A 112433-nucleotide genomic window follows, 5' to 3' on the forward strand; every position below is an offset into this window, starting at 1 on the left:
CGTCGGCGCTTGCGCGCCCTCGGTGCCGAGCAGCGCGGTGATCGTGAGCTGGGTGTCCTGCGGCAGTTGCACGAGTTCGGCGGCCTCGACGCCGAGCGCCTTGGCAATACGGTTCATCCAGCCGAGCGACAGGGTGCGCGTTCCGGTTTCGAGGCGGCCGATCGTCTGCGCGGTCGTCGGCGGGTCGCAGCGCGCGCCCACTTCCTCCAATGTGAGGCCCTTGGCCCGGCGGACGGCGCGGATGCTGTTGATCATGGCGAAATCCCATATAACCAAATCGGTTTCTTCTTTCCTACAAAATATCCCAATGTCAAGCCCGGCGTGCAAGCCAAGGGAGAATCGCATGACGACGCGCCGCCTCGAAACCCGCCTCCATCCCGACGACCGGATCGACCCGGGAAAGGCGGGACCGCAGGTAATGCGTCACGTGGCGGTGAACGTCGCCGAAAGCCCGATCGCCTGGCTGGCGTCGCGCGGGCATCTGACCGATGCGCAACTGCGCGCGGGCGACCGGCTACGCACCGATTATGAGCGCGCGGGACTGGCGGCGCGGGTCACGATGCGCTGGGACGCCGCGCCGCCGGGCAAGAGCCGCGGCGGCGCGCGCGCGGCGGATGCCTCGCTGGCGCGGATCGATGCCCACCGGCGCTTTCATGCGGCGCTCGATACGGCGGGGCCGGGGCTGGCCGATATTTGTTGGCGGGTAATCTGCGCCGGCGAGGGGATCGGGTGCGCCGAAAAGGGGCTGGGCTGGCCGGCGCGGTCGGGCAAGCTGGTGCTGGGATTGGCGCTCGACCGGCTGGCGCGGTTTTACGGGACGGGGTGAGCCCTAACCGAATATCTGCTGCGCTTCGGTTTCGTCGTCGACGTAGGTGTTCGCCACGCGCCGCGATTTGGTGAGGTAGAGCGACCAGACGGTAGCAAATATCAGCGACTGAAAAATGCCCTTGATATATTCGGGGTCGAGCTGGGTGATGTTTTCGGGCCACAAGGCGCTGGCGACGATAAAGTCGAGCGCGAGCGCGCCCATGGAAACCGCCCACAAACCCCTGATGACGAGGCGCACGGTGGATCGATTCTGAACCCAGACGAGACGATAGGCGAGGTAAAGCGTCGCCATGGCCGTCGCGGCGGTGAGGCTCCAGGCGAAGACTTCATAAATCGTCCACTTTGTTCCGAGCTGCGCCTCGATATCTGGCGCAATCTGGAGCGCTACGCCGGTCTGGATGATGCTGCGCAATGGCGAAATGACCGACAGGATGATCACGAGCAGCCGCAGCCACCCGGCGACGCCTTTGAGCTCTGGTGTTGCCGAATAATCCGCCATGTCCTTCCCCCTCTGCTTCTTGTGGAGGGAGAGGCGAAGTTTCACAACTCCCGCCTATCCCAGCGCTTCGACCTCTTCGGCGAGCGCCAGCCAGCGATCTTCGGCCGCCGCCTTTTCGTCGCGCAGTGCGTCGAGCTTCGCGGTGAGCGCGGTGAAGCGCGCATTGTCGCGTGTGAAGAGAGTGCCGTCGGAAAGTTCGGCTTCGATCGCCGCCATTTCCTTCTCGATCGCCTCGATCCGGTCAGGGAGCAGGTCGTAGTCGCGCTGGTCCTTGTAGCTGAGTTTCTTGCGGGCGGTTGGCGGGGGCGGCGGTGCGGCGGTCGCGGCCTTGGTTTTGGCGCTATTGGGTTTCACCCGCTTCGCCTCCCAGTCGGCATAGCCGCCGGCAACGATATCGACCTTGCCCGACCCGTCGAGGCCGAGCGTCACCGTTACCGTCCGGTCGAGGAAATCGCGGTCGTGGCTGACGAGCAGCACCGTGCCGGCATAGTCGGCGATGACTTCCTGCAACAGGTCCAGCGTTTCGAGGTCGAGGTCGTTGGTCGGCTCGTCGAGCACGAGCAGGTTCGATTCGCGGGCGAATTCGCGCGCGAGGAGGAGGCGTGAGCGCTCGCCGCCCGACAATGCGCCGACGCTCGCTTCGACGACGCCGGGGTCGAAGAGGAATTCCTTGAGATAGCCCTGGATATGCTTCTTGACGCCGCGCACCTCGACCCAGTCGCCGCCGTCGGCAAGGATGTCGCGTACGCGCTTTTCGGGCGAGAGCAGGCTGCGCTGCTGGTCGATGACGATGCCGTCGAGGGTCGGGGCGAGGGTGATGCTGCCGCTGTCGGGCGCGATCTCGCCGGTCAGCAGCTTGAGCAGGGTCGATTTGCCCGCGCCGTTGGCGCCGACGATGCCGATGCGGTCGCCGCGCTGGACGCGAAAGTCGAAATTCCGGATGATCGGCCGGTCGCCGAAGCTCTTCGAGATATTTTCGGCGACGATCACCGATTTCGAACGCACATCGTCGTTGGCAAGGCCAAGCTTGGCGACGCCGGGGCCGCCGATCATCGCCGCCCGCGTCGCGCGCATTTCCTTCAGCTTCTCGAGCCGCCCCTGATTTCGCTTGCGGCGCGCGGTGACCCCGCGTTCGAGCCAGTGCGCCTCGAGCCGCAGTTTCGAATCGAGCTTCTGCGCCGCGCGCGCTTCCTCGGCGGCCACCGCATCGCTCCATTCCTCGAAGCCGCCGAAGCCGATTTCCTTGCGGCGGATGCTGCCGCGGTCGAGCCACAGGGTCTGGCGCGTGAGCCGGGTCAGGAAGGTGCGGTCGTGGCTGATCGCGACGAAGGCGCCGGTGTAGCGCGCGAGCCAGCTTTCGAGCCAGTCGATCGCCGCGAGGTCGAGGTGGTTGGTCGGCTCGTCGAGCAGCAGCACGTCTGGGTTCTGTGCCAGTGCCCGGGCCAGCGCCGCGCGGCGCCGCTCGCCGCCCGAGGCGCTGGCGGCGGTGCGGCCCATGTCGATGCCGAGCTGGTCGGCGATCGCCGCGACCTCATGTTCGGGCGGAGCGTTCATGCCCGCAACGGCGAAATCCATCAGCGTTGCAAACGGCCGGAAATCGGGCTCCTGTTCGAGCATCACGACATGCGTGCCGGGCACGATCGTGCGCTTGCCCTTGTCGGCGTCGATCTGTCCGGCGAGCAATTTGAGCAAAGTCGTCTTGCCCGCGCCGTTGCGGCCGATGAGCGCCAGCCGATCGCGTTCGCCGACATAGATGTCGAGATCCTGGAACAGCCAGCCGCTGCCTTGCACCAGGCCGAGGCCTTCATAAGAGAGAATGGGAGCTGCCATGATGAACGGCGCGCTACCGATACGTTCAGCATCATGCAAGCGCGCCGCGTACAAAGGCCGGAACGGGTCCACTCCGTCTGCGTTACGGGGTGACGATCGGACATGGCCGGAACCCCGGTTCACAGGAGAATGAAATGACGAAGCAAATGTTCGCCGTTATGGCATCCGGACTGGCGCTGATGGCGGCAACGCCCGCGCTCGCACAGCAAGGAGGTTCGACGGTGACCGCAGCGACGACGCAGGGACCGATCCTGAGCTTTTCGGTCAGCGAGGAGGTGCGCTCGCGCCCTGATCAGGCGACTGTCGGCGCCGGGGTGACGACGACCGCGCCGACCGCGGTCGAGGCGATGCGCCAGAATGCCGCCGCGATGGACAAGCTGATCGCCGCCGCCAAGGCGCGCGGGATCAAGGCGGAGGATATCCAGACGAGCGGCATCAACCTGTCGCCGCAATATGACTATAACAACCGCACCGACGGCCAGCCGCCGCGCTTCCTCGGCTATCAGGTGTCGAACAGCGTGCGCGCGACGACGCCGAAGATCGAGGATCTCGGCCCGCTGCTCGACGCGCTGGTCGCGGCGGGCGGCACCAATGTCGACGGGCCGTGGTTCGGCATGAAGGATCCCGATGCGCAGCTCGTCGGCGCGCGCGGCACCGCGATCAAGGCGGCCGAGGCGAAGGCGCAGGATTATGCGCGTCTTGCCGGTTTCCGCAGCGTCGAGCTGGTTTCGATCAGCGAAGGCAGCTTTGGCGGCCCGCAGCCGCCGATGCCGATGGTGCGCATGGCGATGGATGCCGGTTCGGCGAAGGCGACGCCGGTCGAGCCGGGGCAGGTTGGCAACACGCTGACGCTGAACTTCCAGTACCGGCTGGTGCGGTAATCAGCCTATCGTTCCGTTCGTGTCGAGCGAAGTCGAGACACCTATCGGTGTAGCCTTGTCCTTCGGGGCATCTCGACTTCGCTCGATGCGAGCGGGTTTTATACAAGCTGGTCTTACCCCAATTCCCCCGCCGCCCACGGCCACGGCCGTTCGCGGAACCATTTGGTGATGATATATTTGCGCCCCTTGCGCACCTTCATCCCGTGGTGGAGCGTATCGGGGTTCGCTGTGCCGTCGGTGCGGACATTGTTCCACGCGAGCAGCTTGCCCGTTTCGGGCTGATGCATCTTGCCGGTGGCGAGGAAACGCGTCGCGCCGCCCGCTGCGGGCTCATTCAGATAGATCATCAGCGTCCAGCTCCGTTGGCCGGGAATCGCACAATAGGTTTCCCAATCGCTGCCGTGCGGGTCGAAATAATCGGTATGCGCCTTGAACTCCTGCCCAACATCATAGCGCTGCCCCTGCATCGGTTCGCCATATGGAAGCGGGATGCCGGTCAGCTCGTGGAGGCGGTTGTTGACCTCGATAACCAGCGGGTCGCGATGGTCGAGGTCGCACGTCGTACTCGTCCGAAAGGCGTCGTCGCCGTTCGGATCGGCGATGGTCGAGGGGCGGACGTCGCGGTCGATCTGCGCAATCAGCGCGGCGCAGGGCTCGGCATCGAGAAAGCGCGCGAGCATGAATTGCTCCAGCTTTGGCGTGGGCGCGCGGCGGATGCCGGGCACGACGGAAAGCCGCTCCGCAGTCCCGTCGGCGCCCGAGGTCCTCATGTCGACATGTTCGTTGCCAGCCATGGCGCGCGTTTTAGCAGGGAAGCGCGTGCGAACAATGCTTGACGAGCGGGGGGATGCGCGCCTATTCGCCGCGCGCTGTCGAGGCTGCTTCGTGCGGCTCTCTTCGCTTATGTGGCGACCATAGCTCAGTTGGTTAGAGCGCCGGTTTGTGGTACCGGAGGTCGCGGGTTCGAGCCCCGTTGGTCGCCCCATTTTTCCTATCTTCAGGCATAGCGGCTTTTGGGGTGACTTGTCGCTCCTGTTTCATTATTACGTCTCCACGTAATTTTTTAACGTGAGGATGAAATATGTCCGCTGTCTGGGATTTCGCCGATTTCGACGATCATGAGCATGTTCACATGTTCCGCGACCGTGACAGCGGGCTTACGGCGGTCATCGCGGTTCATTCGACGCACCTCGGCCCCGGCGCCGGCGGCGTGCGCTACTGGCATTATCCGCAGCGCGCCGCGGCAATCACCGACGCGCTGCGCCTGTCGCGCGGCATGAGCTACAAAAATGCGATGGCGGGCCTGCCGATGGGCGGCGGCAAGGGCGTCATCCTCGCCGATCAGAATGGCGCGAAAACCCCCGAATTACTCGCGGCGTTCGGCCGCGCCGTCGAATCGCTCGGCGGCGCCTATGTCACTGCCGAAGATGTCGGGATCACCGATGCCGACATGGTCCAGATTGCGAAGCATACCAAACATGTCAGCGGGCTTCCCGTGGCGAGCGGCGCCGATGCGGGCGGCGATCCGGGGCCCTTCACCGCGCTCGGTGTGTACCTCGGCATCAAGGCGGCGATTCGCGAAGGGCTGAACACCGACAGCGCCAAGGATGTGCATGTCGCGATCCAGGGTGTCGGCAGCGTCGGCGGCGGCGTCGCGCGGCGATTGGCAGCCGAAGGCGCGAAGCTGACCCTTGCCGACGTCAATCTGACGCGCGCCAAGGCGCTGGCCGATGAACTGGGGGCCGATCTGGCCGATTCGGCGGCGATCATGGAGATCGAGGCCGATGTGTTGAGCCCCAACGCGCTCGGCGCGATCCTGACCGAAGCGAGCATCGAGAAGCTGCGCGTGCCGGTCGTGGCGGGCGGCGCGAACAACCAGCTCGCGACCGCCGCCGACGGACAGCGCATCCACGACCGCGGCATCGTCTACGCCCCCGATTATGTGATCAACGCGGGCGGCATCATCAACGTCGCGCTCGAATATCTGGGGCAGGGGAGCCGCGAAGAGGTCGAAAGCCGGATCGCGCAAATCCCCGGCCGGCTGGCCGAGATATGGGCCGAGAGCAAGGCGAGCGGGACGCCGGCTTCGGTGGTCGCCGACCGCATGGCACAGGGGCTGATCGGACGGGGATAAGCGACGCGGGGGCTTGGCGTGCCGGGACGGCGCGCCTAAGTCCCTTCGCGATGAAGCGGCATTTCTATTTCGTCGCGGGCTGGCTGTCGCTCGCTCTGGGAGCGATCGGCGCCGTCCTGCCGCTGCTCCCGACGGTGCCTTTCGTGATCCTCGCGGCCTTCTGCTTCGCGCGCTCGTCGCCGCGGCTCGAGGCGTGGCTGGTCGACCATCCGACCTTCGGCCCGCATATCGTTGCGTGGCGCGAAAAGGGCGCGATCAGCCGCAAGGGCAAGATCGCGGCGACGCTCGCCTTCGCCTTCAGCATCGTCCTTGCCGTGATCTTCGCGCCCTGGCCGTGGATGATGGCGCCGGTCGTCGCGGCGGCGGTGACCGGAAGCTGGATCTGGACGCGCCCGGAGGGGTAGATTTTGGCGACTTCGGGGTGGGGAGCGGGCGTTCGCCTCTTTGTGTACCCCGGCGAAGGCCGGGGTCCAGGGCGCAAGTATGCGGCGCTGGCTCTCCAACGCTCTGGACCCCGGCCTTCGCCGGGGTACAGGTCACTTAGGTCCGCTAACGGCCGAAGGCGGACTCAATCCGCCATTCGTCGTTCGCGACCGGACTTGGGCCGCAGGGCAACGCCAACCCTTGACGCTCCGCCAGACGCAAGCGACAAGAGCGGCGCCGGGTCGCGCCGGGCAAATTGCTGGACCGTCAAGCCCGGCTCCCCTAAGGACGCGAACCGATGCACGCTTATGCGAATCCGACCCGTTTTCTGGCGATTGCCCGGCCGCTCACACCGTGGCTGCTGGGCGTCGGCCTGTTGCTGCTGCTCGGCGGCGCGTGGGCCGGGCTGACGCTGGTCCCCGGCGATTACAAGCAGGGTGAAACCGCTCGAATCCTGTACGTCCATGTTCCGTCGGCGTGGCTCGGCATGGGCGGCTGGACGTCGCTGGCAATCGCCGGGCTGGTCCAGCTTGTCTGGCGGCATCCGCTCGCCGGGATTGCGGCGCGGGCGATTGCGGTGCCGGGAATGCTGTTCACCGCGCTCTGCCTTGTGACCGGGTCGATCTGGGGCAAGCCGACATGGGGCACCTGGTGGGAATGGGACGGGCGGATGACTTCGATGCTCGTCCTGCTGTTCCTCTATGCGGGCTTCATCGCGCTCACCAGCGGCGACGACGGGCAGAAACAGGGCGGCACGCTGTCGCGCGGCGCCGCCATCTATGCGCTCGTCGGCGCGATCAACATCCCGATCATCAACCGCAGCGTCGTGTGGTGGAACAGCCTGCATCAGGGGCCGAGCATCACGCTTCGCGGATCGAGCATCGACGGGGCGCTGCTCTGGCCTTTGGGCTTGACCGTGCTGGGTTTTTCGCTGTTATTCGGGGCCATCGTGCTGATGCGGATGCGGCGGATCATCGCCGACAACCGCGTCGCCGCACGGCTGCGGCGGCTGGCCGACGACGAGGGGATTTAGGGCGTGACCGGGGTGATCAGCGGGGGTGGCCAATGGGCCTATGTGGCGGCCGCCTATGCGCTGACCGCGCTGCTCACCGGCGCGGTGACATGGTATAGCTGGCGCGCAATGGCGAAGGCCGAGAAGCGCAGCGACGCGCTGCGAAAGGACCGCAAGTGAAGGCGAAGCATCAGCGACTGATTCTGGCGCTGGTCGCGCTCGTCGGCGTCGGCGGTGCCGGCGTGCTCGCGGCGAGCGCGCTGCGCGACGAGGCTGCCTATTTCCGTACGCCGGTCGAGGTCGCGGCCGGCAAGACCGAGGTCGGCGAAGCGATGCGGCTCGGCGGCATGGTCGCCAAGGGCAGCATCGCGCGGAAGGCCGATGGCCTGACGATCCGTTTCGTCGCGACCGACGGCAAGGCGTCGGTGCCGGTCGAATATAAGGGGATCGTCCCCGATCTGTTCGGCGAGGAATCGGGCATGGTCGCCGATGGCCGGATGCGCGCCGACGGAACTTTCGTGGCCGACCGCATCCTCGCCAAGCATGACGAACGCTATATGCCGCCGCAGATGGGCGACATGCCCAAGGATATGAAGGCGGCGCCGAAGGCATGATCGCCGAACTCGGTCTTGCCCTGCTCTGGATCGCGGCGGCGCTTGCCTGTTTGTCGCTGGTTGCGGGCGCGTTGTTCCTGCGCGGCGGGCCGAAGGATCTTGCGACGCTCGTCCGCCCGGCGAGCGTGGCGCAGGGCGTGCTCACCGCCGTCGCCTTCGCGCTGCTGATCGCGCTGTTCGTTCGCTCCGACATGTCGGTCGAACTGGTGGCGCGCAACAGCAACAGCCTGAAACCGATGCTGTTCAAGGTCGCCGGCACCTGGGGCAACCACGAAGGGTCGATGCTGCTGTGGCTGACGATCCTCGGCCTGTCGGGTGCGCTGATCGCGATTTTCGAGAAGAGGCTGCGCGAGGATACGCTGGTCGCAACGCTGGCAGCGCAGGCCGCGCTCAGCCTCGGCTTCTTCGCCTTCCTCATTTTTTCGTCCAACCCGTTCAAGCGGCTTCCGGTCGCGCCGCCCGACGGGCAGGGGCTCAACCCGTTGCTGCAGGACCCGGGTCTCGCCTTCCATCCGCCGACGCTCTACGTCGGTTATGTCGGGCTGTCGGTGGCCTTCAGCTTTGCCGTCGGCGCGCTGATCACGCGCGAGATCGGCCCGGCCTTTGCCCGCGCGATGCGCCCGTGGGTGCTCGGGAGCTGGATTTTCCTGACGCTGGGCATCACCGCGGGCAGCTACTGGGCCTACTACGAGCTCGGTTGGGGCGGCTGGTGGTTCTGGGACCCGGTCGAGAATGTCTCGCTGGTGCCGTGGCTCGCGGGCGCCGCGCTGCTCCATTCGGTGGCGGTGACGGCGACACGTAACGCGCTGCGCGCGTGGACGGTGATGCTCGCGGTGATCGGCTTCTCGATGTCGATGGTCGGCACCTTCATCGTCCGCTCGGGGCTGCTGACCAGCGTCCACAGCTTTGCCGTCGACCCCGAGCGCGGCACCTTCCTGCTCGTGCTGATGGCGGTCTATATCGGCGGCGCGCTCACCCTGTTCGCGCTGCGCGCCGGGAGCGTCGCCGAGGGCAAGAAATTCGCGCTGCTGAGCCGCGAAGGATCGCTGGTGATCAACAATCTGTTGCTCACAACGATCCTCGCGCTTGTCCTGCTCGGGACCCTCTACCCGATCGTCGCCGAGGCGATGGGCGAGAAGATTTCGGTCGGGCCGCCCTATTACAACCGCGTCGCCGGGCCGCTGGCGCTGATCCTCTGCCTCGTCATGGTCGCGGGGCCGCTGCTCGCATGGCGCAAGGACGACGGCAAGAAACTCTGGTCGCGGCTGCCGCTGGCGATTTTCGCTGGCGCGGCAGTGCTGTTCGCGCTGATCCTGTTCGGCGGCAAGGTCGGCATATTGCCGCTGCTCGGCATGACGGTGGCGGGCGTCGTTGCGGTCGCGAGCCTCGCCCCGCTGTGGGGCCGCAACCTCCGCCGGACGCCGCTGCCGACATGGGGCATGGTCATCGCGCATTTCGGCGTCGCCGTGTGCCTCGCCGGGATGGGCGCCGAAAGCGCTTTCATCAAGGAACGGCTGGTCGCCGCGGCGCCGGGCGATATGGTGAAGGTCGACGATTTCGCGGTGAAGTTCGTCGGGGTGAAGCCGATTGCCGGACCCAACTATACTGCGATCGAGGGCACGCTGATCGCGACGACGCCGTCGGGGCAATCCTTCATGCTGCGGCCCGAGGCGCGGACTTTCCCCGGCCTGATGGGGACCGCACCGACCGAAACCAACGAGGCGGCGCTGCTGACGCGGCCGGGCGGCCAGCTCTACGCCGTGCTCGGCCAGCCGGTGCCGAGCGATGACGGGACGGCCGACCGCTACCAGCTCCGCCTGTGGTGGAAGCCGCTGGTCTGGTGGATCTGGCTCGGCGGGGCGCTGATTGCGGTCGGGGCGGCGCTGTCGATGCTCGGGCGCGCGCAACTGCTGGCGATCTGGCGCACGCGCCGCACCCGCAAGGCACAGGAGCGATTTGCGCCATGAAGAACCGCTGGGTCCTGTTCGTGCCGCTGGCGATCATGGGGCTGTTGTTTGGCGCCTTCATCTATCGTCTGGTGACGCCCGCCGAAACGCTGATCCAGTCGCAATGGATCGACAAGCCGATGCCGCTGTTCGACCTGCCACCGGCGACGGCGGGGGTCGAGGGCCTCAAGAGCAGCCAGCTCGCCGACGGCCGGCCGCGGCTGGTCAATGTGTTCGCGAGCTGGTGCATCCCGTGCCGCGCCGAAGCGCCGCAGCTCGAGGCGCTGAAGGCAGCCGGGGTGCCGATCGACGGCATCGCGATCCGCGACCGGCCCGAGGATGTCGCGGCGTTCCTCAATGAATTCGGCAATCCGTTCGACCGCATCGGATCGGACATGCAGTCGAGCGTCCAGATCGCGCTCGGTTCGTCGGGGGTCCCCGAAACCTTCCTGATCGACGGCAAGGGCATCATCCGCGAACAGATTCAGGGCGTGATCCTCGCCGATCAGGTGCCCGAGATCGTCGCAAAGCTCGAGGCGATGAAGTGAGGTTGCGGCTCGCCCTGCTTTTCTTTGCCAGCGCGCTGACAATGCCGTTGGCAGCGCAGGACCGGCTGCCGCCTGCGCCCTATGCCTATCAGCAGCTCAACGATCCCGCGAAGGAAGCGCGGGCGAAAGCGCTGATGGAGGAACTCCGCTGCCTCGTCTGTCAGGGCCAGTCGATCGCCGACAGCGACGCCCCGCTTGCGGGCGACATGCGGCACGAGGTGCGGAGCAAGATCGCGGCCGGCGAAAGCCCCGCCGAGATCAAGAAATGGCTCGTCGCGCGCTATGGCAACTGGGTAAGCTACGACCCGCCGTTCGACAGCGCGACCGCGCTGCTCTGGCTCGGGCCGCTCGCGTTCCTAGCGCTTGGCGGCTGGCTCGCCTTCGGACGCTTCCGCCGCGGCGAAAGCGAAGAGGAGGGCGGGGCATGATCTGGCTGTGGATCATGCTCGCCGCGGCGCTGACGATCGGTGGCATGCTGTGGCTCGGCAAGCTGCCCGCGGCGGCGCGGCCGCTTGCGGGCGCAGCGGTGATGCTTGGGCTTGCCGGCTATGCGCTCGAGGGAAGCCCGTCGCTTCCCGGCAAGCCGGTCGCGGCAGCGGAGGAGCCCGAAGGGTTCGGCGAGGCGATTACCGACCAGCGGCAGGGAATGGCCGACCGCTTCGGCCCGGCGGCGCAGTGGCTCGGCATGTCCGACGGCTTCGCGCGCACCGGCAAGACCGAGCTTGCGGCCAAGACGCTCGAAAAGGGGCTGGAGAAATATCCCGACAATGTCGACTTGTGGGTCGCGCTCGGCAACGCGCTCGCCGCGCATAGCGGCGGGATGATGTCGCCCGCCGCGGCGCTGGCGTTCGACGAAGCGGCGCGGCGCGATCCGTCGCACCCCGCGCCGCCCTTTTTCGCGGGACTCGCGCTCGCGCAGGGCGGTGACCTCAAAGGTGCCGAGGCGGTGTGGAGCCAGCTTCTCGCGCGCAGCCCCGCCGACGCGCCGTGGCGGCCGGATCTGGAAATGCGGCTGGCGCAGCTCCGGCAGGCGCTGGGACCGCAGCCTCCGCCGCCGGCGCCGGCCGAGCCGTGATTTGGGTGCTATTCCATTGCCCCCGGCTCGTCTAAAGGCGCGCGATGACTGCTGAGTCGCAACAGGCAGCAGGCGGGGCCGAAAGCACCGCTCCGGCTGCCACCGATACGGGCCATCACGGCCACGGACACCAGGGCGATGGCAAGCTGAAGCTCGCCATCGGCGCGGTCGGCGTCGTCTTCGGCGACATCGGTACCAGCCCGCTTTACGCGTTTCGCGAGACCTTTGCGGGGCATCATTCGATCGATGCCGACCGGCTGCACATCTATGGCGTGCTGAGCCTCGTCTTCTGGTCGATGATGCTCGTCGTCACCTTCAAATATGTGCTGACGATCATGAAGGCCGACAACAAGGGCGAGGGGGGCAGCCTCGCGCTCCTCGCGCTGATCAGCCGCTCGTCGGGCGAAAAGCGCTGGACGTGGCCGATCATACTGCTCGGGGTGTTCGCGACCGCGCTCTTCTATGGCGACAGCATGATCACCCCGGCGATGTCGGTGCTCTCGGCGACCGAGGGGCTCAGCTACATCAACAAGGGGTTCGATCCTTATATCGTGCCGATCGCGCTGGCGATCCTGATCGGGCTGTTCGCGATCCAGTCGCGCGGAACGGCGAAGGTCGGGGCGCTCTTCGGCCCGATCATGCTCTGCTATTTCCTGATGCTCGCGGTGCTCGGCATCATGCACATCGTCGACCATCCGTCGATCATCCTTGCGACGCTCAACCCGCTCAATGCGCTGAAATTCTTCTATGTCGACGGTTTCACCGCCTTCATCGCGCTCGGCGCGGTCGTGCTAGCGGTGACCGGCGCCGAGGCGCTCTACGCTGATATGGGGCATTTCGGGCGCAAGCCGATCGGTCTCAGCTGGCTGTGCTTCGTGCTGCCCGCGCTGATGCTCAATTATATGGGACAGGGCGCGATGGTGCTCGAGGCCGAAATGGGCAACCGGCTCGGGCTGATCCAGGATCCCTTCTTCCTGATGATGCCCGACGCCTGGCGCGTGCCGATCGTCATCCTTGCGCTGCTCGCGACAATCATCGCCAGCCAGGCGGTGATCTCGGGCGCCTTCTCGCTGACCCAGCAGGCGATCCAGCTCGGCTTCATCCCGCGCCTGCGCGTCGAACACACCAGCGCGTCGGCGGCGGGCCAGATCTACATCCCGATGGTCAATTGGGGCCTGATGGTGATGGTCATCCTGCTCGTCCTGTTCTTCGGCTCGTCGAGCAACCTTGCCGCCGCCTATGGTATCGCGGTGACCGGTGCGATGTTCATCGACACCTGCCTGATGAGCGTCGTGCTGTTCAGCCTGTGGCGCTGGCCGGCGTGGAAAGCGGTGCCGATCCTCGCCATCTTCTTCATCGTCGATATCGCCTATTTCGGCGCGAACCTGATCAAGGTGCCCGACGGCGGCTGGGTGCCGCTGGCGATCGGCCTTACCATCTTCACCCTGCTGACGACCTGGTCGCGCGGGCGCAAGCTGATGCAGAAGGAAATGGCCGAAGGCGCGATGCCGATCCCGGTCTTCGTCAAATCGGCGGCGAACAGCGCGACGCGCGTGCCGGGAACAGCGGTGTTCATGACCTCGTCGGCCGACGGGGTGCCGCACGCGCTGCTCCATAATCTGAAGCACAACAAGGTGCTGCACGAACGCATCATCCTGTTGACGATCAAGATCGCCGACGTCCCGTTCGTGCGCGAGGAGAATCACTGTGCGCTCGAGGATCTGGGGCAGGGCTTCCACCGCCTGATCCTTAATTACGGCTTCATGCAGCCCGTTGACGTGCCCGAGGCGCTGAAGCGCGTCACCGGCTGCGGCGCCGAATTCAAGATGATCGAGACGAGTTTCTTCCTGTCGCGGCAGACCCTTATCGCGGCAAGCACGCCCGGCATGCCGATCTGGCGCGAAAAATTGTTCGCGTGGATGCTGCGCAATTCGGAAAGCGCGATGGAATATTTCCGCCTGCCGACGAACCGCGTGGTCGAACTGGGGAGTCAGGTGGCGATCTGACGCCGCGCGCCCGCAACCGTTCCGGAACGGACGCAATAAGCCGCAGGGCAGTATAATAAGCGTTTGAACATTGCTGCAAGTCTTGCAATGCAAGCGGGGGTCTCGGGGTCCTGACCCTAAGAAGGTCGATGCGCACCATGGATGCCGACAACAGCAATGCGCCCATCTTGCCGGTTCCGCCGGAACCCTTTGCGTTGATCATCGGACCATCGATGCGCGGCGCTTCGGATGTATCGCTGGAAACCTCGCTCCGCCATATGGGACTGCGGCCCGAGCGTGCGGACAGCGAGCGCGCCGACATGATGGAGCAGATCGCGCCGCCGCTGTTCCGCCTGCGTTTCGGGCGCGAATCGATGCTTGCCGGGCGGGCGGCGGATGCGGCGCTCGCGCTGGTCGACCCGGCGAATCCGGCGACAAGCCTGCTTGCGGCGAGCCTGCCGCAGGGCTGGCGCGAAAGCGGGCAGTGCTGGATGTTCGTGCCCGAGGAAGACGGGCACGGCGCGCACGAGCAGACGATGCAGATGCGCGAGTTCTTCAAGATGATGGTGCTGTTGATCGACCTGTTCGACGCCAGTCATTTTTTCTGGTCGCCCGCGCGGCTGTGGTCCGACGCGCCGCAGTTTCGGGCGTCGGTCGCCGAAATGCTGATCAGCGGCATGCCGCCCATATTGCATCTCGTCGCCTTTCGGCGGCACGAGGCCGAAGGCGTCGATTTTGTAGGCACGCGCGGGCTGGCCCTGTTCGCTCAGCAGGAGCTTGAAGGGCGGATTCCCAAGGGATGGACGGTGGCGGAGATGGTCAGGCGACTTGCCCGGCTGTCGCTCGACATGATGCTCAACGGCCCTGTTCGGGAGAGCCGCCGGATGCGCGGTCTCGATCCCGGCGAGTGGGTGCACCTGTCGCCGCCGCCCGATGCGGGTGGGTCAAGCCCCGTGCGGGTCGAATTTGGCGGCGATCTTTGAGGCAGCGGTTGGGATGGCAAGGGGCGCCGTTGCCGCGCGCGGGTTTCCAGCGCCATCACCTCATTCCCATCGCGCTGCTGCGGCGTCCGCAGATGGCGGCGATGTTCGACCAGTTGCAGTCCGAAGGTTTCGCGCTCCAGCATTTCGCCCTTAACGGCCTCATCCTGCCGGCATGCGAGCCCGCGGCGCTCCAACTCGGGCACGCGCTGCATCGCGGGCCGCATCATGGTTACAGCGATGTCGTTGCCGCCCGGGTCGAGCGGATCCGGGCGCATTTCGCATCGCAGATCACGATCGATCCCGGCACTGCGCGGCGCACCGCATTGATGCGTCTGCGGCTGTTGCAGGATGTGATGCGGCGGGCGCTCACCGATCGGCACCGGGCCGGCTTCTGGCTGAACCGGCGCGACCCGATGCGCCTGTTTGCCGACCGCTCCTATCTCGACGAAGCGATCGACCGGCTGTTCGGGGTATAAGACAAGGGCGGCCTCTACGGCCGCCCTTGCGCCGGACTCGGGATATCAGGCCACGGCGCGGCGGCGTGTTGCCCTGACGGCGATGGCGCCGAACAGCGCCGCAGCGAGGAAGAGAGCGCCTTGCGCGGCGAGGAACGGCGGTTCGGTTCCGGTCGGCGCGAGCGCGTTCAGTGCGGGAACTTTCAGGAACGACTGCACCACCAGCACGAACAGATTGAGGTAGAGGGCGAGGGTGGCGGTCACCGCATAGACCGTGGCGGCGCGGCCGGCGAGCTTGCGGCCGTAATAGGCGTGGAAGGCGAGAGCGAGGATCAGGGTCGAGAGGATGCCTACGCCGAGCGCCGGGGTGAAGGCGACGATCGGGAACAGGAACCCCGACAGGCTGGTCAGCAAGGTCGCCCACAGGAAGATGCCGGTCGTGCGCGGCAGCGGGCGCCCGCGGGCAAAGGCGGGAAGAGCGAGAAGGCCCGCGCCGATGCCGACGAGGCTGATCGCGACGTGGAGCGCGGTGAACTGCGGAATGGTAAGGCCGAGAATCATTGTCTTTACTCCCTGTTCGGGGGCGGCGGCCGCGCCGCCGCGCCCCTGTCCGGATCAATTGTTGATGAAGTCGAGGAGGTCGGCGTTGAACCGGTCCTGTTCGGTTACGGTGAGGCCGTGGCTGCCGCCTTGATAGACCTTCAGCACCGCCTGCTTGACGATCTTGACCGTCGAGAGCGCCGAGGCGCCGATCGGGACGATCTGGTCGTCGTCGCCGTGGAGCACCAGCGTCGGGACATCGAATTTCTTCAGATCTTCGTTGAAGTCGCTTTCCGAAAAGGCGCGGATGCTGTCGATCAGGCCCTTGAGGCCGCCGTTCATGCCCTGCCGCACGAATTCGTCGCGGACCGCTTCCGACACCTCGGCGCCCTCGCGGTTATAGCCGTAGAAGGGGAGCGTCAGGTCCTTGAAGAACTGCGGCCGGTTGTCGAAGGTGCCCTTGCGGATACCGTCGAAGACATCGATCGGCAGGCCGACGGGATTGGCTTCGGTCTTCAGCATCAGCGGCGGGACGGCGCCGATCAGGGCAACCTTCGCGACCCGGCGCGTGCCGTGGCGGCCGATATAGCGGGTGACTTCGCCGCCGCCCGTCGAGTGGCCGACGAGGATGACATCTTTCAGGTCGCGCTGTTCGATCAGTTCGCCGAGATCGTCGGCATATTGGTCCATAGTGTTGCCCGCCCAGACCTGGTCCGAACGGCCATGGCTGCGGCGGTCGTGAGCGACGGTTCGGAAGCCCTGATTGGCAAAGAAGACCATCTGCGCGTCCCAGGCGTCGGCGCTGAGCGGCCAGCCGTGCGAGAAGACGATCGGCTGGCCGTCCTTCGGACCCCAGTCCTTGTAGAAGATGCGCGTGCCGTCCTTGGTGGTGATCGTGGCCATGTCGTCGTTCCTTTCGTTTCGAGGGGGCGGGATGTCCGTCCGGTGAAACAGGAGATAGGCCGGCGGGGCCTTGCGCGGGATTGGCGGATACGACATTATGCGGGCCGATTCCGACAAAGGTGCTTCACCCTATGCGGCAACTTCGCCAACATCCGGCTCCGCTCGTCGAAGTCGGCCTGATGCTCTACCCCGACTGCCAGACCGGCATGGTCCACGGCATCACCGACCTGTTCGACATCGCCGGCCGCTTTGCGGTCGACCACGGCCGGGCGCCGGTTCGCGTCAGCCATTGGCGATTGCGGGAGGGCGGGGGCTTTGCGCGCTGTTACGACAGCCATCCGGACGAACCGGCGGGCAATTCGCCTGCGGTGCTGATCGCGCCGGGAAGCCTCCACAAGCTGCTCGAGGCCGAGGAGGTCGCACCCTATGCGCGCTGGCTGCTCGACCGGCATGCACAGGGGGCGGTGCTGGCGTCGAATTGCGGCGGCGCCTTTGCGCTCGCCGCGACCGGGCTGCTCGCGGGGCGGCCCGCGACAACGCATTGGTATTTTGCCGAGGAGTTCAGGGCGCGCTTTCCCGATGTGCGGCTGGAAGCCGACCGGATGGTGATCGACGACGGTGACATCGTCACTGCGGGCGGCCTGATGGCGTGGACCGACCTAGGCCTGCGTATCGTCGAGCGATTGCTCGGGCCTTCGGTCATGATGGAGACCGCGCGCTTCCTCCTGATCGACCCCGCAGGACGCGAGCAGAGGAATTACGCAAGCTTTGCGCCCAAGCTGACGCATGGCGATGAGGCGATCCTGAAGGTGCAGCACTGGCTGCAATCAAAGGAAGGCCGGGTGAACGGCGTCGGTGAGATGGCGCGCGAGGCTGGATTGGAAGAGCGGACCTTCCAGCGCCGGTTCAAGGCGGCTACCGCGATGACCCCGGTCGAATATGTCCAGCACATCCGCGTCGGCAAGGCGCGCGAACTGCTGGAATTCACCAGGCGTACCGTCGACCAGATCGCGTGGAGCGTCGGCTATGAGGACGCGGCGGCGTTCCGCAAGCTGTTCCACCGCATTACCGGGTTGTCGCCGAACGAATATCGCCAGCGTTTCGCGGTGCCGCAGCCGCTGGCCGAAGTTGCCTGAAAAAATATTTTCACCTGCGTGTCGATTTTGCGGCGGCTCGTTCGTCGTCCTGATACGAGGCCGATCATGGCCCGACAAAGAGGAGTTGAACGATGCGTGTGATGGTTTTCGTCAAGGCGACCGAGGACAGCGAAAAGGGTCTGCTGCCCACCGAGGACATGACCGAGATGTTCGAGGCGATGGGCAAGTTCAACGAGGAACTGGTGAACGCCGGGGTGATGGTCGACGGGGACGGGCTCAAGCCTTCGTCGGCGGGCAAGCGTATCGCCTTCGATGGCGCGAGCCGGACGGTGATCGACGGACCGTTCGCGGAAACGCGCGAACTGGTCGCCGGCTATTGGGTCTGGGAGGTCAAGGATATGGACGAGGCGGTCGCCTGGGCGAAGCGCTGCCCGAACCCGATGCCCGGGCCGAGCGAGCTCGAGATCCGTCCCTTCTACGAAATGGAGGATTTTGGCGACGCGATGACGCCCGAACTCGCCGAACGCGAACAGAAGCTGCGCGACAAGCTCGGCAGTCAATAATCGAAGCCTGCCGCCGTGCTTGCCTCCCCGGCGCTCTTCGCCGAGAAGGCGGGCATGGCAGCTGGCGAAACCCATCGCGCGATCGAGGCCGTGTTCCGGATCGAGCGGGCGCGGCTGATCGCCGCGCTTGCCCGGATGACGCGCGACGTCGACCGTGCCGAGGAACTGGCGCAGGAGGCGCTGCTTGCCGCGCTGACCGAGTGGCCGAAATCGGGGGTTCCCGACAAGCCGGGCGCCTGGCTTGTCGCAACGGCCAAGCGGCGCGCGATCGACGGCATCCGGCGTGGCGCGATGCAGGATCGGAAGCATGCCGAAATCGCCCGTGAACTGGACGGGGAGCGCGATATGAGCGCAGAAGCGGTCGAGGCGGCGCTCGACGATCCGCTCGGCGACGAACTGCTCGGCCTGATCTTTGCCGCCTGCCATCCGGTGATTTCCCCCGACGCACGCGCCGCGCTGACCCTGCGGCTTGTCGGCGGACTAACGGCCCTGGAGATTGCCCGCGCCTTCCTGTCGAACGAAGCGGCGATCGCGGCGCGGATCACCCGGGCCAAGAAAGCAATCGCCAAGGCGGGAGTCGCGTTCGAAGTGCCGCGCGGTGCCGAACTGGCGGCGCGGCTGGGATCGGTGCTCGAGGTCATCTACCTGATCTTCAACGAGGGCTATGCGGCGACCGCGGGACCTTCGCTGGTTCGCCCGCCGCTCTGCGCCGAGGCGCAGCGGCTGGGGCGCATAGTTGCTGGATTGATGCCCGATGAGCCCGAAGTTTGGGGATTGCTCGCGCTGATGGAGATTCAGGCGTCGCGGCTGACGGCGCGTGCCGGGCCCGATGGCGCTTTCGTACCGCTGACCGAGCAGAACCGGGTGCGCTGGGACCAGTTGTTGATCCGCCGCGGGCTGAATGCGCTCGCGCGGGCCGAAGCATTAGGAGGCGCCGAAGGGCCTTATGCCTTGCAGGCCGCGCTGGCGGCGTGTCATGCGCGGGCCCGGCGGGCGGAGGATACCGACTGGACGCGCATTGCTGCGCTCTATGACCGATTGGGAAGGGTGATGCCCTCGCCGGTGGTCGAGCTCAATCGTGCGGTGGCGCATAGCATGGCGTTCGGACCCGAAGCCGGCTTACGGCTAGTCGATACGATGGCCGATGCAGCGGTGCTCCGAAACTATGCGCCGCTGCCCGCGGCGCGGGGCGACTTCCTGCTCCGCGCCGGGCGATTCGAGGAAGCGAAGGCGCAGTTCGAGACCGCAGCCGAGCTTTCGGCGAACGAGCGCGAGCGGGCTTTCCTGCTCGCGCGGGCCGCTGCTTGCGTGGCGGCGGACCGCTGATGCCGGTGGCGTTCGAGACGATCGGTGCAGAAGCGCAGCCGCTTGTGATTATCGACGATTTCGCCGCCGATCCCGATGGACTGCGCGAGCACGCGCTGGTGACGGCGTTCGCGCCCGCGCTGAATCATTATCCGGGAATCCGCGCCGCGCTGCCGGACGATTATCTATCAAGGCAGTTGCCTGCGATCGAGACGGCGGTGCAACGGGCTTTTGGCCGCACTGGACCGGTCAGTGTTATCGATGCGAGCTTTTCAATCGTTTCGACGCCAGTCGAGGCGCTGACCATCGCGCAGCGGCTGCCGCATATCGATGCTTTCACCGCCGACCGGATCGCGCTGATCCATTATCTTTCCCCGGTGGCGAGCGACGGTACCGCTTTCTTCCGCCACCGGGCGACGCGGTTTGAAACCATCGACGAACAGCGTCGCGATCTCTTCTTTCGTCATCTCGAGACCGAGTTGCGGCATGCAGGGCCGCCGCCGGCCGCCTACATCGCCGGCGACACGCCGCTATTCGAATGCGTTCGCAGTGTCGAAGCCCGCTACAACCGTGCGCTCCTCTATCGCAGCACGAACCTCCACAGCGGCGCTATCGCAGCCGACGCGACCTTGTCGGGGGATCCACGCAATGGACGCCTCACCATCACGGCTTTCTTCTCGATCGGCGGATAGGGCACATTGCGGCGCCCGATTGCCACGCTCCATCGACATCAAACGCGGGCTGTTCCACAACGGGACAACGGTCTGTCGCACTCCGGTGTATAGTGAACGACAAAGAGCTTATGGGCGCCGGCGATTCCTCCTTCATCCATTTATGGACATGATTTACATGGCTTTATCCTCCCGTTCTCTGCTTCCCGTCGCGCTCGTCGCGGCGGCGCTTGCCGTTCCCGCCTTGGCGCAGAGCAGCCAGATCAGCGGCATCGATGCGCTCCGCGAATGGAACCTCGTCGTCCTTGGCGATCTCAACAGTTCGTCCGAGGTCGAGGGGCGCACTTTCGTCGGCGGCAACCTGTCGGGCAATTCGTCCAACTATGGCATTCGCGCGACGACGTCGGCGAACGGTCAGCCGGGTCTTACCGTCGTCGGCAACGTCACCGGCAGTCACAAGAACCTCAACAACGGATCGGGCGCCATCGTCGGCGGCAATGTGTCGAGCGGTTTCAACCTCAACGGCCCGAACCAGACGGTGAAGGTCGGCGGGACAATCAGCAACACCAACGTCAACCAGAATACGGTATTGTCGAATATCAACGCCAGCAATCCGGCGTTCGGCGTCAATCTGCAACAGGACAAGACGCGGCTGTCCGGGAGCCTGAACAGCCTGTCCTACGAGATGGGGACGCTGAAAACGAACAGCCAACTGACGATTCAGGGCAACCGCGGTACCTTCACCGCGCAGCCCGATGCGAAGGGGATGGCGGTGTTCAACATCAGCGCTGCCGACCTCGACAAGATCGGCGAAATCCAGTTCAACCTGAACGGCGCCGACACCGCGATCGTCAACGTCAGCGGCCGGACGATCAACCTCAACGACAATTTCCTTGGCGGGACCAACAACCTCGGCGAGCATGTCGTCTGGAATTTCCCCGAGGCTGAGAGCCTCAAACAGTCGACGGCATGGGGCGGGTCGGTGCTGGCGCCGCTCGCCGATGCCGAAATTCGCAATTACATTCAGGGATCGGCAGTGTTTGGTAACCTGACCCAGAATGGCGAAATGCATATCGGGACGTTCAAGGGCGGTTATGTCAGCCCGCCGAGCGGCGGCACTTCTTCGGGCGGCGGAACGACGTCCAGCGGTGGAACTTCGTCGGGCGGCAGCTCGGGCGGGGCGGTGCCGGTTCCCGAACCCGGCATGTTCGGCCTGTTCGCGCTCGGCGTCGGCGGGCTCCTCTACATGCGTCGGCGCCGTGGGAAGGTCGACGCGGCAGGCGAAGACTAGTCACTGCTCGGACCGGTGAAAAGCGGGACTTTCCACCGGTCCGACGCGGCATGATAGTCTCAGCCGACGGCATCGGCCTCGCGCACCGATGAGTTGGCGCGCATCGCCTGCGCTGCAGCGACCATTGCGATCAGCGCCGGGCGAACCTCTTCCCATTTCCGCGTCTTGAGCCCGCAGTCGGGATTCACCCAGATTTGCTGCGGCGGCACATGTTGGCCAGCAAGCGTAAGGAGATCGGCCATCTCGCTAACCGCCGGGATGCGCGGCGAGTGGATGTCGTAAACGCCGGGCCCCACCTCGTTCGGATAGGCATAGGTGGCGAAGGCACCGAGTAATTCCATCTGCGATCTTGCGGTCTCGATCGAGATGACGTCGGCGTCCATCGCCCCGATGGCGCGGATAATGTCGTTGAATTCCGAATAACACATGTGGGTGTGGATCTGCGTGTCGTCGCGGACGCCCGATGCGGCGATGCGGAAGCTTTCGACCGCCCAGTCGAGGTAATGCTGCCACTCGCCGCGGCGAAGCGGCAGGCCTTCACGGAGCGCCGCCTCGTCGATCTGGATGATCGCGGCGCCGGCCGCCTCGAGATCCTGCACCTCGTCGCGGATCGCCAGTGCGATCTGCCGACAGCTTGTTTCCCGTGGCTGGTCGTCGCGGACGAACGACCAGTTGAGGATGGTCACCGGGCCGGTGAGCATGCCTTTCATCGGCCGTTCGGTCTGCTCCTGCGCATAGCGCCACCAGTCGACGGTCATCGGCGCTGGGCGTGAGACGTCGCCATAGAGGATTGGTGGGCGGACGCAGCGCGAGCCATAGCTTTGTACCCAGGCGGCGCGGGTGAAGGCGAAGCCGGCGAGCTGCTCGCCGAAATATTGCACCATGTCGTTACGCTCGAACTCACCGTGGACGAGGACGTCGAGGCCGATTTCCTCCTGCCACCGGATCGCGGCGCGCGTTTCGGTGCGGAGATACCGGGCATAGGCCGCGTCGTCGATCTCGCCCTTGAGATGCGCGGCGCGGGCTTTCCGCACTTCCGGGGTCTGCGGGAAGGAGCCGATCGTCGTCGTCGGATAGGCTGGCAGGGAAAGGCGCGCTTGCTGGACTTCACGGCGGGCGGCGAAAGGCGAGGCGCGCCGCGCGGCGTCTTCGTCGAGTCCGGCGAGGCGCGCCGCGACCGCAGGATCGTGGATCTTCGGCGAGGTCTGGCGGGCGACCGCGGCGATCCGTGACGCCGAGAAGGCGGCGAAGCTGGCGTCCTCGCCCTCGTTCAGCGCCTTGGCAAGCGCGGCCAATTCCTCGATCTTCTGCGCCGCGAAGCTCAGCCATTGGGCGATTTCGGGATCGAGCGCGGTTTCGAACGCAAGATCGACCGGGACGTGGAGCAGCGAGCAACTGGGTGCCAGGATGAGGTCGCGCTGGCCTGCCAGATCCTTGAGGCGCCAGTAGAGATCGGGAAGATTGGCGCGCCAGACGTTGCGGCCGTCGATGACGCCGAGCGAGAGCAGGACGTGCTGCGGCAGCTTCTTCAACACGGGTTCGAGCTGCCCGGGAGCCCGGACGAGGTCGAGATGGAGGCCGTGGACAGGAAGCCCTGCGACAAGGTCGAGGTTGTCGCCGAGGCCGCCGAAATAAATGGTCAGCATCAGCTTCGGCCCGCTGGTGGCGAGGCGGGCATAGGCACGCTCGAACGCCGTGCGCTGCTCGTCGGTCAGGTCGAGGACGAGGCAGGGCTCGTCGATCTGCACCCATTCGGCGCCGGCACCGGCAAGGCGACCAAGGATTTCGGCGTAGGTGTCGAGGAGGCCGGGCAGCAGCGCCAGCGGTTCGACCGCCTTGCCCTTGGCGAGCATCAGATAGCTGACGGGGCCGAGGAGAACGGGCCGCGTCGGATAGCCGAGCGCTTTTGCTTCCGCAAATTCGTCGAAAATCTTGGTCGAGGCGATGCGGAACGTCTGGCCGGCGGTGAGTTCGGGGACGAGGAAATGATAGTTGGTGTCGAACCATTTGGTCATTTCCATCGCCGTGGTGTCGGCGGCGGCGTGGGTGCAGCCGCTGTGGCCGGCATCGGCCTGCGAACCGCGGGCCATGGCGAAATAGAGGTCGGGGTCGACGGTGTCGCCGTCCCAATCGTAGCGGCGCGGTACGGCGCCGATCAGGGCGCTGGTGTCGAGGACATGGTCGTAGAGCGAGAAGTCGTTCGACGGCAGGATATCGGCGCCAAGCGCCTTTTGCCGGGCCCAAGCCGAAGCGCGGAGGCCTGCGGCGGCAGCACGGAGGTCGGCGAGCGACGATTTGCCGGCCCAATAGCTTTCGAGGGCATGCTTGAGCTCGCGGCGGGGGCCGATGCGGGGAAAGCCGAGGGTGGCGACGCGGACAGTCATTCTTCAAACACCTTGCAAGGGGCAAGGCGCCGGTCAGACGGGCAGGCACGGACAAGTGCACCCCAAAGCAAGGCGGGGCCGGCACAGGCGTGCATGCGGCCTGACCGGACACCCCGCCGGAGGACGTATCTGACGAGGCAGGTCTCCTGGCTCACGGATCGACGCGGCGGTCTGGCCTTCCCGGTCCCTTGCCGGACCAGTGACACGTAGCGACCGCCGCTCACCGCTTACAGTTGCGGGGGCAGCGCCGGTTTTGCACCGGCTTCCCGTCTTAGCTCCTTGCCCGCAAAGCGGACGCGGAGAACCTCGACAGGCTGAAGCATAGCCTGTCGCCCTTCGCTGTCAAGTCACATATAAAGATTTCTTTATATCGTGTTTCCGCTCCTACAATGCCACCGCCAGCGTCGCCCCGGTCGCCGCGACGATGGCGAGCAGGATCGCCGCTTTCGCGCCATATTCGGCGAGGAATCCCGCCGGCCGGGCGGCAAAGGGCGGTTCGTCGTCGAGCGCCGGCCAGAGGGCGTCGGCACCGGCGTCGGGGTGCGCGGGCACCGCAGCGGCGGGGGCATGCGGGCGCGGCGGGCGTCCGGCGGGCGAGGCGATGCCGGGGCCGCTGATCCCACTGGCGAGGACGAGCTTTTCGAACGCCACCGCCATCTTCTCGCGCCCCAGATATTCCTCGATCGCAGCGCGCGCCGGGTCGGGCCCGACGGGGGCGGGCAGCGCGGCGACGGTGCGCTCGATCTCGCCGTCGAGCGCGTGGAGGCGGTCGATAGCCTCGATGATCCGTTGCCGGTCGCCGCTTTCCATCGCCAGTTCGAGGCGGGTGAGCGACAACATGCCGGCGCGGCAATATTGCAGGCCCCAGAACATCCCGGCCGCGTCCGGATTCGCGGGATCGACCGGCACGGCGGGGCGGGCGCCCGCGGCGGGGGGCGTATATGCGTTCACGATGCTTACTCCATCAGCCAACCCCTGCCACCGCGCCTAACGCCAAAGCGGCAGCGGGCGATACGGCGATCCGGTCAGGCGTGGGCGCGCTGCGGCGGGCCGGGTTTAGCTGCCCGCGATATCCTTCCCCATGCGGATCATCGGCACCGCGACGCCGTCGGCGCCCGGGGTGTCGACATGCTCGATCGGGGTGTAGCCGCAAGCGCGGTAGAGCGGTTCGCCTGACAGCGTCGCCATCATCTCGGCGCGGCGAAAGCCCGCGGCGCGCGCGGCGTCCTCGCACAGTGTCATGATCATCCGCCCGACCCCGCGGCGGGTGAAGTCGGGGTGGGTGTACATCGCCCGGATGCGCGCCGCGTCGACCGCGGGGTCGAGCGGCGCCGGGTCGCGCAAATCCTTGCTGTGGTCGCCGCCATAGAGCGTCGCGCGATGCGACCAGCCGCCGCAGCCCGCGATCTTCACCCCGTCGGGCCCCGCTTCCTCGATGACGAAATAGGTGCCGTCGGCGATGAGCTGGGTATCGAGCCCCATCACCGCGCGGCTGGCGGCAATCTGCGCTGGGTCCAGAAAGCCCTGCTGCAACTCGGCGATGGCGCGCGCCATCACCGCACGTAGCGCGTCGAGGTCGGCGGGGGTGGCGAGGCGGTGAGTCAGCATGGCGCCGGTATAAGCCCGACGTCAGCGCCGTCCAGCGCCCGCAAGCCCCAGAAATGCTGGGGGTTGGGGAAGCGGCATGTTCGTGCGCAGCCCTGCGCGATCCTCCCTGTCGTGTAGCGATGGGGAGGGGGACTACGAAGTGGTGGAGGGGCTGACTTCTACGCGCCGTTGGCGGCTGACAATATCGCCCTAACACTCGCCGTCGCGACGTCGGTGTCCAGCCCGCAGCCGAACAGGCTTTTCCCGTCCGCCGTGCGGCACTCGACATAGGCCGCGGCCTGCACATTGCTGCCCTGGCCGATCGCGTGCTCGCTATAATCGACGATGTCCATCACCGGGCCGCCGCTTTCGCTGAGCGCCGCGATGACGCTCGACATCAGGCCGTTGCCGCGGCCGCTGACGCTGCGCGGGGTGCCGTCGATGGTGAGCTTGCCGGCGAAGATGCGGTCGGCGCCCGAGTGGGTTTCGGACCAGTCGACGAGCTGGAAGCGTTTGGCTTCGGTCGCCAGATACGCGCCCTCGAAGGCGTGCCAGATATCCTCGGCGCCGAGTTCGCGGCTCGTCTGGTCGGCCAATGCTTGTACGACATGGCTGAAGCTCGCCTGCATCTTCTTGGGCAGTTTCAGGCCCTTGTCCTGTTCGAGCACCCATGCGACGCCGCCCTTGCCCGACTGGCTGTTGACGCGGATCACCGCTTCATAGCTGCGGCCGAGGTCGGCGGGGTCGATGGGCAGATAGGGGACTTCCCAGCGCTCGTCATTCTGGCGTTCGCGCGCGGCGAAGCCCTTCTTGATCGCGTCCTGATGGCTGCCCGAAAAGGCAGTGTAGACGAGCTCGCCGCCATAGGGGTGGCGCGGGTGGACGGGGAGCTGGTTGCAATATTCGACCGTCTGGATGACCTCATCGATGTTCGAGAAGTCGAGTTCGGGGTCGACTCCCTGCGTGTACATGTTGAGCGCGATGGTGACGAGGCAGGTGTTGCCGGTCCGCTCGCCATTGCCGAACAGGCAGCCCTCGACGCGGTCGGCGCCCGCGAGCAGGCCGAGCTCGGCCGCCGCGACGCCGGTGCCGCGGTCGTTGTGGGTGTGCAGACTGATGATCGCGCGGTCGCGGTTCGGCAAATTCTTGCAGAAATATTCGATCTGGTCGGCGTAGATGTTCGCCGTCGAGGCCTCGACCGTCGCGGGGAGGTTGAGGATGATCGGCTTGTCGGTCGTCGGCTGGAGGATGTCCATCACCGCTTCGCAGCAGGCGATGCTGAAATCGAGCTCGGCAGTCGAGAAGGTTTCGGGGCTGTATTCGAAACGCCAGTCGGTGCCGGGCAGGCGCGCGGCATTGTCGCGGAGCTGCTTTGCGCCCTCGATCGCGATCTGCTTGATCGCCGGCATGTCCATGCCGAAGACGATCTTGCGCCACGCCGGGCTGACCGCGTTATAGACGTGGACGATCGCGGTTTTCGCGCCTTCGAGGCTGTCGAAGCTGGTGCGGATCAGGTCGGCGCGCGACTGGGTCAGCACCTGCGGGGTGACGTCGTCGGGGATGCGGCCGTTCTTCACGAGCCCCGAGATGAAGTCGAATTCGGTCGCGCCGGCGCTGGGGAAGCCGACCTCGATCTCCTTGAACCCGCAGCGGACGAGCAGGTCGAAGAAGCGCGCCTTTTTCTCGGCATCCATCGGGTCGATCAGCGACTGGTTGCCGTCGCGCATGTCGGTGGAGAGCCAGATCGGCGCACTCGTGGTGACGCGGCCGGGCCATTCGCGGTTCGCCAGGGGAACCTGCGGGAAGGCGTTATACTTGACCGAGGGGTCGCGGAGCATGGGCATGGGTGTGGTCTTCTTCTGCTGTCGGTTGCGGTGCTTGTCGATCGGAACCCTTGAGCGGGTGGCCGCGACTAGCGCGCAGCCAGTGTCACGCCCAAGGGCGTGTAAGTCGCAGAAGAAGAAGGGCGTTGGAGCGCATGGCGACGCTATTGGTTCAAAATGTCGCGCTTGGCAAGGGGGAAGACCAAAAATGTCGCCGGACCGCGAAACGGGGTCGCGGCCCGGCGAAGTCAGGGGTTATGCGGTTGGGTCAGGCGGCCTCGTCCTCGGCGACGTCGTCCTCTTCGTCCCAGGGCTCGTAGACTTCTTCCTCGAACATATTGTCGACGGCGTGGACGCGGACGCCGATGCACCAGTCGGCGAGCGGGCCTTCCCATGCGGCCTCGACCTCGGTCAGCGCGTCGGCCGCCGCATCCGACGGGCGGTCGCCGACGAGATCGAAGTCCTGAAAACCGTCCTCGGGCGGGGTGATATAGACATGCGCGTCGAGCCGGACGGCGGTCCAGCCCGCGGTCGGGGCGAGCCCCTCGACCTCGACGGTCAGCACGGGATTTTCCTCGTCGCCGCTGATCGCGGCGTTCACTTCGACAATTTCGCGTACCAGTTCGCTCATCGCCTTCACTCCTGTCGGCTGGGGTCGCCCGACAGGTAGCGGAGTCGTGTGACAGATTGGGGTGCGGCTAGCCCGCTACCTTCACCCAGCCGACCGCCGGATCGTCGAAATCGATGACGTCGCCGAGCTCCCAGACATTGGGATAGCCATAGCCGACGAGGTTGATGAAGGTCTGGATATTGAGCGCGAGGGCGCGCGACTTCATCGGCACCGGGGCGCGGTTGTTGGCGAAATTATTGTTGCAATAGATGAGGATCGGCCGGTCGGGGTTGGCGCCGATCACTGCGGCGAGGCTGTCGGCGGTGAAATCGGTGAGCGGCAGGTTGACCGCGCCCGCGATGTGCCCGGCGGCGAAGGCATCCTTCGAGCGCGCGTCGAGGAGGAGAACATCGGGCTTTGCGGCCTCGGCCTTGAAGCGGTCGAAGGGGAGCAGGCGCGCCGCGCGCTCGGGGGCGACGCTGGCGGTGAGCTGCTGGAAGGCGGGGTAGTCTATCTGGGGATTGGCTTGCGCCAGCGCGGGGGTGGCGGCGAGCGCGAGAGCGAGAAGCAGGGTGCGGCGCATGATGGTTCCTCCCGATGATGGCGGGGAGGTTAGGCGGGGGTTGCTGGATAGGGGATGAATGCCCCTCCCCATCGCTGCGCGACAGGGAGGATTGGAGTCTTACTGCTTCTCGAACGCCGCGTGGATTTCGAGTTCGACTTCGTCGCTGACCATCGGGATGCCGTAGGCGATGCCGAAATCGCTGCGTTTGATCTTCGTTTCGGCCTGGAAACCGACGGTTTCCTTCTTGTTCATGCCGGTGCCGGCGCCGTGGAAATCGACGTCGAGCGTCACGGGCCTGGTCACGCCGTTGAGGGTGAGGTTGCCGGTGACCTTTGCCTCGTCGCCGTCGTCGTCGAGGGCGACGCTGGTCGAGACGAATTTGGCGTCGGCGGGCGCGGCGCCGAAGAAATCGGGCTTGCCGCCGTCCTTGCCGGCGCGCAGCAGATGGGCCGTGAGGCCGGCGTTGGCGGTCGTGACCTTGGCGACCGGGATCGTCACATCGACCTTCGCGGCAGCGGGATTGGCGGGATCGAGGACGAGCGTACCGGTCACGTCGCCGAAGATGCCGGTATATTTGCTGAAGCCCAGATGATCGACTTCCCAGACGACCATCGTGTGCGCGGAATCGGCCGCGTACGTGCCCGCCGCGACGCGTGTCTTGTCGGGCTGGCCGGGAACCTGCGGCGCATTCTGCGCGATGACGGGAACCGCGACGGCGGCAGCGAGAGCGACGAGGGGGAGGACAAGGCGCATGACGAACTCCTGACTGGGGGAGGTGTCAGGCTAGGCTGGCGGACGGCGCGGCGTCAATCCTTGCCCTGCTGCTGCGCATAGAGGCGCCGTTCCTCGAACCACTGGCGGATCGCCGCGGCGGTGCAGCCGGTGAAGCCATAGCTGCCCACCGCCGAGCAACTGTTCGGGCGCGTCGTGCGCGCGATGCTGTCATAGCCCTCGACCGCCGAGGCCCAACTGCCGCCCATCGGCGCGTCGTCTTCCTTGAGTTCCTCGCGCAGCGGCTTGGGGACGCGGTAGCGTTCGGTCTCGGGTTCCTGCGCGCAGACGACGATCTCGTCGCCCGACGATTCGGGGCACTGGTCGGCGCCATAGGTGATGAGGAAGGAGAATTTGTCGGGCGGCTCTGCTGATTGCGCAAGGCTGGGGTCGGCGTGCGCCGGGGCGGCGAATGCCGTAGCCGCGAGTAGCGGGAAGAGGAGGCGGGCAGGCATTTTCATCGTCGTTCGTCATTCCCTCGCACCGTCCCCTGAGGGCCACGCTAGCCCGGCCAGATGAACCTAAGCCGAACTTAGGATGCAAATCGGGTAGAACAAGACGGGCGACCTCAACGGCTTACCCCCACGAGTGATTGGCGAGCGTCGAAAACCAAAGTCCCCGGCCGCAGGATGCGCCGACCGAGGAAGCTGCGCCCCTCTCTTGTCCGAGAGGGGCGAGCAGGGTGTCAGCCGAAGATGTCGCTATGGCCGCCCTTCGGATCGGGACCGAACCGGTTCGGTCCAGGCGTGCCGTCGATGCACATGAAGATGAAGACGATGATCCCGCCAACATAGGGAATGAAGCCGAGCAGGTAGAACCAGCCCGATTTATCCTGATCGTGGAACCGGCGCACGGTCACCGCGATCGATGGAATGATCGTTGCGAGCACGAGAAGTATGAGCGGGATGATGACGATCATGCTCAACCCGGTTTCCCCGCTGTCGCTGAATCCGCCCAATATGCCCGCGACGATCACGAGCGCGAAAGCGATGATCGTGACGAAGAGCGTGAACATCCAATATTCCATGCGCTGCGACCGGCCGTTGAAATCGGCGTAGCGCTTGAACGGCATAAGCATCCATTCCATGAATTTTCCCCCATTTCTGCGCCATCGGAGAAATGCCAAGTCATCGCCCCATGACGTATGACAAGGCTACCATGTTTGTTCGCCATCACAAGTCATTGATCGTCGGATATTATTGCAGATTGTCACGCGATGCTGTCGATGACCTTGTCGAGTGAGGCCCCGATCGTATCCCACACCTGCGCCAGCTCGTCGGGTGCGATGCAATAGGGCGGCATCACATAGACGCTGTTGCCGAGCGGACGGAGGAGGACGCCATAACCGCGAGTAGCGGGCAGACATTTGCATCGTCGTCGTCATTCCCGCGCACCGTCCTCTGAGCGAAACCAAGAGAGTGGCGCGCCGGATTGTCGGCAAAGGCTGGGGCGGCAATCCCCTATGAACCGGCACGCATCGGGATGTCGCGGACGTTCCGGCATATTCGGCAAAGCTGTGAGGCGGCGTATCGAGCCGTCGCCCTTGAAAAGCAGGGAGGCCGGTCCCATATCTCATTTATCGCGGGCTTCTTTTTGCATGCCTGTGGCTGAGAGACATTCGTGCTCCCGCAAACGGGAGCAGACATGGATCTCAATCAACTTCTCTATCATCACCAGATGGCGCTGATGGCGGTAAGCCAGGCCAGGCGCGACGGTCATCTGCTGCCGAGTTTCGACCTGCCGCGCTATTATGCAAAGCGGATCAACGAATATCGCGAACGCCGCGGGCTCGAGGACGGTTTTGCTGCGGTAGCCGAGCAGCCCGACGGTGGTCCAAAGGCCGATCCGCCGGTTTCCGAACCCGCGACAGATTACCCGGTTTTCGTTGGCGATACGCTGATCGCCGAACTGCTCGTCAACGAGGCGCTTGCGATGTCCGAGGAGGAAAGGACATCCTTCGGCCTCAACGACGTTGTCGGCCGCCTTGCCGAGGTGCAGGAGGACATCTGGATTATCGGACGCGATATTTACCGCGCGCTTGGCCTCGATGAAGACAAGCTGGCCATGCTCGCCGCCAAATTGCCCGTCGTCTCGCCCGATCTGCCCCGCGACGACGTGGTGCATCTCCAGCCATTCCGGTCGCAACCGGAAGCGGGCATCGTCCACACCTATGCCGAACAGTTCCGGGTTGGACCATTTCGATATTCGACCATCGATGAGGCGCGCGCTGCGCTCCGGCGCCAGCATTCCGGTGGCGGAACGGAAGGGAATCAGGCCAATGACATCTGATCAGGACAAGCCCGGCGCCACCCCGGCGAGCGCTCGCAAAAGCCCGTTTCGGCGAAATCGCTGGGTCACGCCGCTTGCGCCGGAAGGGGCGCGGCGGCAGGGCGCGATCAGCGCGCTGGCTTTCCGGCTGCTCGGCGGGCGCGATCCGGCGCTCGACTTTCTCAACACGGAAGACGCCGCTCTGGGTGGGCGTCCCCTCGCCGTCGCGACGCAAAGCGAGGCGGGCTATGCGAACATCGAACGGGAAATCCATGCGCGATCCGTTTTTCCCGGCGCGACCCATGGAGGATGATGGCGAAGGTGCGGGCCATATTGTGCGATGCTGGTTCGAGTGGGAGATCGACGGCCTTGCGCGAAAGGTCATCCTTGTCGTCGAAACCGATCTCCCGATGCAGCCCGACGAAAACGGTTACGAACCGATCGCGCTCGACGAACTTCGCGCCGCGGCGATCGCCCGATCGCGCGCTTCCCCCGGTGCCATCGACCGGATCCGCATCGTGCCGGTTCGCTATTAGCCGTCCCGGACAAGAGCATCGGACTTCTGCATATGGCCGATTATGAGATTATCGCCGTTCGCGAAGCCGCCGGTAACGGCCGGACGCACCACATTGCTGCGGTCAAGGTTGGCGAGAGCCTGTTCCTCGCGGATCAGATCGTCGACTGGATCACCGCCGGGACACACCGTTTCTGGGTGTGGTTTCATAATGAAGAGGTCGATGTCATCGCGAGGGAGCAAGGCTCGTCGCGACGCTATTATTTGACGATAGCGGGCGGAAGTTTTCCGCCCGTCGCGATGCTGTCGCTCCCCCGGTTTTGAACGGAGTGGCTCGGCGAATTACAGCGCGTCGAGTGAGGCCCTGATCGTGTCCCACACCTGCGCCAGCTCGTCGGGGGCGATGCAATAGGGCGGCATCACATAGACGCTGTTGCCGAGCGGACGGAGGAGGACGCCGTGGTCGCGGGCGAAGGCGATCAGGCGCGGCGCGAACGTCGAGAGATAGCCGTTGTCGGGGACCACGATGTCGACCGCAGCGATGGTGCCGAGGCGGCGGGGGTTCTGTGCGCGCGGATCGGCGGCGAGCAGCGCGAGATGCGCGGCCTGCGCGTCGGCGAGCGCGTCGATGCGTTGCTGCACCGGCTCGTCGCGCCAGATTTCGAGATTGGCGTTGGCGGCGGCACAGGCGATCGGGTTCGCGGTATAGCTGGACGAATGATAGAAGGTCCGGGCGCGGTCGGTCGAATAATGGGCGTCGAAAATCGGATCGGTGCAGAGGGTGACCGCGAGCGGGATGGCGCCTCCGGTCAGTCCCTTCGACAGGCAGGCGATATCGGGGATGACCCCCGCCTGATCGCAGGCGAAGCGGGTGCCGGTGCGCCCCCAGCCGGTCATCACCTCGTCGGCGATGAACAGGACATTGTGGCGCGCGCAGATGGCGCGCATCTCGGCCAGCACCCATGCGGGGTAGATCAGCATGCCGCCGGCGCCGAGGATGAGCGGTTCGACGATGAAGGCGGCCGGTTTCTGTGAGCAAGCCGCTTCGAGGGCGTCGAGGGTCGCCTGTACCTGCCGCTCGTGCGGAAAGGGGATGGTGCCGACGTCGAACAGCAGCGGCTGCCAGGCGCGGTTGTAGACGCCGCGTTCGCCGACCGACATCGTGCCGATGGTGTCCCCGTGATAGCTGTGTTCGAGGACGAGGATGCGGTGGCGCGGCTCGCCGATATTATACCAGTAGCCGAGCGCCATCTTGAGCGCGACCTCGACGCTGGTCGAGCCTGAGTCCGAGAAGAAGGCGCGGGTGAGCGGGGCGGGGGTGATGCGGATCAGTTCGGCGGCGAGCGTTTCGGCGGGCTCGTGCGTCCAGCCGGCGAAGATGAGCTGGTCGAGCTTTTCGGTCTGGGCGCGGATCGCGGCCATGATGCGCGGGTTGGCGTGGCCGTGGGTGGTGACCCACCAGCTCGATATCGCGTCGATCCAGCGATCGCCGGCGGCGTCGTAGAGACAGGCGCCCGCGGCGCGGTCGATCAGCGGGATCGGGTCGCCGAGGCCGTGCTGGGTGAAGGGGTGCCAGACGGGGGATTGATGAGTCTTCGTCATGTTTTTCGGTCCGTGCTCCCCGGCGAAAGCCGGGGTCCAATGCAACACTTCCATGGGCCCCGGCTTGCGCCGGGGATCACGCGGGATCAGGCGAAATCTGCCGGGTCGAAGTTGGCAGTAAAAGCGGCGGCGAGACTTTCGGGCGTGAGCGGATCGACCACCGGCAAACGCCCGAGCCGCCGCACGCCGCCGATGTCGGCAATAATCGCTTCGCTGTCCTCGACCGCATCGCGGAGGAAAGCGACGCCGTGGATCGGTACGCCGCGCGCTTTCAGCGCCTCGATTGTCATCAGGCTGTGGTTGATCGTGCCGAGGCTGGTGCGCGCGCAGACGATCACGGGGATTTGCCAGCGCGCGAACAGGTCGGCGTAAAGGATCGACCGGGTGACCGGGACGAGCGCGCCGCCGGCGCCTTCGACGAGCAGGTCGCCGTCGGGCGGGATCAGCCGGTCGGAGTCGATGGTGACGCCGTCGATTTCGGCGGCAAGGTGCGGCGAGGCGGGGGTGACGAGGCGATACGCCTCGGGATGGACGCGCACGCCCGCGAGGCGGGCGACAGCTTCGCTGTCGGTCTCTTCCTCGAGGCCCGACTGGATCGGTTTCCAGTATGGCAGCGCCAGCGCCCCGGCGAGCGCGGCGGAAAAGACGGTCTTGCCGATGCCGGTGTCGGTGCCGGTGACGACGAAACGGCGGGTCATGCTGTCGCCATTGCCGCCGCTAGCGTGTCCAGCATCGCGTCGATCTCTGCCTCGCCGACATTGAGGGTGATCGCGATGCGCAACCGCGCGGTGCCCTGCGGCACGGTGGGCGGGCGGATGCCGCGGACGTCGAAGCCCGCCTGCTGGAGCGCGCCGGCGATGCGCATCGTGCGCGCATTGTCGCCGATGACGACGGGCAGCACCTGGCTGCCGCTGGGCGGCAGGCCGAGCGCGGCGAGGCGCGTTTCGGCATGGCGGACGAGCGATAGCAGGCGCGCCTGCCGTTCGGGCTCGGTCGCGACGATTTCGAGCGCCTGGCGGACGAGCCACGCCATCAGCGGCGACGGCGCGGTCGAGAAGATGAAGGGGCGGCCGCGGTTGACGATGAAGTCGCGGACGATGTTAGGGGCGCAGAGCAGCGCGCCTTCGACGCCGAGCGCTTTGCCGCAGGTGTGGAGGGTGACGAGATTGTCGCGGCGTATAAGGGCGTGCGCGAGGCCCTGTCCGGCGGGGCCGTAGACCCCTGTCGCATGCGCTTCGTCGACGACGAGGACGGCATCGTGGCGGTCGGCAACGGCGGCGAGCTCGGTCAGCGGGGCGCGATCACCGTCCATCGAATAGAGGCTTTCGACCGCGATCCACGGCGTCCCGGTGCCGCCCGCGGCGCGCCATGCGGCGATCGCATCGTCGAAGGCCTGCGGATCGTTGTGCGCGGCGGCGACGTGCGCCGCACGGCCGAGCTTCATCCCGTCGTGGGCGCTGGCGTGGATCAGCTCGTCATGGACGATCAGGTCGCTGCGCTGCGGCAGCGTCGCGAAAAAGGCGGCGTTGGCGGCGAAGCCGGTCGGGAAGAACAGCGCCGCTTCGTGGCCGTAATGGCGCGCGGCGTGCACTTCGAGCGCTTCATGTTCGGCATGATTGCCGCGGAGCAGGCGCGAACCGCCCGATCCGGCGGGGAGGCCCTGCGCGATCCCGGCGGCGAGCGCGTCGCGGAGGACGGCGGAGTTCGCGAGGCCGAGATAATCGTTCGAGGCGAAATCGACCCCGGCGCGCGGCGCGAGGATGCGGCGGCGATTGTCGGCGGCGAGCCCGGCGAGGTCGGCGTGATGCGCGGTGAAGGGCGTGGTGGTCATCCGGTGTTCTCTTTCGTCATCCGCGGCGCCCGGCCTGTCGCTCTGCAGCGGTCAGGCGGCGCGGCGGCGCAATCGGCGCGAGCGTGGCGGCGTCGAACAGGGCGCAGCGCCGGCGGGCGCCGGAAATCATGTCGCGGACCATGCGCGGGAAGAAGCGGCGCATCAACCGGCCTATGCTCATCTTCGGCAGCGCGCTCGTGTCGCCGATGCCGTCCTGTGTGAAGAGGTGGCCGAGCGGCGGGCCGAGCAGCGCGGCGCGCTCGCTCGGGTCGCAGGCTGCGACCTGCGTCGTGATATAGGGAATGCGGCCGTTGGCGTAGCTGTTGAACAGCGGCATGCCGCAGCAGGATGCATACCAGCGCAGCGTCGGTTTGTCGGTCATATGGACGCAGGCGAGCCGGTCGCGGCCGGTGTCGATCCGCATCCGCGCGCACCGCGACTGGTACAGCGAGGTGCCGCCATGCTCGTCGAGCACGCGCCCGGCGTGGCCGAGATAGTGCGTCAGATCCTGGCAGTCGGTGCAATGGCATATGACATGGTCGCCCTGATCGGGCCCGGCGCCGAGCAGCGTTCCGGAAACCGTCCCGCAAGCGCAGGCAAAGGAAAGGTCGGCGGCCATGGCCCCTCCCTAATCCTTTACCCGCGATTGCGAAAGCGACCCGAACGCGTCAGTTGACGTTCTTGTCGACCAGCTTGTTCTTGGCGATCCACGGCATCATCGCGCGCAGTTCGGCGCCGGTCTTTTCGATCGGGTGCGCGGCGGCGGCCTTGCGGCTCGCCTTCAGCTCGGGCTGGCCGGCCTGATTGTCGAGCACGAAGTCCTTGACGAAGCGGCCCGAGGTGATGTCGGCGAGGACGCGCTTCATCTCTGCCTTGGTCTCGTCGGTGATGATGCGCGGGCCGGTCTTGATGTCGCCGTACTCGGCGGTGTTCGAGATCGAGTAGCGCATGTTGGCGATGCCGCCTTCATAGAGCAGGTCGACGATCAGCTTGGTTTCGTGGAGGCATTCGAAATAGGCCATTTCGGGGGCATAGCCCGCCTCGACCAGCGTTTCGAAACCCGCCTGGATGAGGTGGGTGACGCCGCCGCAGAGCACGGCCTGTTCGCCGAACAGGTCGGTTTCGCACTCTTCCTTGAAGGTCGTTTCGATGATGCCGCTGCGGCCGCCGCCGACGGCCGAGGCATAGGAAAGGGCAAGCGCCTTGGCGTGGCCGTTGCCGCTGTTGCCGCTGGCTTCCTGTGCGACCGCGATCAGGCAGGGGACGCCGCCGCCCTTCTGATATTCGCTGCGCACCGTGTGGCCGGGGCCCTTGGGGGCGACCATGAAGACGTCGATGTCGGGGCGCGCCTCGATCAGGCCGAAGTGGATGTTGAGGCCGTGCGCGAAGGCAAGCGCGGCGCCGGGCTTCATGTTCGGGCCGAGGTCGTCGGCATAGATTTTCGCCTGATGTTCGTCGGGAGCCGCCACCATGATGACGTCGGCCCATTCGGCGGCGTCCTTGTTCGACAGCACCTGGAAGCCGGCGCCTTCGGCCTTTTTCGCGGTCGCCGAACCGGGGCGGAGCGCGATCGCGACCTCCTTCACGCCGCTGTCGCGGAGGTTCTGGGCGTGCGCATGGCCCTGGCTGCCATAGCCGAGGATGGCGACCTTCTTGCCCTTGATCAGATCCTGGTCGGCGTCGCGATCGTAATAAACCTGCATTGGAAACCCCTTCTAGTCCGATGGCCCCGCGCGGGGGTGAATTGATGTGGGAGGGTGGCCCCGGCATTCGCCGGGGTACGGTAAAATCCTAAAGCGCCTCCGCGCCGCGGGCGATGGCGACGACGCCGGTGCGGCCGACTTCGACCAGTCCGCATTCGCGCATCAGGGCGACGAAGCGGTCGACCTTTTCGCTGTTGCCGGTGATTTCGAAGATGAAGCTGCTGATCGTCGTGTCGACGACCTTGGCGCGGAAGACGTCGGCGAGGCGCAGCGCCTCGATCCTTTTGTCGCCGGTGCCCGCGACCTTGACCAGCGCGATCTCGCGTTCGACGTGCGCGCCATTGTCGGTGAGGTCGGTGACCTTGTGCACCGGCACGAGGCGGTCGAGCTGCGCGATGATCTGGTCGATGATCGGCGGCGGGCCGTTGGTGACGATGGTGATGCGGCTCAAGGCATGGTCCGAACTGATGTCGGCCACGGTCAGGCTTTCGATATTATAGCCGCGCGCGGTGAACAGGCCGGTGATCTTGGCGAGCACCCCGGCCTCGTTGTCGACGGTGATGGCGAGCACGTGGCGCTCGCCGGCTTCGGTCTTGATTTTCATGATGTTACACCAGTGCCTTGGCTTCGTCGTCCATCGTGCCGGTAACGTCGCTCGGCTGGAGGAGCATTTCGGTGTGCGCGGCGCCCGACGGGATCATCGGGAAGCAGTTGGCGAGCTTGGCGACGCGGCAGTCGACGATCACCGGCCCCGGCGTGTCGAGCATCGTCCGGATGCCCGCCTCGAGTTCGCCGAGCGTATCGATGCGCAGGCCCGTCCAGCCATAGGCGTCGGCGAGCTTCACGAAATCGGGCAGGCTGTCCGAATAGCTGTTCGAATAACGGCTTTCATAGGTCAGTTCCTGCCACTGGCGGACCATCCCCATCCATTCATTGTTGAGGATGAAGATCTTCACCGGCAGGCGGTACTGCGCGACGGTGCCCATTTCCTGGATGTTCATCTGGAGCGAGGCTTCGCCAGCGATGCAAATGACGAGGCGGTCGGGATTGGCGATCTGCGCGCCGACCGCGGCGGGGAAGCCGTAACCCATCGTACCGAGCCCGCCGCTGGTCAGCCAGCGGTTCGGTTCGGCAAAGCCGAAATGCTGCGCCGCCCACATCTGGTGCTGGCCGACCTCGGTGGTGACGATCGGGTCGCGGCCGCGCGTCGCGTCGAACAGCGCCTTGACCGCACGCTGCGGCATGATTTCGGCGTCGGCTTCCTTCTTTTCGGGAAAGTCGAGGCAGCGCGTCGCGCGCCAGCCGTCGACGCGGCGCCACCATTCGCCAAGGTCGCGCGCCTTGTGACCTGCCGCCTGCCAATCGGCGACGATCGCCGCGAGGGCGCGGCCGGCATCGCCGACGATCGCGAGGTCGACGGGCACGATCTTGTTGATCGAGCTCCTGTCGATGTCGATGTGGATCTTCTTCGAGTCCGGCGAGAAAGCGTCGAGGCGGCCGGTGACGCGGTCGTCGAAGCGCGCGCCGACCGCGATGATCAGGTCGGCGCGGTTCATCGCCATATTGGCCTCGTACGTCCCGTGCATGCCGAGCATGCCGAGCCATTTCTCGTCGTCCGACGGAAAGGCGCCGAGCCCCATCAGCGTCGAGGTAACCGGCGCGCCGGTGAGCGCGACGAGCTGGCGCAGCGCGGCGCTGGCGGCCGGACCGGCGTTGATCACGCCGCCGCCGGTGTAGAAGACCGGGCGTTCGGCGGCGGCGATCATCGCGACAGCGCGGGCGATCGCATCGCCGTCGGGCTCGACCTGCGGGCGATAGCTGTTGTGCAGGATATTTTCGGGCACGACATATTCGCCGGTCGCGACCTGCACATTCTTCGGGATGTCGATCACCACCGGGCCGGGGCGGCCGTGGGTCGCGATGTGGAACGCCTCGTGGAGGATCGGGCCGAGGCGTTCGGGGTCCATCACGAGATAATTATGCTTGGTGCAATGGCGTGTGATGCCGACCGTGTCGCATTCCTGGAACGCGTCGGTGCCGATCAGCGCGGTCGACACCTGCCCGGTCAGCACGACCATCGGGATCGAGTCGAGCAGCGCGTCGGTGATGCCGGTGACCGCGTTGGTCGCGCCGGGCCCCGAGGTGACGAGCACGACGCCGGGCTTGCCGGTCGAGCGCGCATAGCCCTCCGCCGCATGGGTCGCCGCCTGTTCGTGGCGGACGAGGACATGCTTGATCGTCGGATGCTTGTAGAGCGCGTCGTAAATCGGAAGGACCGCGCCGCCCGGATAGCCGAACACCGTGTCGACCCCGAGGTCGACCAGCGCCTGAACCACCATGTCGGCACCACTCATTTCCGTCACGACGAAACTCCTTCCAACACAAAAACGCAGCGCTTGTGCGCTGCAACAAGGTTGCGGGCAATAGGTGTATGATTCTATCCTGTCAACAGCTTTTCACGTAATATTATTGCTATTTCATTTATGTTATCGACCGATAATATCTCTTCATGGCGTGGCCAGCCCGCCGGAGGCTGGTGGCGGAACCACGTATATTGGCGCTTGGCATATTGGCGGGTCGCCGCCTGCGTCAGGTCGATCGCCTCGGCGCGGGTGATTTCGCCCGCCAGATGGCGTGCGATCTGCGGCACCCCGATCGCGCGCATCGCGGGCAGGTCGGGGTCGAGATGGCGCGCCAGCAGCGCTTCGACCTCCTCAACCGCGCCGCGCGCGAACATGTCGACGAGGCGCGTGTCGCAGCGGGCGCGCAGCCAGTCGCGCGGCGGCAGCAGGATGAAGGGGGTGAGGGCGATGGCGCCCGCGATGCCGCCCTCGCGCGCCTGTTGCCAGTCGGCGAGCGTCCGGCCGGTCGAGCGGATGACCTCGAGCGCGCGTGCGACGCGGGTGCGGTCGGCGGCGCCCAGCCGCGCCGCGGCGGCAGGGTCGGCGCTTGCGAGCGCGGCATGGGCGTCGGCGACCTCCAGCGCGCGCACCGCGTCGCGCACCGCCGGGTCGATTTCGGGCACCGGCGCGATGCCGTCGAGCAGGGTGCGCAGGTACAGGCCGGTGCCGCCGACGAGGATCGGAACCTTCCCCGCGGCATGCGCGTGAGAGATGATGTGGCGGGCCTCGTCGGCCCAGCGCGCGGCGTTATGCGCCTCGGCCGCGTCGACATGGCCGAAGAGATGGTGGGGCACGTCCGCCATCTCTTCGGTGGTCGGTCGCGCCGAGAGGATGACGAGGTCGGCATAGACCTGGCTGGCGTCGGCGTTGACGACGACCGCGCCGGGGCAGGCTTTTGCCAGCATCACCGCCAATGCGCTCTTGCCGCTGGCGGTGGGTCCGGCGATAAGCGCGACAGGCGGCAGGTCGCCGCGAAAGAATGAAGGAGATGCCATGTTCGTCGCAACGCTGATAGCAGCCGGGAAGCTGACGGGCGAGGTGGTCCGCGAGGCAATCGACCGGCTCGACGCGACGGAACATGATGTTGGGGCACCGCACTGGCTCGACGAGGGCGACGCCGCCGATATCGTCTTTCAGGGTAGTCTGGTCAGCGCGCGCGCCGAACTGGCGAAAATGGATCATGGTGCGCTCGACGTCGTCGTCCAGCCGCTCGGCGACCGCACCAAGAAGCTGATCATCGCCGATATGGATTCGACGATGATCACAGTCGAATGCATCGACGAACTGGCCGACTATGCGGGGCTGAAGCCGCAGATCGCGGCGATCACCGAACGCGCGATGCGCGGCGAGATCGATTTTGCCGCCGCGCTGGCCGAACGCGTCGGGCTGCTCGGCGGGATGGCAGAATCGACTTTGGTCGATTGCCGGATGGAGCGCGTGCGGCTGACCCGCGGCGCGCGGACCTTGATCCAGACGATGAAGGCGCACGGCGCATATTCGATCCTGATTTCGGGCGGCTTCATGCCCTTTGCCGGCCCGGTCGGCGAGGCGATCGGTTTCGACAAGATCGTCGCGAACGAGCTGGAGATCGCGAACGGCCGGCTGACCGGCAAGGTGCTGGAGCCGATCGTCGACAGCGCCGCGAAGCTGGAGACGCTGAAGGCCGAGGCGGCGAAGCACGGCCTGCCGCTCGCCGACACGCTGGCGGTCGGCGACGGCGCCAACGACATCCCGATGATCACCGCGGCGGGGCTGGGCATCGGCTATCACCCGCACCCGGCGGCGGGCGAAGCGGCGGCGGCGGCGATCCGGCATCATGATCTGACGGCGCTGCTTTGGGCGCAGGGTTATCCGCGGCGGTCGTGGGTGTTGGGGTAGGGGTTTCGGTGAGTGGCGTGGGAAGCGGACATTAAACTTTGTCGCTTACTCAAGCCTTTTCGGCGGTGAAGAGCGATGAGTTATGAAAAGATCAGCCCAATTGTATTTGGCGGGGGTGGTGCTGATCGCTCTCTCGTTGCTCGGCGCATGGTTGTTTCTGGCTGACAAATCCGCATCAAAAGCAAGCGACACTAAATCGGATCATGTATCGGCAATCGAGCAATCCGGCGTTCCCAATCAGTCGCAGCCGTCGCGACAAACAGCTTCACAGGCTAATAGGCCTCAGTCACTCGACTTTATGGTCCGGCAAGCCTCCACCGTGCGCCTTTTCATCGAAGGTGTGCCCTTTAAGGAACCGGTCAGCACGCAAAAATTGATCGATAATGTGAAAGGCATTTCGTTGACCGACGGTCAACGGGCTATTCTTGGGCAATCAATTCATAAAAAGCGCGCCACCGAAGAAGATCTTAGCAGCCTGCCGGGATGCTTCATTCCGCATCATTTTTTTCGTTTCTACGACGAAGAGGGCGTCGCGTTTGCTGAACTCTCAGTTTGCTACTGTTGCGGCGGGGCAAGACTTGAGGGGCCAGCGGCCGCTAAAATAATGGGCGACGCCGACTTCATCGAATTCGATTATGCGGCAGTAAAAAAAATGCTTCTAAGCATGAAGGTGCCGACAGACATAAACTGTTCGAAAAGCGCTAGATTCTAAGGTTGAGCGTCCGCAATCGGTCGATCTCAGACAGTCGTCACCCCGGACTTGATCCGGGGTCAACTACGCGGCGCCGGAGGCTGGGCCCCGGATCAAGTCCGGGGTGATGGATATCCTCCCTGTCGCGTAGCGATGGGGAGGTGGCAGCGCAGAGCGCTGACGGAGGGGCAAATGGCGCCAGCGTCGCGGCCCCTCCACCACCGCCTGCGGCGGCGGTCCCCCTCCCCACGGCTGCGCCGCAGGGAGGATTGGGTGAGCGTGATCACCCCGCCTGTCCTTATCCTCGCGGTGCGGCGAGGCGGGTGAAGGCGGTCCAGGTGCAGGCGGTCGCTTCGGCCGAATTGCCGCAGCCGGGGATCGGGAGGTAGCGGCGGAAGAGGGTGTCGCCGCGGCCGAGCGGTTCGAGATTTCGGAGCTGGTCCATCGTCTGGCCGCGATAGAAGGCGCGGACATAGCGTTCGCCCTTCGCATTGCTCACCAGCTCGAAGCCGAGCGCGCTGCCCGGCGGCACTTCGTCGGCGGGATAGCTCGGCACCCGCCAGTGGAGGTCGAAAAAGCCGCCGAGGTCGGCGACATTGGTGTCGTGGCCGGCGAGCAGGGTCAGCCGCGCGGGGCTGGTATCGCCAAGCGCCGCGACGATTTCGCCGACGATGGGTGCGGCGGCCGCGGCGGCGATATAGCCGGGGCGGTTGGCATAGCGGAACTTCAGCGGATGGAAGTGCAGCAACTGTTCGATCTCGGCGCGGCTGACGCGGCCCCAGCCGACCTGCTCCATCGGCATGCCTTCGAGATATTCGAGGAGCAGCGTCTGGCTGGCGGTCGAGCCGACGTCGAGCGGCCCTTCGAGATCGGGGCGGTCGTGCGGCTGCGCGATCAGCCGGCTTGGTTCGGCGACGAGCGGGCAGGCGGGGACGGCGCAGTTCAGGATCTTTGCGAGCAGGGTGAGTTCGCCGCGATGGCGTTCGGTGTCGGCGGCGAGCCCGCCCTCGGGCGCTTCGGCGAGCGAGGCGTCATAGGCGCGCTTGCCGTCGAACGACGCCGGCGCGCCGTCGAGGCCGTGAAAGATCGCATCGTCGTCAGAGCCAGCCGGATGCGCCACCTCGGCGGCGCAGCCGGGCATGAAGCCCGCGGCCCAGTTCCGCGCCGTGTCGATCGTCCGCTGCTTGTAGCTCGCCTTGAGCACGATGGTGCCGGCGGCGGGGCAGCCGCCGGGAAACAGGCCGCGGTCGCCGAACCAGAGGCGGTCGCTTTCGCCGAGCAGTCTGGCCCCGGCGCCGCCGCGCGGGGTGAGCAGGCCATAGTCGACCGGCCAGTCGGGCCAGCGCTCGTCCGAATAGCCGGGGGGGACGACCGCCGCCTTGGTCGGCGGGCGGATGCCGTGGCGCATCAGCATCACGACCTTTTCGAGCTTGAGCGGTCCCGGCGCGGCGGCGGAGGATGCGGCGCCGGTGCCGGGGGCAGGCGCCGCGCAGGCGGCCAGCAGCGCGGTCGACAGGAGGAATATCCGCTTCACTTCGCTCTCCTATTGGAATAAATATATCGACACATCGTATAACAGAAAATATGTTTCATCAATGGGCGGTTTTGCCGACACCCTTCTTCCCTTTCGTCATCCCGGCCTTCGCCGGGATGACGATGGAGGCGAGCGCTTTTGGCCTGAATTGCATGTCAGCGCGATGTCAGGGCCTGTGTGGCAAAAGGGCAGCATGAAAAAGACCCTCCTTATCGCGGCCGCAGTTGCCGCCTTCGCCATTCCCGCTTCCGCCTCGTTCGCCTATGGCGACAAGGACGACCGGGCCGACCAGCAGGCTGCCAGCGCGGCGCTCGCGCGCGGGGAGATCCTGCCGATTGCCCGCGTGCTGCAGATCGCGACCGGGCGCGTCCCGGGCGACGTGCTGAAGGTCGAGCTCGAGCGCGAAAAATTCGGCTTCAAATATGAGGTGAAAATCCTGACCGGAAGCGGCAGGGTGCGCGAGGTTGAAATCGACGCCAAGACCGGCCGGGTAATCAAGATCGAGGATGATTGATGCGTGCATTGGTGGTCGAGGACGATCCGGCGGTCGCGTCCGAACTGGTGCGCGGGATGACCGCGGCCGGCTTTGTCGTCGATCTGGCCGGCGACGGGCAGCAGGCGTGGTTCAACGGCGATGTCGAGGAATATGACGTCGCGGTCGTCGACCTTGGCCTGCCGCGGCTCGACGGGCTGTCGGTGATCAAGCGCTGGCGCGAGGCGGGGCGGAACTTTCCGGTGCTGATCCTGTCGGCGCGCGGCGAATGGACCGACAAGGTCGCCGGGATCGAGGTCGGCGCCGACGATTATATGGCCAAGCCATGGGCGATGGAGGAACTGGTTGCGCGGTTGCGCGGGCTGATCCGCCGCGCCGCCGGGCGGTCGAGCCCGATGCTGCAGGCGGGGCCGGTGCGGATCGACACGCACCGCATGACGGCGACGCTCGACGGCGCGCTGATCAAGCTGTCGCCGCTCGAATACCGGCTGCTCGACTATCTGGCGCATCACGCCGGGCGCGCGGTGCCGGCGACCGAGCTGTCCGACCATCTTTATGGCGACGCCGACGCCGAAAATACCAATGCGATCGAGGCGCTGATTGCGCGGCTGCGCCGCAAGCTGGGGGCGGGAACGATCGAGACCCGGCGCGGCTTCGGCTATCTGGTGCCGGCCGCCGTCGCGTGACCGGCGGTTCGCTCCGGCTGCGGCTGATCGCGGGGGCCGGGGTGGCGATCGCGGTCGCGCTGGTGGTCGCCTGGTTCGCGATGACCTGGCTGTTCAACGGCCATGTCGAGCGGCGCGTCGAGGACGAGCTGCTGGTGCAGGTGCGGCCGCTGCTCGCCGACCTTACCCTGTCGGGCGGGGTGCCGGTCGCGGGATCGGAGCCCGCCGACCCGCGCTTCGCGGTGCCCGCGGGCGGGCTCTACTGGCAGGCGTCGACCGGCGCCGGGACGATCCGCTCGGTATCCTTGTGGGACAGCCGCCTGCCGCGCGCCGCGACGGCGCCCGCCGATACTTGGCGGATGCGCCGCGCCGATGGCCCGTTCGGGCAAAGGTTGCTGCTGATGGAACGCGCGATCCGCCTCCAGCCGCAGGAACCGCCGGTGATCGTCCAGCTTGGTTACGACCTGGCCAAGCTGGCGCCCGCGCAGCGCGAGTTCGGGCGCGAGATGGCGCTGTTCATGGCGATCCTGTGGACCGTGCTGGCGCTCGCCGCCTGGGCGCAGGTTTCGCTGGGGCTGCGGCCGCTGGGCCGGGTGCGGCAGGAGATCGAGCAATTGAGCCGCGACGCTTCGGCGCGCCTCGGCGGTGCCTATCCGCGCGAACTCGCGCCGCTCACCACGTCGATCGATGCGCTCGCCGATGCGCGCGAGGCCGATCTGGTGCGGGCGCGGCGCCGCGCCGCCGATCTGGCGCACGGGCTGAAAACGCCGCTCGCGGCACTCGCGGCGCAGAGCGCGCGGATGCGCGAGGGTGGCGCCGCAGAAATCGCCGACGGGCTCGATTCGTCGATCGCCGCGATGCGCGCCGCGATCGACGGCGAACTGGCGCGGACACGGATCAGCCTGGTCCATGAAGGACGCAGCACCGTCGCGCTGCCGCTGATCGAGCGCATCATCGCGGTGATCGAACAGACCGAGGCGGGCGAGCGCGTCGCCTTTTCGCTCGCCTGCGCCGAGGATGCGACGCTGCCGCTGGCCAGCGACGACGCCGCCGAACTGCTCGGCCCGCTGCTCGAAAATGCGGCGCGCCACGCCCGCCGCCTCGTCCATGTCGCGGTCGAGAGCGGTGATGGCGCGCTGGCACTGGTGGTCGGCGACGACGGCCCGGGGCTCGATAGCGCGCAGCGCAGCGAAGCGATCCTGCGCGGCGCCCGGCTCGACTCGGGGGAGGAGGGACATGGCCTCGGCCTCGCGATCGCACGCGAACTGGCGGAGGCAACGCGCGGCGAACTGACGCTGTCCCGGTCGTCGCTCGGCGGGCTCGAGGTCCGCGTATCGTGGGCGTTATCCGCCTGAACTTCCTGTCAGCGTCATGTCAGGAAGGTGCGTTTGCGCCGCGTTGCCGCGCGGTTGGAAGGACCATTGTGCAAGATATATTCTATTTCTCTTGCAATATAGAATAATTGTGTCATTATTGTCATCAACGAGTGCGGCAGAGGAGCCGTGCCGGGGAGGAGAGGCAGTAAATGACACGGTTCGGACGGGCGCTTTTGCTCACGACATGTCTGGCGGTTCCGGTTGCGGGCGCCTGGGCACAGGATACGGCAGGCGACGACGACACGATCGTCGTCAGCGGCCGCCGCGCCGCCGATCGCGCGGCGCTGGAGACGAAGCGCAACACCGACACGCAGGTCGACGAAGTGCGCGCCGACGACGTCGGCCGGCTGCCCGACCAGAATGTCGCCGAAACGCTGCGCCGCCTGCCGGGCCTCAGCGTCGCCAACGATCAGGGCGAAGGGCGTTATCTGACCGTGCGCGGCGTTTCGCCCGACCTGCTCAACGTCACGCTGAACGGCCAGACCGCCGCCGCGCCCGAACCCGACTCGCGGCAGGTGAAGCTCGACGACATCCCGTCGGCGCTGATCGGCGCGATCACCGTGTCGAAGACGCTGACCCCCGACATGGATGCCAACGCGATCGCCGGCGCCGCGAATATCGAGACGGTGTCGGCCTTCGATCGTCCGGGCACCTTCGGCAGCCTGCGCGGCGCCTATGGCAAATACGACCTCAACGGCAAGCATCCCTATGAACTCGACGCATCGATCGGGACGCGCTTTGGTCCCGACCGGCAGTTCGGCGTCGTGCTGGCGGTCAACTATTCGAACCGCGAGTTCGAGGCGCAGAACGTCCAGTCGGGCGGGAGCTGGGAAGAAGTGAACGGCCAGTTCATCCCGCTCGAACAGACGATCCGCGATTATCACACGCGGCGCCAACGCTATGGCGCGGTCGCCAATTTCGACTGGCGGCCGACCGACGCGGTGAAGACCTACGCCCGCTTCCTCTATTCGAAATACAAGGACAAGGAATCGCGGCCGGGCTTCACGATCGAGCTCGACGAGGACGAGATCACCAACCAGACCGCGGCCGGCGGCGATTTTGCCGAAGCCGATGTCGCGCGCGCGCTGCGCTCGCGGCAGGAGGATTCGGACACGCTGACCGGCTCGCTCGGCGGCGAGTTCGACCTTGGTCCGAGCTGGCTGCGCATCGAGGGTAGCTATACCCGCGCCAACAAGCGCGACCCGCATCGCGACGAAATCTCGTTCGAAGGCGAGGGCGTGTCGGGTTCGTACGACCTGTCGGACGGCATCCCGATCTTCCGCCCCGACGCCAGCGCGTTCGATCCGTCGATTTATGAATTCGACGAGACGAGCTACGAAAACCGGCGGGCGCGCGAGGATCTCTACCAGTTCCGCGCCGACTTCCGCACCCCGATCGCGATCGGCGACGACAGTTCGATCAAGGTCGGCGCCAAATATACCAGCCGCCGCAAGACCAACAATATCGAGGCGGCGGTCTATGACGGCTATGACGGCGACTTCACGCTCGACCAGGTCGAGGGCGGGTCGATCGGCAGCATCTTCAAGGGCCGCTATCCGTTCGGGGTCATCATCAGCCGCCCGAGCGCCGACGATTTCTTCGATTCCAATTTCGACGATTTCGAACTCGACGAGGAAGGCACCGTCGGCGACAGCCTGGCCGGCGATTACCTGATCCGCGAGAAGATCTTTGCCGCCTATGCGATGGCGACGCTGAAGATCGGCCAGTTCACGGCGATCCCCGGCGTCCGCATGGAGAAGACGAAGAGCAATTATGCGGCGAAGGCGGTGCTCGATTCCTCGACCGTCGACGACCTCGACAAGGATTACGACAGCTTCGGGTCGCAAAGCTATACCGACTGGTTCCCGGGGTTGAACCTGCGCTGGGACGCGACGCAGTCGCTGGTTTTCCGCGCCGCGGTGACGCGGGCGATCGGGCGGCCGAACTATGAGCAGCTCGCGCCGACGACGATCGTCAACACCGGCGATAACGAGGTCGAACAGGGCAATCCGGGCCTGCGGCCGCTGACCTCGACCAACTATGACCTTGCCGGCGAATTCTATATCGGCCGCAAGGGCATCGTCAGCGTCGCGGGCTTCTACAAGACGATCGAGAACCCGATCTACTCGGCGACGACGGTGCAGAGCGGCACCTTTGCCGGGCAGGACCTGATCGATGCGCAGGTGACGATGCCGGTCAACGCCGACAGCGCCTTCGTCAAGGGCGTCGAAATCAACGCGCAGACCGAACTCAGCTTCCTGCCGTCGCCGCTCGACGGGTTCAGCGTCGGGGGCAGCATCACCTTCGTCAAATCGCGCGCCAAGGGCATCCCCGGTCGCGGCGACGAGCGGCTGCCGCTCGCCAGTCAGTCGAACCGGGTGGCGTCGGCGTTCCTGTCCTATGAAAAGGGCGGGCTGTCGGCGCGCATCGCCTATACCTACCGCTCCGCCTATCTGCTCGAGCCCGGCGAGGATCGCGACACCGACCTGTATGTCGGCGCCTTCAATCAGTGGGATGCGCGCATCGGCTATGACATCGTCAAGCATGTCACGATCTTCCTCGAAGGATCGAACCTCAACGACGAGCCTTATCGTGTCTTCCAGGGCATCCCGTCGCGGATCGACGAGGTCGAGCGCTATGGCTATTCGGTGAAGACCGGGGTGCAGTTCAAATTCTGAGCTTTTGCGGGGGCCACTGGAAAAGGGGTCGGGGAAACCCGGCCCCTTTTTTGATAGGGGTGAGGGGGCTGTTTTGGGGTGGGGAGCGGACGTTCATGTTCGCATCAAATTCGCTACATCACCGGAAGGCGATTGATGTCGAAGATGTCGATCTGCCGCGTTTCAAACAGTGCGTTCAGTGCGTCGGCACCGTTGCGTTCCGCATACACCAATTCCGATTCCGAGATGGGAACCGCCATCAGCCATGTAACCGTACGCCCATCCAGATGAAGGGTTTTGGGGCCGTCATTCCAGAGAAAAGGTGCGACGAACATTACATGGGCTAGCGTTCTCGAAAGATCATACATTTGGAGCACGTCGTTGTGAATCGCTCCGGGCCGCATCGGCCAAGCATCTTTGATGACGTTAAAAGCGCAGGTAGCGAGAACACTTGAGAGGTCCGTCGTTGTTGCGCACGCGCCTATAATTTCAACTCGGAGGTCATTGCTAAATCCCAGGCTGTGTTCGGACAGCCCTAATGTCCCGAAAGCAGTCACGCCCATCCGCGGGCAGTCTGCACGTGTGGCAATGCCGACCCAATTTTCTTCGGGCTCGTCCCAATGTCGATGCACTTTGGGTTGGCCGCCGCCCCACGTTCGCGCCAATTCGCCTGCCGCCGACTTGGTATGTGAGGAGATCGTATCGTCGCGATTCATGCTTGAGCTTGGCACGGAAGCCGGACGTTCGCAATTCGGTCGTTTTCAGACATTCGTCACCCCGGACTTGATCCGGGATCCATTAGCGCGACGGTAGCTGTGGACCCCGGATCAAGTCCGGGGTGACGAATAAGGGAAATCCTTCCTGTGGCGCAGCCATGGGGAGGGGGACCGCTTGCAAAGCAAGGGGTGGAGGGGCTGCAACCTCGCGCCAATAGCCCCTCCGTCAGCGCTTCGCGCTGCCACCTCCCCACCGCCTTGCCACAGGGAGGATTTGCCGGCTTAGAGCAGCACGCGTTCGCCGGTTTGCGCCGATTGGGCGGCGGCTTCGGCGAGGGCGAGGGCGGCGACGCCGTCGCGGAAGTCGACCAGCGGGGAGGCGCCGTCCAATATGTCGGCGAAATGTTCGGCCTCACGCGCATAGGCGACGGCGTAGCGGTCGAGGAAGAAATTCTGGAAGCGGTCGGCGGCGGCGCCGTTCTCGCCCCAGGTCTCGACCGTCGTTTCGAGCTGGTTCTGGGCGCGGATCATCCCCGCCGACCCGAAGGCCTCGATCCGCTGGTCATAGCCATAGCCGCTGCGGCGGCTCGACGAGATGACGCAGAGGCGTCCCGACGCGGTGCGCAGGATCGTCTTGGCGGTATCCGCATCGCCCGCTTCGCCGATCGCGGGATCGACGAGGACCGAGGCGCTGGCGAAGACTTCGGTCACCTCTTCGCCGAGCAGCCAGCGCGCCATGTCGAAATCGTGGATCACCATGTCCTTGAAGATGCCGCCCGACACCTTGACGTAATCGACCGGCGGCGGCGCCGGATCGTGGCTGACGATGTGCAGCGTTTCGAGGTTGCCGACCGCGCCGCCGGCGAGGCGCGCCTGCAATGCCGCGAAATTGGGGTCGAAGCGGCGGTTGAAGGCGAGGAACAGGCGGGCGTCCAGCGCCGCGAAGCGCGCCGCCGATTCGCGGGCGCGGCCGAGATCCTGATCGAGCGGCTTTTCGCAGAAGATCGCCTTGCCGGCCTCGGCCGCCGCGAGGCTGTAGGGCAGGTGGGTGTCGGTCGAGCTGGCGACGACGACGCCGGTGATCGCGGGATCGGCGAGCGCTTCCTCGATCGTCGAGACGCGCGCATCATATTGGGCGGCCACCGCCGCGGCGGCGTCGGGGAAGGGGTCGACGACGCGGGCGAGCCGCAGGCGCGGGTTGGCGGCAAGGTTCGCCGCGTGGATTTTGCCGATCCTGCCGGCGCCGATCAGGGCAATGTCGTGCATGAAAGCCTCTCTGGTTGAAACTCTGTTCCATGTTGTTAATGAGTGGAACATATATTCTATAGCGTGGAAAATGCGGCAGGGCGATAGTTGCGTTACAAGTTTTGAACAGATATTCCGTTTTTCCGGATCAGCGGGGAGAATGAATTTGACCGACGTCCAGGCCGCCCCCAGTTCGGCGGAAGAATTGCGCGCCGAGATCGTGAGCCGATACGAGACGCTGAGCAAGCGGCTCAAGCAGATCGCGCGCTATATCCTCGACGAGCCCAATGATATTGCGCTCGAAACGCTGGCGGTGATCGCCGACCGCTGCGGGGTCCAGCCCTCGGCGATCGTGCGCTTTGCCAAGAGTTTCGGGTTCGAGGGCGCGAGCCAGATGCAGCGGCTGTTCCGCGACGGCCTGCTCAGCAACAATGCCGCGCTCGGCTATTCGGAGCGCGTCCGTCAGCTCGACGAAGCGACGAGCGCGCAGGATGCCGAGCCCGCGAACCTGCTGTCCGAATTCGTCGAGGGCAACAGCCTCGCGATCCAGAATCTGCTGCAAACGGTGAGCGGGGCAGACATGCGCGCGGCGGTAGATCTGCTGATGGCGGCCGATACGGTGCATGTGGCGGGGTTCCGCCGGTCGTTCCCGGTTGCGTCCTATATCGCCTATTCGCTGCTCCAGGCGGGCAAACGCACCGTCTTTGTCGACGGGGTCGGCGGGCTCGGGGTGCAGCAGGCGCATGCCATCGGGCCCGGCGACCTGCTCGTCGCGATCAGCTTTCATCCCTATTCCGAGGAAACGGTCGCGGTGGTCAATGCGGCGAGGGCCAATGGCGGCAAGGTGCTCGCGATCAGCGACAGCCTGGTCAGCCCGGTCGCCAAGCCCGCCGAGCATGTACTGCAGATTCGCGAGGCGGAGGTGCGCAAGTTCCGCTCGCTGTCGGCATCGATGTGCCTTGCGCAGGCGCTGGTGATCAATTTCGCCTTCGAGGCGACGCGCACCGACGGCAAGGCGCGCGACAATGTGGGGACGTGAACGGGCATTCCATTTTCACGCCATCCTGAAACATATGTTGCAAACATTCTAAAAGTGGAATATGCGTTACAGATCAAGGAAGGATGGTCTGGAAAGCGATGGCGCAACAAGGGCATGAGGCGGGCGGGGAATGCCGGTTGGATATCGTCACGCTGGGGCGGGCGGGGATCGATCTTTACGGTGAGCAGATCGGCGGCCGGCTGGAAGATATGGCGAGTTTCGCCAAATATATCGGCGGCAGCCCGACGAACACCGCGATCGGCGCGTCGCGGCTGGGGCTGAAGGCGGGGCTGATCACCCGCGTCGGTGCCGACCATTTCGGGCGCTTCATCGTCGAGGAACTGGAACGCGAAGGCGTGTCGACGCGCGGCGTCCGTTCCGACCTCGAGCGGCTGACCGCTTTGGTGTTCCTCGGTATCCGCGACCCCGATACCTTTCCGCTGATTTTCTACCGCGAGAATTGCGCCGACATGGCGCTCGTCGCCGACGATATCGACCCCGATCTCATCGCCTCGGCCGGCGCGCTGCTGATCAACGGCACGCATCTGTCGCAGCCCGGCGTGTTCGCGGCGAGCCTGACGGCGGCGACGCTGATGAAGGCGGCGGGCGGACGCGTCGTTTTCGATATCGATTATCGCCCGGTGCTGTGGGGCCTCGCGGACAAGGACAATGGCGAGGACCGCTTCGTCGCCGATAGCGGCGTGACCGAAGCGCTGCAGCGCGTCCTGCCGCTGTGCGACCTGATCGTCGGCACCGAGGAGGAAATCCACATCCTCGGCGGCTCGACCGACACGCTGGCGGCGCTGCGCGCAATCCGGGAAAAGAGTGAAGCGGTGCTCGTCTGCAAGCGCGGCGCCGACGGCTGCGTCGCCTTTCCGGGCGATATCGGGGCTTCGCTGGATGACGGCATTGTCGGGCGTGGCTTTCCGATCGAGGTGTTCAACGTGCTCGGCGCGGGCGACGCCTTCATGGCGGGTTTCCTGCGCGGCTGGCTGAAGGACATGCCACTCGAAAAATGCTGCGAGATAGCCAATGCGTGCGGCGCGCTGGTGGTGTCGCGGCACGGCTGTGCCCCGGCGATGGCGTCGTGGGAGGAATTGCAACATTTCCTCGCAGGCCAGTGGCCGCACCGGTTGCGCGAGAGCGCCGAGCTGGAGCAATTGCATTGGTCGACCAACCGGCAGGGCGAGCGCGACGAGCTGACCGTGCTGGCGATCGACCATCGCAGCCAGTTCGACGACCTGCTCGCCGAGCTTGGCGAAGTCGACGAGGCGCGCGTCCATCATTTCAAGAATCTGGCGCTCGAGGCGCTGCATCGGCTGGCGGCGGGCGATCCCTGCTATGGCGTGCTGCTCGACGGCCGCTTCGGCGCGCGCGCGCTGGAGGCGGCGGCGGATCATCCTTACTGGATCGGGCGGCCGATCGAGGTGCCGGGATCGCGCCCGCTGCGCTTCGAGGGGTCGCCCGACGTCGGTATGACGCTGCGCGACTGGCCGACGAACCATGTGGTCAAATGTCTCGTCTTCTATCACCCCGACGACGATGCAGAGATGCGCGCGGCGCAGGATCGGCAGATATTGCGGCTGTTCGATGCCTGCCGGCGGACGCGGCACGAGTTCCTGCTCGAAATCATCGCTTCGAAACACGGGCCGGTCGACAGCGGGACGATCGCGTCGGTCATCGACCATGTCTATTCGCTGGGCATCTATCCCGACTGGTGGAAGCTCGAACCAACGACCGACGCGGCAGCATGGGCGGCGAGCGAGGCGGCGATCCTGCGCCACGATCCGCTGTGCCGCGGCATCGTGCTGCTCGGCCTGTCGGCACCGCAGGACGAGGTGCTGGCGGGGATCGTCGCCGCGGCGCCCTTTACGCTGGTGAAGGGATTTGCGGTCGGGCGCACGATCTTTCAGGATGTCGCGCAGCAGTGGCTGGCGGGCGCGATCGACGACGAAGCGGCGATCGGGGCGCTGGGCGAAAATCTGCGCGTCCTCGCCGACGGCTGGCGCGAGGCGCGCCGGGCGCGGGAGGCGGCATGAGCGATATGGTGCGATTGACGATGGCACAGGCGCTGTCGCGCTGGCTCGCGGCGCAGCGGACCCAGGTGGACGGCGCAGAGCTGCCCTATTTTGCTGGCATGTGGGCGATCTTCGGCCACGGCAATGTCGCGGGAATGGGGGAGGCGCTGGCGGGGATGGAAGCGGCGCTGCCGACCTGGCGCGCCCATAACGAGCAGGGCATGGCGCACGCGGCGATCGCCTTTGCCAAAGCGAGCCGGCGGCAGCGCGCGATGGCGTGCACGACGTCGATCGGCCCCGGCGCGACGAACATGGTCACCGGGGCGGCGCTGGCGCACGTCAACCGGCTGCCGGTGCTGTTCCTGCCGGGCGACGTCTATGCGAGCCGCCGCCCCGACCCGGTGCTCCAGCAGATCGAGGATTTCGGCGACGGGGTGGTGAGCGCGAACGACTGTTTCCGCCCGGTATCGCGCTATTTCGACCGGATCACGCGGCCCGAACAGATACTCGACGCGCTGCCGCGCGCGATGGGTATCCTGACCGACCCGGCGCTGTGCGGGCCGGTGACGCTCGCGCTGTGCCAAGACGTGCAGGCTGAGGCGTATGACTATCCGGTGGGCTTCTTTGCGCCGCGGGTGTGGCGTCCGCGGCGGCCGCGGCCCGATCGCGGCGAACTGGCCGCACTCGTCGACGCGATCCGTGGGGCGAAGGCACCGCTAATCGTCGCGGGCGGCGGAGTGCTCTATTCCGGCGCCGAGGGCGTGCTGGCGGACCTCGCTGCAGGGACCGGCATTCCGGTCGCCGAAACGCAGGCGGGCAAGGGCGCGCTGGCGTGGGATCACCGCCAAGCGCTCGGCAGCATCGGGGTAACGGGGACGAGCGCGGCCAATGCTGCCGCCGAAGCCGCCGACCTGATCGTCGGGGTCGGCACGCGGTTGCAGGATTTTACCACCGGTTCGCGGACCCTGTTTGCCGGCAAGCGGCTGGTCCAGATCAATGTCGCGGCGCCCGATGCGATCAAGCAGGGCGCCGAAGCGGTCGTCGGCGACGCGCGCGAAGTGCTGGAGGCTCTGGTCGAGGCGCTGGGCGACTGGCAGGTCGATGCGGCGTGGCGCGAGGCGAACCGCGGCGCGGTCGCCGAATGGAACAAGGCGTGGGACGCGGCGACCGCGCCGTCTTCGGCGCTGCCGTCCGACGCGCAGGTGATCGGCGCGGTGTGGCGGCAGGCGGGCGACGATGCGACCGTCGTGTGCGCCGCGGGCGGGCTGCCCGGCGAGCTCCACAAGCTGTGGCGCAGCCATCGCCCCGGCGGCTATCATGTCGAATATGGCTTTTCGTGCATGGGGTACGAGATCGCCGGCGGGCTGGGGGTCAAGATGGCCGACCCGGCGCGCGACGTTTATGTGATGGTCGGCGACGGCAGCTATCTGATGCTCAATTCGGAGCTCGCGACGTCGGTGATGCTGGGGCACAAGATCACCGTCATCCTGCTCGACAACCGCGGTTATGGCTGCATCAACCGGTTGCAGCAGGGGACGGGCGGGCGGCCGTTCAACAATCTGCTCGCCGACAGCGCGCATGCGACGCTGCCCGATATCGATTTCGCTGCGCATGCGCGCAGCCTCGGCGCAGCGGCCGAAAAAGTCGACGGGATTGCCGGGCTGGAGGCCGCGCTTGGGCGGGCGAAGGCGTCGGACACAAGCTATGTGATCGTCATCGATACCGATCCGATGATCACGACCGAAGCGGGCGGGCACTGGTGGGATGTCGCGGTGCCCGAAGTGTCGGGCCGCGCCGAAGTGCAGGCGGCGCGCCGCGCCTATGACGACAAGATCAAGGGAGAGAGGTCATGACGATCCGCTGGGGCGTGAGCCCGATTGCCTGGTGCAATGACGATATGCGCGAACTGGGCGGCGACACGACGCTGGGCGAACTGCTCACCGATGTCCGCGATATCGGGTTCGAGGGGGTCGAGCTGGGCAATAAATTCCCGCGCGATCCCGAGGCGCTGGCGCCGATCATGGCGGGTTACGGCCTCGACATCGTCAGCGGCTGGTATTCGTCGAACCTGCTGGTGCGCGACGCCGATGCAGAAATCGACGCGCTGGCGAAGCATCTGGCGCTGCTCGAATATATGGATTCGAGCGTCTTCATCCTCGCCGAAACCTCGAACGCGGTGCACGGCGACCGCTATGGCAGCCGGCTCGACACGCACCCGGTGCTGCCCGCCGCCGACTGGAAGCAGTTCGGCGAGCGGCTGAATACGGTAGCGCGCTTCATCAACGATCGCGGGCTGCGCTTCGCCTATCACCATCATCTCGGCACGATCGTCGAGACGAAGGACGAGCTCGAACGCTTCTTCGACGCGACCGGCGACCATGTCGGACTGGTGCTCGACACCGGCCACGCGCTGTTCGGCGGGATCGAGCCGATCGACGTGATCAAGGCGCGCCCCGAGCGCGTGACCCACGTTCATTGCAAGGATGTGCGCACCGCCAAATATGACGAGTTTCTCGCGAATGGCACCAGCTTCCTCAACGGCGTCGTCGGCGGCATGTTCACCGCGCCGGGCGACGGCGATTACGACTATGCGCCGTTCATGCGCGCGCTCGCCGACATGAATTATTCGGGCTGGATCGTGATCGAGGCCGAACAGGATCCGGCGATCGCCAACCCGCGCGAATATAGCCAGCTCGGGCTCGACACGCTGAAGCGGCTGGCGCGCGAGGAGGCGCTGGTCTGATGTCGCTGCTCGTCCGCCCGCATGCGCCCGACGACGATGGCACGCTGCTCGACATCACGCCCGAAAGCGCGGGGTGGAAATATGTCGGCTTCCGCGTCGTCAGGCTGGCGGCGGGTGCGCGTTACAACCATGTCGAGGACGGGCGCGAGGCGTGCCTCGTCGTGCTGACGGGCACGGTGTCGGTCGACGCGGGCGGTGAGCGGTTCGAGGGGATCGGCGGGCGCGCGACGGTGTTCGACGGCTCCGCGACCTCGGTCTATGTCCCCGCGGGGCATCGCTATACGATCGAGGCGGGATCGGACGCCGAAATCGCGATCTGCACGGCGCCGGGGAGCGGCGCGGGGGCGGTGCGGCTGATCCGGTCCGAGGCGGTCGAGGTGCGCGGCAAGGGCACCAACACGCGGCATGTCCGCAACATCCTGTCCGACGCCGACGAGGCCGAAAGCCTGCTGGTCGTCGAGGTGATCACGCCGGGCGGCCACTGGTCGAGCTATCCGCCGCACAAGCATGATCGCGACGCGTTCCCCGAGGAAACCTTCCTCGAGGAGACCTATTACCACCGGCTGTCGCCGCCGCAGGGCTTTGCCTTTCAGCGCGTCTATACCGACGAACGCGACATCGACGAGACGATGGCGGTCGAGGACGGCGACGTCGTGATGGTGCCGCGCGGCTATCACCCGGTCGGGGCGCCGCACGGCTATGACCTTTATTATCTGAACGTGATGGCGGGCCCCCGGCGCAACTGGGTGTTCCGCAACGATCCCGCGCACGACTGGATCGCGCGCCAATAGAAAACACGCCGAGGGGAGAGGATCGATGCTGAAGTTTTTCGCGGCGGGACCCGAGGTTCCGGTCGATACGGGCAGCGACATCGACGGCCGGTTCCGCCATTACCGGATGCGGATCATCGCCGCGATCACGCTCGCTTATGCGATCAGCTATATGTGCCGGCTGGCGATCAATATCGTCAAGAAGCCGCTGATCGACCAGGGCATTTTCACCCCGCTCGAACTCGGCATGATCGGTTCGGCACTCTTCTATACCTATGCGGCGGGCAAGCTGGTCAACGGCTTCGTCGCCGACCACAGCAATGTGAAGCGGCTGTTCGCGGCGGGGCTGGTGCTGTCGGCGCTGTGCAATATCGCGATGGGCTTTTCGACCGTCTTCTGGGTTACCGTGATGATCTGGGGATTGAACGGCTGGTTCCAGAGCTATGGCGCGCCATCGTGCGTCGTCGCGCTGGCGAGCTGGTTTTCGAACCGCGAGCGCGGACGCTTTTACGGCATCTGGTCGACCGCGCATTCGATCGGCGAGGGACTGACCTTCGCCCTCGTTACCACGCTGGTCGCGGCGGGCGGATGGCACTGGGGTTTCTGGGGGCCGGGTATCGCGACCTTGATCGCCGCGGTCGCCGCCTTTTACGCGATGGTCGATCGCCCGCGCACGCTGGGGCTGCCGACGGTCGCCGACTGGCGGGGCGACCATTATGCGGCGCCGGCAGAGGGCGCGCCCGAACGCGGCGTGTTCGCGACGCAGCTTTCCATCCTTGCGATCCCGGCGGTGTGGGTGCTCGCGCTGGCGAGCGCCGCCAATTATGTGACGCGCTATGCAATCAACAGCTGGGGCATCCTCTATCTGCAGGAAGCGCGCGGCTTTTCGCTGGGCGAGGCGGGAGTGATGCTGACCGCGAGCACGTTGGCGGGGGTCGCCGGGGCGCTCGCTTTCGGTTTCATATCCGACAAATTCTTCGGCGCGCGCCGGCCGCCCGCCAACCTGCTGTTCGGGGTGGTCGAGATCATCGGCCTGCTGATCTTTTTCTATGGTCCCGAAGGCCATGGCTGGGTGTTGCTCGGCGCGGTCCTGTTCGGGCTCGGCATGACCGGGCTGGTCACCTCGCTCGGCGGGCTGTTCGCGATTGACATCTGCCCGAAGCGCGTCGCGGGCGCGGCGCTCGGGATGGTCGGGGTGTTCAGCTATCTCGGCGCGGCGGTGCAGGAACAGGTGTCGGGGGCGCTGATCGACGCGAACATGCATGTCACGGGAAGTACACGCATCTATGATTTCGAGCCGGTGATCTGGTTCTGGATCGGCTGCTCGGTGGTCGCGACTTTGCTCGCGACGACATTGTGGAACACGAAGCTGCGCGACTGAGGCAGCACGACTGGGGACAGGATGATGATGGAACGACGCAAGCTCCTTTGGGGAACGGGAACGCTCGCCCTGCTCGCGGCGCTGCCGCGCCGGCTCTATGCCGCCGCGATCGGCTATCCGCGGCTGCTCGACGGGCCGATGATCGGCGCGACCAGCCCAGGCAGCTTCACCGTCTGGTCGCGCGCCAGCGGGGTGTTCGGGGTCGCGGTCGAATATGCGACGCGGCGCGACTTCGCCGATGCGAAGACGACGGCGGTGGTCGCGGCGACGCAGGAGAACGACCTCTGCACCGCGATCGAGGTGAGCGGGCTCCAACCCGACACCGAATATCATTACCGGATCAAGACCGACGGCATCGACGACCGCAACCTGCCGCTGCCGTTCCGGACCCGGACCGCGCCCGACAAACCGCGGCCGATCCGCATCGCCTTCGGATCGTGCGCGCGGGTGCAGCTTTACCCCGAACAGCCGGTGTTCGAGGCGGTCGCGGCGATGGAGCCCGACCTGTTCCTGTGGCTGGGCGACAATATCTACGCCGACAGCGACAGCGAGACCGCTTATTCGGCGCTCTATTCGCGCCAGCGCAATGTGGCGGCGCTGGTGCCGCTGCTGCGGTCGGTGCCGCAGCTCGCGATCTGGGACGACCATGATTTCGGCTATAACAACTCCGACCGCCACAATGCGGTCAAGGAGATGACGCACCGGCTGTTCCGGCGCTGGTGGGCGAATCCGCCGGGGGGAACGGCCGACACGCCGGGTATCTTCTTCCGCCACAGCTTCGGGCCGGTCGACATCTTCATGCTCGACGGGCGTTATCACCGCGATCCGCCCGACCACCCCGACGGCCCCGAAAAGACGATGCTCGGCGCGGGGCAGAAGGCGTGGCTGAAGCGCGAGCTCAAGGCGTCGAAGGCGGCGTTCAAGATCCTCGTGTCGGGCACCGGCTGGACGCTCGCCGAAAAGGACGGCGATAGCTGGGCCAATTATCTTCACGAACGGAACGAGATCCTCGACTTCATCCGCGACGAGAAGATCGGCGGTTGCCTCGGGATTTCGGGCGACGTCCATCAGGGCGAGGTCAATTGCGTGCCCTGGTCCGACAAGGGCGGCTATGATTTCTATGACCTCGTCAGTTCGGGGCTGGCGCAATATCTGGCGCCGAAGTTCGTCGACCAGCATCCCGAAGTGCGGCTGCGTGCACCCTTCGTGCGCAGCGCCAATTTCGGGCTGCTCGAATTCCATTTCGATCCCGAGCCGCGCGTCGAACTCAGCATCCGCGACGTGATCGGCGCGCCGGCATCGGGCAAGCCTGTCGTCCTGCGCGCGAGCGATCTGGTCAACGGCAAGCAGAGCTGGCGCGCGGCGATCGACAAGGATGAACTCGAACGGCGCGAGCGCGCCCTGCGCGGCGGCAGCTATTATGGAGGTGAGTGAGCGATGCGGTTCGAGATGGTGACGATTGCGCGCGACGAGTTCGAGGCGATGCGGGAGCGCCTGCCGTGCGCGACACGCGAGGGCCTGTTCGAAACCTACCGGATCAGCCAGAACAGCTGGTACAAGCTGCGCGAGGGCCAGCCGGTGAAGCGGCAGACGGTCGAGCGGCTGCGCGAACGTTATCGCGAGGTGGCAGGCGCATGACCAGGCCGGTGCTCAACATCGCATTGATCGGCAGCGGCTTCATGGGCCGCGCGCATGCGCTGGCTTTTGCGGCGGCGGATCGCACCTTTGACCTGCCGCTGTCGCCGCGCGTGACGGTGCTCGCCGACCGCGATTTGCCAACGGCAACGGCCGCTGCGGCGTCGCTGGGGATTCCGAACGCGAGCGGCGACTGGCGCGAGGCGATTGCCGATGCGTCGATCGACATGGTGGCGGTGGCGACCCCGAACCTGCTGCACGCGCCGATCGCGATCGCCGCGCTGGAAGCGGGGAAGGCGGTCTATTGCGAAAAGCCGCTGGCGACGACGATTGCCGAGTCCGAGGCGATGACCGCAGCCGCGGCGGCGTCGGGGCGGCCGACTGCGGTCGGCTTCACCTATCTCTACAACCCGATGATCGCATTGGCGCGCGAGCTGGTCGCCGATGGCGAGATCGGTGAGGTGACGGCGTTTCGCGGCATCCATGCCGAGGATTTCATGGCGTCGGCCGATGCGCCGTTCAACTGGCGCTGCGAGCCCGATCAGGCGGGCGGCGCACTCGCCGATATCGGCAGCCACATCATCGCAATGGCGCAGCATCTGGTTGGCGATATCGCGTCGGTGTCGGGGCGGCTCCACACCGCTTACCCGACGCGCCGCGACGCTGAGGGGAACGACCGCGCGGTGACGGTCGACGACCAGATGGACGCGGTGGTCGCCTTTGCGAATGGTGCGACGGGGACGCTGGCGGCGAGCTGGATCGCGAGCGGGCGCAAGATGGGGCTGGCGTTCGAGATCAGCGGCACCAGGGGATCGATCAGCTTCACTCAGGAACAGTTCAACGAGCTGAAGCTGTACCGGTCGGGGCCGGGGCGGACCAACGGCTTTACGACGATCTGCGCCGGGCCCGAGCATGGCGACTACGACGCCTTCTGCCCCGCGTCGGGGCACCAGATCGGCTATAACGACTTGAAGACGATCGAGGTCAAGGCGGCGGTCGAAGCGGCAGCGGGACTGCCGTCGGCGGCGAAGAGCTTTGCCGATGCGCTGGCGGTGGAACGGGTTGCCGATGCGATCCGGCGCTCGCATCGCGAGGGAGGCTGGGCGCGGCTCTGAGAGGTGCTTCCGGTAACTTTCGGTCGGTTGCTGCCGTAACCGGCATGTACCCCGGCCTTCGCCGGGGTACACAAAACGGGCGAACGCCCGTTCCCCACCCCAAAACGGCCCGAAAGGCGAAACGGGCCATGGCGACTCCCCAGCCGCCATGGCCCATCGCCCGTCCGGACGACGAACGATCGCGGTCAGGCGTCCTGCGGGATCGCCTGCGGGACGATCGTCCGGACGATGCTGGCGTCGAGTTCCTCGAACGCGTGGAGGCCGATGGTGTCGTAGAGCTGCTGGCGCGTCTGCATCCGGTCGATCATCTTGTGGGTGCCGCCGTTCGCCTTGAGCGAGGCGTAGAGATCGGCCTGCGCCTTGTTGGCGACGCGGAGGCTCGAGACGGGCCAGATCACCATCTTGCAACCCATCGCGGCAAATTCGTCGGCGGTGAAGAAGGGCGTCTTGCCGAATTCGGTCATATTGGCGAGCAGCGGCACATCGGGCAGCGCGGCGGCGAACTTCTCGAACATCTCGCGCGTGACGAGCGCTTCGGGGAAGATCGCGTCGGCGCCGGCTTCGACATAGCGTTTGGCGCGCGCGACCGCGGCGTCGAAACCCTCGACCCCCGCGGCGTCGGTGCGCGCGACGATGAACAGATCGCGGCTTGCCTTCTTCGCCGCCGCGACCTTGGCGGCCATGTCGTCGGCGGGGACGAGATTCTTGCCGTTGAGATGGCCGCATTTCTTGGGAAGAATCTGGTCCTCGAGATGGACCGCCCCCGCGCCGGCATCCTCGAAGCTGCGGACCATGTGCATGACGTTGAGCGCCTCGCCATAGCCGGTGTCGCCGTCGACGAGCAAAGGCAGGCCGGAGGCTCGGGCGATCTGGCGGACGAAGAAGGCGACCTCGTCGACGGTGATGATGCCGAGATCGGGGAGGCCCATCGATGCGGTCATCGCGGCGCCCGAGAGATAGAGGCCGTCGAAGCCCGCCGCCTTCGCCTGCAGCGCGGCATGGCCGTTGTGCGCGCCGGGAAGCTGGTAGATGCCGGGGCGCGCGAGCGCTTCGCGGAAGCGCCGGCCGGCGGTTTCGTGCGGCAGGTCGCTGGCGATCAGATAGGGCATAGGGGCTCTCCTCAGGCGGCTTCGCTGCGGTCGGCGAGCGGAACATATTTGAGATTCTCGGGGCCCGTATAATGGGCCGAGGGGCGGATGATCTTGTTGTCCTGCCGCTGTTCGACGACATGCGCGGCCCAGCCCGAGGTGCGCGCGATGACGAACAGCGGGGTGAACATCGCGGTCGGCACGCCCATCAGATTATAGGAAACGGCCGAGAACCAGTCGAGGTTGGGGAACATCGCCTTGGCGTCCCACATCACGCTTTCGATCCGTTCGGCGATCGCGAACTGGCGGCGCGCGCCCGCTTCGTCGGCGAGGCTCTGCGCGACGCGCTTGATCACGACGTTGCGTGGATCGGCGATGGTGTAGACGGGGTGGCCGAAGCCGATCACGACTTCCTTCGCGTCGACGCGGCGGCGGATATCGGCCTCGGCCTCGTCAGGGGTCGCATAGCGTTTCTGGATTTCATAGGCGACCTCGTTGGCGCCGCCATGTTTCGGGCCGCGCAGCGCGCCGATCGCGCCAGCGACACAGCTGTACATGTCCGACCCGGTGCCCGCGATCACGCGCGCCGCGAAGGTCGAGGCGTTGAATTCATGTTCGGCATAGAGGATGAGCGAACTGTGCATTGCGCGCACCCAGCTTTCCGACGGCGGCTGGCCGTGGAGCAGGTGAAGGAAATGGCCGCCGACGCTGTCGTCGTCGGTCTCGACCTCGATGCGCCGGCCGTGATGAGCGAAATGATACCAGTAGAGGAGGATCGAGCCCAATGAGGCGATCAGCCGGTCGGCGACGTCGCGCGCGTCGGGGACATTATGGTCGTGCGTTTCGGGGAGCACGCAGCCGAGCGCCGAGACGCCGGAGCGCATGACGTCCATCGGATGCGCGGCAGCGGGAACAGCTTCGAGCGCCTGCTTCACCGACTGTGGCAGGCCGCGCAGACCGCGAAGCTTCGCCTTATAGGCCCTAAGCTGGGTCGCCGTGGGCAGCGCGCCATGGACGAGCAGGTGGGCGATTTCCTCATATTCGGCGCTCTCGGCGAATTCGAGAATGTCGTAGCCGCGATAGTGGAGGTCGTTGCCGGTGCGTCCGACCGTGCAGAGCGCGGTGTTGCCGGCGGCGACGCCCGACAGTGCGACCGATTTCTTGGGTTTGAAGGTGGCTCCCATGATCTTTTCTCCGGTCAGGTGAGGGCAGCGAAGGTGAAACGGCCCGACGCGGCGATGCGGCGGCGGCCGTCCGCTTGCGGGGTGGTGGCGAAAACGGCGATGACGGCCCGGCCTTCATCGGCGCGCACCGCCCAGCTTTCGATGGCGAGATCGGCGGCATCGAGATCCTCGGCGAGAGCGATCGACTGGCAGTCGGCGAGGCGGATCGCGCCGCATAGCCGCGCCGCGGCGCGGTCGGCGGCGGCCGCAGCCATACGGGCGAGGAGGTCGAGGCCGTGGATAGGGGCGTTGGAGAGCATGGCGGCCTTATCGGCGCGCGCAGGCACGCCGGAAATGGCTGAAAAGGTGGAGGATTGCGAAGCCGGACCTGCAAATCGGCGAAACTTGCGAAGCGCCTCAGCAGACATCGGACGGCACCCTGACAAATCCTTCCATCAGGATGCGCGCGCTGCGGCTCATGACCGCCTTGGTCACGGCCCACTTGCCATCGACCCGCTGCGCTTCGGCACCGACGCGCGATGTCCCCGACGGGTGGCCGAAACGAACAGCCTGACGCTCGCCGCCGCCGGCGGCGCGGTTGACCAGCGTGCCGGGGATCGCCGCGGCAGCCGCGATGGCGACCGACGCCGTACCCATCATCGCATGATGCAGCTTGCCCATCGAAAAGGCGCGAGCGAGCAGTTCGATGTCTTCGGCGGCGACGGTCTTGCCGCTTGATGCGACATAGCTGGCGGGCGGCGCGACGAAGGCGATCTTTGGCATATGCTGGCGCGTCGCGGCTTCTTCGAGCGCGCCGATCAGCCCCATGCGCAACGCGCCGATCGCACGCAGCCGTTCGAAGCGTGCGAGCAGGTCGCCGTCGCCGTTGATCGCCTCGCGAAGCTCGGTGCCGGTGAGGCCGAAATCGGCGGCGTCGACGAAGATCGTCGGGATGCCGGCATCGATCAGCGTCGCCTGTAGCTTGCCGCCCGCGACGATGTCTTCGGGGACGTCGAGCGTGTCGACGAGATTGCCGGTCGGAAACATCGCGCCGCCTTCGCCATCGTCATCGGCCGGATCGACAAATTCGAGGACGATCTCGGCGGCAGGGAAGGGGACACCGTCGAGTTCGAAGGCGCCGGTCTCGACGACCGCGCCGTTCCGGACAGGCACATGCGCGACAATCGTCTTGCCGATATTCGCCTGCCAGATGCGAACGGTGCAGACGCCGTCGCCGGCCGGCACCACATAGCCTGCGTGGATCGCGAAAGCGCCCGCTGCGGTCGAGAGGTTGCCGCAATTGCCCGACCAGTCGACGAAGTCGGCGTCGACCGCGACCTGGCCATAGAGATAGTCGATGTCGTGATCGGCGCGCGCGCTCGGCGCGACGATCACGCATTTGCTGGTGCTCGACGTTGCGCCGCCCATGCCGTCGATGTGCACGGCATAGGGGTCGGGGCTGCCGATCACACGCTGGAGGAAGCGGTCGCGGGGGGCTCCCGCAACGCGAACTGCCTCGGGCAGGTCTTCGAGGCGGAAAAAGACGCCCTTGCTTGTCCCGCCGCGCATATAGGTGGCGGGGACGCGGAGCTGCGGAGCGGACGAGGTCATGCCGCCTTGCTTTCCGAAGCGAGAAAATCCTGTGCGAAGCGCTGGAGCACGCCGCCGGCTTCGTAGATCGATGCTTCTTCGGCGGTATCGAGGCGGCAGGCCACCGGGACTTCGAGCGTCATGCCGTTGCGACGGCGGATGACGAGCATGAGGTCGGCGCGCGGGCGCGGTGTTCCCGCGATGTCATAGGTTTCGGTGCCGTCGAGCGCGAGGCGGAGGCGCGTCGTTCCCGGTTTGAATTCGAGCGGCAGCACGCCCATGCCGATGAGGTTGGTGCGGTGAATGCGCTCGAACCCCTCGGCGACGATGGCCTCGACGCCAGCGAGGCGGACGCCCTTTGCCGCCCAGTCGCGCGACGAGCCCTGCCCGTAATCGGCGCCGGCGATGATGATCAGCGGCTGGCGGCGTTCGAGATAGGTTTCGATCGCCTCCCACATCCGCATGACCTTCCCGTCGGGCTCGACGCGGGCGAGCGATCCCTTTCTCACCACACCGTCGACCACGGCCATTTCGTTGACGAGCTGCGGGTTGGCGAAGGTGGCGCGCATCGCGGTCAGATGGTCGCCGCGGTGGGTGGCGTAGCTGTTGAAGTCCTCTTCGGGGACGCCCATTTTCGCGAGATATTCGCCCGCCGCCGAGCTCGCGAGGATGGCGTTTGACGGCGACAGATGGTCAGTGGTGATATTGTCGGGAAGGATCGCGAGCGGACGCATGCCCTGCAGCGTTCGCGGGCTGGCGGCGAGTGCGCCGACGCCTTCGGTGTCCCAATAGGGCGGGCGGCGGATATAGGTCGATTGCGGGCGCCAGTCGTAAAGTGGCTCCGCCCTGTCGCGGCCGCGCGGCGCGAACATCGGATCATAGACGGCGCGGAACTGCTCTGGCTTGACCGAAGCGGCGACGATCGCGTCGATTTCGGCGTCGGTTGGCCACAGATCGGCAAGGCGGATATCCTCGCCGTTCACCGTGCCGAGTATGTCGTTTTCGATGTCGAAGCGGATCGTCCCGGCGATGGCATAGGCGACGACGAGCGGCGGCGAGGCGAGGAACGCCTGTTTCGCCTGCGGGTGGATGCGGCCGTCGAAGTTGCGGTTCCCGGAGAGGACGGCGGTCGCATAAAGGTCGCGGTCGACGATCTCGCGCTCGATAGCGGGATCGAGGGCGCCCGACATGCCGTTGCACGTCGTGCAGGCGAAGGCGACGATGCCGAAGCCGAGCTTTTCGAGTTCGGCGAGCAGTTCCGCTTCTTCGAGATAGAGACGCGCGACTTTCGAGCCGGGCGCGAAGCTGCTCTTGACCCACGGTTTGGGGGTGAGCCCGAGCGCATTGGCTTTCTTCGCGACGAGCCCCGCCGCGACGACATTGCGCGGGTTCGAGGTGTTGGTGCAGCTCGTGATCGCGGCGATGATCACCGCGCCATCGGGAAGCAGGCCGGCGCGCTCCTCGTCGCGCGCTTTGTCAAAGCCGGCGGCGATGCCGCGCTCGGCGAGCGCCGAGGTGGGAAGGCGCCGGTGCGGGTTCGACGGCCCCGCCATATTGCGCCCGACGCTCGACAGGTCGAATTCGAGCAGGCGCTCGTAACGTGCGGTCGTCAGCGCATCCGCCCACAGGCCAGTCGTCTTCGCATAGGTTTCGACCAGCCGCACCTGCCCGGGGTCGCGTCCGGTCAGTAGCAGATAATCGATCGTCTGCCGGTCGATATGGAACATCGCGGCGGTGGCGCCATATTCGGGGCACATGTTCGAAATCGTCGCGCGGTCGCCGATCGTCAGGCCCGCGGCGCCCTCGCCGAAAAATTCGAGCCAGGCGCCGACGACGCGCGCCTCGCGCAGATATTCTGTGAGCGCGAGTACGATGTCGGTCGCGGTGATCCCCGGCGCGGGGGCGCCGGTGAGGCGGACGCCGACGATGTCAGGCAGCCGCATCATCGAAGCGCGGCCGAGCATCACCGTCTCCGCCTCCAGCCCGCCGACGCCGATCGCGATCACCCCGAGCGCGTCGATGTGCGGCGTGTGGCTGTCGGTGCCGACGCAGGTGTCGGGGAAGGCGACGCCGTCCCGGACCTGAACGACCGGCGACATTTTTTCGAGGTTGATCTGGTGCATGATGCCGTTGCCGGCCGGGATGACATCGACATTTTCGAACGCGCTTTTCGTCCATTCGATGAAATGGAAGCGGTCCGCGTTGCGGCGGTCCTCGACCGCACGGTTTTTCGCAAACGCATCGGCGTCGAAGCCGGCATATTCGACCGCGAGGCTGTGATCGACGATGAGCTGGGTCGGCACCACCGGGTTGACCCTGGCGGGGTCGCCCCCCTGTTCGGCGATGGCGTCGCGCAGCCCGGCGAGGTCGACGAGCGCGGTCTGGCCGAGGATGTCGTGACAGACGACGCGCGCCGGATACCAGGGGAAGTCGAGATCGCGCTTGCGGTCGACGATCTGTTTCAGCGCGGCGGGGAGGAGCGCGGGATCGCAGCGGCGGACAAGCTGTTCGGCGAGCACGCGCGACACATAGGGCAGGCCGTCATAGGCACCGGGACGAATGGCGTCGATCGCGGCGCTTGTGTCGAAATAGTCGAGGCCGGTCCCCGGCAGCGGCTGGCGATATGGCTGGTTCATGCCGCGCGCTATCGGCGGGCGAGGGCTCCGCGAAAACGGCTGAAAAGGTCAAGATTTGCGAAGGCGATGTTGCGAAGCGGCGAAGTTTGCGAAGCAGACGGACCGCTCAGCGCCGCTGTTCGGTCGTGCGCGCCCATTCGGCGAGGCGGCCCTGCTGCTTGATCGTTTTCAGGCAGACGACGGTCGACAGCCCGTGAACGCCGGGCAGTTTGGAGAGGTCGTAGCGGAGCAGTTCGTCGAGATGGTCGACCGAGCGCGCGAAAATCTTGAGGATATAATCGCCGTCGCCTGCCGTCGTGTGGCATTCGACCACCGCGGGGTGCGCGAGCACCGCTGCCTCGAATTCGCTGTGCGCGTCGAGGTTGATGCGGACCTCGACGAAGCTTTGCACCGCGAGTCCCAGCGCGACCGGGTCGAGCGAGGCGGCATAGCCGCGGATGATTCCCGACCCTTCGAGGCTGCGCACGCGCGACCAGCAGGGCGATTTGGAGAGGCCGACCGTCTCGCCCAGTTCGGCGAAGGACTGGCGCCCGTCCTGTTCGAGCGCGGCGACGATTTTCCAGTCGAGCCGGTCCATGGTCACTGGAAGTCCGGCTGCAGGTCGGGATGCGCCGCGGCGAAGGCGGGGAGGGCGCGGGCGGCTTCCGCGGCGGCGAGGGTGCGCGGGAAGGCGGCGAGGTCGACGTTATAGCGTTCGGCGTTGTAGACCTGCGGGACGAGATAGCAGTCGGCGAAAGTCGGGGTGTCGCCGAAGGCATAAAGGCCGCCGACGCGCGCGATCAACTGTTCGAGCGCGCCGAAGCCTTCGCCGATCCAGTGCGCGATCCATGCCTTTACCTGCGCATTGTCGGCGTCGAACTGGCTGCGCAGCCGGGTGAGGACGCGCAGATTGTTGAGCGGGTGGATGTCGCAGCCGATCAGCGCCGCGAGGGCGCGCACCGTCGCGGCGTCGCCGGGCGATGCGGGCAGGAGCGGCGGCTCGGGCCATTTCGCCTCGATCCATTCGAGGATCGCCGGGCTTTCGATCAGCACGGCGCCGTCATGTTCGAGCGCGGGGACGAGGCCGTGCGGGGCGATGGCGAGATAGGCGGGATCGCGCTGTTCGCCGGCGCGCAGGTCGTGCGCGACCTGTTCATAGGCGATCCCCTTGAGGTTCAGCGCGATGCGGACGCGATAGGCGGCGCTCGATCGCCAATAGCCGTGCAGGATGGTCTTGGTCATATCCACGCTCCGTTGAGGTCGTTCCGCTGTGATTCGCAAAAACCTCTATAGCGCGGATTTTGCGGCAATTGCGAAGCACATTGTACTTCATATTGGAAAATATGAGGAACGATAGTCGGGGAGGCACCTCACTTTGGGGCAAATTGCGGACAATGTTTGCGGGCAGCCAGCCTATCCTCCCGTCAGCTTTGGGAGAGCGCGCTTGGCTGCGACACATATTTTCGATGCCCCGCCCGAAGGGGTCGCCGCGGACTGGACGATGCCGCAGGACTGGACGGCCTTTACCGCCGCACAGCATGCGACATGGCAAACGCTGTTCGAGCAGCAGTCGGCGGCGCTGCCCGGCTATGCCTGCGCGGATTTCCTGCGCGGGCTCGACATCTTGCGCGCGGTGCCCGCCGGGGTTCCCGATTTTGCCGCGCTCAACGGCCATCTGAAGCCCGCGACCGGCTGGGAAATCGTCGCCGTCCCGGGCTGGATCCCCAACGAGCCGTTCTTCGATCATCTCGCGAACAAGCGTTTTCCGGCCGCCAACTTCCTGCGCCCGCCCGAGCAGATCGGCTACAGCGAAGAGCCCGATATGTTTCACGACATTTTCGGCCATGTCCCGATGCTGACCAACCCGGCCTTTTCGGAATTTCTGGTCGCCTATGGGCAGGCGGGGCTGCGGGCCGAGAAGCTCGGCGCGTCGGATTTCCTCGGGCGGCTGTGGCTCTATACGACCGAATTCGGGCTGGTGGTCGAGGATGGCGAACTGCGCGCCTTCGGCGGCGGGTTGCTGTCGAGCTATGCCGAGACGGTCGCGGCGCTGACCTCGCCCGAACCGCGCCGCATCTGGCTCGATATCGAGCGGGTGATGCGGACAAAATATCATTTCGACGAATTCCAGCGCATCTATTTCGTCGTCGAAGGTTTCGAGGCGCTGCTCGCCGCCACCGAGCAAACCGACTTTTCTTCGATTTACAGCAGGATTGCGGACGATGTTCCGCTCGAACCGGAAGATGCTTTCCCCGGTGACCGCGCCTATGATGGCCCCCTGCAGCCGGTCCGCCCGGGGCCGGCCTTCATGAACGGAGGCGCGCGCCCATGATCCGGCAGAGCAAGGACGACGGCACCACCGTCTTCGAAACCGAAATCGACGGCGAGACGATCCAGTGGGACAACGGCCTCACCTATGCGCGCCATCTCCAGACGCAGCAGCTTCTGTCGGCGCAGGTGCCGGTGTCGGACAAGCCCGACGAGATGCTGTTCATCATCATGCACCAGACGATGGAGTTGTGGATCAAGCTGGTGCTGCACGAGGCGCGGCTGGTCGTCGAGGCGATCAGGGCCGACCGGCTGGAGATCGCGGGCAAGGGGCTCGACCGGATCGCGACGATCCAGCGCCACATGATCCACAGCTGGGAAGTGCTCGCGACACTGACGCCGCATGATTTCCTGACTTTCCGCGGCTTTCTGCGCCGCGCGTCGGGATTCCAGTCGCAGCAATATCGCGAACTCGAATATCTGCTCGGCAACAAGCGCGAGGATATGATGATCGTCCATAAGGACGATACCGAAGCGACGCAGCGGCTGCGCGCGGCATTCGAGGCGCCATCGCTCTATGACGAGTTGCTGAAGCTGCTCGCGCGGCGCGGTTTCGATATTCCCGCCGATCACCTCGAGCGCGACTGGACCAAGCCTTATGCGCCTTCGGAGGCGGTCGAGCAGGCGTGGCTCGCGATCTATACCGACCCCGAGCATCACTGGGACCTCTACATGCTCGCCGAGAAGATCACTGCGCTCGAATATTATTTCCAGGAGTGGCGCTTCAAGCACATGAAGACGGTGTCGCGCGTCATCGGGCACAAGCCGGGGACGGGCGGATCGTCGGGGGTCAATTACCTCGTCAAGGCGTTGAGCCTCAGCTTCTTCCCCGAACTCTGGTCGATGCGCACCCTGATGGCCGCGCCGCGCGAAGGCGGCGACTATAGCGGAGGGGCGGGCGCATGAGCCGGATCTGGGACATTTCGCAGCCGCTCCACGCTGCGGTGCCGGTGTGGCCCGGCGAGCCCGCCTTCACGCTCCACAGCCATGCGGTGATCGGCAACGGCTGCCCGGTCAATGTCGGCGGCATGTCGACGCCGCTGCACGCGGGGACGCATGGCGATGCACCGCTGCATTACGCCAATGACGGTGTGTCGTCGGCGGATAGCGACCTTGCGGCCTATATCGGGCCGTGCGTGCTGCTCGACGTCCGCCATGCGGAAGGGCGCGTCGAGGTCGGCGATATCGACTGGGATGCGGTTGCAGGCGCCGAGCGGGTGCTGCTCAGGACATACGAGACGTTTCCGCACGACGCGTGGGACAGCGACTTTACCGCGATTGCCGCCGAAGTGATCGCGCGGCTCGGGAGCATCGGGATACGGCTGATCGGCACCGATGCCGCCTCGCTCGACCCCGAACAGTCGAAGACGCTCGATGCGCATCAGGCGGTGAAGGCGGCCGACATGCGGATCCTGGAAGGGCTGGTGCTCGATGACGTGCCGCCCGGCCGGTACGAACTGATCGCGCTGCCGCTGCGCATCGTCGGCGCCGACGCGAGTCCGGTGCGCGCGATTTTGAGGGAGCTTGCATGACCGACACGATGTTCGCCAACGATGTCGCGGCGCGCGACGCCGCCGACCCGCTCGCGCACTTTCGCGAGCGCTTCCACCTGCGCGAGGGGCTGATCTACCTCGACGGCAATTCGCTCGGCGCACTGCCCAAGGGGACCGGCGCGCGGCTGGCCGAGGTGGTGAGCGAGGAATGGGGCGAGGGGCTGATCACGTCGTGGCTTGGTGCCGAATGGTCGACCGCGCCGCGGCGGATCGGCGACAAGATCGCGCGGCTGCTCGGCGCGAACCCCGGCGAGATTGTCGCGAGCGATTCGACTTCGGTGAATATTTTCAAGGCACTGACCGCCGCACTTTCCTTGCGGCGTGAGCGGTCGGTGATCCTGTCAGAAGCGACCAACTTCCCGACCGACGTCTATATGATGCAGGGCATCGAGGCGTTTTCGGGTGGGCGGGTGAAGGCGGTGACGGTCGCGCCCGATGCTGTCGTCGATGCACTGAACGAGGACGTTGCGGTGCTGCTGCTGACGCAGGTTCATTACAAGTCGGGCCGCGTCCGCGACATGGCGGCGATTACCCGGCGTGCGCACGAGGTCGGGGCGCTCGTCGTCTGGGATTTGAGCCACAGCGCGGGGGCGATCCCGGTCGATCTCAATGGCGCGAATGCCGATTTCGCGATCGGCTGCGGCTATAAATATCTGAACGGCGGCCCGGGTGCACCCGCCTATCTGTTCGCAGCGGCGCGGCACCATGCGGCGACGCCGGTGCTGTCGGGCTGGTTTGGCCATGCGCGGCCGTTTGCTTTCGAGGAGGATTATGACCCGGCCGCCGGGATCGAGCGTTTCCAGTGCGGGACGCCGCCGGTGCTCGGCCTCGCGGCGCTCGAGGTCGGGGTCGACCTGCTGCTCGAAGCCGATATGGCCGAGCTGCGCCGCAAGTCGCTGGCGCTCGGCGACCTGTTCATCGAACGGATGGCGCCCTTGTGCGACGCCTATGGCTTTACGCTGGCGAGCGTCGAGGAGCATGCGGCACGCGGCAGCCAGGTCGCCTATGCGCACCCGCAGGGTTACCAGATCGTTCAGGCGCTCAAGGAAGTTGAGGCGATCGCCGATTTCCGGGCGCCCGACATCTTGCGCTTCGGGCTGACGCCGCTCTACCTCGGCTATGGCGATGTCGTCGAAGCGGTCGACCGGCTCGAAAAGGTCTGCGCGACGCGGGCGTGGGACAAGCCGCAATATCATGAGCGGGCGGCGGTGACATGAGCGACGTGTTGGCTCCCTTCCTGCCCCAATCGCGTGTTGCCGCGGTACAGGCCGCGCCGGTGTTCCTCAATGCCGCGGCGACGGTCGACAAGGCGTGCGCGCTGATCGCCGAAGCGGCGGGCAATGGCGCCAAGCTCGTCGCCTTTCCCGAGGTGTTCGTCGCCGCTTACCCCTATTGGAACTGGCTGATGACGCCGATCGAGGGCGCGGCGTGGTTTGAGCGCCTCTATCGCGCCTCGATCCGCGTCGACGGGCCCGAGGTTGCTGCACTGTGCGCAGCGGCGCGCGATCATGGCTGTACCGTCGTCATCGGGATCAACGAGCGCGATCCGGTCAGCGTGGGCACCCTCTACAACACCAACCTGATCATCGGCGCCGACGGCAGCCTGCTCGGCCGTCATCGCAAGCTGGTGCCGACCTGGGCCGAAAAGCTGACCTGGGCCGGCGGCGACGGTGCCTCGATCCGCGTGTACGACACCCCGGTCGGGCCGCTGGGTACGCTGGCGTGCGGGGAGAATACCAACACGCTGGCGCGCTTTGCGCTGCTGTCGCAGGGCGAACTCGTTCATGTCGCCAATTATATCGCGCTGCCCGTCGCGCCCGCGTCCTACAATATGGCCGAGGCGATCCGCATCCGGGCGACCGCGCACAGTTTCGAGGGCAAGGTCTTCACCATCGTCGCCTGTTCGACGGTGAGCGAGGAGATCATCGCCGCGATGAGCGCCGAGCGGTCCGAAAACCGCGCCATGCTCGAACGGCGGAGCAGCGCCTGGTCGGGGGTGATCGACCCGCACGGCAATCTGGTCGGCGAGGCGCTGATCGACGACGAGGGCATCGTCTACGCCGACATCGACCTCGGCGCCTGTGTCGGGCCGAAGCAGATGCACGACATCATCGGCGGCTATAACCGCTTCGACATCTTCAATCTGACCGTCGACCGGACGCCGCGTTCCCCGGCGACGTTCGCGGACGCGCCGCCAGCCGGAGACGACGCCAGCGAGGAGAAGCCGTCATGACCGACCATCCCGCCGTCATCGACCCGCGCGACAATGTGCTGGGACGCTCGCGGGTCACCGACACGCCCGAACTGGAAGCCTTTTATCAGGAGCTTGCGGGGCGCAATGCAGGCGCATTCTGGAAGCGCGCCAATGCGATCGAGCCGTGGGAGCCCGAGACGCGCTATCGCCCGACGCTCTGGCGTTACGCCGACATGCGCGCGCTGTGCCTGCGCGCGATCGACCTGGTGCGGCCCGAGGAAGCGGGGCGGCGCGTCGTCACCCTCCTCAACGACAGCGATGCGGGGCGCGAGAATGTCGCGGTGTGCGGCTGGCTGTTCAGCGGTATGCAGGCGATGAAGCCCGGCGAGATCACCCCGGCGCACAAGCATACGGCGTCGGCGCACCGCTTCATCATGGAAGGGCGCGGCGCCTATACCGTCGTCGACGGGCATCATATCACGCTGGGCGCCAATGATTATGTGCTGACCCCGAACGGCTGCTGGCACGACCATGGCATCGCCGCCGACGGCGAGGTATCGATCTGGCAGGACGGGCTCGACATCCCGCTGATGAACTCCATGGAGACGAACTTCTATGCGGTCCACGACCAGCCCCGCCAGACGCCGGCCTTTCCGTCAAACGATCTGCCGCTGAGCTATGGCGGCGCGGGGCTGCGGCCCGAGGGCGTCGGCGCATGGGACAAGCCTTATTCGCCGGTGATGGTCTATCGCTGGGAGGCGGTGCGCGATGCGCTGTGGAACCTTGCCGCGGTGTCGGAGGGATCGCCGTTCGACGGGCATATGATGCGCTATGCGAACCCGCTGACGGGCGGCTGGGCGCTGCAGACGATGGGTGCGCATATGCAGATGCTGGCCGGCGGGTTTCGCGGGCAGGCGCACCGCCATACGGGCAATGTCGTCTATAATGTCGCAGGCGGGCGCGGCTATTCGATCATCGGCGGCGAGCGGTTCGACTGGGAGACGCACGACATCTTCTGCGTGCCCGCGTGGATGTGGCACGAGCATGTCAACCTTGACCCGTCCGAACCGGCGTTCCTCTTCTCGTTCAACGACTTCCCGGTGATGGAGGCGCTCGGCGTCCGCATCGAGGAGCCCTATCCCGACCACGGCGGCTACCAGCCGGCCTGATTTTTCAAGACAGACAGGACATCTTCATGCGCTTCGTAACCTATCGCACGGTCGAAACCGAACCGCGGCTCGGGCTGCTTCACGACGGGCTGGTGATCGACGTCGAATATTTCGGCGATGCGATCGGGCAGGACCTGCCCTCGACGATGCTCGATTTCATCGACCTGGGGCCGATCGGCCTCCGCTTCCTCAAGGAAGCGATTGCCGGGGCGACGAGCGCCGATCTCGTCGGAACCTCGCTGCCCGAGGGCAATGTCACCTTGCTCGCGCCGATCCCGCGGCCGCGCAAGAATATCTTCGGCATCGGTCTCAACTATACCGAGCATGTCGCTGAATCGGCGCGGAGTCTCGACACATCGAACGAACTTCCGAAGCAGCCGGTGATCTTCTCCAAACCGCCGACCGCGGTCGTCGCGTGGAACGATCCGATCCGTCACAATGCCAAGGTGACGCAGCAGCTCGACTGGGAAACCGAGCTGGCGGTGGTCATCGGCAGCACCGCGAAGCACGTCGCCGAGGCCGATGCGTTGAACCATGTCTTCGGTTATACGGTGATCAACGACGTCAGCGCGCGCGATTGCCGCCGCGCCGGGCAGTGGATCGTGTCGAAGGGGCAGGACAGCTTCGCGCCGATGGGGCCGTGCATCGTCACGGCGGACGAGATCGGCGATCCGCATAACCTCAATCTGTCGACCCGCGTCAACGGGGTTGAGAAGCAGAACAGCAACACGCGCTTCATGCTGTTCAACGTCAACCAGCTCATCGCCGATATTTCGGGCGTGATGACGCTGGAGCCGGGCGACATCATCGCGACCGGCACCCCGGCGGGGGTCGGCGCGGGGCGCGATCCGCAGGAGTTCATGTGGCCGGGCGATGTGGTCGAATGCACCGTCGAGGGCATCGGCACGCTGCGTAACCCGATCGTCGCGGTCTGAGGGGCGACGCCATGACGAAACCCATTCGTATCGGGCAGATCGTCCCGAGCTCGAACGTCACGATGGAAACCGAAATCCCGGCGCTGCTCCGTGCGCGCGAGGGCATCGCCCCCGAACGCTTCACCTTTCACTCGTCGCGGATGCGGATGAAGAAGGTGACGAAGGAAGAGCTCGCGGCGATGGACGCCGATTCCGACCGCTGCGCGCTCGAACTGTCCGACGCCGCGGTCGACGTGCTCGGCTATGCCTGCCTCGTCGCGATCATGAGCATGGGCGAGGGCTATCATCGCGTGTCGGAAGCGCGGCTGCACCAGCGGACGGTCGAGAACGGCCATGCCGCGCCCGTCGTCACCAGCGCCGGGGCGCTGGTCGAAGGGCTGAAGGTGCTCGAGGCGAAGCGCATCGCGCTCGTCGCGCCCTATATGAAGCCACTGACCCGGATGGTCGTATTCTATATCCAGAATGAAGGATTCGAGGTAAGTGACTGGCTTGCACTCGAAATTCCGGATAATCTGGAGGTCGCGGCGCAGGACCCGGCGAACCTGCTCGACCATTACAAGCGGCTCGACCTGACCGGCATCGATGCGCTTGTCCTGTCGGCATGCGTCCAGATGCCGTCGCTGCCGTCGGTGCAGAAGATCGAGGATGCGATCGGCAAACCGGTGATATCGGCGGCGATCTGTACCGCGCACCAGATGCTGACGCGGCTGGGCTTGCGCACCGAAGTGCCCGGCGCCGGGGCGCTGCTGTCGGGACGCTATTGAAGCGGGTCAACCGCTTGCAAAGTATCGGGATGTGGGGAATGGGTCGGCAATGACGATTGCCGCCCGGACCCGAGCAGCCTTGCCGTTTGCGGCGGCCTTGCTGCTGCCGATCGCCCTGATCGCGAGCCCCGCCGCCGCGGAGGAGCAGCGCGAGCTTTGCCCCGACCGCCCAGGGCTCGGCACGCCGGCCTGCACCGTCGATCGCGGCAAGGTGATATTCGAGCTTGGGCTGGGCGACTGGACGCGCGACCGGCAGGGACCGGTGCGAACCGACACGGTACAAGTCGGTGATGCGCTGGTTCGCATCGGCCTGACCGAAAACCTCGAGGCGCAGCTTGGCTGGACCGCCTATGGGCATGTCCGGACCCGCGACCGCGCCGCAGCGACGGTCGGCAAGGCGTCGGGGATCGGCGACGTCACACTCGCGCTGCGACAGAATCTGCGCAATCCCGACGGATCGGGCTTTTCGGTTGCGGTGATGCCCTATGCCAGCCTGCCGGCGGGCGGCAGCGCGATCGGCGCCGGTGACTGGGGCGGCGGATTGCTGGTGCCGATGAGCTTCGACCTGTCGGATTCCGTGTCGCTTGGCGTCACGCCGCAAATCGATGCGGCGGTCGATAGCGACGGCGACGGACGGCATCTGGGCTATGGCAGCGTCGTCGGCTTCGGTTTCGGCCTGAGCGACAGTCTTTCGGCCGCCGCCGAAGTGTCGCTGTACCGCGACCGCGATCCGGGCGGCCACAATACGCAGGCGCTGGCGGGTCTGTCGATGGGCTGGCAGGCCGGCGACGACGCGCAGCTCGACGTCGGGGTGAACCTCGGCCTCAACCGCGACAGCCCCGACGCCGAGGTCTATTTCGGCATCGCGCGGCGGTTCTGAAGGGGGCGGCTTACCGCCCCCTCCGATCGCGCCGGGTCAGCGGCGAAGCTGCGCGACCGCTTCGATCTCGACGAGCGCGCCGTCGAGCACGAGGTCGCTGACCACCGTCGACCGCGCAGGGTAGGGGGCGCTGAAACGCGCGGCGTAGGTCGCGTTGAAGCCCGCGAAATTCTCCTTCGACGTGATCCAGATCGTCGTCTTGACCACGTCGGTCAGGTCAAGACCGAGGCTGGCGAGATGGCCTTCGAGCCCGTCGAGCGCGCGCCCGGTCTGGGTGACGATGTCGTCGCCGAAGACCTTGCCATCGGCGAGCGAAAGCTGGCCCGAAATGAAGACGAGGTCGCCGGCCTGGCGAACCATCGACAGCGGCAGGGCGGAAATATTGGTCATGAGCTTGCTCCTTGATTTGGTCGGGACGTGTTGGTGCGAAGGCCGCAACGCGACCCTCGTCGATCTTTCGCCTTTGCAGGGCGGGGTTATGGCAGCACGGTGTCCCCTAAGCGGCTTTGCCGGGGCGGTGGCTGGCGCTGGGGACGAGCGCTGACAAATCCTCGTCGGCGCTCGACATGACGCCGATGGTCAGCGTTTCGCCTGATTTCGCATCGCAGACATAGGCATGGCCCATGCCCGAATCGATATAGATGGACTCGCCGGGGTTCAGTTCGATCGGATCGTAAAATTCGGTGTGCACGATCAGCCGTCCCTCGACGACATAGATGAACTCCTCCCCCGAATGGCGGACGAGCTCGCCGAATTCCTCGATCGTCTTGGCGCGGATGCGCGTGATGACGGGCACCATGCGCTTGTTCCGAAGCTCGGTGCAGACATAATTATATTCATAATTGGGCGTTTCGACGCGGACCGCCGTTTCGAGCGTGCCGACGCTGCGCCGTCCGAGGACGGTCGCCGCCGCGGGCTCTTCGGCGAACAGGTCGGCCATGCTGATGTTGAGCCGCTCGCTGACCTGTTGCAGCTTGTCGTAGGTCAGCGACAGCCGGTCATGCTCGACCTTCGACAGGGTCGACATGGGGATGCCGCTGTGCTGGCTCATTTCCTTGAGCGTCCAGCCGTTGCGCGTGCGAAGGCCCGCCATCACCGCACCCAAAGTCTTTCGACCACCTGCCACCGATATTCGCTCCTTCTGTTTCGGTCCGATACTTATATCCTAATCAGGATAAATTGAAGTGCTTCGCCCTAGATTTCCTGTTCTTTTCGGGTTTCCGATCGGATCGCCTGCACGGTCGATCGGTGCCGCGGCATGAAAAAATCAGCGGCATGGCGCATAGGGTGACGGGTCGAGTTCGGGCGCCGTCCCCGCCATAAGGTCGGCGAGCAGGCGCGCCGACCCGGCGGCGAGCGTCCAGCCGAGATGGCCGTGACCGGCGTTGATCCACGACCCCGCGACCCGGCCGGGCCCGATATAGGGACGGCCGTCGGCGGCGACCGGGCGCAGGCCCGTCCACGGCTGGCCGGTCGCGAGCACCGCCTCGCCCGCGATCGCCGGATAGGTCGCCTTGAAAAGCTGTCCCAGATTGCCGATCCGCTTCGGATCGAGCCGCAGGTCGTGACCGGCGAACTCGGCGGTCCCGGCGACACGCAGCCGGGCGCCGAGCGGGGTGATGGCGGTGTGATAGCCGTCGTCGATCACCGGCAGGCGCGGCATCGGCCCCGCGGGGTCCGGCGTGTAGGTCATCGAATAGCCTTTGACCGGCTTGACCGCGAGGTTGAGCCCGAGTTTCGCGGCAAGCGCGGGGCTGGCAACCCCGGCCGCGACGATCACCCGCTCGGCTGCGATCGTTTCGCCTGCCAGCCGCACCCCTGTGACGCGGCTGCCGCGGACCTCGACCGCCTCGACGGTCTGGCCGTAGCGAAAGGTGCCGCCAAGCTCGGCGATCGTTCGTGCAGCCTCGCGGCAGAAGAGATAGGCATCGCCCGACGCGTCGCCGGGATAGTGGATCGCGCCGGCAATCTCGCCGCCCACCGGGGCGAGGCAAGGTTCGACTTCGACCGCACCCTTTCCGTCGAGCGGCCGGGCTTCGATACCATGTTCGCGGACGAGGTCGGCGATGGCGAGCGCGGCGTCGAAGGCCGCCGCGCTCCTGAAGAATTTGAGCGCGCCGCCGTCCGACGCATCGAAGGCGAAGCCGAAGCGCTCGCGCAGCTCTTTCATCGCCGCGAGCGAATAGGTTGCGAGTTCGAGGTTGGCGAGCGTCGCCTTGCGGTGCGGCGCGGCGCGCGAATTGAGAAGGAATTGCGGGCCCCAGCGGATCAGCGAGGGCAAGGCGCCGAGGCGGATCTTGAGCGCCGCCGACGAGCTGACGAGATATTCGAGCAGGTGGCGGTGGACGCCCGGCGCGTTCCACGGATCGGACATCGACGGGGTCAGCAAGCCGCCGTTGGCGAAGCTCGTGCCCAGCCCCTCCTGCGCCGCCGAATCGACCAGCGTGACGCGCTCGCCGCGCCCGAGAAGCTCGAGCGCCGTGGTCAGTCCGACGACTCCGCATCCGATGATCAGATTGTCGGCCACTGCATTCTTTCCCTTGCCGCCAGCGTGAGTCGCGGCATCTTCGCCGGCTTCGCGCCGGGCCTCTTTGGCTTAGCCGTTGCGCCAAAAATGAACAATACAGAAATGTATGGTCGGGACGGAAAATTATGGTCCGATGGGGCCCTTTTCGCTCTCGGGATTATCGCCGGTCGGTAAAACTGGCCGTTCCTAAACGGACAATTGATCGATACAGCAACCCATGGGCGAACCGACTTCCATGCGATGGAAGCGCGATGAACAGAGGAGCAGGTGCAGTGGCGAACGGTCGTTTGACCCGCGGGGACTGGATCGCGGTCGCGCGCAAGGCGCTGATCGCGTCGGGCGTCGACGATGTGAAGGTGGATGTACTGGCGCGCCGGATGAAGGTGACGCGCGGCAGCTTCTACTGGCATTTCAAGCATCGGCAGGAATTGCTCGACGCGCTGCTCGAGGACTGGAAGGACAATAACCGCCGCGAAATCGCCGCGATCGAACAGCGCGCCGCAGAAGGGGCGACGGGGCTGATCGAGCTGTTCAAGGTCTGGCTGGGCGAGGACCCGAATTTCCCGGCGTTCGACATCGCGATCCGCGTCTGGGCGCGCAAGTCGCGCGACGTGACCAAGGTGGTTCACGACATCGACGATGCGTGGATCGGACTGTTCCAGCTTTTCCTCGAGCATAACGGGATCAAGGGCACCGAGGCGTTCGTGCGCGCCCGCGTGATGTATTTCCACCAGATCGGCTATTATGCCCTCGCGATCCGCGAGACGCTGGAAGAGCGGATCAAGCTGGCGCCCTATTATTGCACCGCGGTGACCGGCCTGCCGGCGCCCGCCGACCTCGAGGATGCGCTCCGCACGCTCGACAAGCCGAAACCGCGGGCGAAGGCGACGCCGAAGGCCGCCTGAGGGCCGGGCCGGCGCCGGGGCGCGGCCGGTCTTCAGGCCGGCCGCCGGGGTCACGACGAGACGGGCACCATGCCCAGTTCGGCCATCACGAAGCCGAGCCATTCGGCGCGCTGGCGTACCGAGATGTCGGCGTCGAACGAGGCGTGGCCCGTGTCCCTCCAGACGCGGAGCAGCGTCCGGTGGCCCGAACGGGATGCTGCGTTCAGCCGGGCGGTGAACTTGCGGCCGTGGAAGGGCATGCAGCCGGCGTCCTTTTCGCCGAACACCTGATAGACCGCCGGATAGGCGACATCGTCGCGGATCTGGTGATAGGGCGAATAGGAATAGATGATCTTCGACATCACCGCATCACCCGCATCGCCATAATCCTGACGGAAGATCGCGCGGATCGGTTCGAGCGCGGGGTCGTCGGGCAGCGGCTGCATCATGTCGAAGATCGGGACTTCGGGTACGACCACACGGAACAGGTCCGGACGGTGGACGATGCAGACGCCGGCCAGCAGGCCGCCATTGCTTGCTCCCGTCATCGCCAGCTTTTCGGGTGCGGTAACGCCCCGGGCGATCGCATCCTCGGTCACGGCGAACAGATCGAGATAGCTGTTCCATTTGCAGGCGAGGCGCCCGCTGTCGTGCCATATCTTCCCATATTCGCCGCCGCCGCGGATGTTGGCGTGGATGAGCACCCCGCCAGCGCGGACGAAGGGCGTGAGATGGCCGAGATAGGCGGGGGTGTAGGCCGAGTTGAAACCGCCATAGGCGGCGACCAGCGCCGGATGGGGCACGCTCGGGTCGAGGTCGGCGCGATGGACCATGAAATAGGGGACGCGCACGCCGTCCTGGCTGGTCGCGAAATGCTGGGTCACCGTGATGCCGTCCAGTTCGGCGAGCGGCGGCGTAATGGTGCCGAGCGCGCCGCTGTCCGGATCGAACAGGTAGACGCCGCCGGTTTCGGTGAAGCCGGAATAGTCGAAGGCCAGCGCATCGCTGCGTTCGAAACGATGCCACCCGCTGATCCAGCTTGCGCCGGGTTCCTTGAGCGGCGCGATCTGTTCGCTGCCGTCGACGGGATCGATCAGGCGAATGCGCAGCGAGACGTGGAGCAGTTCGGCGACCGCGATCTTGCCGCCGAAGACGCCGGCCGCGCGGATGACGGCCTGTCCTTCGGGCACGATCTCGCGCCAGGTGTCGCGGTCGCGCGAGGTGGCGGCCGGGATGGCGACGATACGGCCGCGCGGCGTGTCGTCGCCATGCGCGCGGGCCACATAGGTGTCGGCATCGAGCCAGCCGCCGGTCAACTCGCCATGATAGCCATCGGGAATGAAAGGGCGCCATTCGCCGGTCCGCGTGTCGCAGATCATATAGGCGGTGCGTTCGTGCGGTCCCGAGTCGGCGATCACCCAGCGTCCGCCGGGGGAGACGGTGCAGGTCAGGCCCGACATCTGCACCGGCACCTCGGCATCGTCGAATACCGCCTCGGGGCGATCGGCAACGCCGGCGTCGAGCGCCACAAACTGGATCCGGTGCCGCCCGTCGGCGTCACGGCCGTGCAGGTAAAAGCCGCTGGCGTCCGGCAGCCAACCCGGGATGGCGCCGCTGTAGCCGATCGCCGGCAGCGGATCGCAGACTGCTGCGCCGCTATCGACGTCGAACACGTGCCATTGGCCCATCATGTCGCCGTGCAGGCAGATGAGCGCGGCGACGCGGCGGCCGTCGCTCGAGACTTCCCACCACAGCACCGCGCCGCCCGCCGCATCCCCGGCGCCCACGGCATCGGCCATGGTGAAGATTTGCCGGCCGGGCTCGCCGAGCCTGTCGGCGGTCCATAGCACGCGGCCGCCGCCATCGGGCGTCGGCGCCACCCAGAACCAGCGGCCGCCCCGCGAACGTGGCGGAGAGGGGAGGGCGAGGAGGTTGGCGACGTCGCAGACACGGAGCTGTTCTTTCAGCGTCTCGAAATGCGGCCATGCCTCGGCCTCGCGCTGCGCGATCGCATCCTGTTCCCACTGCCAGGCGAGGGCTTCTTCGCTGTCGTGCTGGAGCCAGTCATAGGGGTCGTCGAAAGTGACGCTGCCGATCGTCTTGGTGACCGGGCGGAGGGAGGTGTTGGTCATGGGTTTTCTCCCGGTTGGGGGTGTGTCGGGCCTGCTCAGCCCTGCGTTTCGAGTTTGGCCTTGATGCTTTCGAGATAGCCGGTCAGCGCGACGTCGAATTGCGCGGTCATTTCCGCTACCGCGGCGGCGACTTCGGCGCGTCCGGCGCCTGCGGGCTGCGGGATACCGAGCGTCGAGTGGCAATCGAGACCGTAGCGGGTGCCGCCGGGGGCCGCCTCGGCATGATAGGTGGCATAGACGATCATGCCGCCGGCGAGATAATCGGCGAACATGCTGAGCCTGAGCGCCGCCTCGTCGTGTTCGGTGACATGGCAGAGGCGTTCGTCGACGACCGCGCCATCCTGCTCGAAGCGCATATGATAGCCGCCGAGATATGCGGCGGGATCGTCGAGCGGTTCGATCGCATAGCCGATCTCGCGGAACTTCTTCGCCTCGATATATTCGTCGAGGATCGTCTGCCACACCGCGGCGGGGGGCGCGGCGATGTCGATCGCGGCATGGTTGACGATCGTCACGCGGACATTCTGTTCGGTCATGGGCGGGCGCTTTCGAGGACGGGGAGTTCGAGGCGCGATGGCCGCGCTGCATCGTGGAAGACGGTGATCGTCGCGGTCTGCATGTGCGTCGCGGTGGCGATCGGTTCGCCGGTGTTCGGATTGGGGTCCATGAACGGAAAGAAATCGGGGCGCAGCAAAAGGGCGAGGCGGTGTCCGGCGGCAAGCTCGTGCGCCGAGAGGGTGAGTTTCAGCCGCACCTCGACCGGCTCGCCGGGGACCATCGGCACCTCGCGGTCGAAGCCTTCACGATAGCGGAGGCGCAGCGCGTGATAGGCGAGTTCGACCACCGATCCGTCGGGCCGGATTTCGGCTAAGTGCGCGACGATATCAGCGTCGGGAGTGTCGGTCGCGACGTGCAGCACGACTTCGGTTTCGCCGAGGATCGCGAGCGGCTGGGCAAGCGGTTCGGTGCGGAACAGCAGCGTGTCGATATGGCGGACATGCTCGTCGAGGCTGCTGATCCGCCCGAGTGCTTCGGTGAGCGGCGCGGCGAAGGGCATCGTCGGATCGGCGCGCATGCGGTCGGGGTCGCCCCTGATGGCATCCGCATCGCCGACGAGTGTGCCGCCGCCATATTCGCCGTTTGCGGCGCTGTCGCTGGCGAGGAAGAAGGACAGGCTGCGCACTTCGCGCGGCGGGAAGGCATCGAAGACTTCGTAGCGGCCCCGCCCGGTGATGAAGATTTTCGCCTTGCCGCCGAGCTCGGGGCCGTTGCCCTTGCCCTTGAGATGCTTGTCGTAAAAGGCGAGGCGGATCGGGAAAGGATCGGCCGAGGCGGCGGCGTCGAATTCATGCGGGCCATAGCTGCTGCCGCCGCCCGTATAGACCTGGCCATGGTCCCACGGGCCGAGCAGCAACTGGCGGTCGTCGCGGTCGGGGGCGTTGGCGGCCATGCCATGCCAAGCGCCCATCGCGCCGAGACTGGGATCGAAATTGCCGGTGATGAACAGCGCCGGCAGGTCCATCGCCGCATAATCCTCGGCGCCGAGGGACCGCTCCCGCCACCAGTCGTCGAAGGTCGGATGTTCGAGCGACTCACGGTAATGCGCGAGCTTGTCGCCCTTCAGCACGTCGTCGGCGGCGTCGATCGCCGGGCGCATCGTCAGGCGGCGGAACCAGTCGGGCTGCGCGAGGACGGGCAGCGTCGAGACGAAGCCGCCGCTGAGCTCGGCGAGCGAGCCGATCGAGATCAGGTTGAGCCAGTTGATTGTATGCTGCCGCGTGAAGGCGCCGCCGAAATAGGGAAGTTCGCGGAAATAATTGACCGCGGGTACCTGCGGGATGATGCATTTGAGGTGCGGCGGGCGGGTGGCGGCGGCGAGGAGCTGGGTGAGGCCGACATAGGAACCGCCGTCCATGCCGACATTGCCGTCGCACCATGGCTGCGCGGCCAGCCATTCGATCGTGTCATAGCCGTCGGTGCGCTCGTACGGCGAGCTGAAGCGGAATTCGCCTTCGGACTCGCCGGTGCCGCGGACAAGCTGGTTGACGACGATATAGCCGTGGTCGCGGTAACGGAGCTGGCCGAGGCGGGCCCAGCCGAGCACCTCCTCGCGGTAGGGTGTCCGCCACAGGATCACCGGCGCCGGCGCATCGCCGGCAGGGCGCCAGACATAGGTATCGAGCCGCACCCCGTCGCGCATCGGCAGCATCAGCCGCAGGTCGGGATCGGGCATCATTTCGATCGCGGGCGTGTCGCTGCCGCCCGCGCGGCTGAGCAATGTCATCGAATCGCGCGGGGCCTCGTCGGCGGCTTCTGGGCCGTTGGGGGTGACCGTCTCTTTGCTCATTCCCGTCCCTTCCGGCTTTGACGATGCCGATTTGTCTTCCTGCGGGGAAACGAATCCTCATTGGAAAATCTGATAGCGGTATAGAAACATACAATACTGTACTGTCAAGCGTGGATTGCGGCCGATTGGGTGTGAAGAGGTAGTGCCCGCTTTGGGGTGAGAAGTGGAGGTAGATTTTGCCACTGCCGTCATCCCGGGCTTGACCCGGGACCCGCCTTCCTTGGCACACTCGAAGGAAAAGGCAGGCCCCGGGTCAAGCCCGGGGTGACGATAAGGAAAGGGGGCACTTTCGGCCGATCAGCGACCACATCACACCGCCGCCGCATCGGCGTCGATCGGCCAGATCGGCCGTTGCAGGCGGCTGTATCGCGCAGGGTCGAAGTCGAGCGTCAGCGAGCCGGGAGTTTCGCAATAAAAGACCTTGGCAGCGAGCGGGGCGAAGCGTTCGTAGAAATGCTGGGTCGATTTGACGACGATAATCCGCGCCGCCGACAGGTCGACGCCGAGGCCGGTCAGGCAGACGGGATCATAGACCTGCTGGCGCACGCTGTTGACGACCACCTGCACGCCGCCGATCCGCAGCAGCGCCGCGTGGCTGATGCCGAACATCAGGCCGCCGGCCGGGTCTTCCTGTTCGATGTCGTCGGCGAGCGCGATCACGGTGGCTTCGCCATCGACGGGCAGCCCCGCGAAGGGGCCGGTCTTGCCGCCGAGGCGCAGGTTGAGCCGGTTGCCGACGCCCGCCTGATAGGCAAAATCGACCGCGATCGGATCCCAGATCATCGCCAGCGCCGCGTCCTCGATGCCGCGTTCGATCAGCCGCCGGAGGATGAAGGTCGAATCGGCGCCCGCGCCGCCGCCCGCATTGTCGGCGACGTCGGCAATCACATAGGGGCGGCCGGGTGCGGGGCCTGCTGCGGGCGACGCCGCGATCTCGTCGAGGATCGTGTCGATCGGCTTGCGCAGGCTGCGCGTTTCCTCACGCGCTGCGAAGAAGCGGCGGCCGAGGTCACGCGCGAGGCCGGGCACGTCGGGCTGTCCGGGTTCGGCGACGACGACCACCGCGGCGCCGACTTCGGGATGGTCGGCCCACGGGAAGCCGTGCATCAGCGACACCGAGTGCACCCCGTCCTGCCGCTCGGCGGCGAGCACGGCATCGTTGACCGCCTCCATCTGCGGCAGCGTCGTGTAGAAGAGACCGAGCATCGGCACGCGCTGGATATGGTTCTGCGTGCGGATCTCGCCGCGCACGAAGCGTTCGCCGATGTCGAAAAGCTGCTCGCCGCGCTCGTCGAAATCGGTGTGCGGGTAGAGGAGGCAGGCGACGAGCGCGTTCGACGCCTCGGCCATCCGCGCCGTCACATTGCCGTGCAGGTCGAGCTCGACCCCGATGAACACGTCGGGCCCGACGATTGCGCGGACCTTTTCGATGATGTCGCCTTCGCAATCGTCATAACCGTGCGCCATCTGCGCGCCGTGCAGCATCAGCAGCACCATATCGACGGGCATCGCGGCCCGGAGGTCGGCGAGGATTTCGTCGCGGAGACTCTCATAATCCTCCTGCCTGCACGGCGCCGCCGGTTCGGCGAACGCGTGGAGCGAGGCGTGGGCGCTATAGCCGCGCTCGCGCGCCAGCCGCAGGAAGGTGCGGTAGGCGAATTGATCGTAGGCCGCGGGTTCGGGCTCGGGCCCGGTGTGTTCGGGCCGGTAATACATCGGGTTGACGAAGGAATCGCGAGTGCAGGGGATGGCCGAAAATGCGTTGGTTTCCATCATCATGCCGGCAACGAATATGTTCATGCATTTCCTCTTTCCGGGCATCGCGCCCTCTAGCCGGACTCGCTCGCCATTTCTCGCGGCGGCCGCATTTTTTTGTCGACTCATATCCAAACACTTGTGTATCGTCGGGTCAATGGGCTTTAGCGAGTGCAAGGCCTGGAACGGGAGGAAAGCGTGAATCTGATGACGCCGCGGGCGCTGCTCGACGACAGTCTGGTGTGGGACAACCATGGCTGCATGCCGCTGCGTCCGCTCGACGAGAGCTTCCTGCCGCAACTGGCCCGCTACAAGGCGGGCGGCGTCAATGCGGTGACGATCAATATCGGCTTCGGCGATCAGGGGGTCGAAGAGCATGTCCGGATGGTCGCGCAGTTCCGCCGCTGGCTGGCGTTGAATGGCGACGATTATATGCTCGCGACCTCGGTCGAGGATATCGAACGCGCGCGGCGCGAGGGCAAGCTGGCGGTGCTGTTCGACATCGAGGGCATGAACGCGATCGCCGACCAGCCCAGCCTCGTCCAGCTCTATTACGACCTCGGCGTCCGCTGGATGCTGATCGCCTATAACCGCAACAATCCGGTCGGCGGCGGTTGCCAGGACGAGGATATCGGGCTGACCGCGTTCGGCCGCACCATTCTCGACGAGATGGCGCGGGTCGGCATGGTCGCCTGCTGCTCGCACACCGGCGAGCGGACCGCGCTCGAGGTCATGGACTATAGTTCGCGGCCGGTGATCTTCTCGCACAGCAATGCGCGCGCGATCCACGATCATCCGCGCAACGTCCGCGACCATGTGCTGAAGGCCTGCGCCGCGACGGGCGGCGTCGTCGGGCTCAACGGCATCGGGCTGTTCCTCGGCAAGGGCGGCATCGATCTGGTCGATGCGCTGATCGGCCACCTCGACCATATCGTCGGTGTCGTCGGGATCGAGCATGTCGGGCTGGGGCTCGATTATGTGTTCGACGCCGCCGAGCTCGAGGAATTCCTGTCCAATCCGGCGATCTTCCCCCCCGAACTCGGCTATGGGCCGACGCTCGAAATGGTGCCACCCGAGGCGATGGAGGAGATTGTCGGCGGGCTCGGCAAGCTCGGCTATGCCGACGACGACATCCGCGCCATCCTCGGCGGCAATCTGATGCGCGTCGCGAAACAGGTGTGGCGCCCGGCGTTCGGCTTTTCGGGCTGATCGCGGCCATGCTGGCGCTGCAGGACATATGGGACAGCCTTGTCGACGATTGCACGAAGGGCATTCCGGCGGGCACGGCATTGCCGCTCCGCGATATCGGCGGGCAGGGCTGGCGGTTGCTGGCGGGCGACACGCCCTTGCCCGCGGCAGTGCTGCGGCAATCGGCGATCGAGCATAATGTCGACTGGATGCGGCGCTTTACCGGGCTGACGGGTATGCTGCTGTGCCCGCACGGCAAGACCAGCATGAGCCCGCAATTGTTCGACCGGCAGCTCGAGGCGGGCGCGTGGGGGATGACCGCGGCGACGGTGTCGCACCTCCATGTCTATCGCCGCTTCGCCGTTCGGCGCATCCTGCTCGCCAACCAGCTCGTCGACCCTGCCGGCATCCGCTTCGTCCTGTCCGAACTCGAACGCGATCCCGAATTCGATTTCTATTGCCTCGTCGATTCGGTGGCGACCGTCGACATGCTGCGCGCTGCCGCAGCGAAAAGCGGCTGTCCGCGGCCGATCCAGCTGCTCGTCGAGATCGGGCAGGCGGGCGGCCGCACCGGCACGCGCAGCGTCGAACAGGCGATCGAGGTCGCGCGCGCCGTGCATGCGGCAGCGCCGCATCTCGTGCTGCGCGGCGTCGAGGGGTTCGAGGGCGTGCTCGAAGCGGCCGAACCCGCCGAAACGCTCGCGCGGATCGAGACGATGCTGGGCGATATGGCTGCGGTCGCGGTCGGCTGCGACGCCGAGGGGCTGTTCGCCGACGGGCCGGTCATCGTATCGGCGGGCGGATCGCAATATTACGACCTGCCGCCCTCGCTCGCACAGCGGCTGGGCATGGCGCGCGAGACGATCCTCGTGCTGCGCAGCGGCTGTTACATCACCCATGATTCAAGCTGGTTCAGCGAATATGCGAAGGCGATCGCACAGCGTATGCCCGCGGTCGGCGAACTCGGCGAGGGATTGCGCCCGGCGATCGAGGTCTGGGCCTATGTCCAGTCGCTGCCCGAACCGGGGCTGGCGATCGTGACGATGGGCAAGCGCGACGCCTCGTTCGACGTGCATCTGCCGACGCCGCTGAAATGGCACCGCGACGGCATGGCCGCACCGGCGGTGCTGGCCGGGCACCAGGTGCTGAAGTTGAACGACCAGCACGCCTATGTCGCGCTGCCCGATGACAGCCCGCTCGCCGTGGGTGACCGGATCTGCTTCGGCATTGCGCATCCGTGCACGACCTTCGACCGCTGGCCGGTGATGATGGTCGTCGACGACGATTACCGCGTCATCGACGCGATCCGCACCTTCTTCTAGTCCCCGGGCTTCTAGTCGCCGCGCTGGAAGATCATCGCCATTTCCTCGATATCGAGGTCGCGTTCGAGTTCGTGGAGCACCTCGTCCTCGATCAGCCCGGCGCGGTGGATGCGAATCAGTTCGGCGCGGCTTGCGGCGATCGCCTGCAGCAGCACGTCGAAATGCGAGCGCAGCCCGTCCATCGCCGCCGCCGGTTCGGCGGTGTAGCGCTCCATGAACCGCATGCGCTTGCGATGTTCCTCGAGCATCATCGGGTGGATCAGCGTGCCATCCTCGTCATAGGCGAGCCGCTCGACGACTTCGGACCGGGCGTGCGCCATCGCGCCTTCGGCGGCGGGCAGCGCCATCTGCGCGGGCGGGTCGGCATCGACCGGCGCGACCTTGCGGATGAGCAGCCCGAGGCTCGATCCCTGCACCACGACGGTCACGAAGATGACCGCGAAGGCGCAGACCAGCATCAGGTCGCGGCCGGGCATGTCGGTCGGCAGCGTCAGCGGCACCGCCTGCGTCACGACGCCGCGCATGCCCGCCCAGCTCAGCACCGTCGCCTGCCGCCAGCCGAGCGGCCGTGCGCGCTCGATCCCCAATTTGCGCGCAGTCTCCAGCACCGCCTCCGACGCGAAGATCCAGACGAAACGTGCCACCGTCACTGCCAGCACCACCGCGACCATCATGCTGACCCACGCCAGCGGGATCGCCGTGATCCCGCCGATGCGCTCGATCGCGGCGCGCAGCGAAAAGCCGATCAGAATGAAGACGAGCGCTTCGAGCACGAAAACGAGGATGAACCACGCCGAATTGGCGCGCAGCCGGATTTCGGCCGACAGGATTTCATGCTGGTACCACCCCATCGCGAGCCCCGCGGTGACGGTTGCGATCACGCCGGACACATGGACGGCCTCGCCCGCCAGATAGGCGGCCCAGCACAGCAAGATGGTGCTCAGCATGACCAGCATGCGGTCGTTCAGCCGTTTTGCGAGGAAAACCCAGCCCTTGGCGACGACGGCACCGACCGCGACGCCGCCGATCGCGACGAAGGCGAAGCTCTGGAGCGCCTCGCCGGTGTGGAACACGCCGCTGAGCGTCGCGGCGACGGCGAAGCGGAAGAGGATCAGGCCGGTCGCGTCGTTAAGCAGGCTTTCGCCCTCGAGCAGCGCTTCCAGCCGGCGGGGCAGGTGGACGCCCTTCAGCACCGCGCGCGCCGACACCGCGTCGGGCGGCGAGACGATCGCGCCGAGCGCGAAGCAGGCTGCCCAGGGCAGCGACGGCAGGATCATGTGCGCAACCACGCCGACGACCAGCGTGGTGAAGACGACCGCGCCGACCGCGAGCGACAGGATGCCCGGCAGGTGGCGGCGGAAACGGCCGAGCGCGGTATAATAGGCGCCGTCCATCAGCAGCGGCGGCAGGAAAAGCACGAGGGCAAGCTCGGGATCGAGGGTGATCGCCGGCAGCCCGGGGATGAAGGCGAGAGCGCCGCCACCGACGAGGAGCGCGGTCGCGGGTGGCCAGCGCAGCTTGAGCGCCAGCCAGTGCAGCCCGATAACCAGTGCCAGCAGGGCGAGGACGAGCTCGAAGGCTTCGACGGCGTGCATGGTCAGGTCCGGTCCGGCGCGAGGCCGCGTGATAATGTCATGATAAGCCCCCTCTTCGACGCCGGTATCGAAAGGGCGTTGTGACGCGCTTTGCCGCGGCGATCAATGCTCTGGATAGGGGAAGGGGATGGAAGCCCTTTATCCCCCGTCCGCCGCGCTCGGCAGCCGCGACGGGGGATGAGGTTGTGTGTGCACGTAGAGAACATTATAAGAACATTTTTGGGACGTCAACCCCCTTTTGTTCTCTTTTGCGGCGCGACTTGACAGGTTGACGTAAACGTCAATCACCGCCAAGGCAGAAGCGGTAACGGAAAGGGAGAGACGATGGCCGAGCAACCGAAATTCGACCTGACAGGGCGCGTCGCGCTCGTCACCGGGGCTTCGTCGGGGCTCGGCGCGGGCTTCGCCAAAGCGCTCGCGGCTGCCGGCGCCAAGGTCGTGCTGGCGGCGCGGCGCGCCGACAAGCTCGCCGAACAGGTCGCGGCGATCGAGGCGGCGGGCGGGCAGGCGGTCGCGGTGAGTATGGACGTCACCGACGAGGCATCGACCAAGGCGGCCTATGATGCCGCCGAAGCCGCTTTCGGTACCGTCGACACGATCGTCGCCAACGCCGGGGTCGCGACCGAGAAGATGGCGATGGGCCTGTCGGTCGAGGATGTCGATTTCCTCCACGCCGCCAATGTCCGCGGCGTCTTCCTGACCGCGACCGAAGGCGCGAAACGGCTCGACAAGGACGGCGCGCGCGAGAAGCAGCACGGGCGGATCGTGCTGATCGGCTCGATCACCGCCGAAAAGGTTTTTCCGGCGACGTCGGTCTATGGCGCGACCAAGGCGGCGGTGCGCCATCTCGGCAAGGCGCTGGCGCGCGAATGGGCACGGCGCGGGATCAGCGTCAATGTGATCCAGCCGGGCTATTTCGAATCCGAAATGACGCAAGACCTGTTCGAAAGCGACGTCGGCGACGCGATGGTGAAATCTTTCCCGCGCCAGCGCATGCGCCCGCCGAGCGATCTTCATGCGCCCTTGCTGCTGCTCTGCTCGGACGCGGCGCTCGGGATTACCGGCAGCGTGTTCACGATCGACGACGGACAGACGCTGTGAGCGAGTTGCTGATCGAGACGCGCGGGCAGGTCGAGATCGCGACGCTCAACCGTCCCGAGCGATTGAATGCGCTAAGCGAGGGGCTGGTCGACGAACTGGGCGCCTATTTCGGCGGGCTGGCGGATCGCAAGGACATACGCGTCGTTATCCTGCGCGGTGCCGGGCGCGGTTTCTGCGCCGGGCTCGACATTCAGGAAGACCGCACGACCGACGAGACGCCGGTGCTACGCACGCTGCGCACCCAGACGAGCATCGGCAATATCTATCGCAAGATGCGCGCCTGTCCGCAGCCGATCATTGCCTTGGGGCACGGTGCAGCCGCCGGCGGCGGGCTGTCGCTGCTGCTGGCGTCCGATGTGCGCTACGGGACGCCGAGTTTCCGTTGCAACGCCGCCTATATCCGCATCGGGCTTGGCGGCTGCGATATGGCGTCGAGCTATTTCCTGCCGAGGCTGGTCGGCGCGAGCCTGGCGTCGGAGATGATCCTGACCGGGCGTTTCATCGACGCCGAACGCGCGCTGCGGGCAGGGCTGATCAGTGAGATCGTCGACGAGGATGCGCTGCTGACACGCGGGCTTGCGCTCGCCGACGAGATGCTGGCGACGAGCCCGTGGGGGCTCCGGTTGTCGAAGCAGGCGCTCAATCTCAACATCGATGCGCAGAGCCTCGATGCCGCGATGGCGATCGAGGACCGCCAGCAGGTGATCCTGTCGGCGACCGAGGATCATCGCGAAGCGCTGGCGGCGTTCCTCGCCAAGCGCGCGCCTGAATATCGCGAGAAATGACCGGTACGCTCCGCCTCTATGCCTTCAACACCGGCTGGTTCCAGTGCCGGCCGGGCTATTTCATCGAGGGCGAGGAGGGCGATTATCTCAAAGGACCGGTGCCCTCCTACCTGATCGAGCATCCGAAGGGCCGCGCGCTGTTCGATACCGGGATGGGGGTGCGTTATCGCCGCACGCTCGAGACCGCGCTGCCGCCGAACAAGTTCGGGCTGCAATGGTTCGAGGGGCAGGAGATTGCGGCGCGCCTCAAGAGCATCGACGTCGATCCGGCGAGCATAGACTGGGTGATCAACTCGCACCTCCACATCGATCATTGCGGCGGCAATGCCAGCTTGCCGAATGCCACCGTCATCGTCCAGTCGCGCGAACTCGCCGCGGCGCAGGCGACCGAGGAAGCGGGGCTCTATGAAGCCGAGGATTATGCGACCGGGCAGCCGGTGAAAGCGATCGACGGCGAACTCGACCTGTTCGGCGACGGCAGCGTGATGATCGTCCCGACCTATGGCCATACGCCGGGGCACCAGAGCGCCATCGTGAGGCTGCCCGGCGGCGCGCGGGTGCTGCTTGCAGCCGATTGCTGCTACACCGAACGCAACCTCGACCTGATGGTGCTGCAAAAGGCAGTCGTCGACCGCGAGGCGGGGATGCGGACGATGGAATATCTGCTGCGTGAGCGTGAGAGCGGCGCCCGCATCCTGTTCGGCCACGACGGCCGCCAATGGGCGGGCGTCGAGGAAGCGAAACCCTTTACCTGAACCCTGCGACGCGCTCCGCCATGTCGGGCGCGACGCCGGCGCTGTTGAACACCTCATGCGCGAGGCCGGCGGCCAGCGGCAGGTCGGCCTGTTCGCGATAGAGGCGCTTGTAGGCGAGGACGCTGTGCCGCGACTGCGCGGCGATCGCTTCGGCGAGCGTCCGAACGGTGGCGTCGAGATCGGCGTCGGCGACGCAGTGGTTGGCAAGGCCGATCCGTGCCGCCTCGCGCCCGCCGACCGGCAGGCCGGTGAAGCTGATCTCGCGCGCCTTCCATGCGCCGACGCGGCGCGGCAGCCGCTGGCTCATCCCCCAGATCGGGACCAGCCCGAACTTGCCGTGCGTGTCGGCGAAGTTCGCGCTTTCGCCCGCGACGATGATGTCGCCCGCCAGCGCGAGTTCGAGCCCGCCGGTGAAGCAGCCGCCCTGCACTGCGACGATCAGCGGTTGCGGCAGGTCGGCGAGCTTGGTGACGATTGATCCCTGATAGTGGGGCCGGGGCGTTTCGGTGCCGCGTTCATTGAGGTCGTTGCCGGCGCAAAAGGACGGCCCGTTGGCGCGCAGCACGACCGCGCCGATGGCATCCCCGGCGGCGGCGATCGCATCGACATGCGCGTCAAGTTCGGCCCACAGCGCGAGGTTCAGCGCGTTGCGCTTGTCGGGGCGATTGAGCGTGAGGGTTGCAATTCCGTCCCTGTCCTCGCGCAAAACCAGTTCGCTCATCGCCCGTCCTTTCATTTATGTCCGACCCCGCAAAGCATGATTGACCGGGCGTGCCAAGCAGCATTGCTCTCGATCATATATTGGCATAAGCAATGCCACAACAATTCCGGGGGGAGGGGTGATGGCAGTGCGCAGGCGAACCACTTTGGTGCCGGGTCGCGTTGGCCGGTTCCGGCGCGCTGCCATCGTCTCTCTGGCCGTCCTGATCGGCGCGGCGCCGTTGCAGGCGCAGCCGACCATGGCGCCGCCGCGCCAGCCCAATATCGTCATCCTGCTCGCCGACGATTGGGGTTTCAGCGACGTCGGGGCGTTCGGGGCCGAATTCGCGACGCCGAACATCGACGCGCTGGCGCAGGCGGGGATGCGCTTTTCCAATTTCCATGTCGCGGGATCATGCTCGCCGACGCGCGCGATGCTGCAGACCGGGGTGATGAATCATCGCAACGGGCTGGGCAACATGCCCGAGACGATCCCCGACGAGCACCGCGGCAAGCCGGGTTACGACACGGTGATGAACCACCGCGTCGTGACGATCGCCGAGCTGCTGCGAGCGGCGGGCTATCGCACCTACCTCACCGGCAAATGGCATCTCGGCAGCGATCCGACGCGGCTGCCGACGGCGCGCGGTTACGACCGGGCGTTCAGCCTCGCCGACGCGGGCGCCGACAATTTCGAGCAGCGCCCGATCGAGGGCATGTACGACAAGGCGAACTGGACCGAGGATGGGAAGCCCGCGACGCTGCCGAAGGATTATTATTCGTCGCGCTTCGTCGTCCAACGGATGATCGATTATATTGAGGCCGAGCGGAAGAGCGGCAAACCCTTCCTCGCATCGATCAACTTCCTCGCCAACCATATCCCGGTGCAGGCCCCCGACAGCGACATCGCGCGTTATGCGGCGATGTACAAGGATGGCTGGACCGCGCTCCGCGCCGCGCGCGCCAAGCGGGCAGCCGCGCTGGGCATCATGCCCGCCGGCATGCCGATCGTGACGATGCCGACGACGCCCGACTGGCAGAAGCTCGATGCCGACGAGCGCGCCGCCGCGGTGCGGACGATGCAGGCCTATGCCGGCATGGCGACCGCGATGGACCGCGAGATCGGCCGCCTCGTCGCGCATCTGAAGGCGACGGGCGACTATGACAACACGATCTTCGTCTTCCTGTCTGATAACGGCGCCGAGCCGACGAACCCGTTCAGCAGCCGCCGCAATCGCCTGTTCCTCGGGATGCAATATGACCTGTCGACCGCGAATATCGGCCGGCGCGGCAGCTTTGCGGCGATCGGTCCGGGCTGGGCGAGCGCGGCCTCGTCGCCGCTGTCGGGCTACAAGTTCAGCGCCGCCGAGGGCGGGCTGCGCGTGCCGCTGATCATCGCCTGGCCGGGCAATGCCAAAATCCGTGCGGGGGCGATCAGCGACGGGCTCGCGCATGTCACCGATATCCTGCCGACCCTCACCGAACTGGCCGGGGTGAAGGGGCACGGCGGTAGCTGGCAGGGCAAGGCGGTCGAGGCGGTCACCGGGCGCAGCCTGCTGCCCATGCTCGGCGGCGCGCCGGGCAGCGTTCATGGCGATACGCCGCTCGGTTACGAGCTGTCGGGCAATGCGGCGCTGTTCCGCGGCGATTACAAGCTGGTGCGCAACCTCGCGCCGACCGGCGACGGCAAATGGCGACTCTATGACCTGAAGTCCGATCCCGGCGAGACGCGCGATCTGGCGGCGGCGATGCCCGAGCGTTTTGCGGCGATGCAGGCCGATTATGCTGCCTATGCAAAAGCGAACGGGGTGCTCGACATGCCCGCGGGCTATACCGCCGACGCGCAGATCAACCGCTATGCCTTCGAGCAGCAGGGCAAGCCGCGGCTGATCCGTCTCGGCCTGTGGGTGGGGGGAATTATCTTGGCGTTGTCAGCGCTTGTTTGGAGCTGGCGCCGCCGGCGCCGGGCGCGCCGTGTCGATCAGGCGAAAGCCGATATGGTCGGTGCCTAGGCCGCGTTCCTGGAACTGGCGCGCCGCCGGGCGGTAGCGCGCGCAATAATTGGCGGCGCAAAGGAAGCTGCCGCCCTTGATGACATTGGTCTCGGCGCCCGCCGTGCTGGTCGTCCATTCCCAGACATTGCCGATCAGATCGTGGACGCCATGCTCGTCGGCGGGGAAACAGGCGACGGGGGCGCGGCCGATAAAGCCATCGGTGCCCATGTCGCGGACGGGAAATGTTCCCTGATAATAGTTGGCGCGCGGCTTGCCGTCTTTGCCGACCGGAACATTGCGGTCGGCGCCGCCGGTCGCGGCGGCGAGTTCCCATTGCTCCTCGCTCGGCAGCGCCTTGCCCTTCCATTTCGCGAAGGCCAACGCGTCGTCATAGGCGATCTGGACCGCCGGATCGCGGTCGCGGCCGGCGATGTTCGTCTCGGGTCCCGCCGGGTGCCGCCATTCGGCGCCGACGACCCAGCGCCACCAGTTGGGGTTGCCATCGGTCGGGGTGGTGAACACCGCCGACCCGGGGATCAGCATGTCGGGCGGCGCGCCGGGCAGTTTCGGCGGGTCCTGTTCGGCGAGCGTCTTGTACCCCGTCGCTTTCACGAATTCGGCGAATTCGGCGTTGGTCACTTCGTGCGTCGCGATCCAGAAGCCGGCGACCTTGACCTCGCGCGCCGGGCCTTCTTCGGGCAGGGTGCCGTCGGCGCCCATTGTGAAGGTTGCGCCGGGGATCCAGGCATAGTCGGCCTTGGGCAGCGCCGGGCATTCGGGCGCGGCGGCTGCGGCGCGCTCGTCCTGCTTTGTCGTCTCGCCGCACGCCGCGAGCGCGCCGAGCATGGTCAGCGCCGCGATCGCCGCGGTGCGTTTCATACCGCCGCGCCCTTGGGCAGCGCGGCGATCAGCGTATCGACCATATGACCCATCACCGTCGCCGCTTCCTCGGCGGGCAGCCCCTGATCGTGGCGGAGCGCGCGCCAGTTCTGGAACGACAGCGCCGCACACAGCGCCTCGACGCTGACCCGGTCGCCGAGCACCTCGCCGGGGAGCAGGCGCAGGATGAGGTCGCGTTCGAGCATCACGACCTTGCTGTACTGGCCCATCAGGAAGGGCGACTGGTAGCGCTTGATATTGGCGGCGAGGCGGAAGGGCAGCGTCGTTTCGAACACGCGCACGCGCCGCCGGACGAGTTCGCGGACATTGGCGCGCCAGTCCTGATCGGGATAGGGCGCGGTCACGATCGGCATCACCCGTTCGGTGATCGTCGCGGTGATTTCGGCATAGAGCGAATCCATGTCGTCGAAATGGCGGAAGACGGTGCGCAGCCCGATGCCGGCCTCTTCGGCGACGCGCGCCGCGCTGGGCGCGAGGTCGCCGCCGTTGATCAGCTCGAGCATCGCCTCGACGATGCGGCGGTGGCTCGACCGGCTGCGCTCGCGCCGGCCGTCGACGCGTTCGGGCGCGGCCTTTGCGCTGCTCGATGTCCTCACCCCCGTTTTCATATGTCCTTGCTGGCCCGGCTTGGCGCGTGCGTCAAACAATCTTGCGTATGCGCGAATAAAGTGACACATATAGTGCCAATAGTTTCACGGCAAGCATATTGCCGGGATCGAGGGGATGGGGATGAAGAAAAGATGGGTCGCGCTGGGGGCGCTGGTCGTCGCTGGGGCGGGCGGGTATTGGACCTATCAGGCGAACAAATACCGATTGCCCGGCATCGTCCAGGACTGGCGCGACCCGGTGCAGGCGAACCGGCCGGTCGTCTGGCAGCAAGGCCCGGCATCCGCGCCGGCCGATCCATCGGGGGGCAAGCGGCCGCCGAACATCATCCTGATCGTCGTCGACGATCTGGGCTATAACGATATCAGCCTCAACGGCGGCGGGCTGGCAGGCGGAATCGTCAAGACCCCGAATATCGACGCGATCGCGCGCGAAGGGCTGAATTTCACCACCGCCTATGCCGCGAACGCGACCTGCTCGCCGTCGCGCGCGGCGATGATGACGGGGCGTTATCCGACGCGTTTCGGTTTCGAATATACTGCGGTACCGGTCGAGTTCGCCGAAAATCTGTCGCACGGCGGCGCGCTTGGCCCGCTGAAGCCGATATTCCACCGCGAACTGATCACCCCCGAGATTCCCGACTATCCCGACATGGGGGTGCCGGCGAGCGAGGTGACGATCGCCGAGGCGGTGAAGGCGGCGGGTTATCACACGCTCCATATCGGCAAATGGCATCTCGGCGAAGCGCCCGCGCTGCAGCCGCAGCGGCAGGGTTTCGACGAAAGCCTGGCCGTGCTCGGCGGCGCGGCGATGTTCCTGCCCGAGGACGACGCCGACGTCGTGAACGCCAAATTGCCGTGGGATGCGATCGACCGCTTCCTGTGGGCGAATTTGCGCCATGCGGTGAGCTTCAACGGCAGCAAGCGCTTCCATCCCAAGGGGCATATGACCGACTATTTCGCCGACGAGGCGATCAAGGCGATCGAGGCGAACCGGGGTCGCCCCTTCTTCATGTACCTCGCCTTCAACGCGCCGCACACGCCGCTGCAGGCGACGAAGGAGGATTATGCGAAGCTGCCGCAGATCAAGGACCACAAGACGCGCGTCTATGGCGCGATGATCGCGCAGCTCGACCGGCGGATCGGCGACGTGATGGCCAAGCTGAAGGAGGCGGGGATCGACGACAATACGCTCGTCATCTTCACCAGCGACAATGGCGGCGCTTGGTACAACGGCATGGCGGGGCTCAACGCGCCGTTCCGCGGCTGGAAAGCGACCTTCTTCGAGGGAGGCATCCGCACCCCCTTCTTCATGCGCTGGCCTGACCACATCGCGCCGGGAACGCAGCGCGGCGATGTTACCGGCCATATCGACCTGTTCGCGACGATCGCCGCCGCGGCGGGCGCGGCGGTTCCCGCGGACCGGCAGGTCGACAGCGAGGATATCCTCGCCGGGCCGGCAAAGCGGCAGGCGATGTACTGGCGATCGGGCGATTACCGTGCGGTGCGCATGGGCGACTGGAAATTGCAGGTGACGAAGCGGCCGGAGAAAGCGCGCCTCTATAACCTCGCCGCCGACCCGACCGAGCGGCACGATCTGGCGGCGAGCGAACCCGAGCGGGTGGCGACGCTGCGCGCGATGATCGAGGCGCAGAACAAGGGCATGGCGAAACCGATCTGGCCCGGGCTGGTCGAAGGGCCGATCCGCATCGACGTGCCGCTGAATGCGCCGTGGCAGGACGGGCAGGATTATATCTACTGGACCAACTAGGGTGACGATGGCTTGAGTCCTTGCCGTTCGGCGCTACGCCTTGGCCGATGCAGGATGATGAACGGCCATCGGTATTGGCGCATCGCCGGTTTCTGGCGCGGGCGGCCGAGTTCGAAGGGCTGCCGCTGGCGGCGCGCTTTGCCGAGATCCACGCCTCGAACCTGTGGGGCGCCGATACATCGCGGTCGGGCCTGGGCTCGGAGGCGGGGGCGACGGACATATTGCGGCGCGAACTGGGTGAGCTTTTCGCGGCGTTGAACGTCCGTAGCCTGCTCGACGCGCCCTGCGGCGATGCGCGCTGGATCGCTGAGGCCGATCTGGGGCCTGTACGCTACACAGGCGTCGATATCGTCGCGGCGCAGATCGAGGAAAATATCGCCGAGCGAAGCGCGCGGGGTGAATTTCTGGTTGCCGACATCACCCGCGACCCGCTTCCCGTGGCCGATGCGATCCTTTGCCGCGATTGTCTGGTGCACCTCAGCTTTGCGAATATCGACCGCGCCATCGCCAATTTCCGGCAGTCCGGGGCGAAATGGCTGATCACGACGACCTTCCCCGATTTCGGGAAGAATCTCGACTGTGCCGATGGCGACTGGCGTGCGATCAATCTCGAACGGGCGCCCTTTGGATGGCCGCCGCCGGTGAGGCTGCTGAACGAACGGTGCGAGGAGGCCGGCGGGGGCTGGAGGGACAAAAGCCTTGGCGTCTGGGCGCTTGCGGAGCTGAACAGCGCGACGCTTACGCCGGGCTAGGCCGCTGCGCGTTCGCCGGCGGGCGGTTCGTAGCGCTTGACGCCGATGCCGTTGCGCTTGGCGATGTAAAGCGCCTCGTCGGCGAGGCTGATCAACTGCTCGAGATCGCGTGTGCCGTCGTCGGCCACGACATAGCCGACACAGGTTGAGATGTTGAGCGTATGCTCGCCGATCCGGTACGGCCGGCCGATCGCCGCGACGATCCGCTGCGCCAGCAGCCGCGCTTCGTCGGGGTGCGCGATATCGCGCTGGACGATCGCGAACTCGTCGCCGCCGAGCCGCGCCGCGATGTCGCTTTCGCGGATTGCACCGCCCAGCCGCTTGGCGACCGCCGCGAGCAGGGCGTCGCCCATCGGGTGCCCGAAACGGTCGTTGACGGGCTTGAAGCCGTTGAGGTCGAGACAGTGGAGCGCGACCAGCCGCCCGTCGCCGGTCGCGGCATATTCGGCTTCGTCATAACTTTCGCGCAGCGCGAGGCGGTTGGGGAGCGCGGTGAGGCTGTCCTGCCGCGCGAGCGAGGCGAAGGTCAGCCGCCGGCCGATATCGACGAGCGCGCGGGCGTGGCGCTTGCGCAGGCTGAAGATGCCGCCGAGGAGGAAGGCGCAGGTCATCACTGCGGTTGCGGCGTAAAGCGGCTTGGCCGAGGCGACGATTGCGACGACCGGTGGCGCGACCGCCATGACCATGCTCGGGATCGCGATGCGCGGGCGGAGGCCGATCCCGGCGGCGACCCCGGCGGCATAGCCGATGAGGAGCGCGAGCATCAGCAGATGGTTGCCCGCACCGGTGCTGGGCATCCAGAAGACGCGCAGACCGAACAGGCCGAGGACCGCGGCAAAAGCATAATAGGTCACGGCAAAGCGCCGTTCGAGGTGGCGCGCGGCAGCGATGGTCAGCCGCGGCCGGGCCGCCGCCTTGCCGTCGCGCCACATGACGACGAGGCGCAGGATAGAAGCGACGAGGCCGGGGAGCAGCAGCGCTTCGAGGATCGGATCGCCAGTCCCCCGGACGATGAGTGCGCCCGACAGCACGAAACCGACCGACATGATCAGCGAGGGGAGGAAGCCGTCGTAAAGGCTGCGGATCAGTTCGATCTCGATGGCATCGGCGGCGTGTTTCACTTCGTGCTGCATGGCGCTCGCTTGCTATGCCCTCCTGACGCGGGATCGTCGAAGATCCGCGTCGGCCCGCCTATATACAAGACAGGCGGGGCAGGCATGGCAAAAGCTTATCGCCGGTGCGTTAACGAAAGCTGATTATTCGAGCATTTTACGGACGATAGGGAATGGCGTCGGGAAGCACGACGCCGACGTCGCGGGCATAACGTTCCCATGCTGCGGAGAGCTCCGCCCTGCGGTCGGGTTCGGCGAGCGACAGGTCGCGCGTTTCGCCCGGATCGCGGGCGATATCGAACAATCGCCACAGGCCGTCGCCGATGTCGGTGATTTTCCAGTCGCCCTGCCGATAGGCGCGCGAGCCGAAGAGTTCGGCGCCGATGCCGTCGCCCGCGCCATAGACGCGGATATCGGAATTGCGGAGCCAGCCCGCCCACGAACGACCGGTGATCGGCCGTACCGTCCGCTCGCCGACGCGGGTCGCCGCAGGGTCGGCGCCGGCGAGGTCGAGCAGGGTCGGCGCGATGTCGGCGACCGACAGATATTGCGTCGCCGCGCCCTGACGCTGCGGGATGCCGGCGCCGGTGATGAAGGCGACGGCCCGCGTGCCGCCCTCGCTGTTATAGCCTTTGGTCAGCCATGAGGGCGCCGTTGCTGCCTGCGCCCAGCCGGCGCCATAGGTGACATAGGAGGAAGCGGTGCCGCGATTGGCGAAGCTGTTGTCGGCGCCCTTGAGCTGACGCGCGAGCATTTCGGCGCCGGTGGTCTCGACGTCGAGCGCCTCGGCGCCATTGTCGGCCAGGAATATAATGACGGTATTGTCGAGTTCACCCGACCGGCGCAGCGCATCGATCACCCGGCCGACATTGCGGTCGAGCCGGTCGACCATCGCGGCATAGATTTCCATGTTGCGCGCGGCGGTCCGTTGCTGCTCCGCGGTCAGCGAATCCCAGCTACCGTCGCGGTTGCGCGGGGTGTGCGCGGCTACGTCGGGAGCGAGGATGCCGAGTTCGCGCTGGCGGGCGAGGCGCCGTTCGCGGAGGATATCATAGCCCTCGTCATAGCGGCCCTTGTAACGCGCGATATCTTCGGGCGGTGCCTGCAGCGGCCAGTGCGGGGCCGTAAAGGCGAGATAGGCAAAAAAGGGCTTCTCGCCGGCGGCGGGTGCTGTGCGATCGCCGAGAAAATCGATCAGCCGGGTGGCAAAATAGTCGCTCGAATAGAAATCGGCGGGCAGACGGGTGAGCTGCTTGCCGTCCTCGCGATAGGTCGCGGTGCCGCCTTTCGCCGGGTCGGCGTCGGTGCCGTAATGATTGTGGCCGCCCTGCGCGAGCGTGAAGCTGCGCTGGAAACCGCGCGCCGACGGGTCTTGCTCCGCGGTCAGGCCGAGGTGCCATTTGCCCGAAAAGAGCGTCCGATATCCGGCGACCGACAGCCGTTCGGCGAGCGTCGCGACGTCGCGGCGCAAATAGCCTTCATAGCCGGGCTTGCCTTGCTGGTTCGGGCGGATGAGTTCGGCCATCGTGCCGAGCCCGGCGATATGGTTGTCCGTTCCCGAAAGCAGCATCGAGCGCGTCGGCGAACAGGTCGGTGCGGTGTGGAAACCCGCGAGACGAATGCCCGCGAGGGCAAGCCGGTCGAGGTTCGGCGTCGCAATCTCGCCTCCGAAAGCGCCGATATCCGAATAGCCGAGGTCGTCGGCGACGATGATCAGGAAATTCGGCCGGCGTTCGGCGGCCGGTGCGGCCGTTGCCACGGGTGCGGTCGCGAAAACGGCGAGGGCGAAGGTCAGCAGGCGGCGGCAAACGGTCATCGGGAAACCTTAAGGCAGGAAGGAAAAGACGGCGCGCCCGACAGGAAGGGCAGGCGCGCCGTAGGACGGGACCGGCGCCGTCACAGGAAGGGAGGGGGAGTCATTGGCGCCGGTCCGTAAGCGTCAGGCCGGCTCGTACTGCGCCGCGCGTTCCTTGCGCACGGTGCGGCTGCGGCGCCCGTCGATCGCGACGGGCACTTCGCCGGCGATCGTCGCGCGGCGCAGCGTCCGGCGCTGGAGGCCGAAATCGGCGACGGCGCGATGCTGCGTCGCCTGATTGTCCCAGATCGCCACGTCGCCCGCGCGCCAGCGCCAGCGCACGACATTCTCCGGCTTGGTGATATGCTCCTGCAGGATCGAAAACAGGCGCGCGGAATCGGCGCCGTTCAGCCCGACGAACTGCTTGACGAAATGGCCGAGCAACAGGCTGCGCTGGCCGCTGACCGGATGGACGCGGACGACCGGGTGTTCGGTTTCATAGACGGTCGAGGCGAAGACATTCTTGTGCTGCGCGATCCGGTCCTTCGCCTTGTCGTCGTCGGTCGAACCCTGGAGCAGTGCGGCATAGTCATAGAGGTTGGTGTGGGTCGCCCACAGGTTGTTGACGAGCTGGCGCAGCGTTTCGGGTAGGCCCTCGTAAGCGGTTTCGCCATTGGCCCACAGCGTGTCGCCGCCGGCCTTGGGGATCGTCAGCGCGCGAAGGATCGATGCCTTGGGATAGGCATCGACGAAGGTCACGTCGGTGTGCCAGCTCGACGCGGCATAGCCTTCCTTGCTGTCGAGCTCGAGCAGGTACTGCGAGCCGTCGGCGACCGGCACCGTCGGATGCGCTACCGGATCGCCGAGCAGCGCCGCGAAATCCTCATGCTCCTGATCGGTCAGATGCTGCTGGTCGCGGAAGAAAATGACCTTGTGCCGTACGAGCGCGGCTTCGATCGCGGCGACGGTGGTGGCGGGCAGGTCGCCGGAAAGCTGGACGCCGCGGATCTCGGCGCCGATCGTGCCGGTGACGGGGTGGATATCGAGCGGGCTCGCCGGGTCGGGGGCGTTGGCGTAGGTGGTGTGAAGGTCCGTCATGATAATCTCCTGAGGTTCGACGGGCGGGGGTTATTCGGCGAAAGCATAGCCGGGCGATCCCGGTTCAAGCTGCCGGCGAATTTCGGCGTGCGCTGCCTCGTCGAGAGGAAAGCGCGCGATAAGGGCGGCGGAAAAGGCGTGGGCGATGGCGGGGCCGAGTGCGAAGACGAGCAGCAGTCCGGTCAATGCCTCGGGGCTGTTGACGCCCTTCGGATCGAAACCGAGCCAGCTCACCAGCGGCAGCGCGATGCCGACCGCGACCGCGGTTGCGGTTTTCCCGGCAAGGCTGAACACCGAATAATAAAGGCCGGTGCGGTCTTCGCCGCTGTCGAGCCGGTGCTTGTCGGCGACGTCGGCGACGATTGCGCGCAGCATCAGATTGCCCGATCCCTGCGCGAGGCCCTGCGCCAGCGTCAGCGCGAGCAGCAAGGGAAAGCTGTCGGGGGTGACGAGCAGCAGCGACAGGTTGATCGCGACCTGGACCAGCTCGCCGGCGACGGCGGTGCGATGCTTGCCATAGCGGCGGCCGATCTTCAGCCAGATCGGGCCGGCGAAGATGCCGAAGACGAACTGGAACAGGAACAGCCCGCCGGCCCATTCGGGGCGGCCCATGTAGAAGGTGACGAAGAAGACGATCAGCGCGGCGCGGATATTCTGCGCCAGCGTCACCGCGAAATCGGAGGCGAGGACGCGGAGCAGCAGCGGTTCGCCGGTGATCGCGCGGATCGTCTCGCCGAGCCGCGGGCGGCTGGCGGGAACCGGCGGCAGCGGCGGTTCGCGGAGCGCGGTCAGGGTGAGGAACAGCGCCGGGACGATGGTCAGCAGCACGAGCCCGCCCATCAAGGTCAGTTGCAGGCGTCCGTCGCCGGGGCGAAGCTGGTCGGCGATCGTCGGCAGAATGAGCGTCAGCAGCAGCGCAGACGAGGTGACGACGGTCTGGTAGGTGGCGATGCGGGTGCGCTGGTGATAGTCGCCCGACACCTCGCCCGACCACGCCTGGAACGGGATCTGCACCGCGGTCCAGCCGAGATAGAAAAAGAAGAGGACGATGCCGAGCGACAGCGGCGTCACCCCGAAGGGCGGGAAGAAGAGGAAGATCGACGACAGGCCGAAGACGATGCCGCCGGCGGCAATCCACGGCTTGCGACGGCCATAGATGCTGCGTGTGCGGTCGCTGAGGGCGCCCATCGCCGGATCGGCGATCGCGTCCCACAGCCGGCCGAGCAGGAAGATGATCCCGATCGTCGTCAGCGACAGAGCATAGTCGCGGGCATAGATGGCGGGCAGATAGACGCCGAGGGGGAGGCCGGCGGCGGCGACCGGGACGGCGATGGCGGAGAAACGGACCAGCTGGCCCGCGGTGGGAGGCGGAGCGCTGCTCATCACAATTTCGTCCTGATGGTGGCACCGATCGTGCGCGGTTCGCCGATCAGCGCGGTGACGATGCCGGTGTTCGCGGCCGACAGCGTCTGGAAATAATCCTTGTCGAACAGGTTGCGCGCCCAGATCGACAGGTCGAAAAATCCGTCCTCGGTGCGGATGCCGAGACGCGCGTTGGCGATGCCGAAGCCTGGCACGTCGGCGTATCGGCTGTCGCTCGACGAGGTGTTGAAGGTCGACCGGTGCGAATAGTCGGCGTGGGCGTAGAGCGCGAGATCGCGGCCGCCGAGCGCCCCCAGCGGTGCCCACGCATCGGCGCCGAGCGTGTAGGTGAATTTCGGCACGCCGGGGAGTTGTTCGCCGGTCAGGTCCTGCTTGCCGCCGAGGTTCAGCCGCTCGGGTGCCTGCGGGGCGTTGGGATAATCGCTGTAGGTCGTGTCGGCATAGGCGGCGGAGGCGTAGAAGCTGAAATGCTCGCCGACCGCGCCCGACAGGTCCGCCTCGATCCCGCGCGAGCGGACGCCGGGGATGTTGGCGATATACTGGCGGAAGTTGACGGTGTTCGGAACCTGTTCGGTGATCGCGGTCTGATAATCGCTGATCTCGGTCCAGAAGCCCGCGAGGTTGAAGGTGACGGCGCGATCGAGCCACTGGGTCTTGATCCCGACCTCGTAACTGTCGACCTTTTCGGGGGCGACATTGGGGTCGATCCCCGCGGGAAGGCTGGTCAGGTTTAGCCCGCCCGACTTGTTACCGCGCGAATAGGTCGCATAGGCGAGCGCATCGCCCGAAAATTGCCACGACAAAGTCGCGAGGCCCGAAATGCTGTCGTCGCTGAAGCTGGTCGAATAGTCGGTGACCGGGTTGAACTGGGCCCGGATGATCGCCGCCTGCGCGGCGAGTTCGGGCGGCAGCGTCGACAGGTCGACCCCAGCGACATGATATTGGTGGAAGGAGCCGCTCTTCTTTTCGTGCGTGTAGCGCAGGCCCGCGGTCAGCGTCAGGCTGTCGGTGAATTTCCAGTCGAGCTGGCCGAACAGCGCATAGCTTCTGGTCCGCGGGTCGGATGTCGAATTGGCCTCGAAGCCGTTGACCGCAGCTTCCCACGCTTCGAGCGGGAGGGGAGAGGTCGCCGGCCGGTTCCACAGCGCGGCGGCCGGGCCATAGGCGGAGGCGCCCTTGCCCTTGATCACTTGCCAGAAATAATAGGCGCCGACGACATAGTCGATCGGGCCGCCGCTGTCGGAGGCAAGGCGGATTTCCTGGCTGAACTGGCGTTGGCGGTTCGCCTGCTGCGCCTTGGTGATCACGGGGAGTGAGGTCGAGTCGCCGTCGTTGGCAGGGTTCCAGTCCCACCAGCGATAGGCGGTGATCGAGGTCAGCTTGACCGAGCCGAGACTCCAGTCGACCTGCCCCGAGACACCATAGCCGTCCATGTTCGACTGGTAATGGCTGTCGGCTTCGCCGTGCCGCGCAAAGGGATCGATCGTCGGAAAGGCATAGCCCGGGAAGCGTGCCGCACGTTCGGCGAAACTGTTCGGAATGGCGGCGCCATTTTCATAGGTGCCGAAATAGTCGGCGAAGACGTTGAGGACGTGGTTCTGCTTTTGCCGCGCGAAGTCGCCGATGATCCGCACTTCGAGGTCGGGCGACGGGGTGAACAGCAACTGCCCGCGCACGCTCCAGTTCGAATAATCCTGTGCGCGTTCGTTCTGCGTATCGTTGTAAAGGAAGCCGCGGCGCTCGGTCACCGAGCCCGAGATGCGGACCGCGAGCAGGTCGTCGATCAGCCCGCCCGACGCCGAACCGCGGAGCTGGTAATAGCCATAGTCGCCGACGCTCGCCTCGCCCGAAAATTCGGGATCGAAGCTCGGCTTCTTCGAGCTGATGTTGATCGCGCCCGAGGTCGTGTTCTTGCCGAACAGCGTTCCCTGCGGGCCGCGCAGCACCTCGATCTGCTGCAGGTCGACAAGGTCGAACTGCGACTGGCCGACGCGGCCGTAATAGACATTGTCGATATAAAAACCGACGCCGTTTTCGAGCCCGTCGTTGGTCAGCGCGACATTGCTGCCGAGCCCGCGAATGTTGATGTTGGTGTTGCGCGGGTTGAAGCTGAACACCTGCAGGCTCGGCACGATCTGCTGGACCTGCGTCAGCGTGTAGTTGCCGGTGGCTTCGAGCGTGTCGGAACCGACGACCGACAGCGCGATCGGGACGTCCTGCGCGCTTTCGTCGCGGCGGCGCGCCGAAACGATGATCTCGCTGGCATAGTCGCCGCCGGCGTCATAGGCGGCCGCAGCTTCGGAGGTCGCTGCGGCTTCGGTTTCCTCCGCCCAGGCGGGTGCCGCGGGCAGGAGGAAAGCCGCGCCGAGCAGAAACTTCAAACGGTGATCGGGAGAGTGAGTAAGCATCAAATATGGTCCCCGGGCGGTGATCCCGCCCCCTTTTTGGATTGGTGAAAGTCGGCGCCATGCGCCGCGCCGGATCGGGAGCGCGCCAGTCCGTCGCCCCACAAAGCGCGTGCAGCGCTGCGCAGGGACGCGGGATAGCGAGCCAGATCCGACAGGTCGGATTGGTTCAGCAAGGGCATGATTTTTCCCCGCGCCGGTGCGCTGGAAGCGCCGGACGTCAGGCCGCGGTCGTCTCGCGTGAGGAGGCGCGGCGGGGATGGAGGAAGCGCCGCTGCGCGGAGGGGATGCGGTCGGTCCGCTATCCCGCGCGCAGGATCGGCGACGGTCTAGATAATGGTGCTACACATACGCATCGCAATACCCCTTCAGGGGGAACGCAATGCCTGGCGCTGTCGCCCGAGCATCACGCGCTTTAGCCGTTGGTAACGCGGAGCAAGCTGCTTCCCGGTCAAAAGCCGCGGGTCGAGAGGAGAGCCATCATCCGTTTCGACCAATCCCGAATGACAATGTCAACTTAATCGATTGATTTTGGATTCGTCAATGCGAAGCGGTGGTTTTTGCGACGAAGAAAATCTTTCAGGCGACAGGTGGAGAGCTATGTCGCCCGTCAAAAGCCCGGAAAACGGGGGACCGGGTCGAACATCAGCGCGAAAAAGCCATAGGCGCTGGCGATCAGCAACAGCGCGCCGGCAGCGGTGACGAGCAGTTCGGCGCGCAGGCGGCGGACCAGCCAGGCGCCGACCGGGGCGCCGAGGACGCCGCCGATCAAGAGGCCGATCGCCACCTTGCCGAAGTTGCTCCAGCCCATCGTACCGATGAAACCCGCAGCGATGGTGACGGTGATGAAAAATTCCGACGCGTTGACGGTGCCGATGATCCGCCGCGGCTCGCCGCCCTGGGCGAGCAGGTTGGCGGTGACGATCGGTCCCCAGCCGCCGCCGCCCGATCCGTCGCAGACGCCGCCGACGAGGCCGAGGCTGCCGACGAATTTGAGGTCGCGATAGGTTTGCGGCCGCCGCGCCCCACGCCAGAGCAGATAGATGCCGACCGCGCCGAGATAGGTGAGCACGACGGGCCGCGCGATGTCGTTGGCAAGGCTGGTGAGGACGAACACGCCGATCGCGCCGCCGATGATGCCGGGGATGACGAGGCGGCGGAACAGCCGCCAGTCGACGTTGCGCTGTAATGCATGGCTGACCCCCGACACGCCGCTGGTGAAGCTTTCGGCGGCATGGATTGCCGCCGAGGCCGACGCCGGCGGGAGCCCGAGCACAAGCAGCAGCGCCGTCCCGACGACGCCGAACGCCATGCCGAGCGCGCTGTCGATGAGCTGCGCGGCGAAACCGATCAGGATGAAGGGAAGCAGCGCTGCCAGCGACAGCTCGGTCCATGGAATCATCGTGCGGTCTCCGCCCGCCGCGGGCTGCGCGGCCTGCGGCGCGTGAGCAGGAAGGCAGCGGGAAAGCAGAGCGCGATGAGCGACAGCGTGCCCGCGAACAGCGGCTCGCTGCCCGCGAGCCAGGGCAGGATCGCCGCCCAGATCGACACCGCGAGCAGGGTCAGCAGCGCCTGTTCCTGCTCGACATCGCTATCGGCGGCGGCAGGGACGCCGCGCGCATCGGCGCGCAGATGCTCGAGCCGGCTGGCGACGACGCTGTGCCGTTCGATACGGCGGGACGGGGTCAGCGAAGCAAAGAGCGAGGCCACCCCGGCGCCGACAAGGCGAATGCCGACGGCGCGTGCGAAGCCGCGCCGTTCCTCGACCCGGTCGCTGATCGCACGCAGGCGCAGGCGGCCGCCGAACACAAGGTCGATCAGCGCCTCGCCGGTGACCGCGCGAAGCGGCCGGTCCTGCACCTCCTGGCTTGCCGCGATCCAGTCGAACACCGCGTCGGGCACGTCGATCCCGCACGCGCGTTCGAGCCCCTGAAAGCCTGGAGCGCTATTCGCTTCGCAAATCCGGTAGCCGTCGTCGTCGAACAAGATGTCGATCCCGGCGACTTCCAGCCCCAGCGTGTCGGCCGCGCGCGCCGCGAGCTCGGCCATTTCGCCGGTCGGGGTGAAAGCGATGCCGACGCCGCCCAGCGAGACGTTCGACTTGAAATGCCCCGGCGGTGCGCGGCGCTCCATCGCCGCGATGACCCGCCCGCCGATCACCAGCACGCGGACGTCGCGGCCGTGGCTGGAGCGGACATAATGCTGGAACAGGAAGTCGGCCTTGGCGTCGGCGCTTTCGAGCAGCCCGGCGAGATCCTCGAACTGGCGGCGGTCCTCGCACTTCAGCACTCCGGTGCCGCGCGTCCCGCGCAGCGTCTTGACGATCACCGGAAAGCCGAGCTCCTGCTCGACGACGTCGGTGTCCATCGGGAACTTGCCGAGGATCGTTGCCGGGATCGGCAGCCCCGCGCGCGCCAGCCGTTGCATCGTGTGCAATTTGTCGGCGACGAGGTCGATTGCCTCGGGCCCGTTGACGAGGCGGACGCCGCGCCGTTCGAAGTGGCGGAGGACGGCGAGAGTGAAATAATCGGTCTCGGCGCCCGTCCGGCACAGGATGAAATCGGGCCGTTCGAGCGAATGGCCCTCGTAATGGACCGACCAGCCGTCGACGGGCGCCGCGACGATGTCGAAATTATGCGGCTTCAGGATCAGCAGATCGATACCGCGCGCCGCGGCAGTCTCCTGAAAGCGCAGGATTTCGGGAACCTCGGGCAGGGCGGGATCGAGATCCCGATGGAACAATATCCAGCCGCGCAATCGGGTCTCCATCGCAAAAGGAACAGGGCCGAAGCCGAGAACGTCCGGGCGGCCGGTTCGTTCAAACTTGCGCGCGTCCGGCTGTCCGGTCGGCCCGCACGCCATCCTCCCACGGAAGCTGGCCGATGTCGAATCGGAGGTACGATGACGAACGGTCGGTGTTGACCCGGCCGGCGCGAAATGCCTATCCGGTCAGGGACCGAAAACCAGGTCGAGCATCTGCTTTTTCCACACGGCGACCGATCGTTCGATCAGCGCCATGTCCGGGTTGCGAATATATTCGACGGTCAGGCCCCGGGTGACGGCGTTGTTGAGCAATTGCAACGTCTGATAGGCTTCGTCGTTGTCGATCCCCGCCGCGCGCAGGATCATATGACCCCACAGGCGAACGCGGCGATCGAAGCGCCGGGCGCTCGGCCCGACTTCCTGGTCGAGGTCGGCGTCGTTGCGGCGGGCGAGGTGGATTTCCAGCACTGCGGCCATTTCGGGAAGACCGACCATCCGGTAGTTGGCGTCGATCAGATTTTCCATCGACTGGCGCGGGGTTGCGCCCGCGCGGATCGCTTCGGCATAGATGCGGGTGCGATAGGCGGCGAATTCGGCGGCGACCGCTGCCATCAGCTTGGCCTTGGTCGGGAACTGGTGCTGGATCGCGCCGAGGCTCATCCCCGCCGCGTCGCGGATGACCAGCATCGTCGCGCCCGAATAGCCTTGCGAGCACAGGACATCGCGTGCCGCCGCCAATACCTTGGCGCGCGTCGCGGCGCTGCGGTCGGCCTGGCTGCGGCGGGGTCGGGTTGCGGTCGTCGTGGTCATGCCCTGATCGTCTGCGATAGCTCTTGGCTTCCTGATAAGCGAGCCGCCTCAGAATGTAACCGTCGCATTGATCCCGA

108 protein-coding genes, 1 tRNA gene, 1 pseudogene and 1 riboswitch (2 of these 111 only partly in view) are annotated in these 112433 nt (G+C 66.2%); of the genes and pseudogenes, 57 read left to right on the forward strand and 53 right to left on the reverse strand.

The genetic code is table 11. The features are described from left to right. Positions 1-255 carry the 5' portion of a helix-turn-helix domain-containing protein gene (locus tag V6U71_RS06800; protein WP_054588287.1) on the reverse strand. Its footprint begins 306 nt before the window's first position, so 255 of the gene's 561 nt are visible here — the first part of the coding sequence; it begins with the start codon at positions 253-255; the stop codon falls past the left edge of the window. Between the two features lie 88 nt (positions 256-343). Here V6U71_RS06800 and V6U71_RS06805 point away from each other — a divergent pair, with 88 nt between their 5' ends. Further along, complete coding sequence (locus V6U71_RS06805; protein WP_411341533.1) at positions 344-826, forward strand: DUF6456 domain-containing protein; 483 nt, start codon at positions 344-346, stop codon at positions 824-826. 3 nt (positions 827-829) lie between these two features. Here the strand turns inward: V6U71_RS06805 and V6U71_RS06810 are convergent, their stop codons facing one another. Both V6U71_RS06810 and V6U71_RS06815 read right to left on the reverse strand, forming a co-directional pair. Then, positions 830-1327, reverse strand: coding sequence for a DUF2569 family protein (locus tag V6U71_RS06810; protein ID WP_411341534.1), 498 nt, complete (start codon positions 1325-1327; stop codon positions 830-832). Between the two features lie 54 nt (positions 1328-1381). Beyond that, positions 1382-3157: an ABC-F family ATP-binding cassette domain-containing protein gene (locus V6U71_RS06815; protein ID WP_411341535.1), complete on the reverse strand. Its 1776-nt coding sequence runs from the start codon at positions 3155-3157 to the stop codon at positions 1382-1384. 134 nt (positions 3158-3291) lie between these two features. Between V6U71_RS06815 and V6U71_RS06820 the strand changes: the two genes are divergently transcribed. Next, positions 3292-4038: an SIMPL domain-containing protein gene (locus V6U71_RS06820; RefSeq protein ID WP_411341536.1), complete on the forward strand. Its 747-nt coding sequence runs from the start codon at positions 3292-3294 to the stop codon at positions 4036-4038. A gap of 113 nt (positions 4039-4151) precedes the next feature. On the opposite strand, the gene V6U71_RS06825 is transcribed toward V6U71_RS06820, so the two are convergent. Beyond that, positions 4152-4832 carry a prolyl hydroxylase family protein gene (locus tag V6U71_RS06825; RefSeq protein ID WP_411341537.1) on the reverse strand — a complete coding sequence of 227 codons (681 nt, stop codon included), beginning with the start codon at positions 4830-4832 and terminating at the stop codon, positions 4152-4154. 114 nt (positions 4833-4946) lie between these two features. Between V6U71_RS06825 and V6U71_RS06830 the strand changes: the two genes are divergently transcribed. From V6U71_RS06830 to V6U71_RS06890, 13 genes are all read left to right on the forward strand, one after another. Continuing rightward, a tRNA-His gene (locus V6U71_RS06830) sits at positions 4947-5023 on the forward strand. Positions 5024-5119: 96 nt separating this feature from the next. Next, positions 5120-6172, forward strand: coding sequence for a Glu/Leu/Phe/Val family dehydrogenase (locus V6U71_RS06835; protein ID WP_411341538.1), 1053 nt, complete (start codon positions 5120-5122; stop codon positions 6170-6172). Positions 6173-6222: 50 nt separating this feature from the next. Next, positions 6223-6576 carry a YbaN family protein gene (locus V6U71_RS06840; RefSeq protein ID WP_411341539.1) on the forward strand — a complete coding sequence of 118 codons (354 nt, stop codon included), beginning with the start codon at positions 6223-6225 and terminating at the stop codon, positions 6574-6576. A 317-nt stretch (positions 6577-6893) separates the two neighbouring features. Then, entirely contained in the window at positions 6894-7628 is a 735-nt protein-coding gene (gene ccmC, locus V6U71_RS06845) for a heme ABC transporter permease CcmC (protein ID WP_411341540.1), read from the forward strand. Between the two features lie 3 nt (positions 7629-7631). Beyond that, positions 7632-7787, forward strand: coding sequence for a hypothetical protein (locus tag V6U71_RS06850; protein ID WP_411341541.1), 156 nt, complete (start codon positions 7632-7634; stop codon positions 7785-7787). Continuing rightward, a complete protein-coding gene (ccmE, locus tag V6U71_RS06855) occupies positions 7784-8221 on the forward strand; it encodes a cytochrome c maturation protein CcmE (protein WP_411341542.1) in 438 nt (145 codons plus the stop codon). The genes V6U71_RS06850 and ccmE overlap by 4 nt, the downstream gene beginning before the upstream one ends. After that, a complete protein-coding gene (locus tag V6U71_RS06860; protein WP_411341543.1) occupies positions 8218-10188 on the forward strand; it encodes a heme lyase CcmF/NrfE family subunit in 1971 nt (656 codons plus the stop codon). The genes ccmE and V6U71_RS06860 overlap by 4 nt, the downstream gene beginning before the upstream one ends. Further along, a complete protein-coding gene (locus tag V6U71_RS06865) occupies positions 10185-10715 on the forward strand; it encodes a DsbE family thiol:disulfide interchange protein (RefSeq protein ID WP_054588278.1) in 531 nt (176 codons plus the stop codon). The genes V6U71_RS06860 and V6U71_RS06865 overlap by 4 nt, the downstream gene beginning before the upstream one ends. Before the next feature lie 41 nt (positions 10716-10756). Continuing rightward, complete coding sequence (locus tag V6U71_RS06870; RefSeq protein WP_411342320.1) at positions 10757-11143, forward strand: cytochrome c-type biogenesis protein; 387 nt, start codon at positions 10757-10759, stop codon at positions 11141-11143. Next, a complete protein-coding gene (locus V6U71_RS06875; protein WP_411341544.1) occupies positions 11140-11790 on the forward strand; it encodes a tetratricopeptide repeat protein in 651 nt (216 codons plus the stop codon). The genes V6U71_RS06870 and V6U71_RS06875 overlap by 4 nt, the downstream gene beginning before the upstream one ends. Before the next feature lie 44 nt (positions 11791-11834). Next, positions 11835-13796, forward strand: coding sequence for a potassium transporter Kup (locus V6U71_RS06880; RefSeq protein WP_411341545.1), 1962 nt, complete (start codon positions 11835-11837; stop codon positions 13794-13796). Between the two features lie 128 nt (positions 13797-13924). After that, positions 13925-14758 (forward strand): hypothetical protein, encoded by an 834-nt coding sequence (locus V6U71_RS06885; RefSeq protein ID WP_411341546.1) that lies wholly within the window; start codon positions 13925-13927, stop codon positions 14756-14758. A gap of 29 nt (positions 14759-14787) precedes the next feature. Then, positions 14788-15234 carry an AHH domain-containing protein gene (locus V6U71_RS06890; protein ID WP_411341547.1) on the forward strand — a complete coding sequence of 149 codons (447 nt, stop codon included), beginning with the start codon at positions 14788-14790 and terminating at the stop codon, positions 15232-15234. A gap of 45 nt (positions 15235-15279) precedes the next feature. Here the strand turns inward: V6U71_RS06890 and V6U71_RS06895 are convergent, their stop codons facing one another. Together V6U71_RS06895 and V6U71_RS06900 are read right to left on the reverse strand one after the other, a co-directional pair. Then, positions 15280-15774, reverse strand: a complete 495-nt coding sequence (locus V6U71_RS06895; protein ID WP_411341548.1) for a hypothetical protein — start codon at positions 15772-15774, stop codon at positions 15280-15282. Positions 15775-15828: 54 nt separating this feature from the next. Then, a complete protein-coding gene (locus V6U71_RS06900) occupies positions 15829-16656 on the reverse strand; it encodes an alpha/beta fold hydrolase (RefSeq protein WP_411341549.1) in 828 nt (275 codons plus the stop codon). Between the two features lie 131 nt (positions 16657-16787). On the opposite strand from V6U71_RS06900, the gene V6U71_RS06905 reads away from it, so the two are divergent. From V6U71_RS06905 to V6U71_RS06925, 5 genes and pseudogenes are all read left to right on the forward strand, one after another. Beyond that, on the forward strand, positions 16788-17792 hold the full coding sequence (locus V6U71_RS06905) for a GlxA family transcriptional regulator (protein WP_411341550.1): 1005 nt from the start codon (positions 16788-16790) through the stop codon (positions 17790-17792). Positions 17793-17884: 92 nt separating this feature from the next. Next, positions 17885-18235, forward strand: a pseudogene (locus V6U71_RS06910) (YciI family protein); the annotation flags it as partial. 135 nt (positions 18236-18370) lie between these two features. Further along, the gene (locus tag V6U71_RS06915) at positions 18371-19642 is read left to right on the forward strand and encodes an RNA polymerase sigma factor (RefSeq protein WP_411341551.1); all 1272 of its coding nucleotides are present in this window, start codon (positions 18371-18373) and stop codon (positions 19640-19642) included. Then, positions 19642-20313 (forward strand): DUF6445 family protein, encoded by a 672-nt coding sequence (locus V6U71_RS06920; protein ID WP_411341552.1) that lies wholly within the window; start codon positions 19642-19644, stop codon positions 20311-20313. Before V6U71_RS06915 ends, V6U71_RS06920 begins: the two co-directional genes overlap by 1 nt. A gap of 157 nt (positions 20314-20470) precedes the next feature. Further along, entirely contained in the window at positions 20471-21583 is a 1113-nt protein-coding gene (locus tag V6U71_RS06925) for a choice-of-anchor A family protein (RefSeq protein WP_411341553.1), read from the forward strand. A 59-nt stretch (positions 21584-21642) separates the two neighbouring features. On the opposite strand, the gene metE is transcribed toward V6U71_RS06925, so the two are convergent. The 9 genes from metE to V6U71_RS06970 all read right to left on the reverse strand — a co-directional run bounded on the left by metE (position 21643) and on the right by V6U71_RS06970 (position 30410). Further along, positions 21643-23967: a 5-methyltetrahydropteroyltriglutamate--homocysteine S-methyltransferase gene (gene metE, locus V6U71_RS06930; RefSeq protein WP_411341554.1), complete on the reverse strand. Its 2325-nt coding sequence runs from the start codon at positions 23965-23967 to the stop codon at positions 21643-21645. 118 nt (positions 23968-24085) lie between these two features. Beyond that, positions 24086-24291: riboswitch (cobalamin riboswitch) on the reverse strand. A gap of 60 nt (positions 24292-24351) precedes the next feature. After that, on the reverse strand, positions 24352-24918 hold the full coding sequence (locus V6U71_RS06935; RefSeq protein ID WP_411341555.1) for a hypothetical protein: 567 nt from the start codon (positions 24916-24918) through the stop codon (positions 24352-24354). Between the two features lie 105 nt (positions 24919-25023). Beyond that, positions 25024-25575 (reverse strand): GNAT family N-acetyltransferase, encoded by a 552-nt coding sequence (locus tag V6U71_RS06940; RefSeq protein WP_411341556.1) that lies wholly within the window; start codon positions 25573-25575, stop codon positions 25024-25026. Positions 25576-25733: 158 nt separating this feature from the next. Beyond that, positions 25734-27398: a 2-isopropylmalate synthase gene (leuA, locus tag V6U71_RS06945; protein ID WP_411341557.1), complete on the reverse strand. Its 1665-nt coding sequence runs from the start codon at positions 27396-27398 to the stop codon at positions 25734-25736. 247 nt (positions 27399-27645) lie between these two features. Then, positions 27646-28008: a hypothetical protein gene (locus tag V6U71_RS06950; protein ID WP_411341558.1), complete on the reverse strand. Its 363-nt coding sequence runs from the start codon at positions 28006-28008 to the stop codon at positions 27646-27648. A 67-nt stretch (positions 28009-28075) separates the two neighbouring features. Next, positions 28076-28570, reverse strand: a complete 495-nt coding sequence (locus tag V6U71_RS06955) for a rhodanese-like domain-containing protein (RefSeq protein WP_411341559.1) — start codon at positions 28568-28570, stop codon at positions 28076-28078. A 99-nt stretch (positions 28571-28669) separates the two neighbouring features. Beyond that, positions 28670-29305: a YceI family protein gene (locus tag V6U71_RS06960; RefSeq protein ID WP_411341560.1), complete on the reverse strand. Its 636-nt coding sequence runs from the start codon at positions 29303-29305 to the stop codon at positions 28670-28672. 53 nt (positions 29306-29358) lie between these two features. After that, on the reverse strand, positions 29359-29778 hold the full coding sequence (locus V6U71_RS06965) for a hypothetical protein (RefSeq protein ID WP_411341561.1): 420 nt from the start codon (positions 29776-29778) through the stop codon (positions 29359-29361). A gap of 230 nt (positions 29779-30008) precedes the next feature. Further along, positions 30009-30410: a DUF805 domain-containing protein gene (locus V6U71_RS06970; protein WP_411341562.1), complete on the reverse strand. Its 402-nt coding sequence runs from the start codon at positions 30408-30410 to the stop codon at positions 30009-30011. Between the two features lie 590 nt (positions 30411-31000). On the opposite strand from V6U71_RS06970, the gene V6U71_RS06975 reads away from it, so the two are divergent. From V6U71_RS06975 to V6U71_RS06990, 4 genes are read left to right on the forward strand one after another with little or no spacing between them, the layout of a single operon-like run. Continuing rightward, positions 31001-31612, forward strand: a complete 612-nt coding sequence (locus V6U71_RS06975) for a hypothetical protein (RefSeq protein ID WP_411341563.1) — start codon at positions 31001-31003, stop codon at positions 31610-31612. Next, on the forward strand, positions 31602-31904 hold the full coding sequence (locus V6U71_RS06980) for a hypothetical protein (RefSeq protein WP_411341564.1): 303 nt from the start codon (positions 31602-31604) through the stop codon (positions 31902-31904). The genes V6U71_RS06975 and V6U71_RS06980 overlap by 11 nt, the downstream gene beginning before the upstream one ends. Beyond that, the gene (locus tag V6U71_RS06985) at positions 31894-32127 is read left to right on the forward strand and encodes a hypothetical protein (RefSeq protein WP_411341565.1); all 234 of its coding nucleotides are present in this window, start codon (positions 31894-31896) and stop codon (positions 32125-32127) included. Before V6U71_RS06980 ends, V6U71_RS06985 begins: the two co-directional genes overlap by 11 nt. Before the next feature lie 32 nt (positions 32128-32159). Continuing rightward, the gene (locus tag V6U71_RS06990) at positions 32160-32429 is read left to right on the forward strand and encodes a hypothetical protein (protein ID WP_411341566.1); all 270 of its coding nucleotides are present in this window, start codon (positions 32160-32162) and stop codon (positions 32427-32429) included. Between the two features lie 18 nt (positions 32430-32447). Here the strand turns inward: V6U71_RS06990 and V6U71_RS06995 are convergent, their stop codons facing one another. From V6U71_RS06995 to miaA, 8 genes are all read right to left on the reverse strand, one after another. After that, entirely contained in the window at positions 32448-33707 is a 1260-nt protein-coding gene (locus V6U71_RS06995) for an adenosylmethionine--8-amino-7-oxononanoate transaminase (RefSeq protein WP_411341567.1), read from the reverse strand. A gap of 86 nt (positions 33708-33793) precedes the next feature. Further along, positions 33794-34405 carry a dethiobiotin synthase gene (gene bioD / locus V6U71_RS07000; RefSeq protein ID WP_411341568.1) on the reverse strand — a complete coding sequence of 204 codons (612 nt, stop codon included), beginning with the start codon at positions 34403-34405 and terminating at the stop codon, positions 33794-33796. Continuing rightward, positions 34402-35538, reverse strand: coding sequence for an 8-amino-7-oxononanoate synthase (locus V6U71_RS07005; protein ID WP_411341569.1), 1137 nt, complete (start codon positions 35536-35538; stop codon positions 34402-34404). The genes bioD and V6U71_RS07005 overlap by 4 nt, the downstream gene beginning before the upstream one ends. 16 nt (positions 35539-35554) lie before the next feature. Next, positions 35555-36157 carry a DUF6151 family protein gene (locus V6U71_RS07010; protein WP_411341570.1) on the reverse strand — a complete coding sequence of 201 codons (603 nt, stop codon included), beginning with the start codon at positions 36155-36157 and terminating at the stop codon, positions 35555-35557. 49 nt (positions 36158-36206) lie between these two features. Beyond that, entirely contained in the window at positions 36207-37241 is a 1035-nt protein-coding gene (gene ilvC / locus V6U71_RS07015; protein WP_411341571.1) for a ketol-acid reductoisomerase, read from the reverse strand. 88 nt (positions 37242-37329) lie between these two features. After that, the gene (gene ilvN, locus V6U71_RS07020) at positions 37330-37845 is read right to left on the reverse strand and encodes an acetolactate synthase small subunit (protein ID WP_054588253.1); all 516 of its coding nucleotides are present in this window, start codon (positions 37843-37845) and stop codon (positions 37330-37332) included. 4 nt (positions 37846-37849) lie between these two features. Beyond that, positions 37850-39604 carry a biosynthetic-type acetolactate synthase large subunit gene (gene ilvB, locus V6U71_RS07025; protein ID WP_411341572.1) on the reverse strand — a complete coding sequence of 585 codons (1755 nt, stop codon included), beginning with the start codon at positions 39602-39604 and terminating at the stop codon, positions 37850-37852. A gap of 74 nt (positions 39605-39678) precedes the next feature. Then, a complete protein-coding gene (miaA, locus tag V6U71_RS07030) occupies positions 39679-40638 on the reverse strand; it encodes a tRNA (adenosine(37)-N6)-dimethylallyltransferase MiaA (RefSeq protein WP_411341573.1) in 960 nt (319 codons plus the stop codon). Here miaA and serB point away from each other — a divergent pair. Together serB and V6U71_RS07040 are read left to right on the forward strand one after the other, a co-directional pair. After that, positions 40637-41521 (forward strand): phosphoserine phosphatase SerB, encoded by an 885-nt coding sequence (gene serB / locus V6U71_RS07035; protein ID WP_411341574.1) that lies wholly within the window; start codon positions 40637-40639, stop codon positions 41519-41521. The genes miaA and serB overlap by 2 nt on opposite strands. Before the next feature lie 82 nt (positions 41522-41603). Then, positions 41604-42233, forward strand: a complete 630-nt coding sequence (locus V6U71_RS07040; RefSeq protein WP_411341575.1) for a hypothetical protein — start codon at positions 41604-41606, stop codon at positions 42231-42233. Positions 42234-42510: 277 nt separating this feature from the next. On the opposite strand, the gene V6U71_RS07045 is transcribed toward V6U71_RS07040, so the two are convergent. After that, positions 42511-43746: a histidine-type phosphatase gene (locus V6U71_RS07045; RefSeq protein WP_411341576.1), complete on the reverse strand. Its 1236-nt coding sequence runs from the start codon at positions 43744-43746 to the stop codon at positions 42511-42513. 193 nt (positions 43747-43939) lie between these two features. On the opposite strand from V6U71_RS07045, the gene V6U71_RS07050 reads away from it, so the two are divergent. The 4 genes from V6U71_RS07050 to V6U71_RS07065 all read left to right on the forward strand — a co-directional run bounded on the left by V6U71_RS07050 (position 43940) and on the right by V6U71_RS07065 (position 48958). Continuing rightward, positions 43940-44260 (forward strand): PepSY domain-containing protein, encoded by a 321-nt coding sequence (locus tag V6U71_RS07050; protein WP_411341577.1) that lies wholly within the window; start codon positions 43940-43942, stop codon positions 44258-44260. Next, positions 44260-44925 carry a response regulator transcription factor gene (locus V6U71_RS07055; protein ID WP_411341578.1) on the forward strand — a complete coding sequence of 222 codons (666 nt, stop codon included), beginning with the start codon at positions 44260-44262 and terminating at the stop codon, positions 44923-44925. Before V6U71_RS07050 ends, V6U71_RS07055 begins: the two co-directional genes overlap by 1 nt. Further along, a complete protein-coding gene (locus V6U71_RS07060; RefSeq protein ID WP_411341579.1) occupies positions 44922-46259 on the forward strand; it encodes an ATP-binding protein in 1338 nt (445 codons plus the stop codon). The genes V6U71_RS07055 and V6U71_RS07060 overlap by 4 nt, the downstream gene beginning before the upstream one ends. Positions 46260-46429: 170 nt before the next feature. Then, on the forward strand, positions 46430-48958 hold the full coding sequence (locus V6U71_RS07065; protein WP_411341580.1) for a TonB-dependent receptor: 2529 nt from the start codon (positions 46430-46432) through the stop codon (positions 48956-48958). Between the two features lie 113 nt (positions 48959-49071). Here V6U71_RS07065 and V6U71_RS07070 read toward each other — a convergent pair whose 3' ends face one another. Together V6U71_RS07070 and iolG are read right to left on the reverse strand one after the other, a co-directional pair. Next, positions 49072-49653: a suppressor of fused domain protein gene (locus V6U71_RS07070; protein ID WP_411341581.1), complete on the reverse strand. Its 582-nt coding sequence runs from the start codon at positions 49651-49653 to the stop codon at positions 49072-49074. Between the two features lie 282 nt (positions 49654-49935). Next, complete coding sequence (gene iolG, locus V6U71_RS07075) at positions 49936-50919, reverse strand: inositol 2-dehydrogenase (protein ID WP_411341582.1); 984 nt, start codon at positions 50917-50919, stop codon at positions 49936-49938. 145 nt (positions 50920-51064) lie between these two features. Between iolG and V6U71_RS07080 the strand changes: the two genes are divergently transcribed. The 9 genes from V6U71_RS07080 (at position 51065) to V6U71_RS07120 (ending at position 61599) form a co-directional block, all read left to right on the forward strand. Then, positions 51065-51937 carry a MurR/RpiR family transcriptional regulator gene (locus V6U71_RS07080; RefSeq protein ID WP_411341583.1) on the forward strand — a complete coding sequence of 291 codons (873 nt, stop codon included), beginning with the start codon at positions 51065-51067 and terminating at the stop codon, positions 51935-51937. Between the two features lie 137 nt (positions 51938-52074). Further along, positions 52075-53976 carry a bifunctional 5-dehydro-2-deoxygluconokinase/5-dehydro-2-deoxyphosphogluconate aldolase gene (locus V6U71_RS07085; RefSeq protein ID WP_411341584.1) on the forward strand — a complete coding sequence of 634 codons (1902 nt, stop codon included), beginning with the start codon at positions 52075-52077 and terminating at the stop codon, positions 53974-53976. Continuing rightward, positions 53973-55808 (forward strand): 3D-(3,5/4)-trihydroxycyclohexane-1,2-dione acylhydrolase (decyclizing), encoded by a 1836-nt coding sequence (gene iolD / locus V6U71_RS07090; protein ID WP_411341585.1) that lies wholly within the window; start codon positions 53973-53975, stop codon positions 55806-55808. Before V6U71_RS07085 ends, iolD begins: the two co-directional genes overlap by 4 nt. Further along, entirely contained in the window at positions 55805-56698 is an 894-nt protein-coding gene (gene iolE, locus V6U71_RS07095; protein WP_411341586.1) for a myo-inosose-2 dehydratase, read from the forward strand. The genes iolD and iolE overlap by 4 nt, the downstream gene beginning before the upstream one ends. Further along, on the forward strand, positions 56698-57489 hold the full coding sequence (gene iolB / locus V6U71_RS07100) for a 5-deoxy-glucuronate isomerase (RefSeq protein ID WP_411341587.1): 792 nt from the start codon (positions 56698-56700) through the stop codon (positions 57487-57489). The genes iolE and iolB overlap by 1 nt, the downstream gene beginning before the upstream one ends. Before the next feature lie 25 nt (positions 57490-57514). Further along, positions 57515-58849, forward strand: a complete 1335-nt coding sequence (locus V6U71_RS07105) for an MFS transporter (protein ID WP_411341588.1) — start codon at positions 57515-57517, stop codon at positions 58847-58849. A 24-nt stretch (positions 58850-58873) separates the two neighbouring features. Next, on the forward strand, positions 58874-60283 hold the full coding sequence (locus tag V6U71_RS07110) for an alkaline phosphatase D family protein (RefSeq protein ID WP_411341589.1): 1410 nt from the start codon (positions 58874-58876) through the stop codon (positions 60281-60283). Between the two features lie 3 nt (positions 60284-60286). After that, positions 60287-60487, forward strand: a complete 201-nt coding sequence (locus V6U71_RS07115; protein WP_411341590.1) for a hypothetical protein — start codon at positions 60287-60289, stop codon at positions 60485-60487. Next, positions 60484-61599 (forward strand): Gfo/Idh/MocA family protein, encoded by a 1116-nt coding sequence (locus V6U71_RS07120; RefSeq protein ID WP_411341591.1) that lies wholly within the window; start codon positions 60484-60486, stop codon positions 61597-61599. The genes V6U71_RS07115 and V6U71_RS07120 overlap by 4 nt, the downstream gene beginning before the upstream one ends. A gap of 185 nt (positions 61600-61784) precedes the next feature. Here the strand turns inward: V6U71_RS07120 and prpB are convergent, their stop codons facing one another. The 7 genes from prpB to maiA all read right to left on the reverse strand — a co-directional run bounded on the left by prpB (position 61785) and on the right by maiA (position 69297). Continuing rightward, complete coding sequence (gene prpB / locus V6U71_RS07125) at positions 61785-62708, reverse strand: methylisocitrate lyase (protein ID WP_411341592.1); 924 nt, start codon at positions 62706-62708, stop codon at positions 61785-61787. Positions 62709-62719: 11 nt separating this feature from the next. Next, positions 62720-63871: a bifunctional 2-methylcitrate synthase/citrate synthase gene (gene prpC / locus V6U71_RS07130; protein WP_411341593.1), complete on the reverse strand. Its 1152-nt coding sequence runs from the start codon at positions 63869-63871 to the stop codon at positions 62720-62722. A 14-nt stretch (positions 63872-63885) separates the two neighbouring features. Next, positions 63886-64170: a hypothetical protein gene (locus V6U71_RS07135; protein WP_411341594.1), complete on the reverse strand. Its 285-nt coding sequence runs from the start codon at positions 64168-64170 to the stop codon at positions 63886-63888. Positions 64171-64267: 97 nt separating this feature from the next. Further along, a complete protein-coding gene (gene prpF, locus V6U71_RS07140) occupies positions 64268-65461 on the reverse strand; it encodes a 2-methylaconitate cis-trans isomerase PrpF (RefSeq protein WP_411341595.1) in 1194 nt (397 codons plus the stop codon). Beyond that, positions 65458-68076 carry a Fe/S-dependent 2-methylisocitrate dehydratase AcnD gene (acnD, locus tag V6U71_RS07145; RefSeq protein ID WP_411341596.1) on the reverse strand — a complete coding sequence of 873 codons (2619 nt, stop codon included), beginning with the start codon at positions 68074-68076 and terminating at the stop codon, positions 65458-65460. The genes prpF and acnD overlap by 4 nt, the downstream gene beginning before the upstream one ends. Before the next feature lie 106 nt (positions 68077-68182). Then, positions 68183-68653, reverse strand: a complete 471-nt coding sequence (locus V6U71_RS07150; RefSeq protein ID WP_054588228.1) for an Lrp/AsnC family transcriptional regulator — start codon at positions 68651-68653, stop codon at positions 68183-68185. A 2-nt stretch (positions 68654-68655) separates the two neighbouring features. Next, a complete protein-coding gene (maiA, locus tag V6U71_RS07155; protein WP_411341597.1) occupies positions 68656-69297 on the reverse strand; it encodes a maleylacetoacetate isomerase in 642 nt (213 codons plus the stop codon). Positions 69298-69499: 202 nt separating this feature from the next. Here maiA and phhA point away from each other — a divergent pair, with 202 nt between their 5' ends. From phhA to V6U71_RS07200, 9 genes are read left to right on the forward strand one after another with little or no spacing between them, the layout of a single operon-like run. After that, complete coding sequence (gene phhA, locus V6U71_RS07160) at positions 69500-70387, forward strand: phenylalanine 4-monooxygenase (RefSeq protein ID WP_411341598.1); 888 nt, start codon at positions 69500-69502, stop codon at positions 70385-70387. After that, on the forward strand, positions 70384-71289 hold the full coding sequence (locus tag V6U71_RS07165; protein WP_411341599.1) for a tryptophan 2,3-dioxygenase: 906 nt from the start codon (positions 70384-70386) through the stop codon (positions 71287-71289). Before phhA ends, V6U71_RS07165 begins: the two co-directional genes overlap by 4 nt. Next, positions 71286-71915: an arylformamidase gene (kynB, locus tag V6U71_RS07170; RefSeq protein WP_411341600.1), complete on the forward strand. Its 630-nt coding sequence runs from the start codon at positions 71286-71288 to the stop codon at positions 71913-71915. The genes V6U71_RS07165 and kynB overlap by 4 nt, the downstream gene beginning before the upstream one ends. Further along, positions 71912-73153 (forward strand): kynureninase, encoded by a 1242-nt coding sequence (kynU, locus tag V6U71_RS07175; RefSeq protein ID WP_411341601.1) that lies wholly within the window; start codon positions 71912-71914, stop codon positions 73151-73153. Before kynB ends, kynU begins: the two co-directional genes overlap by 4 nt. Continuing rightward, positions 73150-74169: a carbon-nitrogen hydrolase family protein gene (locus V6U71_RS07180; protein ID WP_411341602.1), complete on the forward strand. Its 1020-nt coding sequence runs from the start codon at positions 73150-73152 to the stop codon at positions 74167-74169. Before kynU ends, V6U71_RS07180 begins: the two co-directional genes overlap by 4 nt. Continuing rightward, positions 74166-75299 (forward strand): cupin domain-containing protein, encoded by a 1134-nt coding sequence (locus tag V6U71_RS07185; protein ID WP_411341603.1) that lies wholly within the window; start codon positions 74166-74168, stop codon positions 75297-75299. The genes V6U71_RS07180 and V6U71_RS07185 overlap by 4 nt, the downstream gene beginning before the upstream one ends. Before the next feature lie 26 nt (positions 75300-75325). Further along, on the forward strand, positions 75326-76234 hold the full coding sequence (locus tag V6U71_RS07190; protein ID WP_411341604.1) for a fumarylacetoacetate hydrolase family protein: 909 nt from the start codon (positions 75326-75328) through the stop codon (positions 76232-76234). Between the two features lie 11 nt (positions 76235-76245). Beyond that, positions 76246-76998 carry an Asp/Glu racemase gene (locus V6U71_RS07195; RefSeq protein WP_411341605.1) on the forward strand — a complete coding sequence of 251 codons (753 nt, stop codon included), beginning with the start codon at positions 76246-76248 and terminating at the stop codon, positions 76996-76998. 49 nt (positions 76999-77047) lie between these two features. Beyond that, a complete protein-coding gene (locus V6U71_RS07200; RefSeq protein WP_411341606.1) occupies positions 77048-77878 on the forward strand; it encodes a transporter in 831 nt (276 codons plus the stop codon). A 36-nt stretch (positions 77879-77914) separates the two neighbouring features. On the opposite strand, the gene V6U71_RS07205 is transcribed toward V6U71_RS07200, so the two are convergent. From V6U71_RS07205 to V6U71_RS07215, 3 genes are all read right to left on the reverse strand, one after another. Beyond that, entirely contained in the window at positions 77915-78268 is a 354-nt protein-coding gene (locus V6U71_RS07205; RefSeq protein WP_054728244.1) for a RidA family protein, read from the reverse strand. Positions 78269-78374: 106 nt separating this feature from the next. Continuing rightward, positions 78375-79004, reverse strand: coding sequence for a helix-turn-helix domain-containing protein (locus tag V6U71_RS07210; RefSeq protein WP_257719801.1), 630 nt, complete (start codon positions 79002-79004; stop codon positions 78375-78377). Positions 79005-79145: 141 nt separating this feature from the next. Beyond that, positions 79146-80405 (reverse strand): FAD-dependent oxidoreductase, encoded by a 1260-nt coding sequence (locus V6U71_RS07215; RefSeq protein ID WP_411341607.1) that lies wholly within the window; start codon positions 80403-80405, stop codon positions 79146-79148. Positions 80406-80677: 272 nt separating this feature from the next. Between V6U71_RS07215 and V6U71_RS07220 the strand changes: the two genes are divergently transcribed. After that, on the forward strand, positions 80678-81310 hold the full coding sequence (locus V6U71_RS07220; protein WP_411341608.1) for a TetR/AcrR family transcriptional regulator: 633 nt from the start codon (positions 80678-80680) through the stop codon (positions 81308-81310). Positions 81311-81360: 50 nt separating this feature from the next. On the opposite strand, the gene V6U71_RS07225 is transcribed toward V6U71_RS07220, so the two are convergent. From V6U71_RS07225 to V6U71_RS07240, 4 genes are all read right to left on the reverse strand, one after another. Next, a complete protein-coding gene (locus tag V6U71_RS07225) occupies positions 81361-83421 on the reverse strand; it encodes a prolyl oligopeptidase family serine peptidase (RefSeq protein WP_411341609.1) in 2061 nt (686 codons plus the stop codon). A 35-nt stretch (positions 83422-83456) separates the two neighbouring features. Beyond that, a complete protein-coding gene (locus V6U71_RS07230; RefSeq protein ID WP_411341610.1) occupies positions 83457-83957 on the reverse strand; it encodes a hypothetical protein in 501 nt (166 codons plus the stop codon). Next, complete coding sequence (locus V6U71_RS07235; RefSeq protein WP_411341611.1) at positions 83954-85768, reverse strand: CocE/NonD family hydrolase; 1815 nt, start codon at positions 85766-85768, stop codon at positions 83954-83956. The genes V6U71_RS07230 and V6U71_RS07235 overlap by 4 nt, the downstream gene beginning before the upstream one ends. A gap of 309 nt (positions 85769-86077) precedes the next feature. After that, positions 86078-87568 (reverse strand): M81 family metallopeptidase, encoded by a 1491-nt coding sequence (locus tag V6U71_RS07240; RefSeq protein ID WP_411341612.1) that lies wholly within the window; start codon positions 87566-87568, stop codon positions 86078-86080. Between the two features lie 162 nt (positions 87569-87730). On the opposite strand from V6U71_RS07240, the gene V6U71_RS07245 reads away from it, so the two are divergent. Together V6U71_RS07245 and V6U71_RS07250 are read left to right on the forward strand one after the other, a co-directional pair. Continuing rightward, positions 87731-88732, forward strand: a complete 1002-nt coding sequence (locus V6U71_RS07245; protein WP_411342321.1) for a dipeptidase — start codon at positions 87731-87733, stop codon at positions 88730-88732. Continuing rightward, complete coding sequence (locus V6U71_RS07250) at positions 88702-90033, forward strand: amino acid deaminase (RefSeq protein ID WP_411341613.1); 1332 nt, start codon at positions 88702-88704, stop codon at positions 90031-90033. Before V6U71_RS07245 ends, V6U71_RS07250 begins: the two co-directional genes overlap by 31 nt. An 11-nt stretch (positions 90034-90044) precedes the next feature. On the opposite strand, the gene V6U71_RS07255 is transcribed toward V6U71_RS07250, so the two are convergent. Then, positions 90045-91628 carry a Na+/H+ antiporter gene (locus V6U71_RS07255; protein WP_411341614.1) on the reverse strand — a complete coding sequence of 528 codons (1584 nt, stop codon included), beginning with the start codon at positions 91626-91628 and terminating at the stop codon, positions 90045-90047. A 324-nt stretch (positions 91629-91952) separates the two neighbouring features. Between V6U71_RS07255 and V6U71_RS07260 the strand changes: the two genes are divergently transcribed. From V6U71_RS07260 to V6U71_RS07270, 3 genes are read left to right on the forward strand one after another with little or no spacing between them, the layout of a single operon-like run. Next, positions 91953-92729: an SDR family NAD(P)-dependent oxidoreductase gene (locus V6U71_RS07260; protein ID WP_411341615.1), complete on the forward strand. Its 777-nt coding sequence runs from the start codon at positions 91953-91955 to the stop codon at positions 92727-92729. Then, complete coding sequence (locus V6U71_RS07265; protein ID WP_411341616.1) at positions 92726-93514, forward strand: enoyl-CoA hydratase/isomerase family protein; 789 nt, start codon at positions 92726-92728, stop codon at positions 93512-93514. The genes V6U71_RS07260 and V6U71_RS07265 overlap by 4 nt, the downstream gene beginning before the upstream one ends. After that, positions 93511-94269 (forward strand): N-acyl homoserine lactonase family protein, encoded by a 759-nt coding sequence (locus tag V6U71_RS07270; protein WP_411341617.1) that lies wholly within the window; start codon positions 93511-93513, stop codon positions 94267-94269. Before V6U71_RS07265 ends, V6U71_RS07270 begins: the two co-directional genes overlap by 4 nt. On the opposite strand, the gene V6U71_RS07275 is transcribed toward V6U71_RS07270, so the two are convergent. Next, positions 94262-94990: an enoyl-CoA hydratase/isomerase family protein gene (locus tag V6U71_RS07275; protein WP_411341618.1), complete on the reverse strand. Its 729-nt coding sequence runs from the start codon at positions 94988-94990 to the stop codon at positions 94262-94264. The genes V6U71_RS07270 and V6U71_RS07275 overlap by 8 nt on opposite strands. A gap of 148 nt (positions 94991-95138) precedes the next feature. On the opposite strand from V6U71_RS07275, the gene V6U71_RS07280 reads away from it, so the two are divergent. Beyond that, positions 95139-96980, forward strand: coding sequence for an arylsulfatase (locus tag V6U71_RS07280; RefSeq protein ID WP_411341619.1), 1842 nt, complete (start codon positions 95139-95141; stop codon positions 96978-96980). Here the strand turns inward: V6U71_RS07280 and V6U71_RS07285 are convergent. Both V6U71_RS07285 and V6U71_RS07290 read right to left on the reverse strand, forming a co-directional pair. Continuing rightward, a complete protein-coding gene (locus tag V6U71_RS07285; protein WP_411341620.1) occupies positions 96900-97841 on the reverse strand; it encodes a formylglycine-generating enzyme family protein in 942 nt (313 codons plus the stop codon). The two genes, V6U71_RS07280 and V6U71_RS07285, sit on opposite strands and share 81 nt — an antisense overlap. Further along, entirely contained in the window at positions 97838-98470 is a 633-nt protein-coding gene (locus V6U71_RS07290) for a TetR/AcrR family transcriptional regulator (protein WP_411341621.1), read from the reverse strand. The genes V6U71_RS07285 and V6U71_RS07290 overlap by 4 nt, the downstream gene beginning before the upstream one ends. A gap of 121 nt (positions 98471-98591) precedes the next feature. Between V6U71_RS07290 and V6U71_RS07295 the strand changes: the two genes are divergently transcribed. After that, positions 98592-100238, forward strand: coding sequence for a sulfatase-like hydrolase/transferase (locus V6U71_RS07295; protein WP_411341622.1), 1647 nt, complete (start codon positions 98592-98594; stop codon positions 100236-100238). Between the two features lie 47 nt (positions 100239-100285). Next, entirely contained in the window at positions 100286-100990 is a 705-nt protein-coding gene (locus V6U71_RS07300) for a class I SAM-dependent methyltransferase (RefSeq protein ID WP_411341623.1), read from the forward strand. Here the strand turns inward: V6U71_RS07300 and V6U71_RS07305 are convergent. The 9 genes from V6U71_RS07305 to V6U71_RS07345 form a co-directional block, all read right to left on the reverse strand. Next, positions 100987-102123: a diguanylate cyclase domain-containing protein gene (locus tag V6U71_RS07305; protein ID WP_411341624.1), complete on the reverse strand. Its 1137-nt coding sequence runs from the start codon at positions 102121-102123 to the stop codon at positions 100987-100989. The genes V6U71_RS07300 and V6U71_RS07305 overlap by 4 nt on opposite strands. Before the next feature lie 136 nt (positions 102124-102259). After that, the gene (locus V6U71_RS07310; RefSeq protein WP_411341625.1) at positions 102260-103918 is read right to left on the reverse strand and encodes an arylsulfatase; all 1659 of its coding nucleotides are present in this window, start codon (positions 103916-103918) and stop codon (positions 102260-102262) included. A gap of 123 nt (positions 103919-104041) precedes the next feature. After that, positions 104042-104995: a TauD/TfdA dioxygenase family protein gene (locus V6U71_RS07315; protein ID WP_411341626.1), complete on the reverse strand. Its 954-nt coding sequence runs from the start codon at positions 104993-104995 to the stop codon at positions 104042-104044. A gap of 30 nt (positions 104996-105025) precedes the next feature. Beyond that, entirely contained in the window at positions 105026-106378 is a 1353-nt protein-coding gene (locus V6U71_RS07320; RefSeq protein ID WP_411341627.1) for an MFS transporter, read from the reverse strand. After that, positions 106378-108786, reverse strand: a complete 2409-nt coding sequence (locus V6U71_RS07325; protein ID WP_411341628.1) for a TonB-dependent receptor — start codon at positions 108784-108786, stop codon at positions 106378-106380. Before V6U71_RS07325 ends, V6U71_RS07320 begins: the two co-directional genes overlap by 1 nt. A 607-nt stretch (positions 108787-109393) precedes the next feature. Then, entirely contained in the window at positions 109394-110185 is a 792-nt protein-coding gene (locus V6U71_RS07330) for a sulfite exporter TauE/SafE family protein (RefSeq protein WP_411341629.1), read from the reverse strand. Further along, positions 110182-111552, reverse strand: a complete 1371-nt coding sequence (locus V6U71_RS07335; RefSeq protein ID WP_411341630.1) for an ATP-grasp domain-containing protein — start codon at positions 111550-111552, stop codon at positions 110182-110184. Before V6U71_RS07335 ends, V6U71_RS07330 begins: the two co-directional genes overlap by 4 nt. A gap of 180 nt (positions 111553-111732) precedes the next feature. Further along, positions 111733-112356: a TetR/AcrR family transcriptional regulator gene (locus tag V6U71_RS07340; RefSeq protein WP_411341631.1), complete on the reverse strand. Its 624-nt coding sequence runs from the start codon at positions 112354-112356 to the stop codon at positions 111733-111735. 48 nt (positions 112357-112404) lie between these two features. After that, on the reverse strand, positions 112405-112433 hold the 3' portion of the coding sequence (locus V6U71_RS07345; protein ID WP_411341632.1) for a TonB-dependent receptor. Its footprint extends 2197 nt past the window's final position; 29 of the gene's 2226 nt are visible here — the last part of the coding sequence; its start codon lies off the right edge, out of view; the stop codon is at positions 112405-112407.

This window comes from Sphingopyxis sp. J-6 (assembly GCF_046603995.1).
Taxonomy (GTDB): domain Bacteria; phylum Pseudomonadota; class Alphaproteobacteria; order Sphingomonadales; family Sphingomonadaceae; genus Sphingopyxis.

What these genes read in the sequence shown, in the direction of transcription:
- V6U71_RS06810 (WP_411341534.1), bottom strand. Translation starts at nt 1,327, where the DNA reads ATGGCGGATTATTCGGCAACACCAGAGCTCAAAGGCGTCGCCGGGTGG.
- miaA (WP_411341573.1), bottom strand. Translation starts at nt 40,638, where the DNA reads ATGGCATCTCCTTCATTCTTTCGCGGCGACCTGCCGCCTGTCGCGCTT.
- V6U71_RS06805 (WP_411341533.1), top strand. Translation starts at nt 344, where the DNA reads ATGACGACGCGCCGCCTCGAAACCCGCCTCCATCCCGACGACCGGATC.
- V6U71_RS07320 (WP_411341627.1), bottom strand. Translation starts at nt 106,378, where the DNA reads ATGAGCAGCGCTCCGCCTCCCACCGCGGGCCAGCTGGTCCGTTTCTCC.
- V6U71_RS07185 (WP_411341603.1), top strand. Translation starts at nt 74,166, where the DNA reads ATGACCGACCATCCCGCCGTCATCGACCCGCGCGACAATGTGCTGGGA.
- iolG (WP_411341582.1), bottom strand. Translation starts at nt 50,919, where the DNA reads ATGCACGACATTGCCCTGATCGGCGCCGGCAGGATCGGCAAAATCCAC.
- prpB (WP_411341592.1), bottom strand. Translation starts at nt 62,708, where the DNA reads ATGCCCTATCTGATCGCCAGCGACCTGCCGCACGAAACCGCCGGCCGG.
- V6U71_RS06960 (WP_411341560.1), bottom strand. Translation starts at nt 29,305, where the DNA reads ATGCGCCTTGTCCTCCCCCTCGTCGCTCTCGCTGCCGCCGTCGCGGTT.
- kynB (WP_411341600.1), top strand. Translation starts at nt 71,286, where the DNA reads ATGAGCCGGATCTGGGACATTTCGCAGCCGCTCCACGCTGCGGTGCCG.
- prpC (WP_411341593.1), bottom strand. Translation starts at nt 63,871, where the DNA reads ATGGGAGCCACCTTCAAACCCAAGAAATCGGTCGCACTGTCGGGCGTC.
- V6U71_RS06915 (WP_411341551.1), top strand. Translation starts at nt 18,371, where the DNA reads ATGGCAGCTGGCGAAACCCATCGCGCGATCGAGGCCGTGTTCCGGATC.
- acnD (WP_411341596.1), bottom strand. Translation starts at nt 68,076, where the DNA reads ATGAACCAGCCATATCGCCAGCCGCTGCCGGGGACCGGCCTCGACTAT.
- V6U71_RS06885 (WP_411341546.1), top strand. Translation starts at nt 13,925, where the DNA reads ATGCGCACCATGGATGCCGACAACAGCAATGCGCCCATCTTGCCGGTT.
- V6U71_RS06920 (WP_411341552.1), top strand. Translation starts at nt 19,642, where the DNA reads ATGCCGGTGGCGTTCGAGACGATCGGTGCAGAAGCGCAGCCGCTTGTG.
- V6U71_RS06880 (WP_411341545.1), top strand. Translation starts at nt 11,835, where the DNA reads ATGACTGCTGAGTCGCAACAGGCAGCAGGCGGGGCCGAAAGCACCGCT.
- V6U71_RS06955 (WP_411341559.1), bottom strand. Translation starts at nt 28,570, where the DNA reads ATGCGCCGCACCCTGCTTCTCGCTCTCGCGCTCGCCGCCACCCCCGCG.
- V6U71_RS07135 (WP_411341594.1), bottom strand. Translation starts at nt 64,170, where the DNA reads ATGCTCTCCAACGCCCCTATCCACGGCCTCGACCTCCTCGCCCGTATG.
- V6U71_RS07200 (WP_411341606.1), top strand. Translation starts at nt 77,048, where the DNA reads ATGACGATTGCCGCCCGGACCCGAGCAGCCTTGCCGTTTGCGGCGGCC.
- V6U71_RS07205 (WP_054728244.1), bottom strand. Translation starts at nt 78,268, where the DNA reads ATGACCAATATTTCCGCCCTGCCGCTGTCGATGGTTCGCCAGGCCGGC.
- V6U71_RS07005 (WP_411341569.1), bottom strand. Translation starts at nt 35,538, where the DNA reads ATGACCACCACGCCCTTCACCGCGCATCACGCCGACCTCGCCGGGCTC.
- V6U71_RS07305 (WP_411341624.1), bottom strand. Translation starts at nt 102,123, where the DNA reads ATGCAGCACGAAGTGAAACACGCCGCCGATGCCATCGAGATCGAACTG.
- V6U71_RS06975 (WP_411341563.1), top strand. Translation starts at nt 31,001, where the DNA reads ATGGCGCTGATGGCGGTAAGCCAGGCCAGGCGCGACGGTCATCTGCTG.
- V6U71_RS07120 (WP_411341591.1), top strand. Translation starts at nt 60,484, where the DNA reads ATGACCAGGCCGGTGCTCAACATCGCATTGATCGGCAGCGGCTTCATG.
- V6U71_RS07330 (WP_411341629.1), bottom strand. Translation starts at nt 110,185, where the DNA reads ATGATTCCATGGACCGAGCTGTCGCTGGCAGCGCTGCTTCCCTTCATC.
- V6U71_RS06990 (WP_411341566.1), top strand. Translation starts at nt 32,160, where the DNA reads ATGGCCGATTATGAGATTATCGCCGTTCGCGAAGCCGCCGGTAACGGC.
- ilvC (WP_411341571.1), bottom strand. Translation starts at nt 37,241, where the DNA reads ATGCAGGTTTATTACGATCGCGACGCCGACCAGGATCTGATCAAGGGC.
- V6U71_RS07260 (WP_411341615.1), top strand. Translation starts at nt 91,953, where the DNA reads ATGGCCGAGCAACCGAAATTCGACCTGACAGGGCGCGTCGCGCTCGTC.
- V6U71_RS06875 (WP_411341544.1), top strand. Translation starts at nt 11,140, where the DNA reads ATGATCTGGCTGTGGATCATGCTCGCCGCGGCGCTGACGATCGGTGGC.
- V6U71_RS07240 (WP_411341612.1), bottom strand. Translation starts at nt 87,568, where the DNA reads ATGAACATATTCGTTGCCGGCATGATGATGGAAACCAACGCATTTTCG.
- V6U71_RS07300 (WP_411341623.1), top strand. Translation starts at nt 100,286, where the DNA reads ATGCAGGATGATGAACGGCCATCGGTATTGGCGCATCGCCGGTTTCTG.
- V6U71_RS06970 (WP_411341562.1), bottom strand. Translation starts at nt 30,410, where the DNA reads ATGGAATGGATGCTTATGCCGTTCAAGCGCTACGCCGATTTCAACGGC.
- V6U71_RS06925 (WP_411341553.1), top strand. Translation starts at nt 20,471, where the DNA reads ATGGCTTTATCCTCCCGTTCTCTGCTTCCCGTCGCGCTCGTCGCGGCG.
- leuA (WP_411341557.1), bottom strand. Translation starts at nt 27,398, where the DNA reads ATGCCCATGCTCCGCGACCCCTCGGTCAAGTATAACGCCTTCCCGCAG.
- V6U71_RS07105 (WP_411341588.1), top strand. Translation starts at nt 57,515, where the DNA reads ATGCTGAAGTTTTTCGCGGCGGGACCCGAGGTTCCGGTCGATACGGGC.
- V6U71_RS07245 (WP_411342321.1), top strand. Translation starts at nt 87,731, where the DNA reads ATGACGCCGCGGGCGCTGCTCGACGACAGTCTGGTGTGGGACAACCAT.
- V6U71_RS07315 (WP_411341626.1), bottom strand. Translation starts at nt 104,995, where the DNA reads ATGACGGACCTTCACACCACCTACGCCAACGCCCCCGACCCGGCGAGC.
- iolD (WP_411341585.1), top strand. Translation starts at nt 53,973, where the DNA reads ATGAGCGATATGGTGCGATTGACGATGGCACAGGCGCTGTCGCGCTGG.
- prpF (WP_411341595.1), bottom strand. Translation starts at nt 65,461, where the DNA reads ATGACCTCGTCCGCTCCGCAGCTCCGCGTCCCCGCCACCTATATGCGC.
- V6U71_RS06840 (WP_411341539.1), top strand. Translation starts at nt 6,223, where the DNA reads ATGAAGCGGCATTTCTATTTCGTCGCGGGCTGGCTGTCGCTCGCTCTG.
- V6U71_RS06940 (WP_411341556.1), bottom strand. Translation starts at nt 25,575, where the DNA reads ATGCTGACTCACCGCCTCGCCACCCCCGCCGACCTCGACGCGCTACGT.
- V6U71_RS07010 (WP_411341570.1), bottom strand. Translation starts at nt 36,157, where the DNA reads ATGGCCGCCGACCTTTCCTTTGCCTGCGCTTGCGGGACGGTTTCCGGA.
- V6U71_RS07235 (WP_411341611.1), bottom strand. Translation starts at nt 85,768, where the DNA reads ATGAGCAAAGAGACGGTCACCCCCAACGGCCCAGAAGCCGCCGACGAG.
- V6U71_RS06895 (WP_411341548.1), bottom strand. Translation starts at nt 15,774, where the DNA reads ATGATTCTCGGCCTTACCATTCCGCAGTTCACCGCGCTCCACGTCGCG.
- V6U71_RS07295 (WP_411341622.1), top strand. Translation starts at nt 98,592, where the DNA reads ATGAAGAAAAGATGGGTCGCGCTGGGGGCGCTGGTCGTCGCTGGGGCG.
- V6U71_RS07190 (WP_411341604.1), top strand. Translation starts at nt 75,326, where the DNA reads ATGCGCTTCGTAACCTATCGCACGGTCGAAACCGAACCGCGGCTCGGG.
- maiA (WP_411341597.1), bottom strand. Translation starts at nt 69,297, where the DNA reads ATGACCAAGACCATCCTGCACGGCTATTGGCGATCGAGCGCCGCCTAT.
- V6U71_RS07270 (WP_411341617.1), top strand. Translation starts at nt 93,511, where the DNA reads ATGACCGGTACGCTCCGCCTCTATGCCTTCAACACCGGCTGGTTCCAG.
- iolE (WP_411341586.1), top strand. Translation starts at nt 55,805, where the DNA reads ATGACGATCCGCTGGGGCGTGAGCCCGATTGCCTGGTGCAATGACGAT.
- V6U71_RS07325 (WP_411341628.1), bottom strand. Translation starts at nt 108,786, where the DNA reads ATGCTTACTCACTCTCCCGATCACCGTTTGAAGTTTCTGCTCGGCGCG.
- V6U71_RS07165 (WP_411341599.1), top strand. Translation starts at nt 70,384, where the DNA reads ATGATCCGGCAGAGCAAGGACGACGGCACCACCGTCTTCGAAACCGAA.
- V6U71_RS06980 (WP_411341564.1), top strand. Translation starts at nt 31,602, where the DNA reads ATGACATCTGATCAGGACAAGCCCGGCGCCACCCCGGCGAGCGCTCGC.
- V6U71_RS06865 (WP_054588278.1), top strand. Translation starts at nt 10,185, where the DNA reads ATGAAGAACCGCTGGGTCCTGTTCGTGCCGCTGGCGATCATGGGGCTG.
- V6U71_RS07255 (WP_411341614.1), bottom strand. Translation starts at nt 91,628, where the DNA reads ATGCACGCCGTCGAAGCCTTCGAGCTCGTCCTCGCCCTGCTGGCACTG.
- metE (WP_411341554.1), bottom strand. Translation starts at nt 23,967, where the DNA reads ATGACTGTCCGCGTCGCCACCCTCGGCTTTCCCCGCATCGGCCCCCGC.
- V6U71_RS06965 (WP_411341561.1), bottom strand. Translation starts at nt 29,778, where the DNA reads ATGCCTGCCCGCCTCCTCTTCCCGCTACTCGCGGCTACGGCATTCGCC.
- V6U71_RS06825 (WP_411341537.1), bottom strand. Translation starts at nt 4,832, where the DNA reads ATGGCTGGCAACGAACATGTCGACATGAGGACCTCGGGCGCCGACGGG.
- V6U71_RS06950 (WP_411341558.1), bottom strand. Translation starts at nt 28,008, where the DNA reads ATGAGCGAACTGGTACGCGAAATTGTCGAAGTGAACGCCGCGATCAGC.
- V6U71_RS06985 (WP_411341565.1), top strand. Translation starts at nt 31,894, where the DNA reads ATGGAGGATGATGGCGAAGGTGCGGGCCATATTGTGCGATGCTGGTTC.
- V6U71_RS07040 (WP_411341575.1), top strand. Translation starts at nt 41,604, where the DNA reads ATGAAAAGATCAGCCCAATTGTATTTGGCGGGGGTGGTGCTGATCGCT.
- V6U71_RS07070 (WP_411341581.1), bottom strand. Translation starts at nt 49,653, where the DNA reads ATGAATCGCGACGATACGATCTCCTCACATACCAAGTCGGCGGCAGGC.
- V6U71_RS07335 (WP_411341630.1), bottom strand. Translation starts at nt 111,552, where the DNA reads ATGGAGACCCGATTGCGCGGCTGGATATTGTTCCATCGGGATCTCGAT.
- V6U71_RS06905 (WP_411341550.1), top strand. Translation starts at nt 16,788, where the DNA reads ATGCGGCAACTTCGCCAACATCCGGCTCCGCTCGTCGAAGTCGGCCTG.
- ilvN (WP_054588253.1), bottom strand. Translation starts at nt 37,845, where the DNA reads ATGAAAATCAAGACCGAAGCCGGCGAGCGCCACGTGCTCGCCATCACC.
- V6U71_RS06900 (WP_411341549.1), bottom strand. Translation starts at nt 16,656, where the DNA reads ATGGCCACGATCACCACCAAGGACGGCACGCGCATCTTCTACAAGGAC.
- V6U71_RS07115 (WP_411341590.1), top strand. Translation starts at nt 60,287, where the DNA reads ATGCGGTTCGAGATGGTGACGATTGCGCGCGACGAGTTCGAGGCGATG.
- V6U71_RS07225 (WP_411341609.1), bottom strand. Translation starts at nt 83,421, where the DNA reads ATGACCAACACCTCCCTCCGCCCGGTCACCAAGACGATCGGCAGCGTC.
- V6U71_RS07065 (WP_411341580.1), top strand. Translation starts at nt 46,430, where the DNA reads ATGACACGGTTCGGACGGGCGCTTTTGCTCACGACATGTCTGGCGGTT.
- V6U71_RS07290 (WP_411341621.1), bottom strand. Translation starts at nt 98,470, where the DNA reads ATGAAAACGGGGGTGAGGACATCGAGCAGCGCAAAGGCCGCGCCCGAA.
- V6U71_RS06820 (WP_411341536.1), top strand. Translation starts at nt 3,292, where the DNA reads ATGACGAAGCAAATGTTCGCCGTTATGGCATCCGGACTGGCGCTGATG.
- V6U71_RS07110 (WP_411341589.1), top strand. Translation starts at nt 58,874, where the DNA reads ATGATGGAACGACGCAAGCTCCTTTGGGGAACGGGAACGCTCGCCCTG.
- V6U71_RS07285 (WP_411341620.1), bottom strand. Translation starts at nt 97,841, where the DNA reads ATGAAACGCACCGCGGCGATCGCGGCGCTGACCATGCTCGGCGCGCTC.
- V6U71_RS07050 (WP_411341577.1), top strand. Translation starts at nt 43,940, where the DNA reads ATGAAAAAGACCCTCCTTATCGCGGCCGCAGTTGCCGCCTTCGCCATT.
- V6U71_RS06995 (WP_411341567.1), bottom strand. Translation starts at nt 33,707, where the DNA reads ATGACGAAGACTCATCAATCCCCCGTCTGGCACCCCTTCACCCAGCAC.
- kynU (WP_411341601.1), top strand. Translation starts at nt 71,912, where the DNA reads ATGACCGACACGATGTTCGCCAACGATGTCGCGGCGCGCGACGCCGCC.
- V6U71_RS07340 (WP_411341631.1), bottom strand. Translation starts at nt 112,356, where the DNA reads ATGACCACGACGACCGCAACCCGACCCCGCCGCAGCCAGGCCGACCGC.
- V6U71_RS07230 (WP_411341610.1), bottom strand. Translation starts at nt 83,957, where the DNA reads ATGACCGAACAGAATGTCCGCGTGACGATCGTCAACCATGCCGCGATC.
- V6U71_RS06835 (WP_411341538.1), top strand. Translation starts at nt 5,120, where the DNA reads ATGTCCGCTGTCTGGGATTTCGCCGATTTCGACGATCATGAGCATGTT.
- V6U71_RS07195 (WP_411341605.1), top strand. Translation starts at nt 76,246, where the DNA reads ATGACGAAACCCATTCGTATCGGGCAGATCGTCCCGAGCTCGAACGTC.
- bioD (WP_411341568.1), bottom strand. Translation starts at nt 34,405, where the DNA reads ATGACCCGCCGTTTCGTCGTCACCGGCACCGACACCGGCATCGGCAAG.
- V6U71_RS07055 (WP_411341578.1), top strand. Translation starts at nt 44,260, where the DNA reads ATGCGTGCATTGGTGGTCGAGGACGATCCGGCGGTCGCGTCCGAACTG.
- ccmC (WP_411341540.1), top strand. Translation starts at nt 6,894, where the DNA reads ATGCACGCTTATGCGAATCCGACCCGTTTTCTGGCGATTGCCCGGCCG.
- V6U71_RS07180 (WP_411341602.1), top strand. Translation starts at nt 73,150, where the DNA reads ATGAGCGACGTGTTGGCTCCCTTCCTGCCCCAATCGCGTGTTGCCGCG.
- V6U71_RS07150 (WP_054588228.1), bottom strand. Translation starts at nt 68,653, where the DNA reads ATGGACCGGCTCGACTGGAAAATCGTCGCCGCGCTCGAACAGGACGGG.
- iolB (WP_411341587.1), top strand. Translation starts at nt 56,698, where the DNA reads ATGTCGCTGCTCGTCCGCCCGCATGCGCCCGACGACGATGGCACGCTG.
- V6U71_RS07310 (WP_411341625.1), bottom strand. Translation starts at nt 103,918, where the DNA reads ATGACCGTTTGCCGCCGCCTGCTGACCTTCGCCCTCGCCGTTTTCGCG.
- V6U71_RS06870 (WP_411342320.1), top strand. Translation starts at nt 10,757, where the DNA reads ATGCCGTTGGCAGCGCAGGACCGGCTGCCGCCTGCGCCCTATGCCTAT.
- V6U71_RS07275 (WP_411341618.1), bottom strand. Translation starts at nt 94,990, where the DNA reads ATGAGCGAACTGGTTTTGCGCGAGGACAGGGACGGAATTGCAACCCTC.
- V6U71_RS06860 (WP_411341543.1), top strand. Translation starts at nt 8,218, where the DNA reads ATGATCGCCGAACTCGGTCTTGCCCTGCTCTGGATCGCGGCGGCGCTT.
- serB (WP_411341574.1), top strand. Translation starts at nt 40,637, where the DNA reads ATGTTCGTCGCAACGCTGATAGCAGCCGGGAAGCTGACGGGCGAGGTG.
- V6U71_RS06815 (WP_411341535.1), bottom strand. Translation starts at nt 3,157, where the DNA reads ATGGCAGCTCCCATTCTCTCTTATGAAGGCCTCGGCCTGGTGCAAGGC.